Origin of the sequence: Rathayibacter sp. AY1E3, assembly GCF_002932235.1 — a bacterium.
Classification (GTDB): domain Bacteria; phylum Actinomycetota; class Actinomycetes; order Actinomycetales; family Microbacteriaceae; genus Rathayibacter.
The window spans coordinates 172,450-282,637 of record NZ_PSVN01000003.1; the positions used below are offsets into that span (position 1 = coordinate 172,450).

The following is a 110,188-nucleotide window of genomic DNA, read 5'->3' on the forward strand; positions in this document are numbered from 1 at the left end:
CTCGAGACCGTCGAGGCGCCGGAGCCCGAGGCGGGGCCCGGAATCGTGGTGGTCGCCGTCCGCGCGGCCGGTGTGAACCCGATCGAGTGGAAGGTGCGCTCCGGCCTGCGCCCGAGCCCGCCGTTCGACGGTCCGCGGAGGCTCGGGTCGGACGGCTCCGGCGTGGTCTCCGCCGTCGGTCCGGGAGTGACCGGTTGGAGCGTCGGCGACCGGGTCATCGTCAGCGGCGCCACCGGCACCTACGCGACCGCCGTCGCGGTCTCCCCCGACTCCCTCGATCCGCTCCCCGACGGACTCGGCTTCGAGGAGGCGGCCGCGCTCGGCATCCCGGTCTCCACCGCCTACCAGGCGGTGGTCTCGCTCGGCGTCGCGGAGGGATCGACGTTCGTGGTCCACGCGGGCGCCGGCGCGGTAGGACGGGCGGCGATCCAGTTCGCCGTCGACCGCGGAGCCCGGGTGATCGCCACGGCGAGCCCGGCGAACCACGAGGCGCTGCGCGCGCTCGGAGCGGTGCCGGTCGCCTACGGGCCCGGGCTGCTCGAGCGGCTGCGCGCCGCAGCGCCCGAGGGCGTCGACCGCGTGCTCGACGCGGCCGGGACGGACGAGGCGCTCGCCGCCTCGCTCGCGCTGGTGGCGGATCCGCAGCACGTCGGAACGGTGGTCGCCGGCCCTCGTGCGGCAGAGCTGGGCATCCGGGCCTGGAGCGGCGGCAGTCCCGTGCCGCTGACCGAGGAGGAGCAGCGCCTCCGCCGCGAGGGGGTGCCGCTGGCCGCCCGGCTGGCGAGCGAGGGGCGCTTCGCGGTCGCGACAGGTCCGCGCCTCCCGCTCGAGCAGGCCGCAGAGGCGCACCGGCTCAGCGAGGACGGCCACGTCCGCGGGAAGATCCTTCTCGTTCCCTGAGCCGGGCCGGCTCCCGGCATCCGTCTCCCCACCGCTTCCCCCGCTCTCACCGTCGAGAAGGAGTCCCCGTGTCCACTGACGACACCACCCCCGTGATCCTGGGGGGCGCCCGCACCCCGTTCGCCCGGTTCTCCGGAGCCTTCGCGCCGCTCTCGGGCGTCGAGCTCGGCGCCGCTGCGATCCGAGGGGCTCTCGAGCGCTCGGGCGCCTCCGCGGCCGACGTCGACGCGGTCGTGCTCGGCCAGGTGATCCAGGCCGGAGCCGGTCAGGGCCCCGCCCGGCAGGCCGCGGTCCTCGCGGGTCTGGGCTGGGACGTCCCGGCGGTCACGATCAACAAGCTCTGCCTGTCGGGTCTCACCGCGGTGATCGACGCGGCGCGGATGATCCGGCTCGGCGAGGCGCAGGTGGTCGTCGCCGGAGGGCAGGAGTCGATGACCAACGCGCCGCACCTCCTGCTCGGATCCCGCTCGGGCCTGGGTGTCGGTCCGCGTCCGCTCGAGGACGCACTCCTCCACGACGGCCTGCTCGATCCGTTCGACCGCCGCCTGATGGGGAGGGTGACCGACGACGGCAACGCCGCACGGGGCATCCGCCGCGAGCGCCAGGCCGCCTTCGCCGCGCTCTCGCACCAGCGGGCCGCCGCGGCACGGTCCACGGGCGTGCTCGCCGAGGAGATCGTGCCGGTCGCGCTGCCGCAGCGGCGCGGACCGGACCTCGTCGTGTCCGCCGACGACGGGATCCGGGAGGACAGCACGGTCGAGACGCTCGCCCGGCTGGCTCCCGCGTTCTCACCCGAGGGCACGATCACCGCGGGCAGCTCGTCCCCGATCACCGACGGCGCCGCCGCGCTGGTCGTCGTGTCCCGCGGCTGGGCCCGCGAGCGCGGACTGCCCTGGCTCGCGACCGTCGCCGAGCACGGGCAGGTCGCCGGACCGGACAACTCCCTGCATTCACAGCCGTCGGCGGCGATCCTCCGGGCGCTCGGCCGCCGCGGTGCAGCGGTGTCCGACCTGGACCTGATCGAGATCAACGAGGCGTTCGCCTCCGTCGTCCTCCAGTCGGCGGACGATCTCGGCGTCGAGCCCGAGGCGGTCAACCTCGACGGCGGGGCGATCGCGCTCGGCCACCCTGTGGGCGCCTCCGGAGCACGGCTGGCCCTGCACCTGGCGCTGGCCCTCCGGCGCCGGGGCGGCGGTCTGGGCGTCGCCGCGCTCTGCGGCGGAGGCGGCCAGGGCGAGGCGCTGATCCTCGAGGGCTGACCGGCGGTCCGCCCCCAGGAGCGCGTCGGCGCCTCCGGCTACGCTCGCGGGATGAGCATCCTGAGCGCCGACGGCCTCGCCTTCGTCACCGAGCGCCACCTGGCCACCCTCTCCACCCCCGGCCGCCAGGGCCGCCTGCACGTGGTCGCCGTGGGCTTCACCTACGAGGACGGCGTCGTCCGCGTCATCACCTCCCGCGAGAGCCAGAAGGTGCTCAACGTCCGGCGGGGCGGCACCGCGACGGTCGGGCAGGTCGACGGCATCCGGTGGCTGAGCCTGGGCGGTCCGGCCACGATCGAGGAGGAGCCGGACGCCGTGCAGCGCGCCGTCGAGCTCTACTCCCAGCGCTACCGCACCCCGCGCCCGAACCCCCTCCGCGTCGCGATCCGCATCGACGTCGACTTCGCCCTCGCCTCCTCCGGCCTGCGCGCGGAGTAGCCGGGTGGCCCGCGGCGACGCGCTGGGCGGGGGCGGCGCCGTCTCCTCCCTCCGCACCTACCGCTACGTCCGCCTCTCCCTGGTGGCGGCCGTGGTGCTCCTCACGGCCGGCCTCGTCCACCAGCTCGTCGTCGGAGGCCCGCTGCGCTCGATCAGCGCCTCGTACTACACCCCGGTCCGCTCCCTCTTCACCGGGGCGCTCTTCGCGGTCGGCGTCGCGCTGGTCGTCCTCGCCGGGAGGAGCGTGCGGCGCTTCCTCCTGCTGCTGGCGGGCATGACGGCGCCGGTCATCGCGATCGTGCCGGTGCCCCTCGCCTCGGAGGAGCTGCAGCGCCTCCAGGGAGCGGTGTGCCCGGCGGGAGGGGCGTCGTGCCTTCCCGCGACGGCCGCGGGTGAGGTCTCCGCCTCCCTGCCCGCCTACCTGGTCACGGCCGCGGCCGTCCTCGTCGCCTCCGTGATCCTGCTCGCCCTCGACCGGGTCCTCGACCGCTGGGCGCTCGTCCGCACCGCGATCGCCGCCGCCCTCCTGGTCGCTCTGGCGGCCTGGAGCACGCTCCCGTCGTTCCTGCGGCTCGGCCACTACGCCGCCGCCGGCGTCTTCTTCCTCCTCATCGCCGTCACCGCGGGTCTGCACGCCGTCGCGGTGGGCGAGGAGGGAGCGAGCGGGCCGGGGACGCCGCGCTTCTACTCCCGCTGCTACGCCGTTCTCGCGGTGCTGATCGCCGCGGTCGATGCGGCGCTGGTGCTCCTGCTTCTCACGGGGCGGGGAGCGGAACTTCTCGGCGAGCAGTGGCTCCTGCTCGGCGAGGCCGTCGCGCTCGCCCTCTTCGGGATCTTCTGGGTGCTGCAGACCGTCGAGAACTGGGATCGTCCCGACGTGCTGCTCGTCGCGCGGGGCTGAGGGGGCCGGTGGCGGCCCCCTCAGCCGCTCAGCGCTTGAGGGTGATCGAAGCGCTCCGCCCGAGGTTTCCCGCGGCGTCGTAGGCGTGCGCGACGATCGCGTACCGCCCGGTCGGGTAGGAGGAGGCCGAGACGGTCAGGCGCCACGTGCCGTCCGACGCCCTCGTCGCGTCGCCCAGCCGCGTCGCTCCGCTCCAGAAGCTCAGCTTCGTCGTGCCGACGTCGTCCTTGGCAGTGGCGACCAGGGTGACCGAGCCGCGCACCGTCGATCCGCTCGTCGGTGCGGTGATGACGGTCTTCGGAGCCGTGGTGTCGCGCGACGGCGCGGGCGAGCCTGCGGGTGCCGGAGCAGGAGCCGCGGTGGGCGCCGACGTGGGAGTCGGGGTCGGGGTCGGGGCCGGTTCGTCGCCGAGGCCCCAGGCCGTCCACAGCTCCTCCGCGATCATCGCCTGGCCGGCGACGTTCGGGTGGAAGTAGTCGACGTCCGTCGAGAGCTGGTCGAGCGAGATCGGAGCCGCCGTGAGGGCGCCGCCGTCCCAGACGCAGTCGTTCGCGGCGGATGCGCAGGCCGATTCGAGTGCCTCGTTGAAGTCGGCCTCCCGGTCCTCCGCCGCCGCGAGCGAGGCGGTGTAGGCCGAGCCGGTCAGCGGGGCTCCGGTCGTGGCGTCGACTCCGCGCTGGGTCCGGCAGACCCCGCCCCAGGCCCAGATCGCGGCGCCCGGCGTCGGCTTCACGGCCTCCCACTCCGACTCGATGTCCGGGACCGAGCCGACGAGCACCGTCGCCTCCGGCCACTCCTCGCCGATCGAGCGCAGGATCCGGGTCGCCGACGCGGCGAAGGAGGCCGCGGGCGTCATCGCGTAGCCGTCGCGGGAGTCGGGCGAGAGGCTCAGCGAGCAGAGGTCGTTGCCGCCGATCAGCAGCGTGACCACGTCCGGCTCCTCTCCGGCCGCGACCGCGGCGTCGATCCGCGACTCGACTCCGCTGATGACCGCACCCGACTTCGCGTAGTTCACCGCGCGGACCGCCGTCCGCGGATCCGCCGCCGCCATCCGGCTCGCGATCGACTCGACCGCGGGCGCCGATCCCGTCGCCCAGGAGTTCTCGACGCAGTCGCGGTTCACCCCGCAGGTCGTGGCCGCGCGCGTGATCGAGTCGCCGAGCGCGAGCAGCGTCTGCGTCCCGGACGCCTGCGCCGGCGGTGCCGCCAGGAGCCCCGCCAGGAGCGCGATCGCCCCCGCGCCGACCCCTGCTGCTCTCCGCCGTGCCCTGTGTGCTGTGGTCCCCATGTCGTCCCGTCCCCTGGTCGTCCATCGTTCGAGTGCCTCGCGTGCTGCGAGAGCACGAGGGGCGAGCGTACGTCGCCGCGGCTCCCCTGACGGACCGGAGGAGGGCGGCTCCCGTCCGGCGCGGCCCGGATGGGGGACACGGAGGACGCACGGAGGCGAGCGGCCCACAGCTTCGGGCGCCCGATCGTCAGGACCTGCACGACCGGCCCGCGCGCTCTCCCGCCCGGAGAGCACGTGGACCGACGGCTCCTCCTCGATACTCTGAAGCGATGATCGGCCGTCGCCGTGGAGGGAAGAGGGATCAGCATGGACTACTCGAACGAGGACGATCTCAAGCAGAGGATCGGTATCGACTCCTGGAGGAATCTGTCGAAAGAGAAGTTCATCGCGTTCACATCCGAGCTGCCGAACATGAGCGAGGAGCTCGCCCTGAAGGTCGTCGAGCAGTTCCCGGATTTCAAGAATCTCGTCCTCGACTCGTTCAGTGAAGTGCGAGATCAGGCGAGTTCAGCCGTTCGAGCCAACTGGAAGAGTCAGAAGAAGGTTCACAGGGCCTTCGCCGAGTACCGCGCCGTCCTGAACCGCGAACTGGATCGTGACACCCTGAGCGCGGCGGACCGCTATTCGGTCCTTCGGCTGTTCAAAGAAGCGATCGACGACGAAGCGCTCAAGGATTCGGAGCACAAGGCGTTCGCGCTCCGGGCACTGGGCATCGTCGCGATGGTCGCAGTCGCCGGAGTCTCGACAGGAGTCGCCGTCCTCGGCGGTCGAGCCAGGATCGGCGGAGACGCCTAGTACCGAGTGCCGATCGAACGGACCACTTCTCCGCCGACGAGCGCGTCGAGGCCGCGAGGCGGTCGACCCGCCGAACAGGCGAGGTTCCCGATCCGGCCGCCGGCACAAAGCAGAAGGCCCGCTCTCTCGAGCGGGCCTTCTGTGGTGGTGGATCCGAGGGGATTCGAACCCCTGACCTCTTCATTGCGAACGAAGCGCGCTACCAACTGCGCCACGGACCCGTGCCTTCCGAGCCGTCACCGGCCCGAACAACTCGTCCACACTAGCACGGACGAGCAGGCGCCTCGCGCTCGAGTCAGGCCCCGCGGCGGCGCTGCAGCGCCTGGTCGAGGTCGATCGCGTCGACGCCGTCCACGACGCCCATCGCGGCGAAGCGGGAGGAGGGACGCGGCGCCTCGGGAGCGGGAGCGGCGGCACGCGGGACGCGCAGCGGCGCCACCTCGGGAGCGGTCGCGGCGGCGCGCTGGGCGAGCTCCGCCTCCGCCGCGGCGGTGCGCAGGCGCTCCACGGCGTCGATCGACGCCATCGCGGAGGCGGCCACCGTGCCCCGGGAGAGGTAGAGCGGCTTGGGGAGCGGCTGCGGCGTCCAGCTCGCACGGTCCTCGGCGAGCTCCTCGGAGGCGTCGTCCGCCGCCTCCTCGGCGAGCTCGGCCTCGAAGACCTCGGCGCGCCGGCGCTCGGTCGCGGCGGCCGTCGTCGCTGTCGCGGCCGGAGCGGCGGCGCGGCGGCGACCCGGAGCCAGCAGGATCAGCGTGCCGAGCCCCGCGACGGCGAGGAGCAGGCCGACGAGCGGCACCGCACCCGTGCCGCCGAAGGGCAGCATCATGAGCCCGACCAGCGCGGCGACCGCCCCGACCAGCACGGCCAGCGCGGCGCCCTGGCGCCAGCGCAGGACCGAGGGCCCCGATCGCGTGCTCCGCCGTGCGCTCGCGGTCGCCCGTCGCAGCGCGTCGCGCGCCGCCTTCTCCGCCTGTGCCAGCTCCATCGCCTGTGCCTTCTCTTCGGCTCGTCGTCGTGTCTCGGTCACCCGGAGCCGGCGCTGCTGCAGCGCCACCTCGCGGGCTGTCGCCTCCGCACGCACGTGCTCGGGCACTTCCGCGGTCTCGGCGAGGATCCGCAGCGTCTGCTGCAGCCTCACCGCGTTGCGCTCGGTCGCGTTGTACGACCGCCTGCGCATCCACGTGGGGATCAGGTAGGCGACCCACAGAACGGCGGCGAGCGCCCAGACGACGCCCCCGCCCAGCCAGTCGCTACTCATGCGGACAACGCTAGGAGCACCGGGCACTCCCGTCCGTCATTACGGGTAGGTGTGTCCGTGCGGATCGCGGATCAGTCGGGGCCCCGTCGGAGGGACACCGGCGCCGTCGGAGGGTCCGGAGAGACCCGAGCGGCGCGAGGCGCGGAGATCCGCGTCGGTCGGCACGCCGACCTCCGACGGGACCTGCCCGTCGAGGTAGCGGCGGAGCACGCCGCGGGGCACCTCCTCCGCCACGAGGGCGAAGCAGAAGTGGTCGCGCCAGTCGCCGTTGATGTGGATGAAGCGTCGCCGCAGGCCCTCGTAGCGGAAGCCGAGCTTCTCGACCACGCGCAGGCTCGGCCGGTTCTCCGGGCGGATGCAGATCTCGATCCGGTGCAGCCCCAGGTCGAGGAAGGCGTGGTCGGCCGCGAGGGCCACGGCGATCGGAGTGATCCCCCGCCCGGCGTAGCGCTCGGACACCCAGTAGCCGATCGACCCGGAGGAGAGCGAGCCGTACCCGATGTTCGAGATGTTGAGCTGCCCGGCGAGCTCGCCGTCCCAGTCGATGAGGAACGGCACTCCCCCGCCGGCCCGCGCGTTCTGCTGCAGCGAGCGGATGCTGGCGCGCACGTCGAATGCGGCGCCTCCCCGGGGGTCGGACGCCTCCCACTGGCGCAGCCACGACCGGTTCGCGATCAGCTCCCGCTCGAGAGGGCGGGCGTCGCGCACGCGGATGGGGCGGACGGTGACACGACCCTCGGTGAGCGTCGGGATCGGGAGCGGCATGATGCGACCCTACTGCTCCGCCGCACTGCGGGAGGGGGACTGGACTCCGCGGCGTTCCGTGCTCTCGGGGAACGGACGAACGGACGGGATCCCGTGCCGCAGCAGGGGGTCCCGTCCGTTCCGGAGGAGCGCTCGCCGGGGCTCAGAGGCCGGCGACGAAGTCCTTCAGCCAGGGCTTGAGGTCCTTGCCGAGGTCGTCGCGGTCGGAGGCGAGCTGCACGATGGCCTTGATGTAGTCGAGCTTGTCGCCGGTGTCGTAGCGGCGGCCGCGGAACACGACGCCGTAGACGCCGCCGAACTCGGCCGGGTCCTGTGCCATGCGCTCCAGCGCGTCCGTCAGCTGGATCTCGCCGCCCTTGCCCGGAGCGGTGTGCTCGAGCACGCCGAACACGTCGGGCTTCAGCACGTAGCGGCCGATGATCGCGAGGTTCGAGGGGGCGTCCTCCTTGGAGGGCTTCTCGACCAGCCCGGTGATCCGCACCACGTCGTCCTCGTCGGTCGCCTCGACCGCCGCGCAGCCGTAGAGGTGGATCTGGTCGGGGTCGACCTCGAGCAGCGCGACCACCGTGGTGTCGCGCTGCTCGGCGACGTCGATCATCCGGGAGAGCAGCGGGTCGCGGGCGTCGATCAGGTCGTCGCCGAGGAGCACGGCGAAGGGCTCGTCGCCGACGTGGCGCTGCGCGCGGGAGACCGCGTGGCCGAGGCCCTTCGGCTCGCCCTGGCGGACGAAGTGCACGTCGGCGAGGTCGCTGGCGTACTTGACGTGCTCGAGCTTCTTGTCGTCCTTCTTCTGGGACAGGTTCTGCTCGAGCTCGGGCACCGAGTCGAAGTGGTTGGCGAGCGCGTTCTTGTTGCGCCCGATGATCACGAGCACGTCCTGGAGGCCGGCGTCCGCCGCCTCTTCGACCACGTACTGGATCGCCGGCTTGTCGACGACCGGCAGCATCTCCTTGGGGATGGCCTTCGTCGCCGGCAGGAAGCGGGTGCCGAGACCTGCGGCGGGGATGACTGCTTTGCGGATTCGAGTGCCCATGGGGCGCCATCCTAGCGGCGGGGGAAGTCGCGGGAGTTTCGCGCCAGGACCGGCGACAGAAGGCGCCGGACCCCGTTCCGGGGCGGTCCGGGACGAGCGTCCCTCAGGGTCGTCCGTGCGGAGGCCGGCGCGGGGCCCGGTTCTAGACTGAGCGCATGCCAGCCGACATCACGCACGAGAAGCGGGCGCTGCGCGCCGAGCTGCGCGAGCGCCGCCGCACGCAGACCTCGACCGCTCGCGACCAGGCCGCGGAGCAGATCACCGCCCACCTGATCGAGCTCGCCACCCGCGTGGGGGCCCGCTCCCTCGCGTGCTACCTCTCCGCTCCGGACGAGCCGAGCACCCGGCCGTTCCTGGGCTGGGCCGAGAGCCACGGCATCCGCGTCCTCTTCCCCGTCTCGCGCCAGGACGGCCTGCTCGACTGGGCGGTCGGCGACGGCCACACCGAGACCCAGGGCCTGTTCGGCATGCCCGAGCCCGTCGGGCAGCTGCTCGGCCCCATCGCGATCAACGACGTCGACCTCATCGTCGTCCCGGCCGCCACCGTCGACCGGCAGGGGATGCGGATGGGCTGGGGGCGCGGCTACTTCGACAAGACCCTCGGCTCGATGGAGAAGTGCCCGCCGGTCTACGCCGTCGTCTTCGACAGCGAGCTCGTCGACCGGGTGCCCAGCGAGGTCCACGACCAGGCCGTCGACGGAGTCGTCACTCCCTCCGGCATCGTCGACCTGCGCCACTGACCCCGTCCTCCTTCTCCCCCACCCGCCTCCGAGGAGCCCCCTGTGCCCACCTACTCCTACCGCTGCACGCAGTGCGGCAACGCCTTCGACATCCAGCAGAAGTTCACCGACGACACGCTCACCGAGTGCCCGAGCTGCCAGGGGGCGCTGCGCAAGGTGTTCAGCGCGGTCGGCGTGACCTTCAACGGCTCGGGCTTCTACCGCACCGACTCCCGCTCCGGCGGGAAGTCGAGCGAGGGCGGCTCCTCCTCCTCGGGTGCCGGCTCGTCCGGCTCGGGCGCATCCGACTCCGGCTCATCCGACTCGTCGTCGGGCTCCTCGGGATCGGGCGGCTCCTCCTCCGGATCCTCGGGTTCATCGGGCTCGGGCGGCTCCTCGTCCGGCTCGGGGTCCTCGGGCTCCGGATCGTCCTCCTCCTCGTCGTCCTCGGGCTCCTCCGGGTCCTCCTCCTCGGGTTCCTCCTCCGGGAGCTGACCCGCCACCCACCGCTCACGGCAGAAACGGAACAATCATGATCAACGGCTTCAAGGAGTTCATCCTCCGCGGCAACGTCATCGACCTGGCTGTCGCCGTGGTCATCGGCGCCGCCTTCACGACCATCGTCAACGCGATCGTGACGGGGATCTTCAACCCGCTCATCGGCGTGATCTTCGACGCCTCCTCCCTCGAGGCCCTGGTCTGGCCCATCCGACCGGGAGAGAACGGCGAGGACCCGACCGTCATCGCCTACGGCTCGGTCGTCTCGGCCCTGATCCAGTTCGTGATCGTCGCCTTCGTCCTCTACTTCGCGTTCGTCCTGCCGATCAACCACCTCAAGAACGCTGCCTTCGCCAAGAAGGCCGCCGACGCCCCCGCCGCGGAGGACAAGGCCCCCACCGAGCTCGAGCTCCTCGCCGACATCCGCGACCTGCTCGCCAACAACGGCACCGCCACCACCGCGAACTCCGGCAAGCACGTCGACTGAGTTGTCCTGTCTTCTTCCGCCGGAGGCGGAAGAAGACCGCGGTCGGCTTCCCGATGGAGAGCGTTCCGTGGAGCGGTGTGCGAACAGTGCGTTCGAAACGCTGGCACGCGTTTCGGACGACACCTGCACCCTCGGCAGGTCGCCTATCGGGGCCTTCAGCGTCTCCGGCGGGGACTGATCGTTCCTGTGTCCACGCCTTCATCGGACATCGCTGGGCATGAGGCGGAAAGCGGTCGATCAGCTAGGCACCGGACGGACGCGATCGTCCGCAGGCACCGGACGGGAAGCAGCCGGTCACCGTCGCCGGGTCCGACGTGAGCGGTCGCCGGACAGCGGCGTGACGCGTTCGCTCGTCGAGGCGGGGCGCGGCGGGGTGAGGTCCGAGGTCGTCGACGGGTCGAGCGCCGACTCGCGGATCACCGGCCGGTCCGGCTGACGTCAGTAGTGCGGGGGGACGTCCTGGCGCAGGCGTGCGTCGTTCGGGCCGGTGTCGGGGCGAGCGGGCGGTGCGGAGGGGTCGGCGATCGGAGCGTCGTGCGGGGACGGATCGGTGCCCGGCTTCGCGGGGAGCGTCGCCCGCCGACCGCCGCGGGTGCGCCGCAACGGGCGGTCGGCACCCGCGGGGGCGTCGGGATCCGGCGCCACGATCAGTCGCGCGGCAGCGGCTCGACGGGCTGCGTCTCCCCCGACGCCGGAGCGGCGGCGGCGGCAGGAGCGGCAGGAGCAGCAGGAGCCTCACCGGCGGCGGGAGCAGGGGTCTGCTCCTCCCCCGCGGTCGCACCGATCAGCCCGGCCACCCGCGCGGCCACGGCCTCGGGGTCGGCGAACAGCTCGAAGTTGTGCACCCGCAGGTAGTGCCAGCCCAGCCGGCGCAGCAGCTCCGGACGCAGGCGCAGCGACACGCGCAGGCTCTGCGTGCTCACGTCGCGGTCGGTCTCGACCACCACGGCACGGGTCCCGTGCGCGGCGACGAGGGCCAGCTTGCCCTTGTGCCCGATGTTGACCCGGAGTCCGCGGCGCTCGAGGCGCGCGGCGAGGTCCACCAGCATCGGCTCCGAGTAGTCGTCGCGGTCGCTCGGCTGGACGCGGTCCTCCGCCTCCTGCAGCACCTGCGCGAGCGCGACCATGCCGTAGCGCATGCGCGACTCGTCGATGTCGCCCGGGCGGAAGCACGAGACGATGTCCATCGAGCGGCGGGCACGGGTCATCCCGACCGCCAGCAGACGCTCTCCGCCCGGCTCCGCGAGCGCGCCGAAGTTCGACAGCAGGCGACCGTGGGGCGTCCGGCCGTAGCCGATCGAGAAGATGACGCGGTCGCGGCTCTGCGCGACCGACTGCTCCAGAGTCACGACGGCGAAGGGCTCGGGCCGATCGCCGAGGATGAAGTCGCTCAGGTCGGTGCGCTTGGCGAAGGCCGTCAGCACCGCCTGCTGCACCCGCACGGCGTGGCGAGGGCTCGCGGTGATGACCATCAGCGACTCGCGCGGACGGATCACGGCGTGCTCGAGCACCAGCTCGACCACCTTCGCGACCTCGGCGTCGACGGACTCGACGGCTCCGGAGTCGTTCTCGGGCATGCCGTGCCCGCTCGCGATGTAGTGGAAGCGGAGCGAGTCGTGTCCGAGGAAGGAGCCGGCCCAGGGCAGGGAGTCGATGCGGCCGCCGTAGAAGCGGCGGTTGACCAGCTCGGCCAGGTCCTCGCCGCCCGCGCGGTAGCTGCGGGTGAGCGTGACGGTGTTGAGCAGCTCGCCGAGTCGGGCGAGCGCCGACTGGGCGTGCAGCGCCTCCACGTCGGTCCGCGAGGCGGTGGAGCCGAACTCCGGCGTCTCGTCGACGCGCAGGCCGAAGGGAGTGGGGGTCTGCGTGACCGGGTCGCCGAACGCGACGACCTGCTTGGCCCGGCGGATCGCTCCGACGTTCTCGGCCAGCGTGGTCGCCCCGGCGTCGACGAGGAACACCGCGTCGAAGGTCGTCTCGGTGCCGATGCGGTGCACCTCGTACGGCGAGGCGAGCCAGGCCGGAGCGAGCACGCGCGAGAGGTGCGGAGCCGCCTTCTGCAGCTCCTGAGGGGTCGTCGCCGCCTCGGTGCGCAGCAGCGCGCGCAGCGCGTCGCGCTCCTGCGGCCAGTCGACGAGCCCGATCTTCCAGGTCTCGGAGAGCTTCCAGGCCAGCAGCTCGGCGCTCGAGGCGGCGTGCGCCTCGTCGACGAGCTTGAAGTCGGCCTCGAGCCGGTCGAGCACGCTCGTGTTGCCGCCGAGCAGCGCACGCTCGTCGGTCAGCATGATCTCGAGCGCCGAGCGCCACCAGGCCAGGTCCAGCTCGCCCGCGACCAGCTCGGCCGGCACGTGGCGGCGCGAGAGGTCGGTGAGCAGCGGGTCCAGGCCCCAGTCGCGCAGGGTGGCGAGGAGGGTCGTCCGCTCCTGGAGGTTGGCCAGCACCTCGCTGTCCTCGGCGAGGCCGGACACCATCGAGGCCAGCTCGGCGAGAGGGAGCGAGGCGAGCTGCAGGTTCGTCCCGCGGCGGCCGAGCGGCTCGTCGAGACGGCTCAGCTGGTCGGTCACCTGCTGGTAGGCCACCTGCACGTCGGCGACGCCGACCGGGACCTCGGGGATCGTGCCGGCGACCGCGTAGCGCTGCCACAGCGTCCGCTGCTGCTGCACCCGGCGGAGCGCCGCGTTGAGGTCGGTGACGTGCGCGCCGGGACGCAGGTACTCGCGGGCGAGCTTCTTCAGGCGCCGGCGGTTGGTGGACGACATCTCGGCGGCCTCGCGGCGCGGCGAGGTGGCGACGATGAGGTCCTGGATCGAGCGGTCGAAGACGGCCGGCTGGAACTTGTCCAGCGTCTCGCGGACGTCCTGCAGCAGGCGCAGGTAGATGCCGAGCTCGGCGACCGACTCGAACGGGCGCATCCGCGTCTGGCCGATGACGTCCTGGGCGCGGTCGAGCAGGCGCGGCAGGTCGCGCAGGTGCAGGCGCTTGGCCAGCTCGTGGGCGATCTCGGCGTCGGCGGTGGAGTCGAACTGGGCCCCGTACCAGGGCGAGTCGCCCGGGCCGTAGCGGAACTCGCCCAGGCGCGCCGACTCGATCAGCATCCGGGTCGCCTCGGGGCGGCTGTGCGCGAGAGCGGTGACGGAGCGGCGGTCGAGGCGGGCGGCGGTCGACGGGGGCGTCCGCAGCTGCGAGAGGCGGGCGAGCTCCTCGAGGGCCTGCAGCGCCGAGACGCCGAAGCTCTCGTCGCGCCGGGAGAGCGCGCCGCGGTAGTCGAGCAGCACCTTCCGCAGCCGGAGCAGGGCGTCGTCGATCTCGCTGACGGAGGGGCGCGCCGCCTTCTCGTTGCGGCCGATCGACTGGATGAGGTCGCGCCGGAGCGTGCGGGGCCCGACCGCGATGCCGCCCAGGCCCGCCGAGAGCAGGCGCTGGTGGATGCTGTCGAGGCTCGACCGGCGGGCGCTGACGACCAGCACGCGCTTGTGCTGGGCGGCCAGGGCGCCGATCGCGTTGACGATGGTCTGGGTGCCGCCCGTGCCGGGAAGGGTCTTCACGACGAGCGAGTTGCCGGCCGCGATGTTCGCGATCACCTGCTCCTGCTCGGCGTCCGCGTCGAGGAGGAGGTTGTCGGTCGCCGGAGGACGCTCGTCCTGCGGGATGATCGACGCCACCTTCTGCGACTGCTGCAGCGCCCGCTTGGCGGCCGGGTTCCCGGCGACGGCGTCGAGGACGGGGTGCTCGAGCATCCGGGCGTCGCGGAGCATGTCGCCCGCCACGTCGGCGAAGCTCGAGACCACGAGGCGCGGGTGCACGGCGAACCACGGCAGGTGCGAGGTCAGGCCGCGCAGCTGGTCGATGACCGGCTGCGGCTTGAAGACGCCGTTCTGCACGGCCAGCTCGACGAACTGCTCGGGGTCGATCGTGATGCCGAACTGCTGCTTGAGGGCGCGCGCGAGCTGCGGGTTGAAGTAGGGCTGGCCCTTGAGCTTGAGCTCGAAGTCGCGGCCGTAGCGGCGGATGGCGAGCGGGCGGAGGAGCACGGGAGCGGTGAACTCCGTGTCGCCGGCGCGCCACTGGGCGAGGCCGATGGCGAGGTGGACGCCCTCGATGCCGCGGACCGAGCGCAGCTCGATCCCCTTGTCGGTGATCGCGCCCGCGGCGTTCTTCGCGGTGCGCAGGGCGAGCTCGTCGCGGATGAGCGAGGAGAGGAGCGTCGTCTTGCCCGAGATGAACGGGGGCAGCCCGCCGGGGTGCGTGGTCGAGAGCTCGATGCGCGTCCGGGGCGAGTCCACGAAGTGGAGCAGGGGCGACGGACCGCCGACCTTGGCGAGCTCGTCGCGCCACGACTGCCACACCGGATCGGCCACGTTGCCGCCCTGGTAGCCGGCCTCGCCGCTCGTCACCTGCACGGGAGAGGTCGCCGTCGGGGAGAGCCGATGCGCGGACGCCTCCCCCTGGTCACCGGATTCGGGTGAGGTCGCCACCGGTCCGGCTCCTGGGAAATCGTCGACTCGTTGCACACGGACACCCTAAACCGGGCACCTCCGAAAGGCCGTAGCGACGCGGGTCGGCGGCACGGCACCTCCGTACGGCTCACCGGGCCGGAGCATCGGAGGAACGCGGAGCCCAGGGTCGGATCGGCGAGCGCGCCCGCCCGATCGGGGCGGGCGGGGGGCTCAGGAGGGCCAGACGGCCAGGGGCGGCGCCGTCTCGACCCGGCGCTCGTCGCCGACCACGCGGATCCGGCTGCTCACGCGGTCGTGCCCGGCGGCAGCGGCGACCGCGGTCATGACGAGCTGAGCGTGGTCGCGCGCGAGATGCCCGAAGGCGCTCCGCAGATCGACGGGACGGCCGGTGGCGAGCGACACGGCGATGCGGGCGACCGCCTCCTCCGAGAGGTCGAGGAGGCACGCCTGCTCGGCGAGGACGGCGAAGTCGATCCGCGGCGCGGCCTCCGTGGCGGCACCGGCCGCCCACGGGTGCTCGGGGCGGAGGCATCCGGCGCGGACGAGGAGCTGCTCCGCGGCCTCGAGGCCGGGCCCGGCGAGGACGGCGATCATGCCGCGGTCCGCTCGGCGCGGCGCCCGGAGGCGCGGACCCCGACGGACACGACGGCCGACAGCAGGCCGGCGACGCCGGCGATCAGCGGCGCGAGCCAGCCGAGGACGCTCACCTCGTCGACGTCCGTGCCGAAGTACTGCCAGTGCGCGATGGCGTAGACGAAGAGGGAGAAGAAGCAGAGCGCGACGCCCGTGAGCGCCGACACCAGGTCTGCCGGACGGACGAGGGGCTCGTGCTCCGCCGAGGCGGCCTGCTCGATCGCGGGCTCGGAGAGGGCGGCGGCCGGGACCTGCGGGAGGGTCGCGGTGGCGGGGTGCTGCGTCATGTCTCCGAGGCAACCAGCCGCGCGGTGTCACGGTCGTCACTCGCTGGCATGACGTCCTGAGCCGAGCGGATGGTGGCGCAGTCGGCCGGTCAGGGAGCGACGGGGACGTCCGCTCGGGCCGGTCGGCGTCCGAGCGACGACTGGAACCGCAGCAGGTACCCGTCGGGATCGGCGACCACCAGCTGACGGACGCCCGCCTCCTCCGCTCCGACCCGGTACCAGCGGGTCTCGAGCGGCGAGAACAGCGGCGTCCCGGCCTCGGCGAGCGCCGCCGCCGTCCGGTCCGCGTCGTCGACGTGCAGCTGCAGGTTCATCCCCCGGCCGAGCGGGCGCTCCAGCGGTGCCGCGATCCAGTTGCGGCCCCGCTCCGCCTCTTCGAGCATCACGTGCGCGGAGCCGAGGACCAGGTACGCGAAGCCCTCCTCGGGCCGGGCGTAGTGGATCCGGAACCCGCAGGGACCGCACCAGAACCCCAGGCTCCGGTCGAGGTCGGCGACGAGCAGCTCGGGGACGAGATCGGGATCGGCCATCCGCGCGGTCTACGCCTCGGCGCCCTCGGGGCGCTTCGTGCGGCCCGGGAGCAGGAGCAGGCCCGAGACGCCCACGACGATCAGCAGGATGGCCGCGACCGTGACGAAGGAGGCCAGCGCCAGCACGGGCATGATGATCGTCAGGACGCCCGCGATGACCGAGGCGATCCCTGCCGCGATCGGCAGCCACGCGGGGCCGGCGACGGTGCGGCCGCTGGTGATGCTCGAGACGCCGTCGAGGATCCAGCCCGCGCCGATCACGAGGCCCAGGACGCTCAGCGACTCGAACGGGTTCGACAGGCACAGGATGCCCGCGACCAGGATCAGGGCGCCGAGCAGGCCCGCGAGCCAGCGCACCCGGGCATCGAGCCGCGAGGCGGTGAAGGCCAGCAGCAGGCGGAAGACGCCCGCGGCGATCAGGTGGATGCCGAAGACAATGGCGACGGTCAGCAGCGTCGGACCGGGGATCAGGACGGCGATGACGCCGAGCACGATCGCGATCAGCGAGACGGCGATGATCCACCAGCGCTCGACGGAGGTGCGGGACATCGTGGGCGCGGCGGTCTCGGACATGGCGTTCCTTCGCGTCGGGGAGTGCGGACCCCTCGAACGTTAGGGCACCGGGGCGGGGTGGCGCGGGGCCTTGCGCCCGCCCGCCCGAGGACGCAGGTCAGTGGCGCGATCCGGTGCGCGCCGCGGCACGGTGCCGCCGCACGCGGCGCACCACGAGCGCGAGCAGCAGCACGCCGAACGCGCTGTAGATGATCGCGTCGAGCACGCCCGCGTACTGGTCGACGAGCTCGTACTGCGTACCCAGGGCTGCGCCGAGGCCGATCAGCAGGCCGTTCCAGACGCCGGAGCCGAGGATCGTCAGTCCCGAGAACAGCAGCAGGTTCATCCGCTCGGCCCCCGCGGGGAGCGAGATGAGGCTGCGCACGCCCGGGATGAGGCGACCGAAGAGGACCGCCCAGGTGCCGTGCCGGCGGAACCAGCCGACCGCCTTCTCGAAGTCCTCGCGGTCGACCAGCGGGAGCTTGGAGAGCAGGCGGATCGAGCGCTCCGTGCCGATGCGGTGGCCGAGCGCGTAGAGGATCAGGCCGCCGAGGTAGGCGCCGAGGGTCGCCGTGATCACGACCAGCACCAGGTTCATCCGGCCCTGCTGGGCGAGGAAGCCGGCCAGCGGCAGCACGAGCTCGCTCGGGATCGGTGGGAACACCGTCTCGATCAGCGTCAGCAGGCCGACGCCCGCCTCTCCGAGCGCGGCGATCACCCGCGCGGCGACGCCGACGAGCCCGGAGAGCTCGTCGATGCTGTCGGAGGAGGAGGCGGTCGCCACGGAGGCGGGGGCGAGGGCGAGGGTCGCGATCGTCATGACTGAGAAGCTACTCAGTCCGCGGAGCGCGCACCTGGGAATCCGGCGGCCCGCTCAGGGGCGGCCGGTGAGCACGACGGTGTCCGATCCCTGCAGCCGCACCTCGACCGAGGCGATCTCGGAGAGCGGGAGCCCGGTGGCGAGGCTGGGCTCCATCGTCGTCCCCGGCGCGCTCGTCCACGATCCGACGGCCTCGGTGCCGCCCGAGGTGTCCGTGACGTAGAGGACGTAGCCGGCCGAGCCCGCGTACTGCTCGGCCGTGTCGGCCCAGCTGCAGTCCATGTCGATCCGCGTGCCCCACTGCTGCGGCACGAACCGCACGGAGGCCTCGACGGGGACGCCCGGAGCCGCGGCGAGCGAGACGGTCGAGCCGACGGTCTCGACGGGGGCGAGGGACGGGCCGATCGCGAGCGGCAGGGCGACGGCGGCGGCGGCCGAGACGCCCGCGGCGGCGAGCACCAGGCCCGCGATGCGCAGCCGCGTCCGGCGGCGGACGGAGTCGGTGGCCGCGGCGAGGCGGGTCAGCAGTGCCGCCGGAGCCGGATCGCCGGCCGCCTCCGGCTCCTCGACCAGGCGCATCGCCTCGTCCTGGGGCAGGTGGGCCAGCAGGCCCGGCAGCGGGACGAACTCGGCGAGGGACTCGCGGCAGCCGGGGCAGGCGCGCAGGTGCAGCTCGTACTCGCGGCGGTCGGCGGCGGTCAGGGATCCGAGGAGGTACGCGGCGTCCCAGTCGCGGAAGGGGTCGTCGTGCCGGACGTCGGAGGAGGGGTCGCGGTTCACAGCTCCGTCACCCCCCGCTCCTGCAGTGCGAGCTTGAGGGCCCGCATCCCGTAGTGCATCCGAGACTTGACGGTGCCCGGGGCGATCCCCAGCAGCGCGGCGATCTCGGTGACCGTGCGGCCGCCGTAGTAGGCGTGCACGATGACGGCGCGGTGGTCGTGGCTCAGTCCGCTGAGCGCGTCCGAGAGCAGCCAGGCGTCGAGCACCTGGTCGGTGCGGTCGGCGGTCGGGCGCTCGGGGACCTCGTCCGTGCCCAGCTCCCGGGCGTAGCGGGCGCTGCGGCGGTCGTCGATGACGAGGTTCCGGGCCACGGTGTAGAGCCAGGAGCGGGCGGCGGCCTCGCCCTGGGCGAGGATCTCGGGGTGCTTCCAGGCGCGCAGCAGCGCCTCCTGCACGACGTCCTCCGCCATCTGGCGGTCGCCGGTCAGGCGCAGCACGAACCGCCAGAGCGCGCTGGCGTGCTCGTCGTGCAGCGCACGCAGCATCTGGGCCTGATCCTCGGACATCTCCACCTCTTCCTGCACCAACGTAACGGGGGCCCGAACGGTTCAGCCGGTTCGCGCGAGCGGCCGCACTCTGGTACTCCGGAGTCGATGACCTTCCCCGATGCCGACGACGCCGCCCGCGTGCGCTCCTTCCTCCGCGACAACCGCTCGCGGATGCTCGACGACGTCCGGCACCTCGTGATGATCGAGAGCCCCAGCGACTCCCTCGAGGCGCTCGGCGAGCTGCACGCGTTCCTGGTGCACTGGGTGGGAGAGCGGCTCGGGCACGACGCCGACGTGCAGCACCGGCGTGCGCAGGACGCGCCGACCGCGACCAGCTGGACCGTCCCGGCGAGCGGCGGCGCGAGACCGCACCGGGGCACGCGTCCGTTCGTGGCGCTGCTCGGCCACTACGACACGGTGTGGCCCCTGGGCACGACCCGCTCCTGGCCCTTCGCCGTCGACGGCGACCGCCTGAGCGGACCGGGCAGCTACGACATGAAGGCCGGGCTGGTGCAGATGGTGTGGCTGGTGGCCGCGCTTCGCCACGCCGGCGTCCCGCATCCGGCCGTCCGCCTGGTGATGAGCGGGGACGAGGAGATCGGCAGCGCCGCCTCCCGCCCGTTCCTGGAGCGGCAGTGCGCGGGCGCCGACGCGGTCCTGGTGTTCGAGGGCGCGATCGGCGACGCGGTCAAGACGGCGCGCAAGGGCATCGGGCGCTTCGTGATCGACGTGGTCGGGGTCGAGGCGCACGCCGGGGTCGAGCCGGAGAAGGGGGCGAGCGCGATCCACGAGCTCGGCTCGCTGATCCCGCGGGTGCTGGCGATCGCGCGGGAGGAGGAGGGCACCTCGGTCAACATCGGAGTGGTCTCCGGCGGCTCGCGGGTCAACGTGACGACGGCCCGCGTGCGCCTGGAGCTGGAGGCGCGGATCCGCGGATCCGCCGAGGCCGCCCGCGTCGAGGCCGAGCTCGACGCGCTCGCCGCCGCCGACCCGCGCATCCGGCTGGAGGTGCGCGGCTCCTGGGAGCGGCCCGTCTTCGAGCGGACCGCCTCCGTCGCCGCGCTCTACCGCAGGGCCGAGCGGGTCGCGAAGCGGATCGACGTCCCCCTCCGCGAGATCGCGGTCGGCGGGGCGAGCGACGGCAACCTCGTCGCCGCGCTGGGCCTGCCGGTCCTCGACGGGCTCGGCGCCCCGGGCGAGGGGGCGCACGCGCGCAGCGAGGCGATCGGCATCGAGGGCATGCTGGAGCGGACGGCGCTGGCCGCGCTGCTGGTCGCCAGCTTCGGCGACGAGCACTGACCGGCTGCAGAGGAAGGACGAGCGGATGACCCTGAACGAATCGCGCCCCGTAGGCGTCGTGATCGAGGCTCCGGCCGCGGAGGTGTATGCCTTCGTCTCCGACCCGGCGAACCTCCCGCGGTGGGCCGCGGGCCTCGCCTCCTCCGCGCTCGAGCAGGTAGACGGACGCTGGTTCGTCGACTCGCCGATGGGCCGGGTCGAGGTGCGCTTCGCCCCGCAGAACCCGTTCGGCGTCGCGGACCACGAGGTCACGCTCCCCGACGGGACGGTGGTGGACAATCCGCTCCGGGTGCTCGTGAACGGGGACGGCGCCGAGGTGGCCTTCACCGTGCGGCGGCGCCCCGGGATGAGCCTCGACGACTGGGACGAGGACTGCGCGCGGGTCGCGGACGACCTCGAATCGCTCCGGCTGCTGTTCGAGCGCGGGGCGCTGTAGGTTCGTCACAGCTCCGGCGCAGGGCCGGCACCCGTGAGAACGAGGACGCGATGACCTCCCCCGATCGTCCGAGCACCCGCCCCGCAAGCGGCATCGAGCTCAACGGCCTCGACACGATCCGGGAGTCGGAGCGGCACGGCCGCCCTCGCGACCTGTTCTGGCCGTGGTTCGCCGCGAACGTGTCCGTGCTCGGGCTGAGCTACGGCTCCTTCCTCCTCGGCTTCGGCCTCTCCTTCGGGCAGGCGACGCTCGTCAGCGTGATCGGGATCGTCGTCTCGTTCCTCTTCTGCGGTCTGGTCGCCGTCGCCGGCAAGCGCGGCTCCGCCCCCACGATGGTGCTCAGCCGGGCGGCCTTCGGGGTCGACGGCAACCGCCTCGTCTCGGTGATCTCCTGGCTGCTCACGGTGGGCTGGGAGACGGTGCTGGCCTCCCTCGCGGTGCTCGCGACGGCGACGGTGTTCGAGGAGTTCGGCTGGGACGGGGGCGTGCTCACCAAGGTGGTCGCGCTGATCGTGGTCGCCGCGCTCATCGTGATCGCCGGGATCGCCGGCTTCCGCCTGATCATGCGGCTCCAGCTCGCGATCACCGTCGCGACCGCCGTGCTGACCGTGGTCTACGTCGTGCTCGTCCTCGACCGGATCGACCTCGCCGCCGTCGGCGCCCTGCCCGCGGGCTCGGCCGCCGCGGTCATCGGCGGGCTCGTGTTCATGATGACCGGCTTCGGGCTGGGCTGGGTGAACGCCGCGGCCGACTACTCCCGCTACCTCCCCCGCGGTGCCCGCACGAGCGGAGTGATCGCGTGGACGACGATCGGCGGAGCGGTCGCGCCCGTCGTGCTGGTGGTCGTCGGCCTGCTGCTGGCCGGCTCCTCGCAGGAGCTCTCGGACGCGATCGCCGCGGACCCGATCGGAGCGCTCGCCGGGATCCTGCCGACCTGGTTCCTGCTCCCCTTCATCGTCGTCGCGCTGCTCGGCCTGATCGGCGGGGCCGTGATGGACATCTACTCCTCGGGCCTGGCGCTGCTCAGCACGGGGCTCAAGGTCTCGCGGCCGGTGGCCGCCGGGATCGACGGCGTGCTGATGGTCCTCGGAGCGGTCTACGTCGTGTTCGTCGCGGGCGACTTCCTCGGCCCGTTCCAGGGCTTCCTGATCACCCTCGGCGTGCCGATCGCGGCCTGGCTCGGCGTGTTCCTCGCCGATCTCCTCCTCCGCCGGCGCGACTACGACCAGGAGGCCCTGTACGACTCCCGCGGCCGCTACGGCAGCGTCTCGGCGGTCCCCGTGGCCCTCGTGCTGATCGGCGCGATCGTCGGCTGGGGCCTGGTGGTCAACTACTCCCCCGGGTTCGAGTGGGAGGGCTACCTCCTCGGCCCGCTCGGCGGCCGCGACGGCGACTGGGCCGGCGCCAACCTCGGCGTCCTCGTGGCGCTCGTGATCGGCTTCGCGGGAACGCTCGCCCTCTCGCGCGGGGCCGTCCGCCGCCAGGAGGCCTCGGCGTGAGCCTGCTCGTCGCCATCGACCTGCAGCACGTCTTCGCCGACGCCGAGTCGCCGTGGGGATCCGGCGGATTCGAGCGCGCGGCCGAGGGGACCCGCCGGCTCCTCCCGGCGTTCGGCGAGCGGGTCGTGACCACCCGCTTCGTCGCCCCGGAGCGGCCCGCCGGCGCGTGGATCCCCTACTACCGCGAGTGGCCGTTCGCGCTCGTCCCCGAGAGCGACCGGCTCTACGAGCTCGCGGCCGGGTTCGAGGGCCACCGCACGATCACCGCCACGACCTTCGGCAAGTGGGGGCCCGAGCTCGAGGCCGAGCTCGACGACTCCCGCGAGCTCGTGCTCACCGGCGTCTCGACCGACTGCTGCGTGCTCTCGACGGCGCTGGCGGCCGCGGACGCCGGAGTGCGGGTCAGGGTCGCCGCGGACGCCTGCGCGGGCGCCTCCGAGGCCGACCACCAGCGCGCGCTCGACGCCATGTCCCTGTACGCGCCGCTGATCGAGATCACGAGCGTGGACGCGGTGCTGGCGGACCTGCGCGACCGGGGCTGAGACCGCGGTCGGGACGCGACCCGCTCGCGCCGGTCGGCCCCGCGCGTCGCGGGGCGACCCCGTCACCCGGCATGATGTCGGCATGTCCTCCACCGACGAGCGCGTCAGCCCGGCTTCCCGCACCCTGGTCATCGGCGAGGCGCTGATCGACATCGTCGAGCGCGACGGCAGCGCCACGGAGCACGTCGGCGGCTCCCCGGCCAACGTCGCCCTCACGCTCGCCCGACTCGGGCGGCCCGCGACCCTCGTCACCGACATCGCCGACGACGAGCGCGGCCGCCGCATCAGCGCCCACCTCGAGGCCTCCGGCGTGGAGGTCCGGCACGGCGACTCGGAGCGCACCAGCACCGCTCGGGCGGTCCTCGCCGCGGACGGGTCGGCCCGCTACGTCTTCGACCTCTCCTGGAACCCGCCGGCGGCGGACCCGGAGGGCGCCTCCCACGTCCACACCGGTTCCATCGCGATCTTCCTCGAGCCGGGCGGATCCGCCGTGCTCGAGCTCCTCGAGGCACTGCCCGCCGGAGTGACGGCGAGCGTCGACGCGAACATCCGCCCGGCTCTGGTCGGCGCGCACGCCGAGGCGCTCGCGCGCTTCGAGCGGATCGCCGCCGCGTGCGAGGTCGTGAAGCTCAGCGACGAGGACGCGGAGTGGCTCTACCCGACGATGCAGCTCGACGAGGTCCTCAGCCGGCTGCTCTCCCTCGGGTCGCAGCTCGCGGTCGTCACCCGCGGCGCGGAGGGACTGCTGCTGGCCTCGGCCATGACGCGGGTGACCGTGCCCGCCGCCCGGATCGTGGTGGCGGACACGATCGGCGCCGGCGACTCCGCGATGGGCGCGATCCTCGACGAGGCGTTCCGCCAGGGCCTCGGCGCCGCGAACGGGATGCTCCTCGACGGCCCCGCCCTGCACGCGATCGGCCGTCACGCCGCGCACGTCGCCGGCATCACGACCTCCCGCTCCGGCGCGAACCCGCCCACCCGCGACGAGCTCTGAGGACCGGGGGCGGACCTTCTGCAGGACGCCCCTGGTGCTCGCGTCGGGACGCGGAGATACTGGGCGCACCTCGACGGAAAGGCGTGCCGTGCCCACTTCACTGAGCCCCTACATCGGCTTCGACGGCTCCGCGCAGGAGGCGATGGAGTTCTACCGGGACGTCCTCGGCGGCGAGCTCAGCTCCAGCCGCTTCGGCGACTTCGGGATGAGCGCGGATCCGGCCGACCAGGACCGGATCATGCACGCCCAGCTCGTCACGCCGAGCGGGATGATCCTGATGGGCTCCGACTCCCCCTCCTCGAGCCCGGCCGAGAGCGGCGCCCGCATCACGATCGCGCTCTTCGGCGACGACGACGCCGAGCTGAGCGGCTACTGGGACGGCCTGGCCGAGGGCGGCACGGTCGTCGAGCCGCTGGTCGCCTCGCCCTGGGGCGACCGCTTCGGGATGCTGGTCGACCGCTACGGCGTCGGCTGGATGGTGAACATCGCCGCTCCGCCGGCCTGACGCTCCTCCCCAGCACGGGATCGGGGCACGCCTCCCCCGGGTGCGTCCACCCGTCCCGCCGGGCGCCGCGGCGGGCGCAGAATGGAGGGGCCGCTCCCGCTCCGGGGGCCGTCCCACCTCTCACGAAGGCTGCAGATGACGATCACGCTCGGGTACAAGGCATCGGCGGAGCAGTTCGGCGCCCGGGAGCTCGTCGAGCTCGCGGTCGGCGCAGAGCGGTACGGCTTCGAGACCGCGGTCGTCTCGGACCACTTCCAGCCGTGGCGGCACACGGGCGGGCACGCGCCGTTCTCCCTCGCCTGGCTCGCCGCGGCCGGTGAGCGCACCTCCACCATCACCCTCGGCACCTCCGTGATGACCCCGCACTACCGCTACAATCCCGCCGTCATCGCCCAGGCGTTCGGCACGCTCGGCGTGCTCTACCCCGAGCGGATCATGCTCGGCGTCGGCACCGGCGAGGCGCTGAACGAGGTCGCCACCGGCTACCAGGGCGCGGGCGAGCAGACCTGGCCCGAATTCAAGGAGCGCTTCGCCCGCCTGCGCGAGGCCGTGCGGCTCATGCGCGCGCTCTGGGCGGGCGACCGCGTCACCTTCGACGGCGAGTACTACTCCACGCACGAGGCGTCGATCTACGACAAGCCCGAGAGCGGCGTGCCGGTCTACATCGCGGCGGGCGGCCCCGTCGTCGCGAAGTACGCCGGCCGCGCGGGCGACGGCTTCATCTGCACGTCGGGCAAGGGCATGGAGCTCTACACCGAGAAGCTGCTCCCCGCCGTCGAGGAGGGCGCCGCGGCGGCCGATCGCGACTCCTCGACCATCGACCGCATGATCGAGATCAAGCTCTCCTACGATCCCGATCCGGCGCTCGCGCTCGAGAACACGCGCTTCTGGGCGCCGCTCTCGCTGTCGCCGGAGCAGAAGCACTCGCTGACCGATCCGGTCGACATGGAGCGCGCCGCCGACGAGCTGCCGATCGAGCAGGTCGCGAAGCGCTGGATCGTCGGCTCCGACCCCGAGGAGACGGTCGCGCAGATCAAGCCCTACGTCGACGCGGGCTTCACCCACCTGGTCTTCCACGCCCCGGGCCACGACCAGCAGCGCTTCTTCGACGCCTTCGAGCGCGACCTCGCGCCGCGGCTGCGCGCGCTCTGACCTCCCGCCTCCGCCACGACCCCCTTCGGAAGGGCCGCTCCCGCATGACCACGGCCACCCTGCTCGCCCGGCTCGACCGCGGCGAGGCGCTGACGCGCGAGACCGCCGAGGAGCTCCTCGGCGCGCGCGGCGACGACCTCGACCTGCTGCTGGAGGCCGCCGGCCGCCTGCGCGACGACGGACTCGCCCGCCGCGGACGGCCCGGCGTCGTCACCTACTCGCGGAAGGTCTTCGTCCCGCTGACCAAGCTCTGCCGCGACCGGTGCCACTACTGCGTCTTCGTGGAGACACCGGGCGGGCTCGCGGCCAAGCGCGAGTCGACCTTCATGGAGCCGGAGGAGATCCTCGAGGTCGCCCGCGCCGGTGCCGCGCTCGGCTGCAAGGAGGCCCTGTTCACGCTCGGCGACCGCCCGGAGGACCGGTGGCCGGTCGCCCGCGCCTGGCTCGCCGAGCACGGCTACGCCTCGACGCTCGAGTACGTGCGCGCGATGGCCGTCCTGGTGATGAGCGTGACGGGCATGGTCACGCACCTGAACCCCGGCGTGATGTCGTGGGCCGAGCTGCAGCGGCTCCGCCCGGTCGCGCCCTCGATGGGCATGATGCTCGAGACGACCGCCGAGCGCCTCTGGTCGGAGAAGGGCGGCGTGCACTACGGCTCCCCGGACAAGGACCCGGCGTTGCGCCTGCGCGTGCTCGAGGACGCGGGCCGCAGCCGCATCCCCTTCACCACCGGCGTGCTGCTGGGCATCGGCGAGAACGCGGCGGAGCGGGCGGACGCCCTCTTCGCGATCCGCGAGTCCCACGAGCGGTGGGGCCACGTGCAGGAGTGCATCGTCCAGAACTTCCGCGCGAAGCCGCGGACGGCCATGCAGAACGAGGTCGACCTCGAGCTGCAGGAGTACGTGGCCAACGTCGCGGTCGCGCGCCTCGTGCTGGGCGCTGAGGCGACGATCCAGGCGCCGCCGAACCTCACCGACGAGCAGGAGCTCGGGCTGCTGCTGCGCGCCGGGGTCGACGACTGGGGCGGTGTCAGCCCGCTCACGGCGGATCACGTGAATCCGGAGCGCCCCTGGCCGAACATCGACGACCTCGCGCGGCTCACCGCGGCGGCCGGCTACCGGCTGCACGAGCGGCTGACCGCCCACCCGCAGTACCTCCGCGACTCGGCCACCTGGATCGATCCGCGCGTCGCTCCTTACGTCGAGGCACTCGCCGACCGCGGGACCTGGCTCGCCGACGAGGCGGCGGCGGTCCTCCCCCGGCCCTATCGCGACTCGCTCGACCCCCTGCCCCGACCGGTCGCGCCCGCCCTCGGCGCCGTGCTCGCCCGGGCGGAGACGGACCCCGCCGGTCTCGAGGACGCCGACTACCTCGCCCTGCTCGCAGCCGACGGCGACGACCTCGACGCCCTCTCCGCTCTGGCGGACGACCTGCGGCACGACGCCGCCGGCGACGAGGTCTCGATCGTCATCAACCGCAACATCGACACCTCCCTCTGGGGAGTCGGCGGGCTGACCGTCGAGCGGCTGGAGGAGCTCGCCGACGAGGCGGTCACGCTCGGCGCCACCGAGCTCTGCCTCCAGGGCGCGATCGGACCGGAGCACCCGGGCGACGATCTGCTGCTGATCGTCCGCACGCTGAAGCAGCGGCAGCCCTCGCTGCACCTGCACGCCTACCGGCCCGGCGAGATCCTCGAGGTCGCACGGCGCACGGGCCGAACCCTGCCCGCGATGCTCGACGCTCTGCGCGAGGCCGGCGTGGACTCCGTCCCGGGGACCGCCGCCCGCATCCTCGACGACGACGTCCGCGCCGTCCTGAGCGAGGGGACGGACCCGACCGTGGCCGAGTGGCGCGAGGCGATCACGGCCGCGCACCGCAGCGGCCTCCGCTCCACCTCGACCATGGTCTACGGACACGTCGAGACCCCCGAGCAGCAGCTCGCGCACCTGCGCACGCTCGCGGCGATCCAGGACGAGACGGGCGGCTTCACCGAGTTCATCGGGATGCCCTTCGTCCCGGCGGAGGCGCCTCCCGCCGTGGTGCGCGCGAGCCGGGGCGGGCCGACCCTCCGCGAGACCCGCGCCGTGCACGCCGTCGCACGGCTCGTCCTCCACGGCCGGATCGCCCACGTGCAGACCGCCTGGACCAAGCTCGGACTGCACGCGGCGCAGGTCCTCCTCCGCGGCGGGGCGGACGACCTCGGCGGCCTGCTGCTCGACGGCGCCCTGCGGCCCGAGGCCGGAGCGGAGGCCTACCGCTCGCTCGACATCGCGACCGTCGCCCGGCTGAGCGGCGAGATCGGCCGCGGCTGGCGCCAGCGCACCACGACGTACGGCGTGGTCGCGCCGGAGAGGGCGCTGCGGGCGGAGCCCGTCGCAGCGGCGGGTCCGCAGCGGATGCGCCTCCCGGTCCGCGGGACCCGCCGGGCGTCATGACCCGCTCCGAGTACCTGCGGCGCCAGGCCGAGCTGGTCCGGGAGGAGCGGATCGAGTCGGACAGCGCCACCGTGCGGCTGCTGACCGCGGGCGCCGAGAGCCCGCGCGCGGTCCTGCTGCTGACCGGGGTCGGCCGGGGCGCGCGGAGCGACACCGGGCTGCTGCTGCCGATGCTGGCGCGGCGCCACCGCGTCGCCGCGCTCGAGCTCGCCGATCTCGGCGACCCCTGGCTCGACGGACCCGCCGCGGTCCGCGCCTCCCTGGACGCGCTCGGCGCCGAGGAGGCCGTCCTGATCGGCCACTCGCTCGGAGCCGCCGTGGCCCTCGCCGCGGGCGATCGGCGGGTGCGCGCCCTCGCCCTCGTGGCCGGATGGCTGCGCCCGACGGAGCGCCTCCTCCGCACGGCGCGCCTCTGGCCGATGCTGCCGCCCGACGCGCAGGAGGAGGCCGTTCGGCTCCTCGCCGTCCGCTCGGCCACCACCTCCTCCCCGTGGGGCGCCGACGCCGCGCGGATGCTCGCCGCCTCCGCCCGGGCCGACGTCGCTGCGGCGGCTATGGACTGCCGGGTTCCCGCCCTCGTGGTCGGCTGCTCCGCCGACGCTGTCGCCGGAGTCGAGGGCGCCGAGGCCCTGCTCGGCGCGATCGACGGCGCCCGCTACGCCGTCCTCGACGCCGGTCACGCGGTGCTCGCCGAGCGGCCCGCCGAGCTCCTCGCCGTCCTCGAGCACTTCCTCGCCGATCCGCACCGCGACCCGGCGGGCAGCGTCCTGGCGAGGACGACGGTCTGATGGACGTCGACGTCGTCGTGATCGGCGCCGGGTTCGCCGGCCTCGGAGCCGCGGTCCGCCTGGAGCGCCGCGGCGGGACCTCGTTCGTCGTGCTGGAGCGCGCCGAGCGGATCGGCGGGACCTGGCGGGACAACGTCTACCCCGGGGTCTCCTGCGACATCCCCTCGCACCTCTACTCCTACTCCTTCGCCCCCGAGGCCGACTGGTCGGCGTTCTACGCCCCCGGGGCCGAGATCCAGTCCTACCTCGAGCGCGTCGTCGAGAAGGAGGGCCTGACGCCGCGGCTCCGACTGGGGACCGAGGTGCTCGAGGCGGTCTTCGACGAGGAGGCGCACCGCTGGCGGGTGCGCACCTCCCGGGGCGACTACTCCGCCGCGGTCCTCCTCGTCTGCGCGGGGCGCCTCTCCGAGCCCCGCCTCCCGGCCGTCCCGGGCCTGGATTCGTTCGCGGGTCCCGCCTTCCACTCCGCCCGCTGGAGGGACGACGTCGACCTCGACGGGAAGCGCGTCGGCATCGTCGGCTCGGGAGCCTCCGCCGTGCAGATCGTGCCGCACCTCGCCGAGCGCGCCGCCGAGGTGGTGCTCTTCCAGCGCTCAGCCCCGTACGTCGTCCCCCGCCGGAACCGCCCGTACCCGCCGGAGGAGCGCCGAACCCTCTCCCGCGCGCCCGGGGCCCTGGCGAGGCTCCGCGAGGAGCTGTTCTGGCGCGCCGAGCTCGGCTTCGCCGGCCGCGTCGCCGTGCCCGAGGCCATCGATCGGCTGCGGGCGGAGGCGCTCGGCCACCTCGAGGCGCAGATCATCGATCCCGCGCTCCGCGCCGTGCTGACTCCGGACTACGAGATCGGCTGCAAGCGCGTGCTCCTCTCGGACGACTACTACCCCGCTCTCGCGCAGCCGCACGTCCGCGTCGTCCCCGGTCCGCTCCGGCGCCTCGAGGAGGGGGCCGCGCTCGGCGACGACGGCGTCCCGCACGGGGTCGACGTGCTCGTCTTCGCGACCGGCTTCCACTCCACGCGGCCGCCCTTCGCCCGGCGCATCCGCGGCCGCGGCGGCGTCCTCCTCGCCGACCGCTGGGCCGACGGCATGGTCGCGTACGAGTCGACCGCGGTCCACGGCTTCCCGAGCCTCTTCGTCGTCAACGGCCCCAACGCGAGCCTCGGCCACAACTCCGCGGTGCACATGATCGAGACGCAGATCGCCTACGTGCTCGCCGCGCTCGACCACCTCGCGGTCTCCGGCGCCGACCGGCTCGAGGTCACCGCCGAGGCCGAGGCCGCCTCCGTCGCACGGCTCGACGCCCTCAGCGCCGACACCGTCTGGACCAACGGGGGCTGCGAGAGCTGGTACCTGGACGACAACCGGCGACTCACCCTGCTCTGGCCCGACTTCGCCTTCGCCTTCCGCGAGGAGCTCGGCCGGTTCGACCCCTCGGCCTACACGACCTGACCGCGGCTCGCTATCGTGACCGCATGACCGACCGCGTGCTCGCTCCCGAACCGCCCGCCGACGGTGCGAAGCCGAAGGGACCGGCCTCGTACTTCCCGAGCATCGAGAAGACCTACGGCCGTCCCGTCCAGGACTGGCTCGACCTCGCCGACGAGCGTCTGCGCTCCGAGCCGCACATGCAGGTCGTCACCTGGCTGAAGACCGAGCACGGCCTGGGCCACGGCCACGCCAACGCGATCGTCGCCTACGTCCGGGCCGCCCGCGCCTGACCGGTCCGCACAGGCTAGGCCCGCCGGCCTCCCCGGACCACCCGTCGTCGGCGCCCGCGCCGTCCGGGGATAATCGGGGCATGCGCGAAGACGACGATGTCGATCTGGTGATCGACGCGTGGGCCGGGGCCTTGCCCGACCTCGATTTCGCGCCTCTGGACGTCGTCTCCCGCCTCCGCCGGCTCAGCCCGCGCGTGCAGGAGGTGCGGCGGCAGTCCTTCGCCGTCAGCGATCTCGCCCCGTGGGAGTTCGAGCTCCTCTCGCTGCTGCGGCAGCGCGGGGAGGGCGGGATGACGCCCTCGGCCCTGGCCACGCACCTCGCGCTGTCCAGCGGCAACCTCGCCAGCCGCGTCGACCGCCTCGCGGCTCGCGGGCTCGTGGTCCGCGAGCAGAACGCCGCCGACTCGCGCAGCAAGATCGTCTCGCTCACCCCGCGGGGCATGAAGCGGGTCGACGAGGCTATGCGGAATCTCGTCGCCGCTGAGGGCGAGGTGCTCGCCGACCTGGACGCCGCGCAGGTGTCGGTCCTCATCGAGTGCCTGCGGCGGATCAGCGACACCCTCGACCGACTGCAGTGACCCGCTACGCCCGACGAGCCTGAGAGGTCAAGCCCGTTCGGAGAGACGGGCACCGGACGTAGCGTGAAGCGTGCACGGTCGAGGCGTCAGCCACCCGTGCGGATGATCGCGAAAGCGGAGAGCACCATGACACAGATTTCTTCTATCCAACCCGCGCGATGGAGCCGGAACGGAGTCAGGATCGTCGTCGTTCCCGGGGCGGAGCTGCCCCGGTTCCGACTCGAGATCGACGCCCGACTGACCACCGCGCCCTCCCTCGTCCCCACCGGACCCTTCTCGACCGTCGAGGAGGCCGAGCGGGCCGCCGAGGTCGCCGCCGGCCTGCTGGGGGCGAAGATCCCGGCCTGAGCGCACACCCGTCGAGACGGCCGGATCAGCCCGCGAGCTCCGCGAGCGATCCGGTCGGGACCGCGATCCACCCCTCGGCCTCCGCCGCCTCCTGGAGTTCGGGAGGCACGGGCATGGTCGCGCCCAGGGCGTGGGCGCGGGCGTTGAGAGCGGCGACGACGGCGTCGAACGCGTCGTCGGAGCGGCTCATCAGCGCGAGCGCGGGCGCCGGCACATCGAGCCAGGGTGCGGCCCGTCGCAGCGACTCCGCGGCGAGCGCCACGGCCTCCGGTCGCGTCTTGTACCCCGTGGTGTCCACTCCCCAGAGCCGCAGCGCCGCCGCCGGGTACGCCTCGACGAGCCGTCCGCGCCCGGAGCGGTCGACGTCCTCTCCGCTCGCGGCGAAGGCGTCGAGCAGCTCCGCGCAGCGCATCGCGGTCATCCCGAGCCGGTCGGTCGAGACGCTGAGCGGCCACCGACCCGTGACCTCGCGCGCCACCCGGTCCGTCTCGCGGTACGCGAGGCGGCGGCGCCAGTCGCGTCCCGCGAGCGTCCGCGGCGAGACCTCCCGCCGCGTGTGCGCGGAGACGAACGCCGCGAACTCCACCGGCCAGCCGAACGCGCAGTCGATCCCGATGACCGCCGCGTCCCGTGACGCCTCGACGATCATCGCGTCCTCGGCGCCGAGGGCGAGCGAGCGGACGACGGCCCGACCGCCGGAGAACTCGAGGGCGGCGAGAGCGGTGCGCACCGGCTCCGCAGCGAGGTCGACACCGATCGTGAGCACGGGGACAGGGTAGGCGCTCCGGCGCTACGCTCGAGCGATGACGCCGCCCGCTCCCTCCTCCCGGGCGGAGTCGGCCCGCGTGCCGGTCGCGCTCCTCCGCCTCCTCGTGGCCGCCGCCGTTCTGGTGGCCGTGATCGCGACGGCCGTCGACACCGCCTCTCGGACGCCGCTGAACCCGTTCAACTTCTTCGGCTTCTTCACCATCCAGAGCAACATCGTGCTGGCCGTCGTGCTCGGAGCCACCGCCGTGCTCGCGCTCCGCCGCCGCCCCGCGCCCGACGGGCTCGTACTGGTGCGGGGTGCCTTCACCGGGTACATCATCGTCGTCGGCCTCGTCTACAACACCCTCCTCACCGATGTGGCGGGCGGAGTGGCGCTGCCGTGGGCCAACACCGTCATGCACGTGCTGTTCCCCGTCTACGGACTGCTCGACTGGCTGCTGCTCGCGGATCGCCCTCCGCTGCCGTGGCGGAGGCTCTGGCTGGTCGTGGTCTACCCGATCGTCTGGCTCGTCGTGGTGCTGATCCGCGGAGCGACGGACGGCTGGGTGCCCTATCCGTTCCTGGATCCCGCGACCGGGTACGGGCAGGTGTCGGTGTTCGTCGTCGGGATCGCGGTCGCGTTCCTCGCGTCGGGGGCGCTGGTCTGGGCGATGAGCCGGCTGCGGATCGTGCCGGTGGCAGGCGGCTGAGAGGACGCTCGCCTTCCAGACGGTTCCGCCCGCCGGACGACCGGATCCGCTGCCGTCGCGCACATCCGGCCCGTTCTGGGGTCACCCGTTCGGGGTCATCCGGGGCGCCGCTCCCCTAGCGTCAGCACCGACGGCTCCCCCACCGTCCTCCCCCTCGAGAACGGTCCCCCATGAGCCTCTCCTCCTCCCGCCCGCCGACCCCGAGCCGCCGCGTCCGCGCCCTCGCCGTCGGAGCCGCTCTCGCCCTCGCCGCCGCGCTGCTCCCGGCGCAGGCCGCCGCCGCCGCCACTCCCGCCCCCCTCTCGGTGCTGAGCCTCGGCGACTCCATCACCCAGGCCTACGGGACCTGCGGCTCCTTCGCGGACTGCCCCCGCAACAACTGGTCCACCGGCACCAGCTCCTCCGTGAACTCCTTCGCCTCCCGCTTGCGGACCGCGCTCCCCGGCACCACCGTCACGACTGCGAACTTCGCCACCACCGGCGACGTCGTCGCGCAGGTCCCCTCGCGGATCGACGCCGCGGTCGCCGCCGGCGTGCGGCCGGACGTCGTCACCCTGCTCATCGGCGGCAACGACCTCTGCTCGCCCGACAACCGCGTCGCCTCCGACGGCTACACGATGACCCCGGCGAGCACGTTCCGCACCGGAGCCTCCGCCGCGATCACGAAGATCCGCACCACGTGGCCCTCCGCCCGCATCGTCCTCTCGTCGATGCCGAACGTGGCCTCCGAGTGGTCGGTCGTGAAGACCGGAGTCGGCGCGCTCGTCTGGGCGGGCGGCGACCTCTGCCGGACCACGCGCGGCGTCAGCTCCACCGGCCGCAGGCTCAGCAGCACCGCCGCGGCCGCCTCCGCCGCTGCCGCGAAGACGCGGACGACGCAGTACAACACCGCGCTGCAGACGGCGTGCAGCGCCGCCGGTCAGCTCTGCGACTGGGACGGCGGAGCGCTCACCGCGACCCCCGTCACCAAGGGCCTGATCGGGACCACCGACTACTTCCACCCGAGCGTCGCGGGCCAGGCGAAGATCGCCTCGATCCAGTGGGCGGCGTCGAACTTCTCGAAGTAGCGGCCTCCGGAGCGGCCGCTCACGCGTCGAGCGGCCGCTCCCCCTCGCGGCGGCGACGCTGCTCCTCCGCGAGCCGCGCGTAGTGCGCCTCCTCGCGCTCGAGGTCGGCGAGCTGCTCCTCGGTGCTCTTCGGAGCGGGCCGCACCACTACCGTCGGCGGCGCCTGCTTCCGGCGGCGGGGCACTCGGCCGCCCGGCACGAAGGATCCGCCGTCGCCACGCTTCCAGTCGTGCCCGAGCAGGAACCACAGCGAGACGCCGATGAGCGGGAGGAAGAAGATCAGCAGGATCCACACGATCTTGGGCAGGTTCTTGATGACGTTGTCCGGCTGCCGCACGACGTCGACCAGCGCGAGCACGGTCAGGACGATGATCACCAGCGAGAAGACGAACCCCATGCAGTCGAGGGTACGACGCCGCCGCGCGAGCAGAGTGCTACTCGGAGAGTCGCATCACGACTCCGGCGTCGAACACTCCGCGGTCCGCTCCTTTCCTCTCGCGCACCGCTTCGACCTCGCTCCAGGCCACTCCGAGCTCCGACGCGAGCGCATGCAGGACTTCCGCGACGTCCGCCAGCTCTTCGACGGACGGGGCAGCCAGGACCTCGTCGCATTCCTCCTTCAGCTTCGCCAGGAGCCAGGCCCGCCGCTCGCTGGCATCGACGGATCTGAAGCGCGCGTCGACACCGAGACCCCGGAGCAGTGCCGGTACACCGTCTCGGACGAGCTTCTCCCTCGTCATGTCAGCAGCCGGACGAGCTCTGATGCTGACGCGACGGACCCGCCCGCGTCGACGTCGGGGGCCCGGAGAGCGTCGACTGCACCACGGACATCGCTCCACGGAGGACGGTCTCCGGTCACATCGACGGCCGGGCCCCATCGAGTACCCTCCGCTGAAAGTGGACCGAGCACCTTCCCCCACCCCGACAACTCCACCCGATACCCGTTCGAACGCCTCTCCGGATTGTGACCTGGAAGAATGACGGCTGGCACCCCTGATGCCACGCACGTCGTCGCGATTCCATGTCCTCCGTGATGCACGACGGCAGCCAGCTCCGGAAACACTTCTTCGAGATCCCAGAGAGCCGCGACGTGGATGGCGTCCGGGACATGTCGATACGAATCCGCTGACGCCTGGTCTCCGGTCGCCACATAGATTTCTCCTTCCCAGTTCTCGAAAGCGTGCAGGAACTCCGAGTCGATTCCTCCTACCGTCCGATAGAACAGCAACCCGGATCCATGCAGACCCGCTTTGACCGGTCCGAGAACGCCAGTGAAAACCACTTCTCTCATAACGACGCGGCTCTCCATTACGTCAAGACTCGGCGCACTCGGTATTGCGATCAGCCCGCGTTCGAACAGTTCTCGAACATCTCGATCGACCAGGGGAAGCCCTCGCCGCCCAAGAGCCTCGTTGACCGCCATGAGCGGTCCGGTCCAGATCTCGGACACTCCCTCGCCCTGATAGCGGTAGCCGACGAGCTGATTGTCTTGGCATAGCGTGACGATCGGGATGGAGAGCGAAGCGCAAGCTACGATCATCGACAATCGGTTATCGTTGATCACCCGGTCCGGCCTGAACCGCTGGAGCACAGCGACGTCAGCAACGACTGCTTTATCGAACACGCCAGGATCTCCCCATTCTGCCCATGGGTCGATGTCTGCGACACCTTCGCGGTAATAGGCTGTCGTGAAGATTCCCGCCTTCGAGACCAATCGATCGTGCACCGCATTCTGCCGACCGAGTAGAACACAGTCCCAACCCGCGGAGTGAAAAGCCCGACCTATGGCTACCAGGCGCGTGACGTGGCCGTTCCCCCTTCCCCACGAGACATGCAGTACAACGGGGCGCTTCATGTCGCCCTCGCAAACCGAAAATTCTCAACGAGCGCGACGACAGTCGAATGCGATGCAGCGGCGACCAGGCCCACCTCTTCTCCCGCGAGAGCGAGTTCCCAGTCGGCGAGATCTGGAGTTGCGTTCGCTCGCGCGATCACCGTACGCAGGTGATGCGGAGGAAGAGAGCGCGTCAATGGCGCGACGACCTTTTCGTGCGCATTGCCGATGACAACGTACCCATCGACATCGCTACCAAGGGCTAGGACGTCTCGCCATGATGAGATCTCGATCTCTTGCGCTATTCCTGCATAGCCCCGCAGGTCTAGGGCGCCGGGGATCATGTGGACGTGCATGTGATGACAGAGGCGCTCTCCAGGACGCCTTCGAAGACAGTGACCGGTACGCCCGTGCTCGAACAGAACGTAGTCCCCGAACTCTGCACAGATGCGCTTACCGAGGTCGGCCTCCAATGCGTCGAGCCGCTCTGCCGCCTGCGCATCCATGTCTGCGGCCGATGGATAGTGCTCGGTTGTGTAGATGAGGAGGTGACCCTGCCGAAGGGGAGCTGGATCAGAACAGACCGCGAGTCCGTCTTCCTCCCACACTCGACGCGGATTCGACCTGCAGAAGACGCATTCGGGGTCCCAGGTGACCGACATTCTTCATCATTTCCTTTCGCTCGAACTCGATGAGATGGACTGGACTGCGGCAAGTGCTAGATCGACCTCATTTGTCGTAGTTCTCGGCCCGAAACTCACCCGGACAGTCCCGCCATCGCCTGTGCCGAGAGTCTCGTGGGCCAGAGGAGAGCAATGCAGTCCGGCGCGAACGAGAATGTCGAAGCGTTCTTCGAGGAGCGAAGCAGCAACACTCGGGGTCACACGGTTCATCCGGAACGACACCACTCCGACAGGTTCTTCGGCGCTGGGCGATTCGATGAGGGTGACCGCGCCACCACCACTGAGACCAGTAACGAATCGTTCTCGCAAATCGGTTGCTCGACGCCGCCTTCTGGCGATCTCGGCCCCGTCCAACAGCCTCAGAGCCGCGCCTAACCCGGCGATTCCGATCCCATTCTGTGTTCCCGCCTCTTGCGACCAGGGCAGCCAGCAGGGATGATCCCGACTTTCAGAACGTCCACCCGATCCGCCGGTGACGAAAGGCGACAACCGGACACCTTCTCCGACAACAGCGCCACCAACACCCAAAGGTCCCCCCAAACCCTTGTGCCCAGCGAACACCAGCACGTCCGCAAGACCCGCGTCGACATCAAGGTACCCAAGCGCCTGCGCCCCATCCACGGCGATGAAAACACCGGCCTCTCTGCAGATTTCAGAGATTTCACGGATCGGAAGCACTGAACCGGAGACGTTGGAGGCCCAGGTGACAATGACCCCGGCGACTCCGCCGGCAAGCAGTTGCTCCTGCAGTCGATCGAGATCGAACGGTCCGCTGGTCGAGGGCGGAATGATCTCATGCCTGACCGAACCCTCCTGCGCCGCTGCATGAAGTGGCCGAACCACTGAATTGTGTTCGAAAGCGGACGTCAGGACGCGGCCCCCGATCGAGCCCAGGTGGTGCACAACCGCATTGAGAGACATCGTTGCATTCAGCGAGAAGGTCACCCGCTCCGGATCGATGCATTTGACCAGATCTGCTAGCGACTCACGAGCTGCCCAGACTTGGCCCTCAGCCCAAGCGGATAGCCGGTGCCCCGACCTGCCTGGGCTTGTTCCACGTTCAGCATAGGATTTCATGGCGTCCACTACATGATGCTCCTTGGGAAAAGACGTGGCCGCAGAATCGAGATAAATCACTCCGCACCTCTTCGTGTGGGTCTTCGTCGGTTCGATGTGATGATGAACATATATCCCACAGCCATCCACGCCGACGACTGGCACGAAATGACACTCGCCGCGCCTGGCTCTGTGAGAGCTGGACAGCGGGCGAGCCTTGGCGCCACGTCTGCGCGTGCGCACGGTGTTCACGACCCGAGGGGTGCCACGCGCGCCACACTCTGGTCGCCGAAGGGCACAGCCTGCTACGGTCTCGCACATCGAATTGCGAAGTCACAAGCGAACTGACGTGAAGCGATCACTCCTTTACCGCGACATCGCGGAGTGCAGTCCGCAACGTACAATGAGGGCCGGCTCTGCGATGCCTCCAGGTACGCGAGAAAGGATGAAGGCATGTCAGGACCGTTGATCTTCCCGCAGAAAGCAGACGATGTTTCTCCGGAGGTTTCAGTCGTCGTTCCGACCTATGACCGCCCTGACGAGTTGAGAAGAACTCTGACGACATTAGCGCAACAAGAGGCGTCGTTCACCTATGAGGTCATCGTCGCAGACGACGGCTCTTCGAGCGATACCGTTGCGGTCGTCAAGGCCTTCGAACACGCGATTGACATCTCATACACTCGCCAACGAGACGACGGGTTCCGCCTGAGCGCGGTAAGGAATCTCGGCGCGCGAGCATCTCGGGGCAGAACACTGATCTTCCTCGATTGCGGCACTCTCGCGGGCGAGAACCTGATTCAGTCCCATGCGGCGAACGTGGAAGTCGGTAAACGCAGTACAGCAGGGCCGACCTACGGCTGGGACTTCTCTGGCGAAGATGCCCATGCATTCCGTTCTCTTGTCAGCGGCCCGGACTGGCGCACAAGACGCATGGAGATGGCTACGCGGCCCGGCTACGCTGATTACAGATCGGACAAGTGGTTGGATGTCGATGTCCGGCGGGTTCCGCTGGCGGTCCCCTGGCGTTTCTACTGGGGACGGAACATTGCAGTGGCGCGATCGGATTTCTTCTCCGCGGGCGGTTTCGACGAGCGCTTCTCAACTTATGGAGTCGAAGATGTGGAGTTCGGCTACAGGCTATGCCGGATGGGCCTTTCTCTTCACTGGATAGAGGACGCGTGGGGCGTAGAACTGCCGAGCATCTCCGAAAATACAGCCGAACAAGCAAGAAGCAATCGAGCTAACCTGGAACAGTGGGCCGATCGATGTGTCGATATGGAAATCGAGTTCTTCATCTGCAACAGGCCCCTGGCGCAATTGGAGCAGCCCGAGTGGGAGCGCGTCGCGAGGTGGGCTCGAGATTCAACGAACAGCCGAGCTGACCTGCAGATCCTTCGTCAGCATCCGAACGACACATCGATGCTTTTTGTCGGACTGATGTCTGAAGTAGCTCATTCACGGTCCGTCGTCGCGCTCGGGCCGGGTTTTCCCATTGCGTCCGAACATCCGAGCGGCTGGTCGACTGCACGGCGACCGGTCAATCTCAACGCGATCGGGATCCGATGCGGTTTCGCCGAACGCGAATTCGACATGGTGTACCTGAGCGATGCGATGGCGCCCCTGGCTGCAGTGTGGGGTGAGCATCTTCTGGCCACGGCCCGGAGGTGCGGGAAGGACCTGTTGCTGGGGCGCGGTCTCGCCGCGGCATTTCAATCAGCGGGGATAGGGTCGGACGGCTTTTAGGTGAGAGATATTCAGTGGCGCGCATCAGTTTCGGATCGCAACGACCCGGGCGACATCGAGGATCCACCTTCGTCCGCCCGCGCCAACTAGACCGGTCAGCGACTAAGGAGGAACCACTGTCTGGCGCTCGCGTCCCACAATCCGTCGCCCTGACCCTGCTGAGCAACGCGACCATCGGAGGCCTCACGAGCGTAGCCGTTCCCGTCTCCCTCGACTCGGCCGGTCACTCAAAGGGCGAGATCGCCGTGTTCTTTCTCGTCAACGCGGCCGCCGCCATCGTCTACAACACCCTGCTCGTCCCTACAGTTCGCCATCACGGGTACCCGCGCAGCGCATTGGTCCTGACCTGCGCAGCCGTCCCGGTCGCCCTCCTTGCACTCCGCGCGACCGCAGGTACATTCGTGCTCGTCATGCTGAGCGGCGTTCTCCTGCTCCTCGTCAGCACGATCGTCCCGCAGATCTTCGGCCGCGTCGCCGCGCAGCTGAGTGACGACGAACAGGTCGCCGCGGTCACGCGTCTTCGGCTGATGACGGTCGGCGGATACATCCTCGGCCTCGTCATCTACTCGGCCGTGTCCGCGCTCGGGCTCGATCCTCTCTTGATCGCCTCCGTGTTCGGCGGCATCACGATGATCGGTGCGACCTGCAGACCATTCGCTGGACGCGCGTTCCCGCGCGAGCACGATGGCGGAGAAGTCGGAACGCCTCGAGCGAGAAGCGGAGCGTTCTTCACTGCGCTTGTCCTCGTGGCGCTTCTCAAGTCGGCCGACACCCTTCGGGGGATCTATCTGCCGCTGTTCGCTGTCTCGTCCGGGCTCCGCCCTGCCGAGGTGCCTCCTTTGTTCCTGATATCGGCTCTACTGGAGTTGGCCGCGCTGCCTCTGCTCGGTCGGCTCAGCGCGGCCCGCGGCAGCGCCGTCACCCTCGTCGTGATCGCCCTCTTCGGGGTCGGATCGTTCTCGCTCCTGCTCCTCGCGACCACCTATCCGGTGCTGCTGCTGGCCCAGGTGCTCTATGCCGTTGTGGGCGTCGGCTTTCAGAGCACCGGCCTGGTCCTGCTCGGTCGAACGAGCAGGGGCGGAGTCGGCGCGGGCGCCAGCGCATACACGGCCGTGACGCAGGTCGGGACCGTCCTCGGAGCAGTGCTGCCGCTGATGGTCGAGGGCTACTCGTCCGGGATCTTCGTCATCGCGACCGTCCTGGTGGCGCTGGCCGGGATGCTGGCCGTCGCGCTGCGGGCGGTCGGCGGACGCTGGTGACGGCATCCGATCGCGCCAGCACACCGGCGACTCTTGCGCACCGGATGCTGACTTTCTCGCGAAGCGCTGAATCAGACCGATGCACGCGTCTCAGCCGTAGTTGCGCACCCCCGCCCGGCCCTTCCGCGCTCATGACACCATCGGATGATGACCGAGACGCCGCCCGCCCCCGCCTCGACACCGGTGAAGAAGCGCCTCACGGCCGCCCGTCTCGCCCTGATCGCCGGCCTCGTCCTCGCCGTCGCCGGCCTGGCCGCGCTCGCACTCGTGCCTCTGCAGTACGCGAACATCGACCGTCAGGGCTTCGACTACGTCTGCAGCGTCAGCCTCGGCGGTGTCCCGCCCGAAGCGGGAGAGCTCGTCCGCGGCTTCTGGTCGTGGTGGCCGCTCGGCGCAGCCTGTGAATGGAAGCTCCTCAACGGCACGACGGTCGTCGACCTCCCCGACTGGTCGACGACCGCCGTCGCGATCGTGGGCGCTGTCCTGCTCGTCGTCGGAGCGGCGCTCGCGATCGCGTCGCCGTTCCTCCGCCGCCGGAGCGCTCCGGCCGGGACCGCCTAGCGGTCGAAGAGGTTCCCGAGGTCGCCGAGACCCGGCAGCTGGAAGTCCGAGCCGAACTCGGACACCTGCTCCCCCAGCCCGGACACGTGCTCGCCCGCGCCGGAGACGAACTCGCCCGCGCCGCCCGTGATGTCGCCGAAGTCACCCAGGTCCCCGAATCCGCCGGCCAGGTTCTCGAAGTCCACGCCGAGGCCGGACGCCTGCGCGAGCAGCGGACCGGCGACGCTGCTGATCACGGCACCGCCCGCGACCGCCGCGAGCAGTCCGCCCGCCGCGCCGAGCCCGATGCCCGCCGCCGCTCCGACGCCGGCACCCGCGAGGGCACCGCGGGTCCCCGGCTTCGAGAACATCTTCTTGAGGAACCCCGGATCGTTCGCCTCGCCGCGCGTCGCCGCGCGCGCCAGGTCCTCGGGGGCGGAGGACCGCGGCTGCTCGTTCGCGGGCAGCTCGTCGCGGAGGCGCGCCTCGACCTGGGTGCGCTGCGCCGTCGTCAGCTTCGCGAACGCGTCGCGGTGCACCTGCTCGAGCTGCTCCGGGTCGGCGGTCCGCAGGAGGTAGTCGTAGCGCGCGATCGCTGCGCGGTCCTCCTTGGTGACGACCGGCTGCTGCCCGGGCCGGGCGTCCTGAGGGCGCGCGGAGGGGCGCTGCGGTGAGCCGTACTGCTGAGGCGGCTGGGCCTGCCCGCTCCGCGAGTCGCCCGTCACCTTGTCGGCAGCGGAGCGCACGAGGTCGCGCCAATCGGTCGTCCCGCTCGAGGACGAGCCCGAGCCGCTCTTCGAATCGAGCGCCTTCGACGCCATGCCGAGAACGCGCTTGAACATGCTCACAGAGAACCTTCCGTCGAGTACCAGCCTCGATCATGGCGGCGCCGCCTGAGCGAAGGCTCGCGAGACGCCCTCAGAAGGCCGTGAGCGCTCGGAGCCTTGGGCGTCGCTCCGAGAGCGCATCCGTGCTCTCCGCCTGATCGAGGAGCTCGCGCACGTACCGCGGGCGGAGGACGGCCCGCCACATCCCGCCGAGAAGGGGGTCTCGGATTCCGCCGGCCACCGCCTGCGGATGGCCGCCATGCGACCGGCTATAGCGAGCAGCGCACTGAAACCCGCGCGCCGTCTGTCCGCGAACGTGTCCCGCTGGATGGAGAGGCTCAGGACGAGGACGGCCGAGAACCCGCGAAGGAGCTCCTCGGTCGTGCGTCCCTGCCGCCGAGGAGTCCCCACCCGGGCAGGACCATCGAGGGCTCGGACCGTCGTCGCCTCGACGAGCAGAGCTCGGAGTGCTGGGCGGGGGGCGGACGCTGGCGTCAGACGGAGCGAAGGCGGCGGTCGTCCGATGGACTGATCCCGATTGCGGATCGTGGTGCCCCTGGAGGGACTCGAACCCCCAACCTGCTCCTTAGGACGGAGTCGCTCTTCCATTGAGCTACAGAGGCTGGCCGAGCCAGTGTACCCGCCGTGCCCCGCCCCCCGCGAAGCGACGACAGGGCCCCACCACAACGCCAGCGAAGCACGCCACGGCCCTCGTCGCGGCGACTGCGCGGCACACCCCTCTTGACACGAAGGCCTCCCGCCTCCATGGTTAGCTACAACACCAACTAACCACCCAACCCAGCACCGAAGGAGCCCGCGTGGACGACTCCCGCCCGCTCTTCCTGCAGATCGCCGAGCAGATCGAGAACGACATCATCGACGGCGCGCTGCCGGAGGAGTCGCAGGTCCCGTCGACCAACGAGTTCGCCGCGTTCCACCGCATCAATCCGGCCACCGCCGGCAAGGGCGTGAACCTGCTCGTCGACGACGGGGTGCTCTACAAGAAGAGGGGGATCGGCATGTTCGTCGCCGAGGGGGCGCGCGACCGGCTGGTCGAGAAGCGCCGCACGCAGTTCCGCGACCAGTTCGTCGCTCCGCTGCTCGCCGAGGCCGCCAAGCTCGGCCTCAGCACCGAGCAGCTCGCCGACATGATCACAGAAGGGGGATCGCGATGAGCGCGGTCATCGAGGTCCACGACCTCACCAAGCACTACGGACGCATGCGCGCCGTCGACGGCATCGGCTTCGCGCTGGAGGAGAACCGCATCCACGGCCTCCTCGGCCGCAATGGCGCGGGCAAGACGACGCTGATGTCGCTGCTCACCGGCCAGGAGTTCGCCAGCTCGGGCGAGATCCGCGTCTTCGGGCAGTCGCCGGTGGAGAACGCCGCCGTCCTCTCCCGCACCTGCTTCATCAAGGAGAGCCAGAAGTACCCGGACGACTTCAAGGTGAAGCACGTCCTGCGCAGCGCTCCCTGGTTCTTCGACGGCTGGGACGAGGCGTTCGCCCGCGAGCTCGTCGAGGACTTCCGCCTCCCGGTCGACCGCAAGATCAAGAAGCTCTCCCGCGGACAGCTCTCGGCGATCGGAGTGATCGTCGGTCTCGCCTCCCGCGCCCCGCTCACGTTCTTCGACGAGCCGTACCTGGGGCTGGACGCCGTCGCCCGGCAGCTGTTCTACGACCGCCTCCTCCAGGACTTCGCCGAGCACCCGCGCACAGTCGTCCTCTCCACCCACCTCATCGACGAGGTCAGCAGCCTGCTCGAGCACGTCCTCGTCATCGATCAGGGCCGCCTCGTCGTCGACAGTGACGCGGAGGAGCTGCGGGGTGCTGCGGCAACGGTCATCGGACCCCGGCAGGCCGTCGAGTCGTTCACCGCCGGACGCGAGGTCATCGCCCGCTCCGCTCTCGGCAGCCGCGCCTCGGCCACGCTCCCCCGGCTCGACGACGCCGGCCGCGCCTCCGCCGCCCGCCACGGGCTCGAGCTCGAGTCCGTCCCCCTCCAGCAGCTCGTCGTCCAGCTCACCACCGGGAAGGCCTCGGAATGACCGCCCTCACCGGCGCCCCCGCGCGCCACGACACCGCCGCCGGCCGCCTCGGCAGCATCGTCCGCCTGCACTTCGCGAACCCCGCCACCATCCTCTACACGCCGCTGATCATCACGGCCGTCATCCTGGCGGGCAACCTGGTCGTCTGGTGGCTGATCCTCCGCGGGCTCGACTCCGGCGAGCGCCTCGAGGCGCAGGAGGGGATGACCTACTCCGGCGCGTCCTTCTTCCTCTTCGTCTACATGATGGTCGTGGCCGTCCAGTCGGTGAACGTCACCTTCGGCCTCGCCCTCGGCTACGGCGCCACCCGCCGCGACTTCTCCCTCGGCACGGCCCTCACCTTCGTCGCCCTCTCGGTCTTCTACACCGGCGTCTTCGTGGTCCTCGGGATCGTGGAGCGGGCGACCGACGGCTGGGGCTTCGGCGGCAGCTTCTTCCGCTCGATCTACTTCGGCGGGGACTCCGTGGGCGAGCACGCTGTCGCGGTGCTCTGCGCCCTGCTCTTCTTCTTCTTCATCGGAGCGGCGACGGCGGCGGTCTACGTGCGCTGGCGCCAGCGCGGGATGCTGCTCTTCTTCGGGATCCTCGGCGCCCTCCTGCTGGCCGTGATCACCCTCCTCACGCTCACCGAGAACTGGCCCGCCGTCGGCTCCTTCTTCGGCAGCGTCGGATACGCGGGCGGCTACTCCCTCTCGCTCATCCCGACCGCGATCGCCGGAGTCGCGGGCTGGGCGATCCTCCGCCGCGCCACCCCGCGCAGCAGCTGACACCACCGCCCCCGATCCGGAAGGACCGACCATGACCGCCGCCGCCCGCCGCTTTGCCTTCCCGCGGAGGATCCTCTCCGTTCTGAGGCTCCACCTCGCCCACCCCGGGACGGTCCTCGGCTGGCCGCTGCTCGTCCTGCTCGCCGTCCTCGCCGGCAACCTCGTGATCTGGTGGCTCGTCCTCCGCGGGATCGGGGCCGAGCGGGGCGGCGGCGACTCGGGCATCCTCCTCGTGGGGCCGGGGATGCTGATCGTCGTCTTCCTCTTCATCGGCTCCATCCAGGCCACGACCGCCACCTTCGGGCTGGCGCTGAGCTACGGAGCGACCCGGCGCGACCACGTCCTCGGCAGCGCCCTCGCCTTCGCGGCCCTGTCCGTGCTCTGGTCCGCGATCGTCGTGGCCCTCGGGGCGATCGAGGAGGCGACCGGGGGCTGGTGGCTGGGCGGCGCGCTCTTCCTCGCCTCTCCCCTAGACGGCCCGTGGCTCGAGCGCTTCGTCGTCCTGCTCTGCTCGCTCCTCGCCGCCTTCGCCCTCGGCGGAGCAGCGGGCGCGGTCTTCCTCCGCTGGCGGGAGCGCGGAGTGACGGCCTTCCTCCTCGCCCTCGGAGCGGTGGCACTCGCGGTGGTCGTCGTCGTCGCTCTCGCCGGGGGCCGGCCGGTCGTGGCGGACGTCCTCGAGAGCGCGGGGACCGCCGGAGCCGCCGCTCTGCTCCTCGTCCCCGCCGCGCTCCTGACGGTGGTGGGCTCGCTGGTCCTCCGCCGGGCGACGCCGCGCGGCTGACCCCCTCCGGAGCCGGGCCTGCAAGGCCCTTCCGCCCCGGGCGTCCGGATGCCAGCGTGGACACATGGCCGACTCCCCCGCTCCGTCTCTCCTGCCCGTCCCCGAGCACAGCTGGATCGCCCGACCCGCCGACGCCGAGCTGACCCAGGACACTCTCGACACGGTCGACGCCTGGTGGCGCGCCGCGAACTACCTCGCGGTCGGGCAGATCTACCTGCTCGCGAACCCGCTCCTGAAGACCCCGTTGAGCCGGGAGGACATCAAGCCCCGCCTGCTCGGCCACTGGGGCACCACCCCCGGCCTCAACCTGATCTACGCGCACCTGAACCGCGCGATCCGCGAGCGCCGCCAGCCGACCCTCTACATCACCGGTCCCGGCCACGGCGGACCGGGCATGGTCGCCAACGCCTACCTCGACGGCACCTACAGCGAGATCTACTCCCACATCGACGAGTCGGAGGAGGGGCTGCGCCGCCTCTTCCGCCAGTTCAGCTTCCCCGGGGGCATCCCCAGCCACGCCGCCCCCGAGACCCCGGGCAGCATCCACGAGGGCGGAGAGCTCGGGTACGCGCTGAGCCACGCGTACGGAGCGGCCTTCGACAACCCGGACCTCCTGGTCGCGGCGGTCGTCGGCGACGGCGAGGCCGAGACCGGCCCGCTCGCCACCAGCTGGCACTCCAACAAGTTCGTGAACCCGCTCACCGACGGCGTCGTCCTGCCGATCCTGCACCTCAACGGCTGGAAGATCGCGAACCCGACCGTCCTCGCCCGCATCCCGCAGGAGGAGCTCGACAGCCTCCTCCGGGGCTACGGCCACGAGCCGTTCCTCGTCGAGGGCGGCTTCGACGGCGAGGACCCGATGCGCGTGCACGAGCGGTTCGCCGACGTCCTGGACACGGTGCTCGACCGCATCGCGGCGATCAAGGAGCGCGCCGCAGCCGGCGACCTCTCACGCCCGGCCTGGCCGATGATCGTGCTGAAGACCCCGAAGGGCTGGACCTGCCCGACCGAGATCGACGGCGTCCAGGTGGAGGGCACCTACCGCTCGCACCAGGTCCCGCTGCCCAACGCCCGCGACACCGAGGCGCACACTCGGCTCCTCGAGGACTGGCTCCGCTCCTACCGGCCCGAGGAGCTCTTCACCGAGGAGGGCGGCGTGGTCGACCGAGTCCGCTCGCTGGCCCCCGAGGGCGAGCTGCGGATGAGCGCGACCCCGCACGCGAACGGCGGGCTGCTGCGGCAGACCCTCGACCTGCCCGACTTCCGCCGCTACGAGGTCGTCGTCGAGCAGCCGGGTGGCACCGTCGCGGAGGCGACGAAGGTGCTCGGCGAATGGCTCGCCGACGTCATCCGCGCCAACCCGACCAACTTCCGCCTCTTCGGGCCGGACGAGGTCGCGAGCAACCGGCTGCAGTCCGTCTACGCCGCCACCGACAAGCAGTGGGACGCCGAGCTCAGCCCCCTCGACGACCACCTGGCCCGCGCCGGGCGGGTCATGGAGGTGCTCTCGGAGCACCAGTGCCAGGGCTGGCTGGAGGGCTACCTGCTCACCGGCCGCCACGGGCTCTTCACCTGCTACGAGGCGTTCATCCACATCATCGACTCGATGTTCAACCAGCACGCGAAGTGGCTGGACGGCACCCGCGACATCGAGTGGCGCCGCCCGATCGCGAGCCTCAACTACCTGCTCTCGAGCCACGTCTGGCGCCAGGACCACAACGGCTTCAGCCACCAGGACCCGGGCTTCATCGACCACGTCGTCAACAAGAAGCCCGAGGTCGTGCGCGTCTACCTGCCCTTCGACGCGAACACGCTCCTCTCGACCTACGACCACTGCCTCCGGAGCGTGGACTACGTCAACGTGGTCGTCGCCGGGAAGCAGCCCTCGCCCCAGTGGCTCACGATGGCGGAGGCGGTCGCCCACTGCACGCGCGGACTCGGCATCCTGGAGTGGGCGAGCAGCGAGCGGCAGGGCGAGTCCCCGGACGTCGTGCTCGCCTGCGCGGGCGACGTGCCGACCCTCGAGACCCTCGCGGCGGTGAGCATCCTCCGCGAGACGCTGCCGGACCTCGCGATCCGCACGGTCAACGTGGTCGATCTGATGCGTCTGATGTCGGAGTCGGAGCACCCGCACGGCCTCTCCGACCGCGAGTTCGACGCGATCTTCACCCCCGACCGCCCGATCGTGTTCGCGTACCACGGCTATCCGTGGCTGATCCACCGCCTGACCTACAAGCGGACCGGCCACGGCAACCTGCACGTGCGCGGGTACAAGGAGAACGGCACCACCACCACTCCCTTCGACATGGTGATGCTCAACGACCTCGACCGCTACTCGCTGGTGATCGACGTCATCGACCGGACCCCCGGCCTCGGCGCCCGCGCCGCCGGTCTCCGCCAGGAGATGCAGGACGCCCGCATCCGCGCCCGCGCCTACACCCGCGAGCACGGCGAGGACATCCCCGAGGTCGCGAACTGGACCTGGGCCGGCGAGCGCCCCGGCAACGCCAGCGCCAACACCGGCAACGACAACGAGTAACGCTGGGCCGCACCCGACGCCCCTCTCCTGACGGGTCGCGGTCGTGTCGCTGGCAAGGCGGAGGAGGAAGCGATACCGGCGGTATCGCGCCCGACGACAACGCCGCCAGCGGCGCGACCGCGGCCCGTCAGGCGGCGGGAGCCAGGTAGTCGTCCCAGTCGGGCTGCGTCCGCTCCGCGCCGCGCACGAGCCAGGAGCCGGCGCGCGGCATCCGGGGGACGGTGCGCAGACGCCATCCCATCTCGTGCGGGGTTCGGTCGCTCTTAACGTTGTTGCAGCGCTGGCAGCAGGCGACGAGGTTCTCCCACGTGTCCCGACCCCCGCGCGACTTGGGCTGGATGTGGTCGATCGTCGCCGCGTGCTGACCGCAGTATCCGCAGCGGTGGTTGTCCCGGCGGAGCACGCCCCGGCGCGATACCGGCACACTCCGGCCGCTCGGGATGCGCACGTACCGGGTCAGCACGATCACCGAGGGCCGCACGTGGTCGCCGTGCGCGCTGTGCACCGGATTGCCCTCGTCCGCGGCGATCACGGTCGCCTTCTCCGTCATCAGCAGGACCAGGGCCCGCTTGAACGACACCACCGCGAGCGGCTCGTAGCCGGCGTTGAGAACCAGAGTGCGCATCAGTGACCTCCGTGCTGTCGCACGCCGTCACGCGAAGGCGCCGCGACCACGAGCAAGGGCGCCGTCGTGATGACGGCGCCCTGCGAGGCCGCGGCGGAGTGCCGCGCGATGACGTGGAGTCGTATCCGCGTGTCGGAGGAGTGCACCGCCGCGGTGAGGACCCGCGCGCGTATCGAATCGGCCGGCCGCACGCACGAGCGCAGCCCCACGCTGTGGCGCCCGCTCCGCTCGGCCATCCCGGCACTCCGTCCCTCGACGAATCGATCCGCTCGCCACGCGAGCGGACTGGGGTTCAGGTTAACCCTTCACGCCCGGAACACCAGGGGTCGGTCCGGATTCGTCACGCGGCGTTCACACGGCGGGACGACGAGAGCCCGCCCCCTCCAGGAGGGGACGGGCTCTCGAGCGGACAGACCCGGTCAGCCGTTGATGCGCACGATCCGGTAGTCGGAGGTCCACAGCGGCTGCACGCGGACGCTCGCGCCCTCGTAGGGTGCGTGCAGGATGTTGCCGTTGCCGGCGTAGAAGCCGTCGTGGCCGTCCATGATGACGAGGTCGCCGGGCTGCGCGTCGGCGAGCGAGACGGGGGTGCCCATGGCGCCCTGGCCCGCGGCCGAGTGCGGCATCGAGATGCCGTACTGCGCGAAGACGTACATCACGAAGCCGGAGCAGTCGAAGCCGCTCGGGTCGGCTCCGCCGAAGACGTAGGGCACGCCCTGGTACTGCATCGCCGTGTTGAACACCGCCGAGAGGCTGTAGCTGGTGGTCGGGGCGGCGGCCGCGATCTCGCTGGCCGAGGCGCCGGAGTAGGAGTTGAACTCCTCGGCGGTCTCGGCGCGCGCCTCGGCGACGTCGCTCGTGTCGACGACGGGCTCGGCGACCACGACGGGCTCGGGCTCCGGTGCGGGCGGCGGGGGCGCCGCCTCGGCCGAGAAGCCGTCTCGGGCGATCGCGGCCTGCACCACTCCGCCGTCGACGGCGACGGTCTGCGCGGAGCCCTGGCGGAGGAGATCGGCTCGCGACGCCGCGAACAGGCCGTCGTCCTGGCTGCCCGGAGTGAAGGCGTAGGCGGGGAGCGCCATGGTCGCGACCAGCGCGCCGGCGAAGCCGACCATCGCGACCTTGCCGACGACACGGCCCCGGCGCTTGCGCGGGGTCCCGGCCGGCGACGGCACGAAGTCGGTGATGTCCGCGCGGCGGGCAGGAGCTGCGGGAACGGCGCGACGGGAGACGGGTGCGTCCCCGTGGATCCGGGCGCGGATGACCGGGGGCCGGTTCTCGAAGGTCGCGTCGCCGGAGCGGTCGGGGTGGTTGGAGCGGAACCGGTCGGGTGAGCCGGCGTCCTCGTTCGGGGTGAGGGGGTTCTGGGGCAAGGGGGAGATCCTCCGACGTCCCCTCAGCCCAGGCAGCTGTCCCGTCTCATGCACGAAGCATCGGTGTGCACAGGATCCGAGACGGGTGTGGGGGCGTCGGATCCCGCGCCCTGGGACCGAGGCTCGGCCGCAGGGCTCCACAGAGCGTAAGCGACCGTTACCGATTTGTCACCTTCTCGGCGGGAAGAGACCGCTCTCCCGTTCGCCTCCGGTCACCGGATGCGGTAAGGGCCCGTACGGGCCGCTCCCAGGGAGGCGCGGGTCAGACGACGAGGAAGATGTGCGCCGCGACCTCGTTGGGCAGCTCGATGCCCGCCTCGGCTCCGTCGATGCGCGCGAGCACGTAGCCGTTGAGGGCCGAGAACTCGCCCTCGGCACCGGGGACGACCCCGGCCTGCTTGAGCTGGAGGAGGAGCTCCGGATCGACCTGCGCCGGCTCGCCGAGGCGCCGGACGACGCCGCGGCGGGGCTCGCTCGACCCGGCGACGAATCGCGGCAGGCTGATGACGCCGTCGGCGAAGCGGGAGGCGGGGGTGTCGCCGAGCTCGTCCAGGCCCGGGATCGGGTTGCCGTAGGGCGACTCCGTCGGGTGGTCGAGCATCTCGAGGAGACGGCGCTCGACCTGCTCGCTCATCACGTGCTCCCAGCGGCAGGCCTCCTCGTGCACGAACTCCCAGTCGAGCTTGATGACGTCGTGGAGGAGCCGCTCGGCGAGGCGGTGCTTGCGCATGACGTGGATCGCCTTGCGGCGGCCGTCCGAGGTGAGCTCGAGGTGGCGGTCGCCCGAGACGACGACGAGGCCGTCGCGCTCCATGCGACCGACGGTCTGCGACACGGTCGGCCCGGAGTGGCTGAGCCGCTCCGAGATGCGCGCGCGCAGCGGGATGATGTTCTCCTCCTCGAGCTCGAGGATGGTGCGCAGGTACATCTCGGTGGTGTCGATCAGATCCGTCATCTCAGCCTTCCCGTCTCGGCGCGCTCCACCCTAGTGGTCGCCACGACGCAGCATCGGCGCTGCGGCGCGACGCAGGCCTCCGTCGCTCGGAGGAGGGGTGCGGGCCGGGAACCCTAGTATTAACGCATGCCGGACCTCACCATTCCTCGCGAGCTTCTCCCCCACGACGGACGGTTCGGCTGCGGCCCGTCCAAGGTGCGGCACGACCAGCTCGCCCACCTCGCGACGCAGGGCGCGCACCTCCTCGGGACCTCGCACCGCCAGGCGCCCGTCAAGGATCTCGTCGGGCGCGTGCGCGAGCACCTCGCCACGCTGTTCCGCATCCCCGACGGCTACGAGGTCCTGCTGGGCAACGGCGGCTCGACCGCCTTCTGGGACGCCGCGGCCTTCTCCCTCATCGAGCGCCGCGCCGAGAACCTCACGTTCGGCGAGTTCGGCCAGAAGTTCGCGGCCGCCGCCTCCGCGCCGTTCCTCGAGCCGGCCCACGTCGTCTCCGCCCCCGCGGGGTCCCGGAGCGAGGTCGAGATCGTCGAGGGAATCGACGTGTACGCGTGGCCCCACAACGAGACGAGCACCGGAGTGATGGCCCCGGTCCGCCGGGTCCGCGGCGACGAGGGCGCGCTCACCGTCATCGACGCCACCAGCGCGGCGGGCGGCATCGACGTCGACATCGCCGAGGCCGACGTCTACTACTTCGCCCCGCAAAAGAATTTCGCCTCCGACGGCGGACTCTGGTTCGGTCTCTTCTCCCCCGCCGCCATCGAGCGGATCGAGCGCATCGCGGCGAGCGGCCGCTACATCCCCGAGTTCCTCAGCCTCAAGAACGCCGTCGACAACTCGCGCCTGAACCAGACGCTGAACACTCCGGCGCTCTCGACCCTCCTGCTGATGGAGTCGCAGCTCGAGTGGATGAACGCCTCGGGCGGCCTGGCCTGGGCGTCGGCGCGCACGGCCGAGTCCTCCTCCGCGATCTACGACTGGGCCGAGGCCTCGAGCCTCGCCACCCCGTTCGTCGAGGTGCCCGAGCACCGCTCCCAGGTCGTCGCGACAGTCGACTTCGACGCCTCCGTCGATGCCGCTCTCGTCGCGAAGATCCTCCGCGCGAACGGGATCGTCGACACGGAGCCGTACCGCAAGCTCGGCCGCAACCAGCTGCGCGTGGCGACGTTCGTCGCGATCGAGCCGGACGACGTCCGCTCACTGCTCGGCTGCATCGACCACGTCCTCGAGCGCCTGGCGGTCTGAGGCACGCCATGCGGCTGTGGCTGCGCGAGGAGGAGCGGCGGCCCGCGCCGCCGCCCTACGCGAGCGACGACGCGACGGCTCTGCTGGTCGGGTGCGTCGTCTGGGCGGTCGCGCTCGTGGCCGTGCTCGTGGCGACGGCCGTCGGAGCCGTCATCGAGCCGGTCGTCCTGTCGACCGTCGTGATCGGACTGGTCCTCGGCACGATCGGGCTGTTCTACAGCCGCAACCGCCGCTAGACCGCGTCGGTCTCCATCCGGAGTCCGGTGCCGTCGGCCTCGGGCTCGAGACGGACGCGCAGGCCGGTGAACTCGCCGAGGCGCTCGACGTGGGTGCCGCCGCACGCGATCGCGGCGTCCCCCGCGGGGAGGGTGCAGCGCCATGTCCGCCGCGTGCTGAGGAGGTCGTCGTCGCGCTCGATGCGCACCTCCGCGTCCGAGGCGATCCACTCGGCGAGGAGGGCGTTCACCCGCTCCTGCACCTCGAGGATCTCCGCCAGCAGGCGGGCGGTGTCCATCCCGCTGCGTCGGAGGGACTTGCCGAGGCGGTAGACGTCGGTGGAGCCGGACTCGCGGATCCGCGAGGTCTGGATCGCCGCCTGGTCGAAGTCCGGGTTCCCGAGAGCGTCGGTGCGCGCCGGCTTCGACCAGAACGAGGCCAGAGCGGCGTTCAGGGCGAGGGAGGCGAGGTGGCAGGCGGTGTGCCCACGGGAGAGCTCGTGCCGGTGCTCCGCGTCGACCTCGACGTCGACCTCGTCGTCCACGTGGAGTGAGGAAGGGTCGTCGACGATGTGGACGACGACGAAGCTCCACTCCGGAGTGCCGAGCCGCGCCGGGAGCCGCTCGCCGACGTGCAGCTCGCCGCCCTGCCACGCCCCGATGCGACAGTCGATGAGGGGATGCCGCTCCCCCGCCACGGCCAGCGCGCCGCGGTCGGGCCCCTGGTCGGGCCAGGTCGGGTCGACGGGGTGAGCGGCGGTCGCATCGAGGACGACCGCCCAGCGGCCGTCCTGCAGCCGGCCCACGTGCTGCACGCGCCCGGAGGAGCGCACGGCGCCGTCGGGATAGGCGATGCGGGTGTCGGAGTCGATGCTCATCGGGCGGCGCCGGACCGGATCAGCGGCGACGTCGACGGCGACGGGTGGTCGGGGCGGGAGCGGGTTCGGGCTCGACGTCGTCGGAGTCCTCGTCGTCCGAGTCGTCGTCGTCGGAATCGTCCTCCGAGTCGTCGTCGTCATCCGAGTCGTCGTCGTCGCCCGCGTCCTCGTCCTCGTCGGAGTCGTCGTCCGACTCGTCGTCGAGGTCGTCTTCCTCGGCGTCCTCGAGCTCGTCGTCGTCCGCGTCCTCGACCTCCTCGCCGAGCGCGTCCTGCGCGGTCTGGTAGTCGGCGAGACGCACGGACCACGGCACCCAGTCCGGAGCGAGGACCGCGCCCTCGCCCGGCAGCAGCTCGACCTCCAGGACGTTCACGTCCTCGGTCTCGTCGATCCGGGACAGCGTCGCCGTCCACAGCCAACCCGGGTACCCGCGCATGAGGTTCGCGAACTGCAGCGACACGACGTGCTCGCCCTGCGCCAGAGTCGTGACCAGCTCCCCGATCGTCCCCTCGGGGGCGATCTCGGCGAGCGCGGCGCGAGCGACATCGAGAGACCCCGCGAGCACGGCGTCCGCCTCGTAGACGGGCTCGGGAGCCTCGTCCGCGGCGGCCTCGTCCGCCTCCCCCGGGGAAGCGTCGTCGTCGGCCTCGGAACGGTCGTCGGCGACGGGGGCGGAATCCTCAGCAGAAGTCGCATCCTCAGCAGGAGCCGCATCCTCAGCAGGAGCCGAGTCGTCAGCAGGAGCCATGTCCTGAGCAGGAGCCGAGCCCTCAGGTGTTCCCGCGTCGTCAGCAGGAACCGCGTCGTCAGCAGGAACCGCATCGTCAGCAAGCGCCGCGTCCTCAGCAGGAGTCGGCACTGCAGCAGAAGCCGTGTCCGCGCCGGGAGCCCCCGCCTCAGCGGCGACATCGTCGGCCGGAGGAGTCTCCTCCGCAGAGGCGGAGTCCTCGGCAGAAGCCTCGGTCACCGGGAGGGCCGCGTCGCTCTCACCCTCGCCGGAGGGAGCCTCGTCGACAGGAGCCGCCTGGTCAGCGTCGATCTCCTCGTCGGCTCCGCGCGTGTCCTCAGCGGAGGAGTCAGAATCGGCGGGAGTCGCGTCCGGCTCGGCGCCGGAGTCACCCTCTTCCGGGGACTGCTCCACGCGAGCGTCCTCCGTGGTCGGAGCGGCGACGGTCTCCTCGACCGGGCCCTGCTCGTCGGTCGTGCCGTCGGCGTCAGGCATCCAGCTCGTCCGCAACCCGGCGCAGGAGCGCCGCGATCGTGCGCCCGTGCGCCTTGTCGGGGTAGCGGCCGCGCTTGAGCCCCGCGCCGATCCCGTCGAGCAGCTTGACCGTGTCCTCCACGATCACGGACATGTCGTCCGCGGACTTCCGGTTGAGCTTCACCAGGCTCGGCGGGGCGTCGAGGACGCGCGCCGAGAGCGCCTGCGCCCCGCGCTTGCCGTCGGCGATGCCGAACTCGAGTCGGGTGCCGGCCTTGACCGCGGTCCCGGAGGGCAGCGCGGAAGCGTGCAGGAAGACCTCCTGGCCGTCATCAGTGCTGATGAAGCCGAAGCCCTTCTCCTCGTCGTAGAACTTGACCTTGCCGGTAGGCATGCAGACCCCTCCTGGAAATGAAGCAGCCATCAGTTTAGTCGACCGGGGCCGCCCTATCCTTGACGGGTGAAGCCACAGGAGCCGGCGGGCGTCGGACGCGCGGAGCGCACGCTCGCCTACATGTTCATCGCGATCATCGTCGTGACGGTCCTCGCGTTCCTCGCGATCCTGGTCGCCCCCGCGCTCGGGATCCGCGAGTACGCCGGCCCGTTCTGGCAGTTCGTCTTCGCCGTGCCGCTGGTGGGCCTGCCCATCGCGTTCCTCATGATGATCGCGATGCTCATCGTGGGGGTCCGGCGCCGCCGCGCGCAGTCCTGATCGAACGCGCTCTCCTCCTGCCGCACCGCCTTCCGTCAGGCGTTCCCCGCCGCCGAGCCGGCACCGAGCGCCCGGACAACCGACTCCCAGACTCCATACAGCCGACGGCCAGATACTGTCCTGCATGGACGGACCCCGCATTCTCATCGTCGACGACGAGCCCAACATCAGAGACCTGCTCACCACGAGCCTCCGCTTCGCCGGCTTCGCCGTGCGTGCGGTCGGCAACGGGGCCCAGGCGATCTCGGCGGTCCTCGAGGAGGAGCCGGACCTGATCATCCTCGACGTGATGCTCCCGGACATGAACGGATTCGGCGTGACCAAGCGCCTCCGCTCGGCCGGGTACACCTCCCCCATCCTCTTCCTCACGGCGAAGGACGACACCGAGGACAAGATCACGGGCCTCACCGTCGGCGGTGACGACTACGTTACGAAGCCGTTCAGCCTCGACGAGATCGTCGCGCGCATCAAGGCGATCCTCCGCCGCACCATGCACGCCGAGGAGGACGCGGTCATCCGGGCCGGCGAGCTGACCATGGACCAGGACACGCACGAGGTCCTCGTCGGCGACGAGCCGGTGGAACTCAGCCCCACCGAGTTCAAGCTGCTCCGCTACCTGATGCTCAACCCGAACCGTGTGCTCAGCAAGGCGCAGATCCTCGACCACGTGTGGGAGTACGACTTCAACGGCGATGCGGGCATCGTCGAGTCCTACATCTCGTACCTGCGACGTAAGCTCGACACGCATTCGGAGGAATCGCTCATCCAGACCAAGCGAGGATTCGGATACATGCTGAAGGTCGCGAAGGCCTAGCCTCCGCCACCTCGGCGCCACCTCCCGCCGGAGGCGCGGCGCCCGCCGATCCCGAGGGAGTTCCACCGCCATGCACCAGGGTCTGGCCGAGCGGTGGAACTCCATCTCGTTGCGCACCAAGATCACCGCGGTCACGGTCCTCCTGCTCACGCTGGGACTCCTCGTCTCCGGGATCGGGACGATGACGATGCTGAAGCCGCAGCTCGTCGCCCAGCTCGACGCGCAGCTGGCCGACCAGGTCCAGCGGACGGCGAGCGACCTCTCCGTCAACGACCTCGCCGCGATCGACGAGTCCAAGGCCGATTTCGGCGCCGTCTACGACCAGTACGGCACGCTCGACAACACGAACGCGTCCGGCGCGGCCGACCCCGCCTTCCCGCAGACCTTCACCCTCGAGCAGGCGCTGCAGGGCGGCGACAAGCCGATGGAGATCTGGAGCTCGAACGGCAAGGTCGAGTACCACGTGATGTCGACGGTGTTCACGAGGGGCACCGAGTACCAGACGCTCCTGCTCGCGGTGTCGACCCGCAGCGTCGACGTCATCATGACGACGTACCTCACGATCTTCCTCGGCTTCGGAGTCGCGATCGTCGTGATCGGCGCACTCCTCACCCGCCTGCTGGTCACCACCACCTTCGCCCCGCTGCGCGAGGTCGAGCAGACCGCCGCCGCCATCGCCGACGGCGACTTCAGCCAGCGCCTGGACGGCACGACACCCAACACCGAGGTCGGACGCCTCAACCGCTCCCTGAACGCGATGCTCGGGCGGATCGACTCCGCCTTCCGCGACCGCGCCCGCACGATCGACCAGATGCGCCGCTTCGTCGGCGACGCCAGCCACGAGCTGCGCACCCCGCTGGTCTCCGTCCGCGGCTACGCCGAGCTGTACCGGATGGGCGCTCTGCAGACGCCCGAGGCCGTCGGCCAGGCGATGGAGCGCATCGAGAAGGAGGCGATCCGGATGGGCGGCCTGGTCGAGGACCTCCTCGAACTCGCCCGCCTCGACGAGACGAAGCCTCTCGCACTCGCGCCCGTCGATCTGATGCCGCTCGCCCGCGACGCCGCGATGGACGCGATGGCCTCCTGGCCCGACCGCGACTTCGGCGTCGAGACCCGCGACGACACCCCCGTGGAGACGCCCGCGCTCGAGCCCGACGAGGCCGGCGCCTCCGCCACGCAGACCATGGAGCTGACGAACCCCGGGCTCACCGGCCCGATCGCCGCGGCAGGAGCGAGGCTCGCCCGATTCCGCCGGCGTCCGCGCCGGGTCAACGCCGAGGAGATCGCCGCCGGCACCGCCACCGCCCCCGAGGAGCCGGGCGTGCCGGCGATGGTGATGGCGGAGGAGAACAAGATCCGCCAGGTCCTGACGAACCTGATCGGCAACGCCGTCCGCTACACGCCCGAGGACACTCCGATCGAGATCGGCGTCGCCGTCGACCGCTCCCGCCGCCTCGCCCTGCTGGAGGTCATCGACCACGGCGAGGGCATCCCGCCGCAGATCCGCGAGAAGATCTTCCAGCGCTTCTGGCGCGCGGACACCTCGCGGACCCGCGAGACCGGCGGCAGCGGCCTCGGGTTGGCGATCGTCTCCTCGATCGTCGCCGCGCACAAGGGCCGCGTGGACGTCGTCGAGACGCCGGGCGGAGGCGCGACCTTCCGCGTCGCGCTGCCGCTGCTCACGGTCGGCCAGAACGGCGAGACCTCCCCCGCCTCGGTCTGATCCGCACCGCGGTCCGTCTTACCTCGGGGGCCCCTTCGGTCCGAGGTCTCCCGTCGACGTCCGCGAGCGGCACGGATCGATCCGCCCGGGGCGACCGTGACCTCGCGCACCCGGCGCTCACGGCCGCGCGCAGCTCACTCTCTCCTCTTGGGGACCACCGGGCGGCGACCCCGCCCGGACCGCTGGAGATGAGACCCGACGCTCGACGGATGCCGCGTCGCCGGATCCTGCGGAGTCGCCGTCCGCATCCGTTCCGCCGAAGACATCTCCGCCCTGACCCCGGACGTCGCGACCCGCACCGGCGCCTTCCACGCGCTTCTGGTGCCGGTGTCCGCTGAGGAGACCGAGGCGGCGCGGAGGGCGGTGCCACCGCAGGAGGACCGCCGTTGTGGTCGCGGAGCGGATTCAGAACCACCTGCCGGTTCGGTCGCCTGCTGCTCGCTCAGATGCCTCCGGAAACGCCGAAGGCGGCTCCCCCGGAGGGGAACCGCCTTCTGCGTGGTGGGGGGACGGATTAGAAGTCCATGCCTCCGGTGGGGTCGCCGCCCGCGGCGACCGGGTTCTTCTCGGGCTTGTCGGCGACGACGGCCTCCGTGGTGAGGAAGAGACCGGCGATCGACGCCGCGTTCTGCAGAGCGGAGCGCGTGACCTTGACCGGGTCGATGATGCCCGCGGCGATGAGGTCGACGTACTCGCCGGTCGCGGCGTTGAGGCCGTGTCCGGTGGGCAGCTCGCGGACCTTCGCAGCGACGACGCCGGGCTCCATGCCCGCGTTGAGGGCGATCTGCTTGAGCGGGGCGTCGATGGCGACCTTGACGATGTTCGCGCCGGTCGCCTCGTCTCCGACGAGCTCGAGCTTCTCGAAGGCGAGCTTGCCGGCCTGGATGAGGGCGACGCCACCACCGGCGACGATGCCTTCCTCGACGGCGGCCTTCGCGTTGCGGACGGCGTCCTCGATGCGGTGCTTGCGCTCCTTGAGCTCGACCTCGGTCGCCGCTCCGGCCTTGATGACCGCGACGCCGCCGGCGAGCTTCGCGAGGCGCTCCTGGAGCTTCTCGCGGTCGTAGTCGCTGTCGGTGTTCTCGATCTCGCCGCGGATCTGCGCGACGCGGCCGGCGATGGCCTCGGCGTCGCCGGCACCCTCGACGATCGTGGTCTCGTCCTTGGTGATGACGACCTTGCGGGCCGAGCCGAGCAGGTCGAGGGTGACGTTCTCGAGCTTGAGGCCGACCTCCTCGGAGATGACCTGGCCGCCGGTGAGGATCGCGATGTCCTGGAGCTGCGCCTTGCGACGGTCGCCGAAGCCGGGGGCCTTGACGGCGACCGACTTGAAGATGCCGCGGATCTTGTTGACGACCAGGGTCGCCAGCGCCTCGCCGTCGACGTCCTCGGCGATGATCAGCAGCTGCTTGCCCGCCTGGATCACCTTGTCGACGACCGGGAGCAGGTCCTTGATGTTCGAGACCTTGGAGTTGACGATGAGGATGTAGGGGTCCTCGAACACCGCCTCCTGGCGGTCGGGGTCGGTCACGAAGTACTGCGACAGGTAGCCCTTGTCGAAGCGCATGCCCTCGGTGAGCTCGAGCTCGGTGCCGAAGGTGTTCGACTCCTCGACGGTGACGACGCCCTCCTTGCCGACCTTGTCGATCGCCTCGGCGATGATCGCGCCGATCTCGGGGTCCGCGGCGGAGATGGAGGCGGTCGCCGCGATCTCCTCCTTGGTCTCGATCGCCTTCGCGCCGGCGATGAGCTCGGCGGTGACGGCCTTGACGGCCTTCTCGATGCCCTTCTTGAGGCTGATCGGGTCGGCGCCGGCCGCGACGTTGCGCAGGCCCTCGCGGACGAGCGCCTGAGCGAGGACGGTCGCGGTGGTGGTTCCGTCGCCGGCGACGTCGTCGGTCTTCTTGGCGACCTCCTTGACGAGCTCGGCGCCGATCTTCTCGTACGGCTCGTCGAGCTCGATCTCCTTGGCGATGGAGACGCCGTCGTTCGTGATGGTGGGAGCGCCCCACTTCTTCTCGAGGACGACGTTGCGGCCGCGCGGGCCGAGGGTCACCTTGACCGCGTCGGCCAGAGTGTTGAGTCCACGCTCGAGGCCGCGGCGGGCTTCTTCGTCAAAAGCAATGATCTTGGCCATGTGTGTTTCTCGTCCCTCCCGGACGTCGTGAAATGTCTGTGCTGGCACTCGACCGGAGCGAGTGCCAAGGTCGATTCTGGCACTCGCGGTGGACGAGTGCAAGCGACCGGCACGCGCTCCGACACGAAGGAGCCGCCGCCCGCACGAGGCGGACGACGGCTCCCGGGAGGCTCGGCGGTCAGGCCGGGCGGACCGATTCGGCCTGGGGGCCCTTCGACCCCGTGCCGACCTCGAACGCGACCTGCTGCCCCTCCTCGAGGACCTTGTACCCCGACATGTCGATCGCGGAGTAGTGGACGAAGACGTCCTGTCCGCCGCCGTCGACCGTGATGAAGCCGTAGCCCTTCTCAGCGTTGAACCACTTGACGGTTCCGTTCGCCATCTCTGTACTCCCCAGTGCTGTGATGCCCGCGGCACGAGCGATGTGCTGGTGCCTGGTCAGGAATACTAATCCGGCTATCGGCCCCGGGAGGGGCTGGAAAGGGCCTCGCGGGGAAGAGTTGCCCGGGATTCAACACGGAGGAAACGTGCCCGTAACAGAGGGCCCCGATCAGCCCTGCTCGGACGCGTAATCGGCCCCCAGGACCACGACGACGGAGCCCGTCTCGACGAAGTCCTGCGAGAGCAGGACGGTCCCCGTTCCGAGCGAGTCGACGAGACCGAGGGCCGCTCCCTCGAGCGCCGGGTCGGTGAAGTAGACGGTCGTGGCGGCGATGTCCTCGGTGTTCGCGTTCGCGACGGTCGGGACGCTCCAGCCGGCCGTCGTCAGGGCGTCGCCGGCGCTGGCGGCGAGTCCGACGGTGGCGGTGCCGTTGAGGATGGCGACGGCGAGCTCGGGATCGAGCGTCGCGGCAGCGGTCGGAGTCGCCTCCGCGGTCGCGGTGGGCGGAGTGAACACGTCTGTGAACTGCACCCGGTCGTCGATGACCAGCAGCCCGATGAAGCCGAGCAGGACGATGACTCCGGTGGCGAGCGCGGCCCAGGCGAGGGCGACGGCGCGGGCGTGAGGGGCCGGCGGCCGGCGGTGGGCGCCGACGCGCGCCTCCGTCGCCGGGACCTCGTCGAAGCGGTCTCTCGGGTGCGTGTTCGACATCGGGGGTACGGCCGGCCTTCCGTTGGTGGACTCGAGCAGCTCGTCTACTCGAGGCGCCCGAGGCGTCGCGAGGCGCGGGCGCCGGCGCGCTGGTCGCGGATGCGCTGCAGCCGCGTGACGAGCATCGGGTCGTGCGCGAGGGCGGCCGGAGAGGCGAGCACCGCGCTGAGCACCTGATAATAGCGGGCGGCCGACAGTCCGAACTGGGAGCGGATGGCGTCGTCCTTGTCCCCGGAGCGGGCCGTCCACTCGCGCTCGAAGGCGAGCACCCGCAGCTCGCGCTCGGACAGACCGGTGCCCGGCCTCGGGTCCGTCGTCCTGCTCATCCCCCCAGGGTAGGCAGGCGCGATGCCACCGCAGGGGAGGCGCTCCGAACGGCTCGTGACCGCGTCGCGGCGTGCCGGCGGGGAGTCTCCTCCAGAGCCCGTGGAGGCGGAATGGAGCCGTCGTCCCGGGGGTTGGACCAGGTGGAGGGGCGCGACCGCCCCCGTACACTGACGAGGATTCCGAGGGAGACCCATGTCGTCGTATTCCGTGAACAAGTCCGACGCCGAGTGGCGCGAGGAGCTCGACCGCGACCAGTACGCGGTCCTGCGCGAAGCGGCCACCGAGCGCCCGTGGACCGGCGAGCTGCTCGACGAGCACCGCTCCGGCCTCTACACCTGTGCCGCCTGCAACGCCGAGCTCTTCAAGAGCGGCACCAAGTTCGACTCCGGCTGCGGCTGGCCGAGCTTCTACGAGTCCGTGAACCCGGACGCGGTCCAGCTGATCGAGGACAGCACCCTCGGCATGGTCCGCACCGAGGTCCGCTGCGCGAACTGCGGATCCCACCTGGGACACGTCTTCCCCGACGGCTTCGGCACGCCCACCGGCGACCGCTACTGCATGAACTCGATCGCCCTGAACTTCCAGGCCGAGGGCGAGTGACCGTGTCCTCCTCCCCCGTGCTCGAGGCCGTCCTCGCGCGCCGATCGCGCTCGAAGGTGACGCCGGAGGCTCCGGGGCACGACGAGATCGCGGCGTTCGTCTCGGCGGCGTCGCGTCTCGCCGATCACAGCTCGCTGCGCCCGTGGCGGGTCATCGAGATCCGCGGCGCCGCCCGCGACCGGGTCGGCCGCAGCTTCGCGATCGCCTCGGGCGCGAAGAAGGACCCGCGGAAGTACATCGAGAAGACGCACCGCGCCTCCCTGCTGCTGGCCGTCGTGGTCAGCGTCAAGAAGTCGAAGGTGCCGGCCTGGGAGCAGGAGGCCGTCGCCTCGGGCGTCGCCCACCTCCTGAGCCTGCTGCTCGACGAGGCGGGCTGGGGCGTCTTCTGGCGCACCGGCTCCTACACGCGCGACAAGGCCGTGCGGAAGGCGCATCGCCTCGAGAAGGGCGAGGAGCTGCTCGGCTGGCTCTACGTCGGCCGTCCCGACGGGAAGATCGGCGGCCCCAAGCGTCCCGCTCCCGCCGAGCGGCACCTCAGCATCCTCGAGCCGTGAGACGCGGCGGGCCCCGATCCGGGCGGATCCGGGGCCCGCGATAGGGTGGCCGGGCGCGCGAGCGCACCTGCCGACGTGGCGCAATTGGTAGCGCACCCGACTTGTAATCGGGCGGTTACGGGTTCAAGTCCCGTCGTCGGCTCAGGAGAGAAGAAGGCCCCGACCGCTGTGTGCGGTCGGGGCCTTCTGCATGCGCGGGGTTCTTGCGCGTCCGGGGCTCAGCCCGCGGCGGCCGGAGTGGGCTCGGAGGAGGCCGGAGCCTCGGTGGAGACCGGGGCGTCGCTGGGAGCGGGGGTCTCGGTCGACGCGGGGGCCTCGGTCGAGGCGGGCGTGTCGCTCGGCGCCGGGGTCTCGGAGGAGGTGGGCGCGGGAGTCGCCGACGAGTAGGAGTCGGCGGCGGCCGAGAGCACGAAGGAGCTGAAGGCGTCCGGGTCGGTCAGCGAGCCCGAGTAGGCCTCGCCATCGACCAGGACGGTCGGGGTGCCTGTGACCGCGGGCACGTCCGTGCCGGGCAGCGGACCCGAGGTGGCGCGCTCGGTCGCGGCGCGGACCCAGCTCACGAAGCTCTGGTCGTCGATGCAGGTGTTCACGGCCGCCGTGTCCTCGACGCCCGCCTGTGAGGCGTAGTCCTTCAACTGGTCGTCCGAGAGTCCGTCGGTCCCCTCCGCCGGCTGGTTGGCGAACAGCAGGGAGTTGAAGTCGAAGAAGGAGTCGGGCGAGCGGTCCGCGACGCACGCGGCGGCGTTGGCCGAGCGCTCCGAGTACTTGGTGCCGTTGGAGCGGGTCGTGAGGATGGCGATCGGGTGGATCTCGACCGTCGCGGCACCGCTGGTCACCCACTCCTTGATCTGGTCGCCGTTGGTCTTCTCGAACTGGCCGCAGTAGGGGCAGAGGTAGTCGAGGTAGACCCGGATGTCGACCGTGCCGGCCGAGGTGTCGAGCGCGCTGGGGGTGGGCGTCCCGTCGGCGGCGACGGCGCCGCTCGTCTGCGCGACCATGTTCTCGCCGATGACGACACCGTCGCTCGCCATGTTCGCCGGGCCCGGGCCCGCGGGGCGGATGCTCGAGGTGACGGCGAAGACCACGATCACGACGACCGCGATCACGACGGCGGCGAGCCCGCCCTGCAGGGCGAAGCGGCTCACGCGGTCGCGGCGCTTCTGCTGCTCGCGCAGGCGGCGCGCCTTCTCTCGGGCGGCCTCTCGTCGCTGGTTCTTCGAGAGACGGTCGTTGGCTCCGCCGGTGGTCATGACAAGAACGCTCCGAATGAGAGAGGGGGAAGAAGGGGGTCGCCGGGCGCGACTCGCCGGAATCCTACGCGCGAGCCCTGGGAAACCTCCAAACGACGGATACGCGGTGCCCGACCGACGACTGTCGGCCCCGTGGCATACTGTGACGGTTGGTCGGAGTCGCCCACGCGATGATGACCATCACTTCCATTCACTCGGATCGTCCGGCACGTACCTGCCGGTGAAGGAGCAAGAACAATGGCGTCCGTAACTTTCGACCACGCGTCCCGCGTCTACCCCGGGGCCACTCGCGCCTCCGTCGACAAGCTCAACCTCGAGGTGGGCGACGGCGAGTTCCTCGTCCTCGTCGGCCCCTCCGGCTGCGGCAAGTCCACCTCCCTGCGCATGCTCGCCGGCCTCGAAGAGGTCAACGAGGGCCGCATCCTCATCGGCGACCGCAACGTCACGGACGTTCCGCCGAAGGACCGCGACATCGCGATGGTCTTCCAGAACTACGCGCTGTACCCGCACATGTCGGTCGCCGAGAACATGGGCTTCGCGCTCAAGATCGCCGGCGTCAACAAGGACGAGCGCGCCGCGCGGGTCCTCGAGGCCGCGAAGATGCTCGACCTCGAGCCCTACCTGAACCGCAAGCCGAAGGCGCTCTCCGGTGGCCAGCGCCAGCGCGTCGCGATGGGCCGCGCCATCGTCCGCAAGCCCCAGGTCTTCCTCATGGACGAGCCGCTGTCGAACCTCGACGCCAAGCTCCGCGTGTCCACCCGCACCCAGATCGGCACGCTGCAGCGCCGCCTGGGCATCACCACGGTCTACGTCACCCACGACCAGACCGAGGCGCTCACCATGGGCGACCGCATCGCGGTCCTCAAGGACGGCCTCCTCCAGCAGGTCGGCTCGCCCCGCGACCTGTACGAGAACCCGAACAACGTCTTCGTGGCCGGCTTCATCGGCTCGCCCGCGATGAACCTGTTCCACGCGGACGTCACCGACGGCGGCGTCAAGTTCGGCGACACCGTCCTCCCGATCGCCCGCGAGGCGCTCGCGAAGACGAGCCAGAAGGTTGTCACGCTCGGCGTGCGCCCCGAGGACGTCACCGTCTCGACCCAGCCCGGCGGACTGCCGATCGAGGTCGACCTCATCGAGGAGCTCGGCTCGGACGGCTACCTCTACGGCCACACCGAGGTCGAGGGCCGCCGCACCGACATCGTCGCGCGCGTCGACGGCCGCGTGCACCCCACCGCGGGCGACCGCGTGTACGTGACCGCGAACCACCGCGTGCACATCTTCGACGCGGAGTCGGGCGAGCGCCTCTCCTGAGCCTCCTCCTGCACCGCACGCTGCCGCCGTCCCCTCCAGGGCGGCGGCAGCGTCGTCTGCGGCTCCCCCACCGTCCGACACGCGACACGAACGGCGCACCATGTCCGGCTCCCTGAACATCACCTCGGCCACCGTCGACCCGGCCCTGCTCGACCTGCCGTGGAACCTGCGGCTCGACGACTGGCCCGACGAGTACATCGCCGCCCTGCCGAAGGGCATCTCACGGCACACGGTCCGCTTCGCCCACCTCTCCGGTCACGTCGTCGCCGTCAAGGAGACGACCGCCGAGATGTCGCGGCGCGAGTACGAGATGCTCAAGACGCTGCAGCGCCTCGACGTGCCGTGCGTGGTGCCGGGCGCCGTGATCACGAACCGCACCGACGACGAGGGCGAGGCCCTGCCCGCCGTGCTGGTCACCCGTCACCTCAAGTTCTCGCTCCCCTATCGGGCGCTCTTCTCGCAGACGCTGCGGCCGGACACGGCGACCCGTCTGGTCGACGCGCTGGCGCTCCTCCTGGTCCGCCTGCACGTGATCGGCTTCTTCTGGGGCGACGTCTCGCTCTCGAACACTCTCTTCCGGCGCGATGCCGGCGCCTTCGCCGCCTACCTGGTCGATGCGGAGACCGGGCAGCTCTACTCGGGCGGCCTCTCGAACGGCCAGCGCGAAAACGATCTGGAGATCGCCCGCGTCAACATCGCCGGCGAGCTGCTCGACCTCGAGGCCGGCGGTCGCGTCGACGACGACCTCGATCCGATCACGGTCTCCGACGGCATCGTCGCGGCGTACCGCAGCCTCTGGAAGGAGCTGACCGGTGCCGAGTCGTTCGCGACCTCGGAGCGCTGGCGGATCAACGACCGCGTGAACCGGCTGAACGAGCTGGGCTTCGACATCGAGGAGCTCGCGATCAAGACCGACGAGGCCGGGTCGACGGTGCGCATCCAGCCGAAGGTGGTCGACGCCGGCCACCATCAGCGGCGGCTGCTCCGTCTCACCGGGCTGGACGCGCAGGAGAACCAGGCGCGGCGCCTGCTCAACGACCTCGACTCGTACACGGCGACCTACGACAAGCAGGGCCTGGACGAGGAGATGGTGGCGCACGAGTGGCTGGCGCAGGTGTTCGAGCCGGTCATCCGCTCGATCCCACGCGATCTCAAGGGTCGCCTGGAGCCGGCCGAGATGTTCCACCAGCTGCTCGAGCACCGCTGGTTCATGTCGCAGCAGCAGGCGCGCGACGTCCCCCTGGCGGAGGCGGTCACCGCCTACGTGAACGACATCCTGCGTCATCGCCGCGACGAGGCGACGGTCATCGCTCCTCCCACCGAGGCGCTGACCCTCCCGAACCTCGTCCTCGACGAGTCCGGCGACGCCGAGCTCACCGACGAGGACGCCGACGTCGACTGGACGAAGAACGTCTGACCCCATCACCGCAAGAGGGCCCGTGCTGTCAGCACGGGCCCTCTTCGCATCCCCCCGGCTCGCTCGCCGCAGGCGGCGCCCTCGGTCCGCTCGCCGCAGGCGGCGCCCCTGACATCCAGACCTGGAGCGCGGGTGCCGGCGCGGTGAGCTGCAAGGCGGAGGAGGAAGCGATACCGGCGGTATCGCGCCCGACGACAACGCCGCAGATCACCGTGCCGGTGCCCGCGCTACTCGGAGGCGGAGCGGAGTTTGGAGATCTCGTAGAGCGCGACCGACGCCGCGATCCCGGCGTTGAGGGATTCGGTGGCGGAGCTGATCGGGATGGAGACGACGGCGTCGCACTGCTCGGTGACGAGGCGGGAGAGGCCCTTGCCCTCGCTGCCGACGACGACGAGGAGCGGCCGGTCGGCGAGTTCGAGGCCGGGGAGCATCACGTCGCCGTCGCCGTCGAGTCCGATGACGAAGACGCCTGCGCGCTTGAAGTCCTTGATCATGGCGGTGAGGTTGGACGCCATCGCGACGGGGATGCGTGCGGCGGCTCCGGCGGAGGTCTTCCAGGCGGCGGAGTTGAGGCCCACGGAGCGGCGCTGCGGGACGATGACGCCCTGTCCGCCGAACGCGGCGACGGAGCGGATGATCGCTCCGAGGTTGCGCGGGTCGGTGATGCCGTCGAGGGCGACGAGGAGGGGGACCGCTCCGCGGGAGACGCTGCGCTCGAGCAGGTCGCTCGGGTGGGCGTACTCGTAGGGCGGCACCTTCAGCACGAGACCCTGGTGCACGGAGTCGGGGCCCGCGAGGCGGTCGAGCTCCGGGCGCATGACCTCGAGCACGGGAAGGCCGCGGGCGGTGGCGATCTTGAGCGCCTCCTTGACCCGGTCGTCCATCTCGATGCGGGTCGCCAGGTAGAGGGTGGTGGCCGGGATGCTGGCGCGCAGCGCCTCGAGGACCGAGTTCCGGCCCGTCACCATCTCGAAGTCGTCGCCGGTCTTGGGCTTGCGCGACGGGGCGGGGCGCCCCTGTCCGCGGGCGGCCGCGGAGAGGGCTCCGCCGGGACGGCCCTTTCCGCCGGCGGCGACGAAGCGCTCGCGCGCGAGCTTCGCCTTGCCTGCGGGGTGGTAGGGCCGGTCCTCGGCTTTGGGCGTGGGCTTCTTGCCCTCGAGAGCCTGACGGCCCTGACCGCCGGAACCGACGGCCTTGCCCTTGCTCTTCTTTCGCACCGCTCCGGGGCGGCCGGGCTTATTCGCCATCAAGACTCCAATGCGCACCCGTCTGGGTGTCTTCGATCGTGATTCCCGCCGCGGCGAGATCGGTTCGGATGCGGTCGGCGCTCGCCCAGTCGCGCTGCTCGCGCGCGGTCTGGCGTTCGGCGACCAGGCGGTCGACCAGCACGCTGAGCGCGCGGTACGAAGGTTCGTCGTCGGAGCGCGCCCACTCGGGCGCCTCCGGGTCGATGCCGAGCACGGCCGCCATCGCGAGCACCTGGGTGCGCAGGGCCGAGACGGAGCCGAGGTCCTCGGCGTCGAGGGCGGCGTTGCCGGCGCGCACGGTCTCGTGCAGGACGCCGATGGCCTGCGGGACGGACAGATCGTCGTCCATCGCCTCGGCGAACTCCTCCGGGACCACCGGCTCGCCGAGCGCGGCGAACCGCGTGCCGTCGAGGCGGCGGCGGGAGCGCTCGAGGAAGCCCTCGATCCGCTCCAGCGCCGCTTCGGCCTCCTCGAGGGCTCCGTCGTGGAACTCGAGGGTGGAGCGGTAGTGGGCCGAGCCGAGGTAGTAGCGGACGACGAGCGGGCGGGCCGCTTCGAGCAGCTCGGAGGCGAACACCGAGTTGCCGAGCGACTTGCTCATCTTCTGGCCGGTGACGGACACGAGGCCGTTGTGCAGCCAGTAGCTGGCGAAGGCGTGGCCGGCGGCGCTGGACTGGGCGAGCTCGTTCTCGTGGTGGGGGAAGCGCAGGTCGAGCCCGCCGCCGTGGATGTCGAACTGGGTGCCGAGGTACTTCGTCGACATCGCGGAGCACTCGATGTGCCAGCCGGGGCGGCCGGCGCCCCACGGCGAGGCCCAGGCGGCCGACTCGGGCTCCTCCGGCTTGGCGCCCTTCCAGAGAGCGAAGTCGTGCGGGTCGCGCTTGCCGCGCGGGTCGGCGTCGGTCGCCGCCTCCATGCTCTCGAGGCGCTGGTGGGTGAGTGAGCCGTAGTCCGGCCAGGACCGCGTGTCGAAGTAGACGTCGCCGGAGTCGTCGGGCGCCGGGTAGGCGTGACCGCGCTCGATCAGGGTCTGGATGAGCGTGATCATCTCGGCGATGCTCGCGGTCGCGCGCGGCTCGTAGGTCGGCGGGAGGATGCCGAGGGCCGTGTACGCGGCGGTGAACTCGAGCTCCACGCGGTAGGCGAGGGCCCACCACTGCTCGACCGGCGCGCCCTCGGGCACCCGACGCCGCGCGTCCTCGGCGATGGCGAGGATCTTGTCGTCGATGTCGGTGACGTTGCGCACCAGGGTGACCTGGAAGCCGCGGTACGCCAGCCAGCGGCGCAGCTGGTCGTAGGCGAGGGCGGAGCGCAGGTGCCCGATGTGGGGCGAGGACTGCACGGTGGGTCCGCAGACGTACATCCCGACCTCGTTCTCGCGGAGGGGGACGAAATCGACGAGGGCCTGGGCCTTCGAGTCATGCAGTCGCAGAGTCACGCGGGCGAGTTTACCGGGCGGACCGCTCCCGGCCGGGTCGGCGGCTCCGCCCGGGGACTACCGGGCGACAGCGGGGGTGGGGAGGACGAGTGCCGTCGCGGTCGCGGCGACCCCCTCGCCCCGGCCGGTGAAGCCCAGCGCGTCCGAGGTGGTGGCGGCGACGCTGACCGGTGCGCCGAGCAGCTCCGAGAGCAGCCTCTGCGCCTCGTCGCGCCGCGGCGAGAACTTCGGGCGGTTGCCGATGAGCTGCACCGAGACGTTGCCGACGGCGAAGCCGGCGGCCTCCACCAGCTCGCGGGTCGCGCGGAGGAAGACCTCGCCGTGGGCGTCCGAAAAGCGCGGGTCGGCCGTGCCGAAGCGGGAGCCGATGTCGCCGAGACCCGCCGCCGCCAGGAGCGCGTCGCAGATCGCGTGGGCGACCGGGTCGCCGTCGCTGTGCCCGGACAGGCCCCGCTCCCCCGGCCAGTGGAGCCCGGCGAGCCAGAGCGGCGACGCGTCGTCGAACGCGTGCACGTCCGTGCCGATGCCGACGCGCGGCACGACGACGACGGGCGGCGGTGCGAGAACCTGCTCGGCGCGGGCCAGGTCCCAGGGGGTGGTGATCTTGAAGGCGAGCGGGTCGCCGGCGACGACGATCGAGGGACCGCCGCGCGAGGCGAGGAGCGCCGCGTCGTCGGTGAAGTCCTCCTCCGCCGAGGCGTAGGCCTCGTCGAGGAGCGAGCGCGGGAAGCCCTGCGGCGTCTGCACCGCGGCGAGCTCGGAGCGGTCGACCGTGCCGAGGATCCCGCCGTCGGCGCGGATGCGCTTGATCGTGTCGGTGACCGGCAGACCCGGGATCACTCCACCGCGCGTCTCCCGGACCGCCGCGATCACCCGCTCGAACTGGTCGACGGGCGTGAGGGCGCGGGCGGCGTCGTGCACGAGCACCGTCTCGACGGCCGGGCCGAGCGCCCGGAGCCCCCGAGCGACCGACTCCTGGCGGCTGGCGCCTCCGGCGACGACGCTGACGGAGCCGTCCGGGGCGCCGGCGGCGTGCGCGAGAGCGGCCGTCTCCTCGAGGAGGGCGGCGGGAGCCACGACGACGATCTGGACCGGCTCCGCGAGCAGCAGCACCGTGCGCAGGCTGCGCTCGAGGATCGTCCGCCCCGCGCAGTCGACGTAGGCCTTGGGGCGCTCGCGGCCGAGCCTCGTGCCGCTGCCGGCGGCGACGACGACGACGGCCGCGGTCGGCGCGCCGGCCGGACCGTTCAGGATGCGAGGACCTCGTCGAGGAGCACGGAGGCGGCGTCCTCGTCGGTCTTCTCGGCCAGGGCGAGCTCGGAGACGAGGATCTGGCGGGCCTTGGCGAGCATGCTCTTCTCCCCCGCCGAGAGGCCGCGGTCGCGGTCGCGGCGGGTGAGGTCGCGGACGACCTCGGAGACCTTGACGACGTCGCCGGACCCGAGCTTCTCGAGGTTGGCCTTGTAGCGGCGCGACCAGTTGGTCGGCTCCTCGACGACCTCGGCGCGCAGGACCTCGAACACGCGCTCGACGCCATCGCGGCCGATGACGTCGCGGACGCCGACCAGGTCGACGTTGTCGGCGGGCACCTCGATGACGAGGTCGCCCTGCGCGACGCGGAGCTTCAGGTACGTCTTCTCCTGGCCCTTGATCGTCCGGGTCTTCACCTCGGCGATCGTGGCGGCTCCGTGATGGGGGTAGACGACCGTCTCTCCGACCTCGAACTGCATGCGACGTCCTTTCAGCGGCGGAAAGATTACCATGCGCGCCGAGCGGGACGGGAGTCCGGGCGGGCGGAGCCGCGGTGCTCGCTACGCTAGCCTGGTGTCGGCTCGTGCACAGTGAAGTCGCCCTGTCCGGGGCGAGCGGGGCCGACGATCTGGAGGTTCCTGTGAAGGCGCGTATCGCTGCATCCGTCGTTCTCGCGGTCGGCGTCGCCCTCGCTACCGCCGGCTGCAACCTCGTCGCCCCGCAGGCGACGCGCAAGATCTACGACCCGAGCGACGGAGTCGGCGCGACGATCGGCGATCTCGCCATCCGCAACGCGATGATCGTCTCGGACGACGGCGAGGCCGGCACCCTGATCGTGACGCTCGTGAACTTCACCGATGAGGCGCTGAGCGTCGAGGTGCAGTACGAGGGCTCCGCGGGCCGCACCAGCGACACCGTCGACGCCGTCCCCGGCCGCACCGAGGTCCGCCCCGACAGCACCGAGGCCGTCCAGATGGACGACATCGACACCATTCCCGGCGGCCTGCTCCCCGTCTACTTCCAGTACGGCTCCGAGCAGGGCAAGGAGCTCCTCGTCCCCGTCCTGACGAACGCCCTCGAGGCCTACTCGACGCTGACCCCCGCGCCCTCCGCGACGCCGACCGTCACCCCGACGGCCGACCCCGCCCGGACCGCGCTCCCCACTCCCACCGCCGAGCCCGGCGTCGACGCTCCCACCGCGGAGTAGCCCCCTCCGCCCTCGAGGGCCGTCCACCCCGGTGGGCGGCCCTTCGTCGTCCCCGCAGGTCACGATCCGCCGACTCCGTCGGCCACTCGACCACCATTCGCGCGACGTCCGGCTGCGCGCGTCTCGATACACCGACTCCGCCGACCACTCGAGCACCACGCCCTGAGCGACGCCCCCGCCCGGCTCGTCGCGCAGCGACGGCCTCGTCCCCCACCCCTCCAGTACAGGGTTGATCGCGGGTCCTGGCGGGGTGAGCTGCAAGGCGGAGGAGGGCGCGATACCAGCGGTATCGCAACCGACGACAACGCCGCAGATCGCCCCGCCAGGGCCCGCGATCAAGCGTCGAAGCGGTAGCCGAGGCCGCGGACAGTAACCAGGAGCACCGGCTCCTTCGGCGTCTTCTCGATCTTGGAGCGGATGCGCTTGACGTGGACGTCGAGGGTCTTCGTGTCGCCGAAGTAGTCGCTGCCCCAGACGCGGTCGATGAGCTGGCCGCGGGTGAGGACGCGGCCCGCGTTGCGGAGGAGCATCTCGAGGAGCTCGAACTCCTTGAGGGGCATCGGGGTCTCGACGCCGTCGACTTCGACCGTGTGGCGTTCGATGTCCATGCGGACGGGGCCGGCGACGACGATCCGCTCCTCGCCGGGCTCCTCGGTGCGGCGTCGGAGGACGGCGCGGATGCGGGCGAGCAGTTCGCGGGTGGAGTAGGGCTTGGTGACGTAGTCGTCCGCGCCGAGCTCCAGGCCGACGACGATGTCCACTTCGGAGTCCTTGGCGGTGACCATGATGATCGGGACGGAGGAGCGGGTGCGGATCTCGCGGCAGACCTCGGTGCCGGGCATGCCGGGCAGCATGAGGTCGAGGAGGATCAGGTCGTAGTCGCCCTCGTCGAAGGCGGCGACGGCGCGGTTGCCGTCCTCGGCGACGGTGACGTCGTAGCCCTCGCGTTCGAGCAGGTAGCTGAGGGGCTCGCTGAGGGCGCTCTCGTCCTCGACGAGCAGGATGCTGGTCACGCGTGTTCTCCTATCGGGGCGGTCGCCGCGAAGGGCGTCCGGGCGGGGTCGGCTTCGGGGAGCCGGATGGTGAAGGTGGAGCCGCGGCCGGGCTTGGACCAGACGCGGACGTCGCCGCCGTGGTTCTGCACGGCGTGCTTGACGATGCTGAGGCCGAGGCCGGTGCCGCCGGTGTGGCGGGAGCGGGCCTGGTCGACGCGGTAGAAGCGCTCGAACACCCGGTCGAGGTCCTCCTCCGGGATGCCGATGCCCTGGTCGGTGACGGCGATCTCGACGACTCCGCCGGTGGAGCGGACGCCGATGCCCACGCGGGAGCCGGCGGGCGAGTACTGGATGGCGTTGGCGAGGAGGTTGTGCAGCGCCGAGACGAGCATCTTCTCCTGCCCCACGACGTAGGCCTTCTTCATCCCGCCCTTGACCAGGGTGACGTCGTGCGACTCCGCCATGACGTGGGTGGTCTCGAGCGCCGCCGTGACGACGTCGTCGACGCGGATGATCTCGGCGGAGCCGGCGACGTCGGCGGCCTGGAGGCGGGAGAGCTCGATGATCTCGCGCGTGATCTTCGCGAGGCGGTGCGACTCCTGGGTCAGCCGGTGCGCGAAGCGGCGCACCTGCTGGGGGTCGTCGGCGGCGGAGTCGAGGGCCTCGGCGAGCAGGCCGACGGCGCCGATCGGGGTCTTCAGCTCGTGGGAGATGTTGGCGACGAAGTCCCGGCGGACGGCCTCGAGCCGGCGCGCCTCGGTGTGGTCCTCGGCGATGACGAGGACGTAGCGGGAGCCCAGGCGGGTCGCGTGGACGACGAGCGTCACGGCGGCGTCGGAGAGCGGGCTGGTCGCGAGCTCGAGGTCCTGGACGATGTCGTCGCCGAAGCGGCGGACGCGGTCGACGATGGCGGCGAGGTCGGGGTGGAGCAGCGTGTCCTGCGAGACCAGGCCGAGCGCGACGGCGCGGGTGGACGCCTTCAGCACGTTGTGCGACGGGTCGGTCACGAAGGCGGGCGAGCCGACGGCGTCGATGATCGCCTCGATCCCCTCGGGGAGCCCGACCGAGATCACGTCCTGCGCGATGCGGCCCTGGCGGGCGGCGAGCGTGAGCACGGTCGTCAGAAGGATCCCGATCGCGACACCGAGAACGAGCGACAGAACCACGATCAAGCCCGAATCCACGGACCCAGGCTAACCATCCACCGGGCGTCCCCCTACCGGACGCCCGTCGATCCTCCGGGGGTCGAGTACTGTTCAAACGCCCGGCACCGTCCGTTAACCTGCCGTGGTCATCATGACTGCGCCTGCGCCCACGGAGTGCAGTCGCAGCGGCGTGCGAGGTGCTCGCCGCAGATCCGGCGCCGTCGTCCGCGCGCGCCGTAGAGAGGGTCGAACACAGATGCGCGAAGTTTTCCAGCAGGAGCTGGCCGAGGTCCAGGAACGACTCGTCGAGATCTCCGGACTCGTCGAGATCGCCATCGAGAAGGCGACCCAGGCGTTCAACCACTCCGACGTCACCCTCGCGGAGGAGGTCATCGCGAGCGACGCGCGCATCGACGAGCTGGCCATCAGCCTCGACGAGCTCGCGATCGACATCCTCGCCCGGCAGAACCCGGTCGCCCGCGACCTGCGGATCGTCGTCTCGGCGCTGCGCATCAGCGCGTCGCTCGAGCGGATGGGCGACATCGCCGAGCACATCGCCCAGCTCTCGCGCTACCGCTTCCCCGACAAAGTGGTCCCCAAGAGCCTGCGTCCGACGTTCGTCGAGATGGGCCGCCTCGACGTGGTCGTCGCGCACAAGCTGACCGACCTGCTCCGCTCGCAGGACCCGCGCATCGCCGAGGAGATCCGCGACGAGGACGACAAGATCGACGAGCTGCACGTCAGCGTCTTCGACAAGGTGCTCAGCGAGGCGTGGAAGGGCCAGGCCGCCGACACCGTCGACGCGACCCTCGCCAGCCGCTACCACGAGCGCTTCGCCGACCACGCCGTGTCGATCGCCAAGAAGGTCCAGTACCTGATCTCGGGCGACTACTCCTAGTCGACACCGCGGGCTCCGGCCCGTCTCACCGTCCGGCCCGCAGGAACGATCGTCTCCTGCGGGCCGGACGTGTCCGTGCCGTCCCCGTCGGAGCTGCGGACGGGAACGGCCCGCCGGAGTCGAGGACTCGGGCGGGCCGTTCGCGCGTGCGGGGCGGTGCTACTTCTTGGCGCCCTGGGCGGCGACGGCGGCGGCACCGGCGGCCGCGGCCTCGGGGTCGAGGTAGCGCGCCTCCTCGATGGGCTCGAAGTCCTCGTTCAGCTCGTAGACGAGCGGGATCCCGGTCGGGATGTTGAGCTCCGCGATGTCCGAGTCCGAGATGCCGTCGAGCGTCTTCACCAGCGCGCGGAGGGAGTTGCCGTGCGCGGTGATCATGACGGTCTTGCCCGAGGCGAGGTCCGGCTTGATGTCGGACTCCCAGTACGGAAGCATCCGCTCGATGACGAGCTTCAGCGACTCGGTGCGGGGCAGGGCGTCGCCGAGGTCGGCGTAGCGCTCGTCGTGCGCCTGCGAGTACTGGTCGTCGTCGTCGAGCGGGGGCGGCGGCACGTCGAAGGAGCGGCGCCAGGTCTGGAACTGCTCGGGGCCGTACTCGGCGAGGGTCTGCGCCTTGTCCTTGCCCTGCAGGGCGCCGTAGTGGCGCTCGTTGAGGCGCCAGGAGCGCTTGACGTCGATCCACAGGCGGTCGGCGACCTCGAGGGCGATGTTGGCGGTCTGGATCGCACGGGTCTGGCGCGACGTGTAGACGATGTCGGGGTGCAGGCCCGCCTCGGTCAGCAGCTCGCCGGCGCGGGTGGCCTCCGCGACTCCCTGCTCGGTCAGGCGCACGTCGACCCAGCCGGTGAAGAGGTTCTTCTGGTTCCACTCGCTGTTGCCGTGGCGCACGAGGATGAGGGTGTAGGTCTCGGACATGCGTCCAGCTTAGAGGCGGCCCCCTCGCCCGCGGATACGCTGGAGAGCATGCCCATCGGAGCCGTCACCCGCGGAACGACGGGCACGAACCGCCTCCGCCGGGTCGACCGCCGGCTCGCCGAGCTGCCCGTCCTGCGCAGCACCGCCTCCCCGCTCGTCGTCGATCTCGGCTTCGGGGCGAGCGCGGTCACCACGCTCGAGCTGCACCGCCGGCTCATCCGGGCCGCGCCCGACGTCGAGGTGCTCGGCCTCGAGATCGAGCCCGCCCGGGTCGACACCGCTCGACGCCAGCTCGCCCGGGTGAGGGAGGGCGGCACGCCGTTCCCCGCGGACGCGCGCGTGCGCTTCGAGCGCGGCGGCTTCGAGGTTCCCCTGCCCGCAGGGCGGCGGGCGGGCGTCATCCGCGCCTTCAACGTGCTCCGCCAGTACGACGAGGACGCGGTGGAGGGAGCCTGGGCGACGATGACGGACCGCCTGCAGCCCGACGGCGTCCTGGTCGAGGGCACCTGCGACGAGATCGGCCGCATCTGCACCTGGATCGAGGTCGGCCGGGAGGGCCCGCGCTCGCTGACCCTCTCGCTCCGGCTCGCGGCGATCCCCTCGCCGATGACGGCGGCCGAGCGCCTGCCGAAGGCCCTCATCCACCGCAACGTACCCGGCGAGGGCGTGCACGCCTTCCTCGCCGCCCTCGAGCGGGCGTGGACGCTGAACGCCCCTCTCGCCGTCTACAGTCCGGGTCAGCGCTGGATCGCGGCGGTCCGGGACCTCCGGCCGGAGTGGCCGGTCCTCGGCGGGCCGCGGCGCTGGCGCCTGGGCGAGGTGACGGTCGCGTGGGAGGCGGTCGCCCCCTCCTCCTGAGCGCCGGGCCTGAGCGCCGGGCCTGAGCACCGGACCTCCTGAGCCCTAGGCGAGCGGGGGCAGAGCGGCCCGAGCCTCGGCGGGAGCGGCGCCGGTCGCCGTGAGCAGGTCGACGACGAGCGGGCGGAGCAGGACGAGCACCGTCTTCTCGGCGAGGCGCGCCTCCGGGATCAGCCGCTGGGGGTCGAGCGTGGTCGCGAGCAGCACGAGGTCCTGACGCGCCAGGGCGAGCACCGACGGATCGGCGACCGCGCGGCCGAGCAGCGCGATGCCCGGGCCGAGGGCGGCGACCGCTCCGGCGAGCGCCGGCCGCGGGGCGCCGTCCCCGACGAGGAAGTCGGTGCGGCGCGCGACGATGCGCAGATTACGGGTCGCGAGGTCCAGCGCGGACAGCATCACGGCCTGGCGGGAGAGCTCGCCGCGGTGCCGGCGGACGAACGGCGAGATCCGGGCGACGCCGGTAGCGGAGTCGAGCGCCGCGGTCCAGCCGTCGATGACCGGCTGCGTCCCGCGGATCCGCTCGAGGGCCGCGGTGGACGCCGAGGAGTCGCCCCGGCGGAGCGCCTCGGCCAGCTCCTCCACGGTCCGGCTGAGCGCGGTGAGGAGCCGGTGCGCCTCGGCCCGCGCTGTGCGCAGCGGCGGGCGGGGCACGATCGCCGTGCAGAGCAGCGCCGCGAGCCCGCCGATCAGGCCGTCGACGCTCCGGGTGAAGACGCCTCCGTCCGGCGCAGGGAGGACCATCACCAGCATCGCCTGGGTCCCGGCGGCCACGGCGAACCCCGGCGAGGGCGAGAGGGCCCGGCCGAGCGTGAAGACGATCGCGAGGACGACGGCGAGCTGCCAGACGCCGCTCCCCCACAGCAGGAGCAGGACCTCGCTGGCCGTGATTCCGATGAGCATCCCCGTCGCTGTCTCGGCCACCTGCTTGGGACGGGTGTCGCGCGCGATGCCGAGGCTCGAGATCGTGGCCGTCAGCGCCAGCACCGGCGCGGGGTGCCCGAGGAGGAAGTGCGCGACGGAGTAGGCGAGGGTCGCCGCGAGCACGATCTGCAGCACTGCGGGGAGCGACGCCCCCGCGCGGGCGAGGGCGCGCGCGGGACTCAGCTCGGGGGCCCGGACGAGACCGCGCAGCCGCTCGGCCGCCCGGCCCCGCTCGGCGGGACGTGCGGCCACCACGGCGTGGCCTACCTGGTCGTCGCCCCGAGGCGGGGCAGGCGGGGCACTCCCGCCTCCGCTCCGGCTCCGGGCGGGACCACGACCTCCTGGGCCGCGGCCACGCGCGAGTCGCCGGCCAGCACGGTCAGCTCGAGGTCCACCGGGACGCTCCGCTTGACGACCGCGAGGGCGACCGGTCCGTCCTCGTAGTGCCAGGCGCTGGAGGTGACCGTGCCGACCTCGACCGGCTCGCCGCCCTTGAGCGCCGTGACGACGTCGCCGTGGGCGGGGAGGACCGAGTCGGAGCCGTCGAGCTGCAGCAGGACCAGGCGCCGCGGCGGGTGCCCGAGGTTGTGCACCTTCGCCACCGTCTCCTGGCCCCGGTAGCAGCCCTTGGCGAGATGCACGCTCGAGCGGAGGAGGTCGAGCTCGTGCGGGATGGACCGCTCGTCGACCTCGGTCGCGTGGCGCGGGCGCCAGGCGGCGATGCGCAGCGCCTCGAGGGCGTCGACCCCGGCGAGGGCCACTCCCCTCCCGACTGCCGTCTCCGCGAGGGCCTCGAGGGCCGCTCGCGGGACCAGGACCTCGCGGAGCTCCCAGGCGGCCCCGGGGTGCTCTGTGGTCAGCGCGTACTGCCAGCCGCCCGGCTGGACCTGCGACCACGGGTCGCTCCAGACGACGGGCTCCTCGGCCAGGGACAGGGCGAGCGTCAGGGCCGGCCCGTCGCCGAGGGCGGCGAAGGTGGCGAAGTCGTCGGTGCGGTCGGCGACCACGACGCGGAGCATGAAGCGCATCCGATCGAGCCAGGCGGCCAGGCCGGCCGTCTCGTCGCGGTCGAGCAGGAGCCAGGCGGTCTCGCCGTCGTCGACGAGGCGGATGACGTGCTCGATCCGGCCGGTCGGGTCGAGCAGGAGCGTCTCGGCGGACGCGCCGGGAGCGAGGCGCGAGACGGCCTGGCTGGTGAGCGAGTCGATCCAGGTGAGGCGGTCCGGCCCCGTGACGGTCACGACGCCGCGGCCGGAGAGGTCGACGAGCGCGGTGCCCGCGGCGAGAGCGCGCTGCTCGCGGAAGGGCTCGCCGTAGTGGGCGGCGACGCCGGGCTCGGCGGCGCTCGTCGTCGCGACGGCGCCCGGGGCGGCCAGGAGCGGGGAGGGCGCGTCAGTCGACACGGGCGAGCCGTCCGGAGGAGTGGGTCCGCAGGCCCTGGCCGAGCGCGGCGATGTCCCACGCCCAGAGCAGGTGGTCGTCGACCAGGCCGTAGAGGCGCGTGGCGGCGGCGTAGTCCTTCGCCGCGGCGGTGCGCATCACCGCGTCGGTCGCGAGGTCGATCCGCGGCCCCTTGACCTGACCGAGGTAGAGCTCGCTGACCCCGTCCGGGTGCACGAGCGAGACCTCGATGTCGAACCCGCCGGCGGCGTTGCGCAGAGTCTCGACGGACTCCGCGTCGGGGAAGGCGGGTGCGCCGCGGCCGGGCAGCATTCCCGGGCCGGCGTCGGAGTCGGTCAGCGCGCGGCTGAGGCGCCAGTAGCCCGTCTCGGTGACCAGGGGCCGGGGCGCCTCCTCGGCGCCCTCCTCGATCAGCCACGTGTAGGAGTTGTAGTTGAGGTACGGGAGGCCGTCGTAGCTGAAGCTGATGCGATGGCCGAACTCGGCCTGGACGGAGTCGTCGCCGATCGTGTAGTCGATGACGCCCGAGCCCTCCCAGACGCCGAGCAGCCAGGACAGGGGGACGAGCTCGGGCGGCAGGCCCGACGGAAGCGAGATCACTCGGGCTCCGGCGGCGGCTAGCGCTGGCCGCGGTAGAGCTTGTAGACGACCACGCCGGACACCCACGCGATGGCGAGGGAGGCGAGCCCGAGCAGACCGAGGTAGAAGAGTTCCAGGGCGAGAAGCATGCGCTCATCCTACCCGCCGCCTCCGACGCAGGGGCGGGGCGGACGCGGCCTCTCAGGCGGTGCGGATCCGGGCGCTCGGGACGGGAGGGCGCGACCGCTCAGGCGGGGAGGAGGAGGGCGATCCCGCTCGCGACCGCGACCACGGCCATCGCCCCGACGATGCTCGTCATCGCGCGGAGGAGGTACCCCTCGGCGCGGGCCACGGCGAGCTGCACCGCGAAGGTCGCGAGCACGCATCCGCCGAACGTCAGCGCGAGCCAGAGCTGCTGGGACTCCGGAGCGGCGATCGCCAGAGTCAGCACGGAGCCCGCGAGTGCGAGCGCCCAGACGACTCCGATGCCCACCCGATCCCTGCCCATCCGACAATTGTGCCCCAGGCGGACGCCCCTCCCGGCCCGCCGCTAGTATTGCGGGCAGACCAGTTCTGGAGGATCCGTGGCGCAGTTGTTGATACTGACCTCGGCGGGAGGCGCCGAGGTGCTCCCCGCACTGGGGCTCCTCAGCCACCGGACCCGGCAGATCCCCGCGGAGCCCGCCCAGCTCGTGAACGCCCCGAGCTGCGATCTGATCCTGGTCGATGCGCGGCAGGACCTCGCCAGCGCCAAGTCGCTCTGCAAGATCCTCACGACCACGGGGATAAACGTCCCCCTCATCCTGATCCTCACGGAGGGCGGGCTCACGGCCGTCTCGGCCGACTGGGGCGTCAACGACGTCATTCTCGACTCGGCCGGCCCCGCCGAGGTCGACGCCCGCATCCGCCTGGTGATCGGCCGGCTGGCGCAGGAGCAGTCGACCTCGCGCATCCAGGCCTCGGGCGTCGTGATCGACGAGGCAAGCTACTCCGCCAAGGTGCACGGGCGCCCGCTCGACCTCACCTTCAAGGAGTTCGAGCTCCTCCGCTTCTTCGCCACGCACCCCTCGCGCGTCTTCACCCGCGAGCAGCTGCTGAGCGAGGTGTGGGGCTACGACTACTTCGGCGGCACCCGCACGGTCGACGTGCACGTGCGGCGCCTCCGCGCGAAGCTCGGCGACCTGGAGTCGCTGATCGGCACGGTCCGCAACGTCGGATATCGCTTCAACGTGTACGAAGAGGACAATGAGCGAGTCGCTCAACCTGTCCGTTGAGGATCTGGCCGATCCCGCGGTGGCGGCCGGCCTCGAGCACCTGATCGGGCGCGCCGCCTGGTTCGACCACCAGCCCCCCTTCAGCGACCAGACGCTCGTCGACGCCCGGGCCGGCTCGCGCACCCTCCTCGTGGGGCTGCGCGCCGACGTGGTCGTGGCGGCGGCGATCCTCGGGCAGGGCGAGCTGGAGTTCGTCGTCGATCCGGAGTGGCGCGGGGTCGGCTTCGGCACCGCGACCCTGGAGCAGGTCCTCGCGAGCGGCCGGACGGGCCTGCTCGCCTGGGCGCACGGCGACCACCCCGCCGCCCGGGCCCTCGCGGCCTCCCACGGCTTCGCACCGGTTCGCACCCTCCTGCACCTCGAGCTCGAGCCGCTCGCCGCCCCCGAGGTCCGCGTCCCCGAGGGCGTCGTCCTCTCGGACGCCCGCGACCTCGCTCCGGCCGAGTGGATCGCCCTGAACGCGCGGATCTTCGCCGCGCACCCCGAGCAGGGGCGGATGACGGAGGAGGACCTGGCGGCCCGCCGCGCCGAGCCGTGGTTCGACGAGGGCGACTTCCTCCTGCTCCGCGACGTCGACGGCACGCTCCTCGGATACGACTGGCTCAAGATCGAGCCCGGATCGACGACCGGCGAGATCTACGTCCTCGGGGTCGCCCCCGAGGCGGCCGGACGGGGACTCGGCCGCACCCTGCTGAACGCCGGGCTCGCGCGGATGCTCGAGCGCGGCTGCACCACAGCCGACCTCTACGTCGAGGCCGAGAACCGGTCGGCGGTGGCGCTCTACCGCTCGCTCGGGTTCACGGACGCCTCCGTCGACGTGCAGTACCTGCAGCGCGCCGCGCCGCTGCGCTGAGCCGGCGCTCCTCCACAGGGCCTCCCCCGGCCCCGTTCATCCGGCATTCACGAGCGGCGGCGCGGAGCGGACGGACGCGGTGCCAGGATGGTCGCATGGACGGCGACAACCTGCTTCTCGAAGACGGTCTCAGCGATGACCTCGACGACGACTTCGACGACGAGGAGGAGCACTCGGACCCGCTCCTCCCCGACAACCGCTACCTCGACCGGGAGCTGAGCTGGCTCGCGTTCAACCAGCGCGTGCTCGAGCTCGCGGAGGATCCGCTGGTTCCGGCGCTCGAGCGGGCGAACTTCCTGGCGATCTTCTCGTCCAACCTCGACGAGTTCTTCATGGTCCGGGTCGCCGGCCTCAAGCGCCGCATCCTCACGGGGCTCGCCCTGCCGACGAACATCGGCCGCGTGCCGGTCGACGTGCTGACCGACATCTCGGAGAAGGCGCACCTGCTGCAGCAGCGCCACTCCCGAGCGTTCAAGGAGCTCGTCGAGCCCGCCCTGCGCGACGGCGGCATCGACCTCGTCCGCTGGGACGAGCTGAGCGACGCCGAGCGCACCGTGCTGGACGACTACTTCTCGGCCCAGGTGTTCCCGGTGCTGATGCCGCTCGCGGTCGACCCGGCGCACCCGTTCCCCTACATCTCCGGCCTCTCGCTCAACCTCTCGGTGCGGGTGCGGAACCCGAAGACGCAGAAGGTCGAGTTCGCGCGCCTCAAGGTGCCGCAGATGCTCCCCCGCTTCGTGCGGATCGCCGGTGTCGCGGCGCCGGGCGAGCCGATGCGGTTCATCTCGCTCGAGGACCTGATCGCCAACCAGCTGGACGACCTGTTCCCCGGCATGGAGATCCTCGACCACCACGTGTTCCGGGTGACGCGCAACGAGGACGTCGAGGTCGACGAGGACGAGACCGAGAACCTGATCAAGGCCCTCGAGAAGGAGCTGCTGCGCCGCCGGTTCGGCCCGCCCATCCGCCTCGAGGTCACCGACGACATGGACGACGAGACGCTGGGCCTGCTGGTCCGCGAGCTCGACATCACGACGCAGGAGGTCTACAAGCTCCCGGCCCCGCTCGACCTCAGCGGGCTCTTCAGCCTGCAGAAGATCGACCGCCCGGACCTGAAGTACCCCAATCACGTCCCGACGACGGCGGTGCAGCTCTCGCCCAGCGAGCCCAACCAGCGGCAGGACGTCTTCAAGGCCGTCTCCCGCGGCGACGTACTCCTGCACCACCCCTACGAGTCCTTCGCGACGAGCGTGCAGTCGTTCCTCGAGCAGGCGGCGGCCGATCCGGACGTGCTCGCGATCAAGCAGACGCTCTACCGCACCTCGGGCGACTCCCCCATCGTCGAGGCGCTCATCGACGCGGCCGAGTCGGGCAAGCAGGTGCTCGCCCTGGTCGAGATCAAGGCGCGCTTCGACGAGCAGGCGAACATCTCGTGGGCGCGCAAGCTCGAGAAGGCGGGCGTGCACGTGGTCTACGGGCTCGTCGGGCTGAAGACCCACTGCAAGCTCGCGCTCGTCATCCGCCAGGAGAAGGGCGGAGTGCTCCGCCACTACTCCCACATCGGCACCGGCAACTACAACCCGAAGACCTCGCGCATCTACGAGGACCTCGGACTCCTGACGGCCGACCCCGAGGTCGGCAAGGACCTCACGCGTCTGTTCAACGAGCTCTCGGGCTACGCGATCGAGAAGAAGTTCAAGCGCCTGCTCGTCGCGCCGCGCCACCTGCGGAAGGGCCTGCTCAAGCGGATCGCCGCCGAGACCGAGAACGCCCGCGCGGGGCGCCCCTCGGGCATCCGGATCAAGGTCAACTCGATCGTCGACGAGTCCGTGATCGACGCGCTCTACCGCGCCAGCCAGGCCGGCGTGCCGGTCGACGTGTGGGTGCGCGGCATCTGCGGGCTGAAGCCCGGCCAGGAGGGGCTCTCCGAGACCATTCGCGTGCGCTCGATCCTCGGCCGCTACCTCGAGCACTCCCGCATCTTCAGCTTCGTCAACGGCGGCGAGCCGGACGTCTTCATCGGCAGCGCCGACATGATGCACCGCAACCTCGACCGCCGCGTCGAGGCTCTGGTGCGGATCGTCGAGCCGGCGCACCTCAGCGAGATCGACGACATGTTCGAGCGGGCGATGGACGAGCGGACCGCCTCCTGGTGGCTCGGCCCGGACGGCGACTGGACGCGGCACCACCTCGATGAGGAGGGCGCTCCGCTCGCCGACCTGCAGAACCAGCTGATGCAGCACATCACCCATCGCAAGCGCGCGGCGACACGGTCCGCCAACCGGGCCTCCAGCCGCTGACGCCCGTGACGGGCACCGTCTACGCAGCAGGAGCGGTGTGCTGGCGGATCATCGAGGGCCGCCCACACATCCTCGTGATCCACCGGCCGCACCGCCGGGACGTCAGCCTGCCCAAGGGCAAGGTCGACGCGGGCGAGTCCCTCCCGGAGACCGCGGTCCGCGAGATCCGCGAGGAGACCGGGCTCTCGGTGGCGCTCGGGGTGCCGCTGGGGTGCACCGAGTACACGCTGCCGAGCGGGCGCCCGAAGGCCGTCTACTACTGGGCGGCGCAGGTGACCGAGAAGGCCGTCCTGGCGTCCGACTTCCTCCCGAACGACGAGGTCGAGGCGCTCGAGTGGGTGACGCTCAAGCGGGCCCGGAGCTACCTGACCTATCCGCACGACGTGACGATCGTCGACGAGTTCGCCCGGATCGCCGCACGCGGTGCGCTCGAGACCTTCGCGATCGTGGTCCTGCGGCACGCGAAGGCGGTGCCCGCCTCCTCCTGGGACGGCCGCGACTCCACCCGCCGCCTCACCGGGCGCGGCCGGGTCGAGGCCGCGGCCGCCGCTCAGGCCGTGGCCGCCTGGCGCCCGCGCCGCCTCGTCTCGAGCACCGCCAAGCGCTGCCGGTCGACCATCGCCCCGCTGTCCGGTCTGGTCAGGAAGCCGGTCAAGCTGCGCGACGACCTCAGCCAGGAGGCGCACGAGCAGGGCACCGCCGACGTCCGCGCCCTCGTCGGCAAGCGGGTCCGCGCCCGCCGCACCGCCGTCCTCTGCAGTCACCGGCCGGTGATCCCCGAGATCCTGCGCGAGATCGCCCTCGCCACGGCGACTCCTCTCGGCGCCTACCTCGACGAGGCGGCAGCGCTCCCGACCGGGGGCTTCGCCGTGGTGCACCTCTCCACAGGCCGCCCCGGCTCCGGCATCGTCGCGATCGAGACGCACACGCCGCTGGCCTGACCCGCCCGGGCCGCGCTGAGCGACCGGCTCGACGGGTCCGTCCGCACCGGGCCGGTCGCGCAGCCGGGACGCGCCCGACGCACCGCGCCTTCCCCGCCGCCCCGTCGCTCCGCAATCCCCGAGGCGGACCCGTTCACCGCGCGTTCACCGAGCGGTCGGTGCCAGGACACGACCCCTCCGTACTCTCGCTCGCGGGCTGCACCAGGCCCTGTTCTGTTTTCCACGAATTCCTACCCGAAAGGGATACTTGTGAGATTCTCGCGTCTCGGCCAGGCGGCCGTCGTCGCCGCCGTCGCAGCGATCACGCTGACCTCCTGCGCTGCCAACGAGGCACCGGCCGCAGGCGGCAGCTCCGGCTCCGCCACCACCTCCACGCTCTCCGGCACCATCACCGGGATCGGCTCGTCCGCTCAGGGCACCGCGCAGACCACCTGGGCCGCCGCGTTCCAGACCGCGAACCCCGAGGTCACGGTCAACTACGACCCGCAGGGCTCCGGCGCCGGCCGCACCAACTTCATCGACGGCGCCGCCGACTACGCCGGCTCCGACTCCGCGCTCAAGGACGAGGAGCTCGCGGGCACCTTCGCCGCCTGCGCCCCCGACACCAAGGCGATCGACCTCCCGGTCTACATCTCGCCGATCGCGGTCATCTTCAACGTGGAGGGCGTCGACGAGCTCAAGCTCGACGCGGCCACCATCGCGGGCATCTTCAAGGGCACCATCACCTCCTGGGACGCCCCGGAGATCAAGGCCCTGAACCCCGACGCGACCCTCCCGTCGGCGAACATCACCTCCGTGCACCGCTCGGACGACTCGGGCACCACGCAGAACTTCACCGACTACCTCGCGGCCACCGCGAGCGACGTCTGGGACGCTCCCGCCGCGCAGACCTTCCCGTACCAGAGCGGTGACGGCGCCAAGGGCACCTCGGGTGTCGTCGACGCGGTCAAGAACGGCACCAACACGATCGGCTACGCCGACGAGTCCGGCGCCCAGGGCATGGACATGGCCCAGCTGAAGGTCGGCGACGCGTTCTCGACCATCTCGGCCGACGGAGCCGCGGCGGTCGTCGCCGCCTCGCCCATCGCCGAGGGCCGCGAGGACAACGACCTCGCGATCAAGATCGACCGCACCGGCACCGAGGCGGACGCCTGGCCGATGGTCCTGGTCAGCTACCTCATCGTGTGCCAGGAGTACGCGGACGCCGACAAGGGCGAGGTCGTCAAGTCCTTCGCCTCCTACGTCGCGAGCGAGGAGGGCCAGGAGGCCGCCGCCGCTCAGGCCGGCTCCGCTCCCCTGAGCTCCGAGCTCGCCTCGACCGTCGCCACCGCGATCGAGTCGATCAAGTAGTCCCACCGGCAGGGCCCGTCTCGCAGCACGATCCGCGGGACGGGCCCCGCCTGTGCCGGGCTCGACCCACCGGACGCCCCCTCCGAGCCCTAGCATCTCCCTGTGCGCCCCGCCGAACCCCTCGTCTGAAGAGAGTCCCCTGGAATGGCAACTGAGACCGTCGTCCGCCCGAAGGCGAAGGTGCGTGTCGGAGATCGGGTCTTCTCGATCTCGACCGTCGCCGCCGGCTCCCTCATCCTCCTCGTCCTCGCCGCCGTCGCGATCTTCCTGATCGCGCAGTCGATCCCCGCGTTCACCGCGCCGGCCGGCAGCCTCCCCGGCGACGCGACGAGCTTCTGGGCCTACGTCGGCCCCCTGGTGTTCGGCACGGTCTGGTCGGCGGTGATCGCCCTGGTGATCGCCCTGCCGCTCTCGATCGCGATCGCCCTCTTCATCTCGCACTACGCGCCGCGCCGCATCGCGATGGCCCTCGGCTACGTGGTCGACCTCCTCGCCGCCGTCCCCTCGGTGGTCTTCGGCCTCTGGGGCGCGACCGTGCTGGCGCCGATGGTGCAGCCCTTCTACCTCTTCCTCAACGTGAACATCGGCTGGTTCCCGCTCTTCGGCGGCCAGGCGTCGGGCACCGGCAAGACGATCCTCACCGCCTCGGTGGTGCTGGCCGTCATGGTCATCCCGATCATCACCGCGGTCTGCCGCGAGATCTTCCTCCAGGCCCCGCGCCTGCACGAGGAGGCGGCGCTCGCGCTCGGCGCGACCCGCTGGGAGATGATCCGCATGGCCGTCCTGCCCTTCGGCGCCCCGGGCATCGTCTCGGCCGCCATGCTCGGCCTCGGCCGGGCCCTCGGCGAGACGCTCGCCGTCGCGATGGTGCTCTCGCCCGCGACGGTCGTCTCCTTCCTCCTGCTCACCTCGCAGAACTCGAACACCATCGCCGCGAACATCGCGCTGCAGTTCCCGGAGGCGAGCGGAGTCGGCGTCAACGTCCTCGTCGCCTCGGGCCTCATCCTCTTCGTCATCACCCTCGTCGTGAACTCGGTCGCGCGGTTCATCGTCAACCGCCGCAAGGCCTTCTCGGGAGCCAACTGATGTCCGCCGCCACCTCGTCGATGCCCTTCTCGCTGCAGGCGGGCAAGCTGCCCAAGGGCACCCCCTGGATGCTGCTCGTCGGCAGCTGGGTCGTGTTCGCCGCCGTCTTCCTGATCCTCCAGGCGGCCGGCATGATGAACGACTTCAGCCTCGTCGGCGCGATCTTCTGGGGCACCGTCCTCTTCGACGTCGCCATCTACGTGGTCTCGCGCCTGGTCGAGGGCGGCCGCAAGGCTGTCGACCGCCTCGTGACCTCGCTGGTCGCGACCGCGTTCATCATCGCGCTGCTCCCGCTGATCTCCCTGCTCTACACGGTCGTCTCCAACGGAGTCGCGCGGTTCGATCCGCTCTTCTTCTCCTCGTCGATGCGCAACGTCATCGACGCGGGCGGCGGCGCCCTCCACGCGATCATCGGCACGCTCGAGATCACGGCCATGGCCGCGCTGATCTCGGTGCCGATCGGCCTGCTCACCTCGATCTACCTCGTCGAGTACGGCCGCGGCCACCTCGCCCGGGCGATCACCTTCTTCGTCGACGTGATGACGGGCATCCCCTCCATCGTCGCGGGCCTGTTCGCCTACGCGCTCTTCGCGCTGCTCCTCGGGCCCGGCGTCCGGATGGGCTTCGCCGGCTCGATCGCCCTCGCCGTGCTGATGATCCCCGTGGTCGTCCGCTCGTCGGAGGAGATGCTGAAGCTGGTCCCGAACGAGCTGCGCGAGGCGTCCTACGCCCTCGGCGTGCCGAAGTGGCTGACCATCGTCAAGATCGTGCTGCCGACCTCCATCGCCGGCATCACGACGGGCATCACCCTCGCGATCGCCCGCGTCATCGGCGAGACCGCCCCGCTGCTCATCGTCGCCGGCTTCACCGCGTCGATGAACTACGACCTCTTCAGCGAGCGGATGATGACCCTCCCGGTCTTCGTCTACACGCAGTACGCGAACCAGGGTCCCGACGCCGAGGCGTTCCTCAACCGGGCCTGGACCGGCGCGCTGGCCCTCATCCTGATCGTCATGGCGCTGAACCTGGTCGCCCGCCTGATCGCGAAGATCTTCGCCCCCAAGCTCGGCCGCTGACACCCACCACTCGGCTCCGGCCGGAATCCCCGAAGGAAGCAATGTCCAAGCGCATCGAGGTCAACGACCTCAACGTCTACTACAGCCAGTTCCTCGCGGTGGAGGGCGTCTCGCTCGCCATCGAGCCCCGCACGGTCACCGCCTTCATCGGCCCGTCCGGCTGCGGCAAGTCGACCTTCCTCCGCACGCTCAACCGCATGCACGAGGTCATCCCCGGCGCGCACGTCGAGGGCGAGGTCCTGATCGACGGCAACAACCTGTACGGCCCGGGCGTCGACCCGGTGCAGGTCCGCCGGCAGGTGGGCATGGTCTTCCAGCGCCCCAACCCGTTCCCGACGATGTCCATCCGGGACAACGTGCTGGCCGGCGTGAAGCTCAACAACCGCCGCATCTCGAAGTCGGACGCGGACGCGCTCGTCGAGCGCTCGCTCCAGGGCGCGAACCTCTGGAACGAGGTGAAAGACCGCCTCGACAAGCCGGGCTCCGGTCTCTCCGGCGGCCAGCAGCAGCGTCTGTGCATCGCCCGCGCGATCGCCGTCTCCCCCGACGTCCTCCTCATGGACGAGCCCTGCTCCGCCCTCGACCCGATCTCGACCCTCGCGATCGAGGACCTCATCGAGGAGCTCAAGAACGACTACACGATCGTCATCGTGACCCACAACATGCAGCAGGCCTCGCGCGTCTCGGACCGCACCGCGTTCTTCAACATCGCGGGCACCGGCAAGCCGGGCAAGCTCATCGAGTACGACGACACCGCGACGATGTTCTCGCGCCCGTCCGTCCAGGCGACCGAGGACTACGTCTCGGGCCGCTTCGGCTGATCCGCCGCAGACGAGAGCGAGCCGCGTCCCTCCGGGGTCGCGGCTCGCTCTCGTTCCACCGCGTTCCCTCCGGGAACGAGAAGAGCCGCACTCCGTGAGGGGAGTGCGGCTCTTCTCGTGCTCGGGCCGTCAGGCGATGTCGATCGCCAGTATCGGATCGGTGGTCGGAGTCGGCGAGCCGCCGGCGTCCTCGACCGTCACGGCGACGACTCCGCCCTCGGTGAGGCTCCCCTCGAGCGGGGCCACGGTGCTGCCCTCTCCCCCGTCGAACGTCCCTGCGGCGACCGGACCGGACGAGCCGATGTACCAGAGCTCGTAGGTCTTGTCCTCCGGCAGCGGCGCCAGGTCGTCCACCACGAGGGCGGAGCGGCCGAGCGAGCTCGACCAGACCAGCGTCGCCTGCTCGCCGGTGGCGACCGTGCCGGTCGTCTCCTGCGCGTCGGGGGCGCTGCGGATCTGCTCCAGAGCCGTCTGCTGCTGCGTCTGGCCGGGGCCGGACGAGAGCAGCGGCGGAAGGGTCACTCCGCCGACCAGGATCACCGCGGCGGCCGCGGCCGCCGAGAGGTAGACCGCGGGGCGGGCGAACCAGCGGCTCCGGGCGCGGTTCGCGGCGCTGCCGCCACCGTCCCGGCGAGCCGTCGGACCGCTCCGCTCGCCCTCGGAGGCGACGGGGACCAGACGGGGCGCGGCGGGCGCCTCGTGGTCCTCGTCGGGCTCCTCCAGCGGCAGCTGCGGAGTGGTGGCGATGAGCGCCATCAGGTCGGCCTTGAAGCCCGGCGAGGGCTCCACGGCGGGTGCGTCGGCGACCAGCGCCTCCGCCACCTCGGCGAACGCGTCGGCCTCGCCGCGCGCCTCCGGGTGCTCGGAGAGGAAGCGCTCGTAGCGCTCCTGCTCCTCGGGCGTCAGGATGCCCAGTGCGTGACCCGCCGCGAGATCGCGCGGGTCGTCCATCCCGTCGGGGAGTCGCACATCGTTCACAGGGCCACCCCCATCTCTTCTCGAAGTCTGATCATTCCGTCACGCAGGCGTGTCTTGACGGTTCCCACGGGGCACTGCAGGATCCCCGCGATCTCGCTGTGCGAGTATCCGCCGTAGTAAGCGAGCTGCAGCGCCTGCCGCTGCAGTTCCGTCAGGCGGCCCATGGCGGCCGCGACCTTCTCGTGCTCGAGGGACACCTCCGCCTGCTCGGAGACCTGGTCGTAGTCGCGTCCGAGGTCTCGGATTCCGATGCGCATGTCCCGATCACGGCCGGCTTGAGCCGCGCGGACCCTGTCGATGGCCCTGCGGTGTGCCATCGTGAGGATCCAGGTCGTCGCGCTTCCTTTATTCGGAGCGAAACGCCCAGCGGTTTGCCAGATCTCGAGGAAGACCTCCTGGGCCACCTCCTCGGACTGGGAGCGGTCGACGAGGACGCGGATGATCAGGCCGAGGACCCGGCCGGCCATCTGGTCGTAGAGCGCGGCGAACGCGGCCTGCTCTCCCCCGGCGATGCGCTCGAGGAGGACAGCCGCCTCCGCTGTGGTGTCGTCCGTCATCAGCCCCGCCTCGCCCGCGCCCGGGCTGAAAGATTCCGCGTCATCCAGAAGGCTGTCACGGCCAGGCCTGCAACGACGACCGACACCTCGATCGGATGCGTCACGAATCGGACATCCAGCGCCAACGGGCCGATCGGCACGAGCGCGGGGTCGCCCAGCCGGGGGGCCAGCCAGAGCGAGATCACGGCCACCGCCGCAGCGGTGATGCCCGGATAGCTGCGCGGGCGGATGAGGACCCAGAGCCCGGCGAGCACGTCGAGGACCGCGAGGACGCGCATCACCGTGCCCTGCGAGAGCGAGACCCCCGCGGCGAACTGGGCGCCCTCCGCGTCGTCGACGCTCGGCGCGGCGAGGAGGTAGAGGGCGGCGACGACCAGCAGCCCCGCCCCCGCCCAGACGCGCGCGCCGATCCGGAGAGCTCTGCTGTTCTTCATTCCGCTGGCGCCTGTCTGTGGGGACTCGGGCGAGGATCGACTCCTCCTGGGCCCTCGCCTCGCGCACCGTGGCGGCGATGCGAGCAGAGAAGGGGCCGGACCGCAGGAACGCCTCTCGGCGCGAGGCCGCTCGAAGCGGCTATAAGTGGAGCCCGGGGTTACTGCGATCCGGCTTCCGCCAGTCTACCAAAGGCCTCCGCGGTGGCGGCGAGCGGCGTTCGCAGTGGGTGAACGCGGGTTGCGCGTCACTCCAGGGAGTCGCTCCGCCACAGCCGCGCGCAGCTCACGAGCTCGGCCGCGGTGGTCGAGAGGCGCAGGGCGCGGGTGGTCAGCTCGCTCGCCCGGGCGGTATTCACCGGCTCCACGTCGTCGGCGACCGAGACGGCTCCGGAGGCGCTCACGCGGCAGAACGCCGCGGCGCGGTCCAGTGCCACCGCGAAGTCGCCGTCGAAGACGCCGCGGAGGATCCGGTCGGCCAGCTCGGTGATCTCGGCCGGCCCCGTGGGAGTGCTGGCTCCGGCGACCACCGGGTCGATCGTGGCGGACAGCTCGACTCCGCGCTGGTAGAGGAAGCTCGTGCTCTCCGGGTCCTGCCGGATGACCAGCCGCAGCAGGTAGATCCGCCAGAGGGCGCCCGGCAGGCTCGCCGCGCTGGAGCGCGCCCAGAGCTCGGCCAGCGCGTCGATGCCGTTGTGGTCGGTGTACTCGACCAGGCGGTCGATGACCACCGGGTCGGGGTCGTTCCGGACACGGCTCAGCAGCGCGATCGCGGTCTCGTGGGCGACGCGGCTGATCTGCGCCGGGTCCTCTCCTCCCTGGAACGCCTCGAAGACGTGGGAGGGGAACTTGGTCGGCTTGTGGAAGCCGTCTGTCATGGGGCCGCCTTCCGCGGTCGTGCGCGCGGACGCTCTCGCGCTCGCGCTCCGTAGGGGGTTCGAGGAGGGTAACGCCCGCGGCTGGGCGGGTATGCCCGCGCGGAGGACGCGGTCCGCTCCGGGATCGTCCGCGCTCCGGGCCGCACCTGCTCCGGGCCGCACCTGCTCCGGGGGCGCCGACGGCCCGCTACCCTGGAGCGCGCGGGCCTCTAGCTCAGTTGGCAGAGCAGCGGACTTTTAATCCGCGGGTCGTCGGTTCGAGCCCGACGGGGCCCACCACACGACCGCCTGGTCGCGCTTTCCGGACAGTGCCAGGGCGCAGCCAGGTCGCCGCACTACCGTGCAGAGGTGCTGACCGTCCTCCGCGTCCTCCTGCGCCGGCCGCGGCTGTGCGAGGCGTGCCGCGTCCGGCCGGCCCGCCGCCGTGACCCGTTCTGCTCGACGGACTGCGCGAAGACGTACTACCTCTACCTCTGACGCCTCGTCCGGGCCGCGGTGCTCCGCGACGGCGTCACTCGTGGCAGAGCGACCACACCTCATCCGGGTAGTCGCGGACCTTCTCGCCGACGAGCAGGCGCCAGCGGCCGTCCTGGTGCTCGAGCAGGCGGCCGGTGACGACCTCCGAGAGCCAGTCGGAGTCGATCCGGTACCAGCGGACGAGGCGGACGGTCGTCGCGGTGTGCGAGACGCGGGTCGTCATCGCGGGAGTCCCTTCTCGAGGAGGGAGCGGGGTGCTGGAACCAGCGGGGCGTTCGACGCGCGAACGGGGGGATGACCCGCGCCGGGACGACTCCGTTGTCGACCGGCCGGGAGACTGCGGCGGGCATCCGGCGGACCGGATGCCAGGAACTCTAGACGACCGCGCGGACGGTGTCTGTCCCGTCGCCGGTCACAGCGGAGCGACTCCGTTCAGCGGGCTCAGGGCTGAACGGTGCAGCCGGCCGGGCGCGTCTGCCGGAACGCCGCCGCCTCGCGGGTGCGGGAGCGGAGCCTCCTCGCGCGGCGGCGGAGGAGCCGCTCGCTCGGGCCGAAGGCTCCGGATTCGAGGAGCTGGCGGAGGGACAGGGTCACCTGCCGGGCCAGACGGGGATCGATGCGGCCGGGGATCCGGATCGCGTCGATGAGGTCGAGGGCGTTGCGCGTGGTGCGGGAGATCGCCATGACGGAACCCTAGGGACGCCGGGGCGCGGTGTGCGCGCCCCGGACGGGGGCGCCGACGGGGACTGATGCTCAGCCCCGGGGCGCCCCGGCGGGATCAGTCGTGCCCGTTGCTGCCGTCGCCACGGCCCGTGGAGGACTGCAGGCGGTCGATGTGCTCGGAGGCCTGGGCCTTGGTGAGGTCGGCGGGCAGGGTCTCGCCCGCCTCGCGCGCGAGGGTGTCGAGGTAGCTGCGCTGCGGGCCGGTCATCGGCTCGTCGCCGGTGACCCAGTCGGACGGGTCCTTGCTGGCGCTGGTGTCGCTGCCGTCGTCGGCACGGGCGCCGAGGACGTCGCCCTCGGTCTTGACATCGGGATCGGTGGTGTTGTCATCGCTCATGGTGCGACCGTACGCCCGACCACCGACGTCGACGAGGGCTTGCGGAGCGGGCCCGGGCGCCCCGCTTCACGAGCCGAGCAGCGCGTGCGCGACGGTGAAGATGACCAGCCCGGCCAGGGAGCCCACGACGGTGCCGTTGATCCGGATGAACTGGAGGTCCTTCCCGACCTGCAGCTCGAGCTTCTCGGACGTCTCGCGCGGGTCCCAGCGGTGGATGGTGTCGCCGATGATGCTGGCGATGTCGGTGCGGTAGCGGTCGACCAGGTTGGCCGCGACCGATCCGATCCAGGAGTCGACGGTCGCCGCGAGGCCGGCGTCGGTCGAGAGCCGGCGGCCCAGATCGACCACGATCGACTCGATGCTGCCGCGGAGGGGGCTCGACGGGTCGTCCATCGCGCCGAGGAGGGAGGCCTTCGTCGCCTCCCAGGCGTCCCCGGCGAGCTCGCGGACGCGCGGGCTGTCGAAGGCGCGGTTCTTGATCTCCTCGACCCGGGCGATCAGGTCGGGGTCGGTGCCCAGATCCTGCGCGAGCGTGGCGAGGTAGCCGTCGATCGCGATCCGGAACGGGTGAACCTGGTCCTCGCGCACCGCGGCGACGAAGACGAGAGCCTCGCGGTACAACCGCTCGTCCACCGCTCGGCTGACCGCGGAGGGCAGCCAGCTCGGCAGGCGGCCGCTGACCATGCGGGTGAAGCTCTGCGGGTTCGCGGTCAGCCACGCCTCCGCCTGCTCCACCAGCGTGTCCACGAGGCGCCGGTGGTGGCCGGCCTCGACCACGCTTCCCACCAGCGAGCCCAGCGGCGGACCCCACTGCGGGTCGAGGAGGTGGCGCCGTGCCAGCGCCTCGATCACGCGCTGCACGTCGGAGTCGTCCAGCAGGGCGATCGCCGAGCGGACGGCCGCGGCGCTCTCGCCGCCGACCCGGTGCGCGTTCTCCGGCTCGGCGAGCCACAGCCCCGCCCGCCGGGCGATCCCGAAGGAGTCGAGCTTCTCGCGCACGATGGCGCCGCGGAGGAAGTTCTCCTCGACGAACTGCGCGAGGCTCGCGCCGATCTCGTCCTTCTTGGTCGGGATGATCGCGGTGTGCGGGATCGGCAGGCCCAGCGGCCGCCGGAACAGCGCGGTCACGGCGAACCAGTCGGCGAGCGCGCCGACCATCCCGCCCTCGCTCGCGGCCCGGACCCACTGCAGCCACGGGTAGCGCTCCTGCAGGGCGAACGACACGGCGAAGACGACGGCCATCACCACGAGCAGGCCCGTGGCGAGCCGCTTCATCCGGACGAGAGCGACGCGCTTGGCCTCGTCGTCGCGCCCGACCGCCGCGAGGGTGGTCATGACGCGGTGGGGAACCCCTCGTGGCGGATGCCCCACGCGACGGTCCACTCCTCGCCCGGCTCGAGCCAGCGCAGGCCCTGCCCGCTGTTGAACGCCTCGGCGGGAGCGGTCATCGGCTCCACGGCGATCGCGGTCTTCACGTCGTCGCCGTCGGGGAAGATCCGGGTGATGAAGACCTGGATGAAGTTGTGCGAGGCGTCGGCCCAGAGGAGCACGCGGCGGCCGTCCGCGGCGCGGAGGCCGTGCACGCTCTCGCCGTCGACCATCCGGACGTCGGCCCAGGCGTCGTCGAGCTCCAGGTCGCCGATGCGGCGGCCGGAGCGGAGGTCCCACTCGGTGCCCTCGACCGGGTTCTGCACGGTGGGGTTGAGGCGCTCGTCGACCTCGATGTGCACCGCCGCGTCGACGGTGATCTCGAGCTCGTCGGTCGGCACGTCGCCGATGGCGAGGAAGGGGTGCGTGCCGATGGCGACGGGTGCCTCGTCGGCTCCGACGTTGACGACGCGGTGGACGACCTTCAGCCCGTCGGCCTGCAGCTCGTAGCGGACCGAGGTCTCGAGGTGGAACGGGTAGCCCGCCTGGGGCACGACCGGCGCGGCCAGCTCGACGAAGGACGGGCCCTGGTCGACGAGGCGGTACGGGGTGCTCACCAGGAGGCCGTGGATGGCGTTGTGGTACTTCGGCTCGGTGATCGCGAGCTGGAGCGTCTCGCCGCGGTGGTGCCAGCGCCCGTCCTTGACGCGGTTGGGCCAGGGCATCAGGACGATGCCCGAGCCGAACGGCGGGACGGTGCTCTCCGGGTAGGAGGCGGTGATCTCCACTCCGTCGACCGAGAGGTGGCGCAGCGCTGCGGCCACCTCCGTCACGACGGCGTGCAGGGTGCGTCCCTCGGCGGTGAGATCGAGCGGGAACTGGCGCCCGGTGGCGGGGGCGGGGGTGAAGTCGGCCATTCCTCGATCCTACGGACTGACGCGCTCGCCGAGCGTCCGGCAGCGGGTGACCGCGAGCCCCGCCTCCTCCAGAGCGGCGACGAGTCCGTCGGCGGCCCCCGCCCCCGTGAGCAGACGGTCGAACTCGTCGGGAGCGGCGACCCGGCCGAGGTCGACCACTCCGAGCTTCGAGGAGTCCGCGACCACGACCCGGCGGGTCGCCGCCTGCAGCATCCGGCGCTTCAGGGTCGCCTCCGGGAGGTTGACGTTGGTGACGCCGGCCTCGGGGTGCACGCCGGTGCAGCCGATGAAGGCGATGTCGGCGCGGATCCGCTCGAGCAGCTCGGACGCGAGCGGCTCGACCAGCGAGTGCTGCAGCGGCCGCAGAGTGCCCCCGGTGACGACGACCGTGAAGCGCGGGATGGCCGGCTCGAGCGCCAGCGCCGTGGAAAGGCCGTTCGTGATCACCGTGACGTCGCGCAGCTCCTCCCGCGCCACGAGCGCGTGCGCGATGGCGAGCGGGGTGGTGCCCACGTCGAGCACGATGCTCTGCCCGGAGGAGACGGAGGCGGCGGCCTCCTCGCCGATCGCGGCCTTCTCGTCGGAGGCGGCGCTCAGGCCCTCCTCGAGCGAGCGCTCGCCGGTGGGCCTCGGCGCCGGGATCGCCCCTCCGCGCACCCGCTGGAGGACACCCTCGCTCGCGAGCAGGGCGAGATCGGAGCGGACCGTGACGACCGAGACCCCGAGCATGTCGGCCATCGGGGCGACCCCGACGAAGCCCGAGCTCTCGGCGGCCAGACGCAGCCGCAGCCGGCGCTCGATCGCCGACGTGGACTCCTGCTCGCCGTCCGTTCTCATCCGCCCATCGTGCACGCGGGCCGGTGGACTTGTCAAAGGGAAAACGAGCTTTCCTTTTCGAAGGTGCGGCCCTAGTCTGACTCCTGCCATGAACGAAGCGATCACACTCTCCGCCGGCGTCGTCAAGCGCCCGCACACGCTGGCCGACGGCCGCGAGCTCCTCTACTTCGACGACGCCGATACGACGCTCCCCCCGGAGCGCGCCGCCGACGCCCGCCACCTCGACCCCCGCCCCGCCACCGCGCGGATGCGCCAGGACGTGCTGACCGGCGAGTGGGTCTCCATCGCCGCGTCGCGCCAGAACCGCGTGTTCCTGCCGCCGGCCGAGCTCGATCCGCTCGCCCCGGCGTCGCCGACGAACCCGTCGGAGGTGCCCAGCCGCTACGACGTCGCCGTCTTCGAGAACCGCTCCCCCTCCTTCGGCCCGCTCCTCGAGGACGCGGACGCGCCCGCCTCCCTGGAGGACCTGCGCACCCTCGGGCTCGGCCGGACGCTGACCAGCGTCGGCCGCTGCGAGGTCGTCTGCTTCAGCCCCGAGCACGAGGGCTCGTTCGCCACGCTCAGCGCCTCCCGCGCCCGGACCGTGGTCGAGGCCTGGGCCGACCGCGTGGGCGCCCTCTCGGCCCTTCCCGGCGTGCAGCAGGTCTTCCCGTTCGAGAACCGCGGCGAGGCGATCGGCGTCACGCTGCACCACCCCCACGGGCAGATCTACTCCTACCCCTACGTCACGCCGCGCACGACCCGCCTGCTCGCCTCGCTCGACAGCTACGGGCCGTCGATGTTCGCCGACGTCCTCGCCTTCGAGCAGGCCGGCGAGCGCGTCCTCCTCCGCGGCGAGCACTTCACCGCGTTCGTGCCGTTCGCCGCGCGCTGGCCCGTCGAGGTGCACCTCCTGCCGCACCGCCACGTCCCGGACCTGGCGGCGACCACCCCGGAGGAGCGCGACGAGCTGGCTGTGATGTACCAGCGCCTGCTCCGCGGCATCGACGCCCTCTACGACACCCCGACGCCCTACATCGCCGCCTGGCACCAGGCCCCGGTGCACGAGCGCCGCGACGAGGTGCGCCTGATGCTCCAGATCACCTCGCCCCGCCGCGCCGAGACGAAGCTCAAGTACCTCGCGGGGAGCGAGGCCGCGATGGGCGCCTGGATCGGCGACATCGCCCCCGAGACGAGCGCCGCGGCCCTGCGCGCGGCGATCGAGCGGGCCGACGCGGCCGTGCTCGAGGCCGGGATCGCACAGCGCCCCGACGCGGCGCTGCCGGTCGCCGCGCACAGCGACGACTCGCTTCCCGGCGGCGCCGCCACTCCCGCCACCACCGCCGCCGACATCGCCAAGGAGAACCGATGACCGCCGCTCCCGCCTCCCTGACCGCCGTCGCCGAGAGCGCGGCCGCCGCCTTCGAGCGCACCTTCGGCCGCCCTGCCGCGGGCGTCTGGGCCGGCCCCGGCCGCGTGAACCTGATCGGCGAGCACACCGACTACAACGACGGCTTCGTCTTCCCCTTCGCGATCGACCGCGCCACGGCGATGGCCGTCGCTCCGAGGGAGGACCGCCTGATCCGGATCAGCAGCGCCTTCTCCCCCGAGGTGGTCGAGGTCGCTCTCGACGAGCTCGGCCCCGGCGCCGTGACCGGCTGGTCGGCCTACCCGCTCGGCGTGGTCTGGGCGCTCACCGAGTACGGCGTCGACCTGGGCTCCCGCGCGGGCTTCGACGCGTACGTCGACTCCGACGTGCCGGTCGGCGCGGGGCTCTCGAGCTCCGCGGCACTGATGTGCGCGATGGCCGTCGCCCTCGACGAGCTCTGGGACCTCGGCTTCGACCGCGCGACGATGGCCCGCGTCGGCCGTCGCGCCGAGAACGTCGCGGTCGGCGCCCCCACCGGGATCATGGACGAGTCCGCCTCCCTCTTCGGAAAGCGCGACGCCGCGGTGTTCCTGGACTGCCGCAGCCTCGACACCGAGGTCGTCCCCCTCGGCTTCGAGGAGGCCGGGCTCGTCCTGCTCGTCGTCGACACCCGCGTCGAGCACGCGCACGCCACCGGCGGCTACGCCGAGCGGCGCGCCTCCTGCGAGCTCGGCGCCGCGACCCTCGGCGTGCCGTCGCTCCGCGAGCTGACGGTCGACGACCTGCCGCGCGCCCAGGAGCTCCTCGACGACGTCACCTACCGGCGCGTGAAGCACGTCGTGACCGAGGACGCCCGCGTGCTCGAGACCGTCCGCACCCTGCGCGAGCACGGTCCCCGGGCGATCGGCGATCTGCTCGACGCCGGCCACGTCTCACTCCGCGACGACTTCGAGATCTCGGTGCCCGAGCTCGACACCGCCGTCGAAGCGGCGCGCGGCGCCGGAGCGATCGGCGCCCGGATGACCGGCGGCGGCTTCGGCGGCTCCGCGATCGCCCTCACTCCGGTGGAGAAGGAGGAGGAGGTCCGCGCCGCGGTCCTCGCCGCCTTCGCCGAGAGGGGCTTCACGACTCCGGAGCTCTTCCTGGTCACGGCCGCCGACGGCGCGGGCCGCGTGCTCTGACCCCTGCTCTCGTCGACGCCCCCTGCGATCTCGGATCGCAGGGGGCGTTCGTCGTCCAGTCGGCGCTACGGCGCCGGATCCGGCGGGACGACGGCGCGCGCCTCTCCCCCGGTGACCCGGACCAGCTCGGCGAAGCCCGTCGGGTAGACGGTGTGTGCGTGCCCGGCCGCCGCCCAGACAACGTCGGAGGCGGCGAGGGCCGTGTCGACCACGGTGCGCAGCGGCGCGGGATGGCCCACCGGCGCGATCCCGCCGATCGTCTGGCCCGTCGCGGACTTCACCTCCGCGGCCGGCGCCCGCGTGATCGATCCGCCCAGCTGCACGCCCAGCCAGGCGGTGTCGACGCGGTGGCCGCTGCTGGTCAGGACCAGCAGCGGCGCACCGTCGAGCAGGAACACGAGCGAATTGGCGATCTGACCGACGTCGACGCCCAGCGCCTCGGCCGCCAGTGCGGCCGTCGACGCGGCCGAATCGAGCCAGCGCACGGTCGGGTGCACGCCGTGCCGGTCGAGGTCGGCGAGGACGCGGTCGACGGCCGGGTGGCTCCGTTCGCTCATGCCGCCGAGGCTAGCGCCCCGGCCGCGCTCACTTCTCGAACGTGGAGGCGTCGATCACGAAGCGGTAGCGGACGTCCGAGGCGAGGACGCGCTCGTAGGCCTCGTTGATCTGCGAGGCAGAGACGACCTCGACCTCGCTCGCGATGCCCTTCTCGGCGCAGAAGTCGAGCATCTCCTGGGTCTCGCGGATGCCGCCGATGCCCGAGCCCGCGAAGGAGCGACGGGCGCCGAAGAGCGTGAAGACGTGCAGCGGCAGCGCCTCGGCCGGAGCGCCCACGTTCACCATCGTGCCGTTGCGGCGCAGGAGCCCCAGGTAGGCGTCGAGGTCGAGGGGCGCGCTGACCGTGTTGACGATCAGGTCGAAGGTGTTCGCGAGATCGGTGAAGGTCGCCTCGTCGCGCGTCGCGTAGTAGTGGTCGGCGCCCAGGCGGAGGCCGTCCTCCTTCTTGCTGAGGGTCTGCGAGAGCACGGTGACCTCGGCGCCCATCGCGTGCGCGAACTTGACGGCCATGTGGCCGAGCCCGCCGAGGCCGACGACGGCCACGCGCTTGCCGGGGCCCGCCTCCCAGTGCGAGAGCGGCGAGTAGGTCGTGATGCCCGCGCACAGCAGCGGGGCGGCTGCCTCGTAGGGGATCGACTCCGGGACGCGGAGCACGAAGTCCTCGACGACGACGACGTGCGTGGAGTAGCCACCCTGGGTGATGGTGCCGTCGCGGTCGACGGAGGCGTAGGTACCGGTGTTGCCCTTCAGGCAGTACTGCTCCTCGCCCGCGAGGCAGTTCTCGCACTCGCGGCAGGAGTTCACCATGCAGCCGACGCCGACGCGGTCGCCGACGGAGTGCTTGGTGACCTCGGAGCCGACCTCGGCGACGACGCCGACGATCTCGTGGCCGACGGTCAGCGGGTACGCCACCGGACCCCAGTCGCCGCGGACGGTGTGGATGTCGGAGTGGCAGATGCCGGAGTAGGCGATCTCGATGAGCACGTCGTGCGGTCCGACGTCGCGGCGCTCGATGGTCGTGGGGACGAGCGGCTCGGTCGCGGAGGGGGCGGCGTAGGCGGTGACGGTGAGCATGGGTTCTCCTCGTGGGGCGGGGCGCGCTCCGAGGACGTGTCCGACGGGGTGGGGGACGCGAGAGCGCCGTGCCACGCTACCGGCAGGCGACTGGGCGTCGCCCCCGAGCGCGGTCCGGCGCGGGTCCCGTGGCGCGGTACCGGTCAGCGCAGGGCGCGCTCGGCCGCCGTCACCACGTTGTGGATGAGCATCGCGCGCGTCATCGGGCCGACGCCGCCGGGCACGGGCGAGAGCCAGCCCGCGACCTCCGCCACCTCCGGCGCGACGTCGCCGGTCAGCTTCGCGCGGCCCGTCTCCGGGTTCTCGACCCGCGTGATGCCCACGTCGAGCACGGCGGCGCCGGGCTTCACCCAGTCGGCGCGGATGAGCCCGGGCACGCCCACGGCGGCCACCACGATGTCGGCGCGGCGCACCTCCGCGGCGAGATCGGCCGTGCGGGAGTGGGTGAGGGTCACGGTGGCGTCGAGGCCCTTCCGCGTGAGCAGGAGCCCGAGCGGACGTCCGACGGTGAGCCCACGGCCCACGACGACGACGTGCCTGCCCGAGGTCGGGATGCCGTGGCGCTGCAGCATCTCGACGATCCCGTTCGGCGTGCAGGGCAGCGGGCTGTCCAGCTCGCCCTCGACGCCGAGAACCAGGCGGCCGAGGTTGGTGGGGTGCAGGCCGTCGGCGTCCTTGTCCGGATCCATGAGCTCGAGCATCGCGTTCTCGTCGATGCCCTTCGGCAGCGGGAGCTGGATGATGTACCCGGTCACGGCCTCCGAGTCGTTGAGCTGCCGGATGGCGGCGCGGATGTCGTCCGCCGACGCGGTCGCGGGGAGGTCCACGCGGATCGACTCGATCCCGACCTCCGCGCAGTCGCGGTGCTTGCCCGCGACGTACGAGCGGGAGGCGGGATCGTCCCCCACCAGCAGCGTGCCGAGCCCGGGCACGACGCCCCGCTCGCGCAGAGCGGCGACCCGCTCCGCGATCTCCGTCTTGACCGCCGTCGCCGTCGCGACGCCGTCGAGTACCTGTGCCGTCATCTCGGGCTCCTCGGTCGTGGCGCGGCGGAGAGGGGCGGTGCCCCGGCCTCCGCCGCGCGGGTGGTGCAGCGGATCGACTACAGCCCGGGGTAGAGCGGGAAGTCGTCGGTGAGGCGGGCGACGCGGGCGCGCAACGCCTCGAGGTCGGCCGAGGGCTTGAGCGCCTCGGCGATGACGTCGGCGACCTCGGTGAACTCCGTGTCGCCGAAGCCGCGCGTCGCGAGCGCCGGCGTGCCGATGCGCAGGCCCGAGGTGACCATCGGCGGGCGGGGGTCGAACGGCACGGCGTTGCGGTTGACCGTGATGCCGACCTCGTGGAGGCGGTCCTCGGCCTGCTTGCCGTCCAGCGGCGAGTCGCGCAGGTCGGCGAGGACGAGATGGACGTCCGTGCCGCCGGTCAGGACGTCGATGCCCTCGGCCTTCGAGTCGGCCGCCGTGAGGCGCTCGGCGAGGATCTGCGCGCCGCGGATGGTGCGTGCCTGGCGGTCGGCGAACTCGGGCTCGCCGGCGAGCTTGAACGCGGTCGCCTTCGCGGCGATCACGTGCATGAGCGGGCCGCCCTGCTGGCCGGGGAAGACGGCCGAGTTCAGCTTCTTGGCGTACTCCTGCTTCGCGAGGATGAGCCCCGAGCGCGGGCCGGCCAGCGTCTTGTGGACGGTGGTGGTCACGACGTCGGCGTAGGGCACCGGCGACGGGTGCAGCCCCGCCGCCACGAGGCCGGCGAAGTGGGCCATGTCGACCCAGAGCTTCGCGCCGACCTCGTCGGCGATGGCGCGGAACGCCTCGAAGTCGAGCTGACGGGGGTAGGCGGACCAGCCGGCGATGAGCACCTGCGGGCGGACCTCGAGGGCCTTCTCGCGGACCGCGTCCATGTCGATGCGGAAGGTCTGCGGGTCGACGCCGTACGCGGTCGCGTTGTAGAGCTTGCCCGAGAAGTTCAGCTTCATGCCGTGGGTCAGGTGGCCGCCGTGCGCGAGCTCGAGGCCGAGGATGGTGTCTCCGGGCTGCACGAGCGCGGCGAGCGCCGCGGCGTTGGCGGAGGCTCCGGAGTGCGGCTGGACGTTGGCGAACTCGGCGCCGAAGAGGGCCTTGGCGCGGTCGATCGCGAGCTGCTCGGCGATGTCGACGTACTCGCAGCCGCCGTAGTAGCGGCGTCCGGGGTAGCCCTCGGCGTACTTGTTGGTCAGGACGGAGCCCTGCGACTCGAGGATCGCGCGCGGCACGAAGTTCTCGCTCGCGATCATCTCGAGGTAGCCGCGCTGGCGGTCGAGCTCCTGCTGGAGCACGGCGGCGATCTCGGGGTCGACCACCGACACGGGCTGGTCGAACGAGGCGGCGACGCCGGGGCTGGCGGGGGAAGAGGACACGGACGCTCCTTGGCTGGGAAACGGAAGGGGCCCGGCAGGTCGCTGCGGCGCGACACGGCTCGTTCGGGCGACCCGATCTACGGTATCCGTTCCAGCCCAGGCGTGCGGCGGGAAAAGTGTCCGGGGCGCCGCCCCGGAGGAGGTGCCGCTCCCTGATGGTCACCCATCCGAACGCCAGTCGCGGCGGGCTCACTCTAGCAAGCGGGCCGGGTGGCGCGGGAGTCGCGCCAGTCGGGGGCGGGCACGCGCGATCGTGCGACGATCCCTCGGGCGGTCCCGGCGCGGGACCGGGAGGGAGGGCGTCGCCGTGAGTCCTCGACGCCGCTCCGAGCGCATCGACGGCCGCAGCGACGAGGAGCTCGTCGCGCTGGTCCGGGAGGGCCGCACCGACGCGGTCTCCGAGCTCTGGCGCCGCCACTCCTCGGCCGGGCGCACCGTGGCCCGGGCGTGGGCGAGCAGCTCCGACCCCGACGACCTGGTCTCGGAGGCGTTCCTCCGCGTCCTGCGGGCGATCGAGCGCGGCGGCGGACCCGAGGGCGCCTTCCGCCCCTACTTCTTCACCACCGTCCGCAACGTCGCGGGATCCTGGGCCCGGCGGGACCGGCACGAGCGGCCGTTCGACGAGGCCGACCGCGCCCTCCCCTCTGCCGGCCCCGATCCCGAGGCGCACGCCCTCGCCGCCCTCGAGCGCGACCTGGGCGCGCGCGCGTTCCGGGCGCTGCCGCCGCGCTGGCAGGAGGTGCTCTGGTACACGGAGGTGGAGGGCCTGTCCCCCGCCGCCGCCGCACCGCTGATGGGCCTGCGGCCCAACGCGGTCGCAGCGCTCGGGGTGCGGGCGCGGGAGGGGCTGCGCTCCGCGTGGATCCGGGAGCACGTGGCGGACGCCTCGGCGACGGGCGAGTGCGAGTGGGTGCTCGAGCGGGCGGGGACGTACGCGCGAGGACGAGCCCCCGTCCGGGACAGGCACCGCATCGATCGGCACCTGGACGGGTGCCTCTCCTGCCGGGAGGCGCTGGCGGAGGCCGAGAGCACTGCGCGCCGCCTCGCGTCGGTGCTGCTGCCGCTCTCGGCCGGCGTGAGCGGTGCGGCAGCCTGGGCGGCGGGCGGGGGCTCCGGCGCGGCCTCCGGTCCGCTGCCGAGCGCGGTCCGGGCGTCGAGCGCGGTTCGAGCGTCGAGAGCGGTCCGAGCGTCGAGAGCGGGCAGCGGAACAGGAGTGGTCGTCGCCGCGTCCGCTGCGGCGGCACTCGCGATCGCGGGAGTCGTCGGGGCGGCGGTTCTGCTGTCCGGGAACGGGGGCGGCGCGCTCGTGGCGGCGGAGGACGCCTCCGCGCGGGTGGACGAGCGTGCAACGGCCGAGGCGGCTGCGCCCACATCGAGCGGAGGAGCGGCGGCGAGCGCCGACCGGCCGGAGACGGACCCGGAGGCCGCGGACCGGACGAGTGCAGCGGACGGCGATCCGGCGGGGCGGTCCAGCGGTTCCGGCGCCGCTCCGAGGAGCACGGTGCCGGCCGTGGCCGGACGGGCTGCGTCGGACGATGCCGGAGCGACGCGCGCGACCCCCGGGAGGACGGGACGCCCGCCGCAACAAAAGCCGTCCCACGATCCCGTCGGCGCACCGGCGTCGAGAGGGATCGAGGCGACCGCCTCCCCGACTCCTGCCGCCGAGCCCGCCCCGTCCCGCCCTGCCGTGACCGGCAGCCCCGCACCGGCGCCCCCGCGCAGAAGCGCCCGAGCACGCTGCAGACCCTGCTGCGCCTCGTCCCCTTCGTCGGCGACTCCCTGCCCCGGCTGGTCGGCGGCATCGCGGTCGCGCTCGTGGCGAGCCTGGTGTCGCTGGTCATCCCGATCGTCCTGCAGCAGCTCGTCGACGGGCCGCTGGGGGACGGAGCGGCCTCCGCCGGCTCCGGCGACCTCGGGCCGCTGATCGGCCCGGTCGCCGTCATCCTCGTGCTCGGCGTCGTCGAGGCCGGTGCCATCGCGCTGCGCCGCCGGATGGTCCTCACCCCCAGCACGCGGATCGAGGCGCGCATGCGCTCGGCGCTCTACAGCCGCCTGCAGGACCTCCCCGTCTCGTTCCACGACCGCTGGCAGAGCGGGCAGCTCCTGTCGCGGGCGATGAGCGACCTCAGCCTCATCCGCCGCTGGATAGCCTTCGGCTTCGTCCTGCTCGTGGTCAACGCGCTGACGATCGTCGTCGGCTTCGGCGTCCTCGTCTACTGGAACCCGATCCTCGGCGTGCTCTTCGTCGTGTGTTCGATCCCGGTCTGGATCTACGGGTTCGCGTTCGAGAAGCGCTACTCGAGCATCGCGCGCCGCAGCCAGGACCAGGCGGGCGACCTCGCCACGACCGTCGAGCAGTCGGTGCACGGCATCCGCGTCCTCAAGGCCTTCGGCCGCCACCAGCACGCGCTGGAGAACTTCGCCGGCCAGGCCGAGAAGCTCCGCGGCACCGAGATCGACAAGGCCCGCGCCATCGCCGGGATCTGGCTCGTCCTGCTGCTGGTGCCGGACATCGCGTTCGCGCTCTGCCTGCTCGGCGGGGTCTGGCTCGCCGCGGCCGGCCAGCTGAGCGTCGGCGAGCTGTTCGCCTTCTTCGCCACCGCGACCGTGCTGCGCTGGCCGGTGGAGTCGATCGGCTTCCTCCTCTCGATGACCTTCGACACCCGCACGGCGGTCGACCGCTACTTCGAGGTGATGGACAGCCGGAACACCATCACCGACCCGGAGGACCCCGAGACGATCCTCGAGCCGCGCGGCCGGGTGCGCTTCCGCGACGTCCACTTCCGCTACCAGGACGCCCCCGAGCGCTACCGCGACCTCCTCGACGGCGTCGACCTCGAGGTCGAGCCGGGCGAGACGATGGCACTGGTCGGCATCACCGGCTCCGGGAAGACGACGCTCACCGCGCTGCTCCCGCGCCTCTACGACGTGACCGGCGGAGCCATCGAGCTCGACGGCGTCGACATCCGCCGGCTCCGCCGCGACGAGCTGCGCACGCACATCGGCATGGCGTTCGAGGACGCGACGCTCTTCTCCACCAGCGTGCGCGAGAACGTCCTCCTCGGCCGACCCGACGCGACCGAGGAGGAGCTGCTCGAGGCCCTCGAGATCGCGCAGGCCGACTTCGTCCACCGCCTTCCCGAGGGCCTGGACACGAAGGTGGGCGAGGAGGGGATGAGCCTCTCCGGCGGCCAGCGCCAGCGCCTGGCCCTCGCCCGCGCGGTGGCCGCTCGTCCGGCGGTGCTCGTCCTCGACGACCCGCTCTCGGCGCTCGACGTCGACACGGAGGCGCGCGTCGAGGCAGGGCTGCGCCGCGTGCTCGGCGACACCACGGCGATCATCGTCGCCCACCGCCCCTCGACGGTGGCGCTCGCCGATCGCGTGGCACTGATGGAGGAGGGCCGCATCACCGCGGTCGGCACCCACAGCGAGCTGCTCGCGAGCAGCCCGCACTACCGCTTCGTCATCTCGAGCCTCGAGGAGGACGAGCTGACCCGGCCCGCCGGGACCGAGCGCATCGGCTCCCGCCCCACGACGACCCACCAGGAGACGCGATCATGAGCACGCTCGGTTCCTCCGAGGAGCGCGACGACCTCAGCAGAGCGGAGTCGGCGGCCCTGCGCCGGCGCTCGCTGCAGCTGCTCGGCTCCCTGCTGCGGCCGCTCCGGCTGCGGCTGGTGCTCACCGCGGTCGTGGTCGTCGTCGCGACCGCTGCCCAGGTCGCGGGACCGGCGCTGATCGCGGCGGGCATCGACAACGGTCTGCCCGCGGTCCTCGCGGGGAACGCGGTCCCGCTGGCGGTCACGGTCGGCGCCTACATCCTCACCGGACTCGTCGGCGCGCTCCTGGTCGCCTGGTACACCGTGCTCTCCGCGAGGGTGAGCCAGACGATCCTGATCGACCTGCGCAAGCGGGTCTTCCTGCACACCCAGAAGCTGAGCCTGGAGTTCCACGAGAACTACACCTCCGGCCGGATCATCTCGCGCCAGACCAGCGACCTCGACTCCATCCGCGAGCTGCTCGACTCCGGCATCAACCAGCTGGTGCAGGGTGCGCTCTACATGGGCTTCGTCGCGATCGCCCTCGTCTCCCTGGACGGCGTGAGCGGCATCGTGCTCGCCTGCGCCCTGGTGCCGCTCGCGCTGCTCACCCGCTGGTTCCAGAAGCGGTCGCAGGCGCTGTTCCGCGGCACCCGCGTCGCCTCGTCGCGACTGATCGTGCAGTTCGTGGAGTCGATGACCGGCATCCGCGCCGTGCAGACCTTCCGCACGCAGAAGCGCAACGAGTCGGTGTTCGGCGGGGTCGTCGAGCAGTACCGGCTCGCCTACAAGCGCGTCTTCGGGGTGTTCGGCACCTTCGACCCCGGGCTCGTGCTGATCGGCAACGTCACCGTCGCCGTGGTGCTGTTCATCGGCGGCGTCCGCGTGCTCGACGGCGGGCTCGAGATCGGCGCGCTGCTGGCGGTCCTGCTCTACACCCGGCGCTTCTTCGACCCGGTGCAGGAGATGGCGATGTTCTACAACTCCTACCAGTCGGCGGCCGCCGCGCTCGAGAAGATCTCGGGCGTGCTGGCCGAGGAGCCGAGCGTCCCGGATCCGGCCCGCCCGGTCGACCTGCGGCAGGCGCGGGGCCGCCTCGGCTTCGAGGGCGTCCGCTTCGCCTACACCGCCGACCGCGAGGTGCTGCCGCGCTTCGACCTCGACATCCCCGCCGGGCAGACCATCGCCCTCGTCGGGTCCACGGGCGCCGGCAAGACGACGCTCGCCAAGCTGATCTCGCGCTTCTACGACCCGAGCGACGGCGTGGTGACCCTCGACGGCGTGGACCTGCGGCAGCTGCACCCGAAGGACCTGCGGCGCGCGATCGTGATGGTCACCCAGGAGGCGTACCTCTTCTCCGGATCCGTCGCCGACAACATCGCGATCGGGCGGCCGACCGCGTCCTACGACGAGATCGTCCGGGCCGCGCAGGCGGTCGGCGCGCACGAGTTCATCCAGGCGCTGCCGGACGGCTACGACACCGACGTGAACAAGCGCGGCGGCCGCGTCTCGGCCGGTCAGCGCCAGCTGATCTCGTTTGCCCGCGCGTTCCTGGCCGACCCGGCGGTGCTGATCCTGGACGAGGCGACCTCCTCCCTCGACATCCCGAGCGAGCGCCTGGTGCAGCAGGGCCTGCAGACGCTCCTGGCGGACCGCACGGCGGTCATCATCGCGCACCGCCTCTCGACGGTCGCGATCGCCGACCGGGTGCTGGTGATGGAGCACGGCCGCATCGTCGAGGACGGCACCCCGGAGGCGCTCATCGCCGGCGAGGGCCGCTTCGCCACCCTGCACGCGACCTGGCGGGACTCGCTCGTCTGAGCGGCTCCCGCTCGCGACTAACGCCCTTGAGCCGATCCCGGCTCAGGGGCGCCAGCGTGCGCTGCGCACGTCGACGCGCCAGCCGCCCGGCGTGACGACGAGGGGCGTGCCCTCGCGCTCGTACTCCCGGCGGGCGCGCTCCTCGTGGCCGACCGGGGGCGCTCCTCCCGCGCGGACGACGCGCCACCAGGCGGTGTCGGAGCCGTAGCGGGCCATCACCGTGCCGACCGCGCGTGCCGCACGCGTGCCGAGGACCGCGGCGATCTCGCCGTAGGCCATCACGCGGCCGGGCGGGATGGAGGCGACCACCTCGAGGACGGCGGAGACGAAGTCGGCCGGCTCCGCTGCCTCCGGCGCCGCGCTCAGAGCGTCAGCGCCCCGATGTTCTCGCCGTACTGCGTCTCGCCGACGACCTCGAAGCCGATCCAGCGGAAGAACTGCTCCGGGCCGTCCTCGCCGGACTCCCAGATCACCGTGAGGGTGTCGAAGCCGCGGGCGCGCGCCTCGTCGGCGGTGGCGCGGACGGCGAAGGTGCCCACGCCGCGGCCCTGCTTCGCCGCGTCGATGTTGATGCGCCAGATGCAGCTGCGGAACTCCTCCGCCGCCTCCGGGTCGAAGTGCGCGTGGATGAAGCCGACCAGCTCGTCGCCGTCCATCACGGCCCGCTGCCAGGAGGCGCCCGGGTCGATCACCGCGGCGGCGGCGGAGTAGGAGACCGGCGCGATGAACTGCTCCTGGCCGGGTTTGAGGCTCAGACCGTTCACGGCGGAGATGTTCGAGGCGGACAGCTCTTCCAGGCGGAGGTCACTCATGCCGTCACTGTACCGGCGGCGCAGGACGGCGGGCATCCTCCTGTCGGGCGACGTGCGCCGGCCCCGGCGCGGACGATCGAGAACTGTCTCGACATCGAGACAGTTCGGGCCTCGGGTAGGCTGGCGGAGGCCATCCGGAGCGGTGCAGAGCCGCCCGTCCCGCACAGGTGCGGGGTCATCGACACCATGGGAGAGCAATGTCCAAGATCAAGGTTGAGGGAACGGTCGTCGAGCTCGACGGCGACGAGATGACGCGCATCATCTGGCAGAAGATCAAGGACACCCTCATCCACCCGTACCTCGACGTGAACCTCGAGTACTACGACCTCGGCATCGAGTACCGCGACGAGACGGACGACCAGGTCACGATCGACGCGGCGCACGCCATCCAGAAGCACGGCGTCGGCGTGAAGTGCGCGACCATCACCCCCGACGAGGCCCGCGTCGAGGAGTTCGGCCTCAAGAAGATGTGGAAGTCGCCCAACGGCACGATCCGCAACATCCTCGGCGGCGTGATCTTCCGCGAGCCCATCATCATCTCGAACATCCCGCGCCTGGTCCCCGGCTGGAACAAGCCGATCATCATCGGCCGCCACGCGTTCGGCGACCAGTACCGCGCCACCGACTTCGTCTTCAAGGGCAAGGGCACGCTGACCGTCGAGTTCACGCCCGAGGACGGCTCCGAGCCGATGAGGTTCGAGGTCTACAAGGCCCCGGACGACGGCATCGCGCAGGTCCAGTACAACCAGGACGCGTCGATCCGCGACTTCGCCCGCTCGTCGCTGAACTACGGCCTCTCGCGCAACTACCCGGTCTACCTCTCCACCAAGAACACGATCCTCAAGGCCTACGACGGCCGCTTCAAGGACATCTTCGAGGAGATCTTCGAGACCGAGTTCAAGGAGCGCTTCGACGCCGCGGGCCTCACCTACGAGCACCGCCTCATCGACGACATGGTCGCCTCGGCCATGAAGTGGGAGGGCGGCTACGTCTGGGCCTGCAAGAACTACGACGGCGACGTCCAGTCCGACACCGTCGCGCAGGGCTTCGGCTCGCTGGGCCTGATGACCTCCGTGCTCTCCACGCCCGACGGCAGCGTCGTCGAGGCGGAGGCGGCGCACGGCACCGTCACGCGCCACTACCGCCAGCACCAGGCAGGCAAGCCCACCTCGACGAACCCGATCGCCTCGATCTACGCC

Annotated in this window: 115 protein-coding genes and 4 tRNA genes (2 of these 119 running past the window's edge); 60 read left to right on the plus strand and 59 right to left on the minus strand. The window is 71.7% G+C overall.

The features are described from left to right. The 4 genes from C5C53_RS03695 to C5C53_RS03710 all read left to right on the plus strand — a co-directional run. Positions 1-900, plus strand: partial view of an NADP-dependent oxidoreductase gene (locus C5C53_RS03695; protein WP_104266915.1) — the 3' portion only. 45 nt of this gene lie to the left of the window's left edge; the window shows 900 of its 945 coding nt (coding positions 46-945); the start codon falls outside the window, past its left edge; its stop codon occupies positions 898-900. Between the two features lie 68 nt (positions 901-968). Further along, complete coding sequence (locus C5C53_RS03700) at positions 969-2,159, plus strand: acetyl-CoA C-acyltransferase (protein ID WP_104266853.1); 1,191 nt, start codon at positions 969-971, stop codon at positions 2,157-2,159. 51 nt (positions 2,160-2,210) lie between these two features. After that, a complete protein-coding gene (locus tag C5C53_RS03705; protein ID WP_104266854.1) occupies positions 2,211-2,597 on the plus strand; it encodes a pyridoxamine 5'-phosphate oxidase family protein in 387 nt (128 codons plus the stop codon). Between the two features lie 4 nt (positions 2,598-2,601). Further along, positions 2,602-3,498: a hypothetical protein gene (locus tag C5C53_RS03710; protein WP_104266855.1), complete on the plus strand. Its 897-nt coding sequence runs from the start codon at positions 2,602-2,604 to the stop codon at positions 3,496-3,498. Between the two features lie 28 nt (positions 3,499-3,526). Here the strand turns inward: C5C53_RS03710 and C5C53_RS03715 are convergent, their stop codons facing one another. Continuing rightward, the gene (locus C5C53_RS03715) at positions 3,527-4,786 is read right to left on the minus strand and encodes a GDSL-type esterase/lipase family protein (RefSeq protein WP_104266856.1); all 1,260 of its coding nucleotides are present in this window, start codon (positions 4,784-4,786) and stop codon (positions 3,527-3,529) included. A gap of 306 nt (positions 4,787-5,092) precedes the next feature. Between C5C53_RS03715 and C5C53_RS03720 the strand changes: the two genes are divergently transcribed. After that, positions 5,093-5,581 (plus strand): hypothetical protein, encoded by a 489-nt coding sequence (locus tag C5C53_RS03720; protein ID WP_146084634.1) that lies wholly within the window; start codon positions 5,093-5,095, stop codon positions 5,579-5,581. A 145-nt stretch (positions 5,582-5,726) separates the two neighbouring features. On the opposite strand, the gene C5C53_RS03725 is transcribed toward C5C53_RS03720, so the two are convergent. From C5C53_RS03725 to galU, 4 genes are all read right to left on the minus strand, one after another. Next, a tRNA-Ala gene (locus tag C5C53_RS03725) sits at positions 5,727-5,802 on the minus strand. 74 nt (positions 5,803-5,876) lie between these two features. Further along, the gene (locus tag C5C53_RS03730; protein ID WP_104266858.1) at positions 5,877-6,839 is read right to left on the minus strand and encodes a hypothetical protein; all 963 of its coding nucleotides are present in this window, start codon (positions 6,837-6,839) and stop codon (positions 5,877-5,879) included. Positions 6,840-6,878: 39 nt separating this feature from the next. Continuing rightward, complete coding sequence (locus C5C53_RS03735) at positions 6,879-7,604, minus strand: GNAT family N-acetyltransferase (RefSeq protein WP_104223217.1); 726 nt, start codon at positions 7,602-7,604, stop codon at positions 6,879-6,881. Between the two features lie 142 nt (positions 7,605-7,746). After that, positions 7,747-8,637 carry a UTP--glucose-1-phosphate uridylyltransferase GalU gene (gene galU, locus C5C53_RS03740; protein WP_104223218.1) on the minus strand — a complete coding sequence of 297 codons (891 nt, stop codon included), beginning with the start codon at positions 8,635-8,637 and terminating at the stop codon, positions 7,747-7,749. A 155-nt stretch (positions 8,638-8,792) separates the two neighbouring features. Between galU and C5C53_RS03745 the strand changes: the two genes are divergently transcribed. Genes C5C53_RS03745 through mscL form a run of 3 tightly spaced genes read left to right on the plus strand, consistent with a single transcriptional unit; the run spans position 8,793 to position 10,341 of the window. After that, on the plus strand, positions 8,793-9,377 hold the full coding sequence (locus C5C53_RS03745; RefSeq protein ID WP_104223219.1) for a 5-formyltetrahydrofolate cyclo-ligase: 585 nt from the start codon (positions 8,793-8,795) through the stop codon (positions 9,375-9,377). Positions 9,378-9,419: 42 nt separating this feature from the next. After that, the gene (locus C5C53_RS03750; RefSeq protein WP_104266859.1) at positions 9,420-9,851 is read left to right on the plus strand and encodes an FmdB family zinc ribbon protein; all 432 of its coding nucleotides are present in this window, start codon (positions 9,420-9,422) and stop codon (positions 9,849-9,851) included. A 37-nt stretch (positions 9,852-9,888) separates the two neighbouring features. After that, complete coding sequence (mscL, locus tag C5C53_RS03755; RefSeq protein WP_181027096.1) at positions 9,889-10,341, plus strand: large conductance mechanosensitive channel protein MscL; 453 nt, start codon at positions 9,889-9,891, stop codon at positions 10,339-10,341. 647 nt (positions 10,342-10,988) lie between these two features. On the opposite strand, the gene C5C53_RS03765 is transcribed toward mscL, so the two are convergent. The 8 genes from C5C53_RS03765 to C5C53_RS03800 all read right to left on the minus strand — a co-directional run bounded on the left by C5C53_RS03765 (position 10,989) and on the right by C5C53_RS03800 (position 18,903). After that, positions 10,989-14,813 carry a DEAD/DEAH box helicase gene (locus C5C53_RS03765; RefSeq protein WP_374954331.1) on the minus strand — a complete coding sequence of 1,275 codons (3,825 nt, stop codon included), beginning with the start codon at positions 14,811-14,813 and terminating at the stop codon, positions 10,989-10,991. A gap of 192 nt (positions 14,814-15,005) precedes the next feature. Then, entirely contained in the window at positions 15,006-15,389 is a 384-nt protein-coding gene (locus C5C53_RS03770) for a hypothetical protein (RefSeq protein ID WP_104246713.1), read from the minus strand. Beyond that, positions 15,386-15,715 (minus strand): hypothetical protein, encoded by a 330-nt coding sequence (locus C5C53_RS03775; RefSeq protein ID WP_104266860.1) that lies wholly within the window; start codon positions 15,713-15,715, stop codon positions 15,386-15,388. The genes C5C53_RS03770 and C5C53_RS03775 overlap by 4 nt, the downstream gene beginning before the upstream one ends. Positions 15,716-15,804: 89 nt before the next feature. After that, positions 15,805-16,245, minus strand: a complete 441-nt coding sequence (locus tag C5C53_RS03780; protein ID WP_104266861.1) for a VOC family protein — start codon at positions 16,243-16,245, stop codon at positions 15,805-15,807. Between the two features lie 9 nt (positions 16,246-16,254). Further along, positions 16,255-16,818 carry an HdeD family acid-resistance protein gene (locus C5C53_RS03785; protein WP_104232862.1) on the minus strand — a complete coding sequence of 188 codons (564 nt, stop codon included), beginning with the start codon at positions 16,816-16,818 and terminating at the stop codon, positions 16,255-16,257. Positions 16,819-16,915: 97 nt separating this feature from the next. Continuing rightward, positions 16,916-17,617, minus strand: a complete 702-nt coding sequence (locus tag C5C53_RS03790) for a DedA family protein (RefSeq protein WP_104225072.1) — start codon at positions 17,615-17,617, stop codon at positions 16,916-16,918. A gap of 54 nt (positions 17,618-17,671) precedes the next feature. Continuing rightward, positions 17,672-18,397, minus strand: a complete 726-nt coding sequence (locus tag C5C53_RS03795; RefSeq protein WP_104266862.1) for an anti-sigma factor — start codon at positions 18,395-18,397, stop codon at positions 17,672-17,674. Next, positions 18,394-18,903, minus strand: a complete 510-nt coding sequence (locus C5C53_RS03800) for a sigma-70 family RNA polymerase sigma factor (RefSeq protein ID WP_104225070.1) — start codon at positions 18,901-18,903, stop codon at positions 18,394-18,396. The genes C5C53_RS03795 and C5C53_RS03800 overlap by 4 nt, the downstream gene beginning before the upstream one ends. An 87-nt stretch (positions 18,904-18,990) precedes the next feature. Here C5C53_RS03800 and C5C53_RS03805 point away from each other — a divergent pair, with 87 nt between their 5' ends. The 13 genes from C5C53_RS03805 (at position 18,991) to C5C53_RS03865 (ending at position 31,175) form a co-directional block, all read left to right on the plus strand. Continuing rightward, positions 18,991-20,184, plus strand: coding sequence for a M20/M25/M40 family metallo-hydrolase (locus C5C53_RS03805; RefSeq protein ID WP_104225069.1), 1,194 nt, complete (start codon positions 18,991-18,993; stop codon positions 20,182-20,184). 25 nt (positions 20,185-20,209) lie between these two features. Beyond that, complete coding sequence (locus C5C53_RS03810) at positions 20,210-20,620, plus strand: SRPBCC family protein (RefSeq protein ID WP_104266863.1); 411 nt, start codon at positions 20,210-20,212, stop codon at positions 20,618-20,620. A gap of 50 nt (positions 20,621-20,670) precedes the next feature. Beyond that, positions 20,671-22,119: a cytosine permease gene (locus tag C5C53_RS03815; RefSeq protein ID WP_104266864.1), complete on the plus strand. Its 1,449-nt coding sequence runs from the start codon at positions 20,671-20,673 to the stop codon at positions 22,117-22,119. Next, on the plus strand, positions 22,116-22,661 hold the full coding sequence (locus C5C53_RS03820) for a cysteine hydrolase family protein (protein WP_104266865.1): 546 nt from the start codon (positions 22,116-22,118) through the stop codon (positions 22,659-22,661). The genes C5C53_RS03815 and C5C53_RS03820 overlap by 4 nt, the downstream gene beginning before the upstream one ends. Before the next feature lie 82 nt (positions 22,662-22,743). Continuing rightward, positions 22,744-23,655 (plus strand): carbohydrate kinase, encoded by a 912-nt coding sequence (locus C5C53_RS03825; RefSeq protein WP_104266866.1) that lies wholly within the window; start codon positions 22,744-22,746, stop codon positions 23,653-23,655. Positions 23,656-23,743: 88 nt separating this feature from the next. Beyond that, a complete protein-coding gene (locus C5C53_RS03830) occupies positions 23,744-24,160 on the plus strand; it encodes a VOC family protein (RefSeq protein WP_104246718.1) in 417 nt (138 codons plus the stop codon). A 135-nt stretch (positions 24,161-24,295) separates the two neighbouring features. After that, positions 24,296-25,312, plus strand: coding sequence for a glucose-6-phosphate dehydrogenase (coenzyme-F420) (gene fgd, locus C5C53_RS03835; protein ID WP_219813957.1), 1,017 nt, complete (start codon positions 24,296-24,298; stop codon positions 25,310-25,312). Positions 25,313-25,356: 44 nt separating this feature from the next. After that, a complete protein-coding gene (gene cofG, locus C5C53_RS03840) occupies positions 25,357-27,747 on the plus strand; it encodes a 7,8-didemethyl-8-hydroxy-5-deazariboflavin synthase CofG (RefSeq protein WP_104266867.1) in 2,391 nt (796 codons plus the stop codon). Then, positions 27,744-28,535 (plus strand): alpha/beta fold hydrolase, encoded by a 792-nt coding sequence (locus C5C53_RS03845; protein WP_104266868.1) that lies wholly within the window; start codon positions 27,744-27,746, stop codon positions 28,533-28,535. Before cofG ends, C5C53_RS03845 begins: the two co-directional genes overlap by 4 nt. Then, positions 28,535-29,980, plus strand: a complete 1,446-nt coding sequence (locus tag C5C53_RS03850) for an NAD(P)/FAD-dependent oxidoreductase (protein WP_104266869.1) — start codon at positions 28,535-28,537, stop codon at positions 29,978-29,980. Before C5C53_RS03845 ends, C5C53_RS03850 begins: the two co-directional genes overlap by 1 nt. A gap of 23 nt (positions 29,981-30,003) precedes the next feature. Next, positions 30,004-30,249: a DUF4287 domain-containing protein gene (locus tag C5C53_RS03855; RefSeq protein ID WP_104225060.1), complete on the plus strand. Its 246-nt coding sequence runs from the start codon at positions 30,004-30,006 to the stop codon at positions 30,247-30,249. Positions 30,250-30,329: 80 nt separating this feature from the next. After that, positions 30,330-30,827, plus strand: coding sequence for a MarR family winged helix-turn-helix transcriptional regulator (locus C5C53_RS03860; RefSeq protein ID WP_104266870.1), 498 nt, complete (start codon positions 30,330-30,332; stop codon positions 30,825-30,827). Positions 30,828-30,953: 126 nt separating this feature from the next. Continuing rightward, positions 30,954-31,175, plus strand: a complete 222-nt coding sequence (locus tag C5C53_RS03865) for a hypothetical protein (protein ID WP_146076606.1) — start codon at positions 30,954-30,956, stop codon at positions 31,173-31,175. Between the two features lie 25 nt (positions 31,176-31,200). On the opposite strand, the gene C5C53_RS03870 is transcribed toward C5C53_RS03865, so the two are convergent. Further along, entirely contained in the window at positions 31,201-31,941 is a 741-nt protein-coding gene (locus tag C5C53_RS03870) for a DUF429 domain-containing protein (protein WP_104266871.1), read from the minus strand. Between the two features lie 37 nt (positions 31,942-31,978). Between C5C53_RS03870 and C5C53_RS03875 the strand changes: the two genes are divergently transcribed. Both C5C53_RS03875 and C5C53_RS03880 read left to right on the plus strand, forming a co-directional pair. Beyond that, positions 31,979-32,632, plus strand: a complete 654-nt coding sequence (locus C5C53_RS03875; RefSeq protein WP_104266872.1) for a Pr6Pr family membrane protein — start codon at positions 31,979-31,981, stop codon at positions 32,630-32,632. A gap of 170 nt (positions 32,633-32,802) precedes the next feature. Next, complete coding sequence (locus C5C53_RS03880) at positions 32,803-33,699, plus strand: GDSL-type esterase/lipase family protein (protein WP_104266873.1); 897 nt, start codon at positions 32,803-32,805, stop codon at positions 33,697-33,699. A gap of 19 nt (positions 33,700-33,718) precedes the next feature. Here C5C53_RS03880 and C5C53_RS03885 read toward each other — a convergent pair whose 3' ends face one another. From C5C53_RS03885 to C5C53_RS03905, 5 genes are all read right to left on the minus strand, one after another. Further along, positions 33,719-34,096: a PLD nuclease N-terminal domain-containing protein gene (locus tag C5C53_RS03885; protein WP_104255426.1), complete on the minus strand. Its 378-nt coding sequence runs from the start codon at positions 34,094-34,096 to the stop codon at positions 33,719-33,721. A gap of 37 nt (positions 34,097-34,133) precedes the next feature. Next, positions 34,134-34,439 carry a nucleoside triphosphate pyrophosphohydrolase gene (locus C5C53_RS17035; RefSeq protein WP_104266874.1) on the minus strand — a complete coding sequence of 102 codons (306 nt, stop codon included), beginning with the start codon at positions 34,437-34,439 and terminating at the stop codon, positions 34,134-34,136. Then, positions 34,436-35,425, minus strand: a complete 990-nt coding sequence (locus tag C5C53_RS16760; RefSeq protein ID WP_219813958.1) for a glycosyltransferase — start codon at positions 35,423-35,425, stop codon at positions 34,436-34,438. The genes C5C53_RS17035 and C5C53_RS16760 overlap by 4 nt, the downstream gene beginning before the upstream one ends. Before the next feature lie 125 nt (positions 35,426-35,550). Continuing rightward, positions 35,551-36,195 (minus strand): hypothetical protein, encoded by a 645-nt coding sequence (locus C5C53_RS16765; RefSeq protein WP_146084424.1) that lies wholly within the window; start codon positions 36,193-36,195, stop codon positions 35,551-35,553. Positions 36,196-36,201: 6 nt separating this feature from the next. Then, a complete protein-coding gene (locus tag C5C53_RS03905; protein ID WP_181065646.1) occupies positions 36,202-37,353 on the minus strand; it encodes an aminotransferase class V-fold PLP-dependent enzyme in 1,152 nt (383 codons plus the stop codon). A gap of 372 nt (positions 37,354-37,725) precedes the next feature. Between C5C53_RS03905 and C5C53_RS03910 the strand changes: the two genes are divergently transcribed. The 3 genes from C5C53_RS03910 (at position 37,726) to C5C53_RS03920 (ending at position 40,835) form a co-directional block, all read left to right on the plus strand. After that, positions 37,726-39,015, plus strand: a complete 1,290-nt coding sequence (locus C5C53_RS03910; RefSeq protein ID WP_104266878.1) for a glycosyltransferase — start codon at positions 37,726-37,728, stop codon at positions 39,013-39,015. 245 nt (positions 39,016-39,260) lie between these two features. After that, positions 39,261-40,274, plus strand: a complete 1,014-nt coding sequence (locus C5C53_RS03915) for a hypothetical protein (protein ID WP_104226470.1) — start codon at positions 39,261-39,263, stop codon at positions 40,272-40,274. A 147-nt stretch (positions 40,275-40,421) separates the two neighbouring features. Then, positions 40,422-40,835, plus strand: a complete 414-nt coding sequence (locus C5C53_RS03920) for a hypothetical protein (protein ID WP_104339898.1) — start codon at positions 40,422-40,424, stop codon at positions 40,833-40,835. Here C5C53_RS03920 and C5C53_RS03925 read toward each other — a convergent pair. Then, entirely contained in the window at positions 40,832-41,656 is an 825-nt protein-coding gene (locus C5C53_RS03925) for a hypothetical protein (RefSeq protein ID WP_258075366.1), read from the minus strand. The genes C5C53_RS03920 and C5C53_RS03925 overlap by 4 nt on opposite strands. Before the next feature lie 533 nt (positions 41,657-42,189). Continuing rightward, positions 42,190-42,264 (minus strand) — tRNA-Arg (locus C5C53_RS03930). 195 nt (positions 42,265-42,459) lie between these two features. Between C5C53_RS03930 and C5C53_RS03935 the strand changes: the two genes are divergently transcribed. The 5 genes from C5C53_RS03935 to C5C53_RS03955 all read left to right on the plus strand — a co-directional run bounded on the left by C5C53_RS03935 (position 42,460) and on the right by C5C53_RS03955 (position 47,775). Then, positions 42,460-42,816, plus strand: a complete 357-nt coding sequence (locus C5C53_RS03935; protein ID WP_104224613.1) for a GntR family transcriptional regulator — start codon at positions 42,460-42,462, stop codon at positions 42,814-42,816. Further along, complete coding sequence (locus tag C5C53_RS03940) at positions 42,813-43,688, plus strand: ABC transporter ATP-binding protein (RefSeq protein WP_104224612.1); 876 nt, start codon at positions 42,813-42,815, stop codon at positions 43,686-43,688. Before C5C53_RS03935 ends, C5C53_RS03940 begins: the two co-directional genes overlap by 4 nt. Continuing rightward, positions 43,685-44,455: an ABC transporter permease gene (locus C5C53_RS03945; protein WP_104266880.1), complete on the plus strand. Its 771-nt coding sequence runs from the start codon at positions 43,685-43,687 to the stop codon at positions 44,453-44,455. The genes C5C53_RS03940 and C5C53_RS03945 overlap by 4 nt, the downstream gene beginning before the upstream one ends. A 31-nt stretch (positions 44,456-44,486) precedes the next feature. Further along, entirely contained in the window at positions 44,487-45,236 is a 750-nt protein-coding gene (locus tag C5C53_RS03950) for a hypothetical protein (protein ID WP_104266881.1), read from the plus strand. A 64-nt stretch (positions 45,237-45,300) separates the two neighbouring features. Next, a complete protein-coding gene (locus C5C53_RS03955; RefSeq protein ID WP_104266882.1) occupies positions 45,301-47,775 on the plus strand; it encodes a phosphoketolase in 2,475 nt (824 codons plus the stop codon). Positions 47,776-47,902: 127 nt separating this feature from the next. On the opposite strand, the gene C5C53_RS03960 is transcribed toward C5C53_RS03955, so the two are convergent. The 3 genes from C5C53_RS03960 to C5C53_RS03975 all read right to left on the minus strand — a co-directional run bounded on the left by C5C53_RS03960 (position 47,903) and on the right by C5C53_RS03975 (position 50,728). Next, positions 47,903-48,400 (minus strand): HNH endonuclease, encoded by a 498-nt coding sequence (locus tag C5C53_RS03960; RefSeq protein WP_104224608.1) that lies wholly within the window; start codon positions 48,398-48,400, stop codon positions 47,903-47,905. Positions 48,401-48,819: 419 nt separating this feature from the next. Continuing rightward, positions 48,820-49,773: a C40 family peptidase gene (locus C5C53_RS17285; RefSeq protein WP_244229473.1), complete on the minus strand. Its 954-nt coding sequence runs from the start codon at positions 49,771-49,773 to the stop codon at positions 48,820-48,822. Positions 49,774-50,035: 262 nt separating this feature from the next. After that, positions 50,036-50,728 (minus strand): metal-dependent transcriptional regulator, encoded by a 693-nt coding sequence (locus C5C53_RS03975; protein ID WP_104224606.1) that lies wholly within the window; start codon positions 50,726-50,728, stop codon positions 50,036-50,038. A gap of 126 nt (positions 50,729-50,854) precedes the next feature. Between C5C53_RS03975 and serC the strand changes: the two genes are divergently transcribed. After that, a complete protein-coding gene (gene serC / locus C5C53_RS03980) occupies positions 50,855-51,973 on the plus strand; it encodes a phosphoserine transaminase (protein ID WP_104224605.1) in 1,119 nt (372 codons plus the stop codon). Between the two features lie 8 nt (positions 51,974-51,981). After that, positions 51,982-52,209, plus strand: a complete 228-nt coding sequence (locus C5C53_RS03985; protein WP_104224604.1) for a DUF2530 domain-containing protein — start codon at positions 51,982-51,984, stop codon at positions 52,207-52,209. Here the strand turns inward: C5C53_RS03985 and C5C53_RS03990 are convergent. Genes C5C53_RS03990 through C5C53_RS04000 form a run of 3 tightly spaced genes read right to left on the minus strand, consistent with a single transcriptional unit; the run spans position 52,206 to position 54,661 of the window. Further along, on the minus strand, positions 52,206-53,066 hold the full coding sequence (locus C5C53_RS03990) for a metal-dependent hydrolase (RefSeq protein ID WP_104266884.1): 861 nt from the start codon (positions 53,064-53,066) through the stop codon (positions 52,206-52,208). The genes C5C53_RS03985 and C5C53_RS03990 overlap by 4 nt on opposite strands. A gap of 19 nt (positions 53,067-53,085) precedes the next feature. Further along, positions 53,086-54,288 carry a DUF3027 domain-containing protein gene (locus tag C5C53_RS17370; RefSeq protein ID WP_258075367.1) on the minus strand — a complete coding sequence of 401 codons (1,203 nt, stop codon included), beginning with the start codon at positions 54,286-54,288 and terminating at the stop codon, positions 53,086-53,088. Continuing rightward, complete coding sequence (locus C5C53_RS04000; protein WP_104224602.1) at positions 54,281-54,661, minus strand: cold-shock protein; 381 nt, start codon at positions 54,659-54,661, stop codon at positions 54,281-54,283. Before C5C53_RS04000 ends, C5C53_RS17370 begins: the two co-directional genes overlap by 8 nt. A gap of 66 nt (positions 54,662-54,727) precedes the next feature. Here C5C53_RS04000 and C5C53_RS04005 point away from each other — a divergent pair, with 66 nt between their 5' ends. From C5C53_RS04005 to C5C53_RS04015, 3 genes are all read left to right on the plus strand, one after another. After that, positions 54,728-54,979, plus strand: a complete 252-nt coding sequence (locus C5C53_RS04005) for a hypothetical protein (protein WP_244229474.1) — start codon at positions 54,728-54,730, stop codon at positions 54,977-54,979. A 124-nt stretch (positions 54,980-55,103) separates the two neighbouring features. Continuing rightward, positions 55,104-55,793, plus strand: a complete 690-nt coding sequence (locus tag C5C53_RS04010; protein WP_055787731.1) for a response regulator transcription factor — start codon at positions 55,104-55,106, stop codon at positions 55,791-55,793. A gap of 70 nt (positions 55,794-55,863) precedes the next feature. Further along, on the plus strand, positions 55,864-57,516 hold the full coding sequence (locus C5C53_RS04015) for a HAMP domain-containing sensor histidine kinase (RefSeq protein ID WP_104224601.1): 1,653 nt from the start codon (positions 55,864-55,866) through the stop codon (positions 57,514-57,516). Positions 57,517-58,030: 514 nt separating this feature from the next. Here the strand turns inward: C5C53_RS04015 and groL are convergent. The 4 genes from groL to C5C53_RS04035 all read right to left on the minus strand — a co-directional run bounded on the left by groL (position 58,031) and on the right by C5C53_RS04035 (position 61,072). Further along, positions 58,031-59,653, minus strand: coding sequence for a chaperonin GroEL (gene groL, locus C5C53_RS04020; RefSeq protein ID WP_104224600.1), 1,623 nt, complete (start codon positions 59,651-59,653; stop codon positions 58,031-58,033). A 178-nt stretch (positions 59,654-59,831) separates the two neighbouring features. Next, positions 59,832-60,035: a cold-shock protein gene (locus C5C53_RS04025; protein WP_104224599.1), complete on the minus strand. Its 204-nt coding sequence runs from the start codon at positions 60,033-60,035 to the stop codon at positions 59,832-59,834. Between the two features lie 168 nt (positions 60,036-60,203). After that, complete coding sequence (locus C5C53_RS04030) at positions 60,204-60,746, minus strand: LytR C-terminal domain-containing protein (RefSeq protein ID WP_104266885.1); 543 nt, start codon at positions 60,744-60,746, stop codon at positions 60,204-60,206. A 44-nt stretch (positions 60,747-60,790) separates the two neighbouring features. Continuing rightward, positions 60,791-61,072: a DUF3263 domain-containing protein gene (locus C5C53_RS04035; protein ID WP_104224597.1), complete on the minus strand. Its 282-nt coding sequence runs from the start codon at positions 61,070-61,072 to the stop codon at positions 60,791-60,793. A 193-nt stretch (positions 61,073-61,265) separates the two neighbouring features. Between C5C53_RS04035 and msrB the strand changes: the two genes are divergently transcribed. From msrB to C5C53_RS04050, 3 genes are all read left to right on the plus strand, one after another. Then, positions 61,266-61,673: a peptide-methionine (R)-S-oxide reductase MsrB gene (gene msrB / locus C5C53_RS04040; RefSeq protein ID WP_104255437.1), complete on the plus strand. Its 408-nt coding sequence runs from the start codon at positions 61,266-61,268 to the stop codon at positions 61,671-61,673. Continuing rightward, positions 61,670-62,227, plus strand: coding sequence for a nitroreductase family protein (locus C5C53_RS04045; protein WP_104266886.1), 558 nt, complete (start codon positions 61,670-61,672; stop codon positions 62,225-62,227). Before msrB ends, C5C53_RS04045 begins: the two co-directional genes overlap by 4 nt. A 69-nt stretch (positions 62,228-62,296) precedes the next feature. Next, positions 62,297-62,369, plus strand: a tRNA-Thr gene (locus tag C5C53_RS04050). 76 nt (positions 62,370-62,445) lie between these two features. Here C5C53_RS04050 and C5C53_RS04055 read toward each other — a convergent pair. Further along, on the minus strand, positions 62,446-63,477 hold the full coding sequence (locus C5C53_RS04055; protein WP_104266887.1) for a thioredoxin domain-containing protein: 1,032 nt from the start codon (positions 63,475-63,477) through the stop codon (positions 62,446-62,448). Positions 63,478-63,714: 237 nt separating this feature from the next. Between C5C53_RS04055 and C5C53_RS04060 the strand changes: the two genes are divergently transcribed. Together C5C53_RS04060 and C5C53_RS04065 are read left to right on the plus strand one after the other, a co-directional pair. Then, entirely contained in the window at positions 63,715-64,791 is a 1,077-nt protein-coding gene (locus C5C53_RS04060; protein WP_104224593.1) for an ABC transporter ATP-binding protein, read from the plus strand. 100 nt (positions 64,792-64,891) lie between these two features. Continuing rightward, positions 64,892-66,208 carry a DUF4032 domain-containing protein gene (locus C5C53_RS04065; RefSeq protein WP_104226481.1) on the plus strand — a complete coding sequence of 439 codons (1,317 nt, stop codon included), beginning with the start codon at positions 64,892-64,894 and terminating at the stop codon, positions 66,206-66,208. A 227-nt stretch (positions 66,209-66,435) separates the two neighbouring features. Here C5C53_RS04065 and rlmB read toward each other — a convergent pair whose 3' ends face one another. The 4 genes from rlmB to C5C53_RS04085 are packed head-to-tail and all read right to left on the minus strand — an operon-like array spanning position 66,436 to position 70,623. After that, complete coding sequence (gene rlmB / locus C5C53_RS04070; RefSeq protein WP_104266888.1) at positions 66,436-67,455, minus strand: 23S rRNA (guanosine(2251)-2'-O)-methyltransferase RlmB; 1,020 nt, start codon at positions 67,453-67,455, stop codon at positions 66,436-66,438. Beyond that, entirely contained in the window at positions 67,445-68,893 is a 1,449-nt protein-coding gene (gene cysS / locus C5C53_RS04075; RefSeq protein ID WP_104224590.1) for a cysteine--tRNA ligase, read from the minus strand. The genes rlmB and cysS overlap by 11 nt, the downstream gene beginning before the upstream one ends. A gap of 57 nt (positions 68,894-68,950) precedes the next feature. Continuing rightward, on the minus strand, positions 68,951-70,147 hold the full coding sequence (gene ispD / locus C5C53_RS04080; protein WP_181127708.1) for a 2-C-methyl-D-erythritol 4-phosphate cytidylyltransferase: 1,197 nt from the start codon (positions 70,145-70,147) through the stop codon (positions 68,951-68,953). Continuing rightward, positions 70,141-70,623, minus strand: coding sequence for a CarD family transcriptional regulator (locus tag C5C53_RS04085; RefSeq protein WP_104226484.1), 483 nt, complete (start codon positions 70,621-70,623; stop codon positions 70,141-70,143). The genes ispD and C5C53_RS04085 overlap by 7 nt, the downstream gene beginning before the upstream one ends. Before the next feature lie 104 nt (positions 70,624-70,727). Between C5C53_RS04085 and C5C53_RS04090 the strand changes: the two genes are divergently transcribed. Further along, positions 70,728-71,351, plus strand: coding sequence for a hypothetical protein (locus tag C5C53_RS04090; protein ID WP_146084636.1), 624 nt, complete (start codon positions 70,728-70,730; stop codon positions 71,349-71,351). A 335-nt stretch (positions 71,352-71,686) separates the two neighbouring features. On the opposite strand, the gene C5C53_RS04095 is transcribed toward C5C53_RS04090, so the two are convergent. Both C5C53_RS04095 and C5C53_RS04100 read right to left on the minus strand, forming a co-directional pair. Next, positions 71,687-72,364: a response regulator transcription factor gene (locus tag C5C53_RS04095; protein ID WP_104227263.1), complete on the minus strand. Its 678-nt coding sequence runs from the start codon at positions 72,362-72,364 to the stop codon at positions 71,687-71,689. Continuing rightward, positions 72,361-73,530, minus strand: a complete 1,170-nt coding sequence (locus C5C53_RS04100; protein WP_104224692.1) for a cell wall metabolism sensor histidine kinase WalK — start codon at positions 73,528-73,530, stop codon at positions 72,361-72,363. The genes C5C53_RS04095 and C5C53_RS04100 overlap by 4 nt, the downstream gene beginning before the upstream one ends. 217 nt (positions 73,531-73,747) lie before the next feature. On the opposite strand from C5C53_RS04100, the gene phoU reads away from it, so the two are divergent. Continuing rightward, positions 73,748-74,389: a phosphate signaling complex protein PhoU gene (phoU, locus tag C5C53_RS04105; protein ID WP_104224693.1), complete on the plus strand. Its 642-nt coding sequence runs from the start codon at positions 73,748-73,750 to the stop codon at positions 74,387-74,389. 159 nt (positions 74,390-74,548) lie between these two features. Here the strand turns inward: phoU and C5C53_RS04110 are convergent, their stop codons facing one another. Then, the gene (locus C5C53_RS04110; protein ID WP_104266890.1) at positions 74,549-75,301 is read right to left on the minus strand and encodes a phosphoglyceromutase; all 753 of its coding nucleotides are present in this window, start codon (positions 75,299-75,301) and stop codon (positions 74,549-74,551) included. Between the two features lie 48 nt (positions 75,302-75,349). Here C5C53_RS04110 and C5C53_RS04115 point away from each other — a divergent pair, with 48 nt between their 5' ends. Beyond that, positions 75,350-76,159 (plus strand): class I SAM-dependent methyltransferase, encoded by an 810-nt coding sequence (locus tag C5C53_RS04115; protein WP_104266891.1) that lies wholly within the window; start codon positions 75,350-75,352, stop codon positions 76,157-76,159. A 45-nt stretch (positions 76,160-76,204) separates the two neighbouring features. Here the strand turns inward: C5C53_RS04115 and C5C53_RS04120 are convergent, their stop codons facing one another. From C5C53_RS04120 to C5C53_RS04135, 4 genes are all read right to left on the minus strand, one after another. Continuing rightward, a complete protein-coding gene (locus C5C53_RS04120) occupies positions 76,205-77,335 on the minus strand; it encodes an aromatic acid exporter family protein (RefSeq protein WP_104233893.1) in 1,131 nt (376 codons plus the stop codon). An 8-nt stretch (positions 77,336-77,343) separates the two neighbouring features. Then, positions 77,344-78,483 carry a folate-binding protein YgfZ gene (locus tag C5C53_RS04125; protein WP_104266892.1) on the minus strand — a complete coding sequence of 380 codons (1,140 nt, stop codon included), beginning with the start codon at positions 78,481-78,483 and terminating at the stop codon, positions 77,344-77,346. Next, the gene (locus C5C53_RS04130; RefSeq protein ID WP_104224698.1) at positions 78,473-79,081 is read right to left on the minus strand and encodes an FABP family protein; all 609 of its coding nucleotides are present in this window, start codon (positions 79,079-79,081) and stop codon (positions 78,473-78,475) included. The genes C5C53_RS04125 and C5C53_RS04130 overlap by 11 nt, the downstream gene beginning before the upstream one ends. 226 nt (positions 79,082-79,307) lie before the next feature. Then, a complete protein-coding gene (locus C5C53_RS04135; RefSeq protein ID WP_146084637.1) occupies positions 79,308-79,568 on the minus strand; it encodes a hypothetical protein in 261 nt (86 codons plus the stop codon). Between the two features lie 76 nt (positions 79,569-79,644). On the opposite strand from C5C53_RS04135, the gene C5C53_RS04140 reads away from it, so the two are divergent. The 8 genes from C5C53_RS04140 (at position 79,645) to pstB (ending at position 88,761) form a co-directional block, all read left to right on the plus strand. Then, a complete protein-coding gene (locus C5C53_RS04140; RefSeq protein ID WP_104224700.1) occupies positions 79,645-80,334 on the plus strand; it encodes a winged helix-turn-helix domain-containing protein in 690 nt (229 codons plus the stop codon). Next, on the plus strand, positions 80,306-81,187 hold the full coding sequence (gene mshD, locus C5C53_RS04145; protein WP_104266894.1) for a mycothiol synthase: 882 nt from the start codon (positions 80,306-80,308) through the stop codon (positions 81,185-81,187). The genes C5C53_RS04140 and mshD overlap by 29 nt, the downstream gene beginning before the upstream one ends. Before the next feature lie 95 nt (positions 81,188-81,282). Next, the gene (locus tag C5C53_RS04150; protein ID WP_104224702.1) at positions 81,283-83,487 is read left to right on the plus strand and encodes an RNA degradosome polyphosphate kinase; all 2,205 of its coding nucleotides are present in this window, start codon (positions 81,283-81,285) and stop codon (positions 83,485-83,487) included. A 5-nt stretch (positions 83,488-83,492) separates the two neighbouring features. Then, positions 83,493-84,428 (plus strand): NUDIX domain-containing protein, encoded by a 936-nt coding sequence (locus C5C53_RS04155; protein WP_104266895.1) that lies wholly within the window; start codon positions 83,493-83,495, stop codon positions 84,426-84,428. A 249-nt stretch (positions 84,429-84,677) separates the two neighbouring features. Continuing rightward, on the plus strand, positions 84,678-85,778 hold the full coding sequence (pstS, locus tag C5C53_RS04160; RefSeq protein WP_104233897.1) for a phosphate ABC transporter substrate-binding protein PstS: 1,101 nt from the start codon (positions 84,678-84,680) through the stop codon (positions 85,776-85,778). A 144-nt stretch (positions 85,779-85,922) separates the two neighbouring features. After that, a complete protein-coding gene (gene pstC / locus C5C53_RS04165) occupies positions 85,923-86,864 on the plus strand; it encodes a phosphate ABC transporter permease subunit PstC (protein ID WP_104227270.1) in 942 nt (313 codons plus the stop codon). Continuing rightward, positions 86,864-87,940, plus strand: a complete 1,077-nt coding sequence (gene pstA / locus C5C53_RS04170; RefSeq protein WP_104224706.1) for a phosphate ABC transporter permease PstA — start codon at positions 86,864-86,866, stop codon at positions 87,938-87,940. Before pstC ends, pstA begins: the two co-directional genes overlap by 1 nt. 41 nt (positions 87,941-87,981) lie before the next feature. Further along, positions 87,982-88,761 carry a phosphate ABC transporter ATP-binding protein PstB gene (gene pstB / locus C5C53_RS04175; RefSeq protein WP_104224707.1) on the plus strand — a complete coding sequence of 260 codons (780 nt, stop codon included), beginning with the start codon at positions 87,982-87,984 and terminating at the stop codon, positions 88,759-88,761. 129 nt (positions 88,762-88,890) lie between these two features. Here the strand turns inward: pstB and C5C53_RS04180 are convergent, their stop codons facing one another. From C5C53_RS04180 to C5C53_RS04195, 4 genes are all read right to left on the minus strand, one after another. Further along, positions 88,891-89,739 carry an anti-sigma factor domain-containing protein gene (locus C5C53_RS04180; protein WP_146084638.1) on the minus strand — a complete coding sequence of 283 codons (849 nt, stop codon included), beginning with the start codon at positions 89,737-89,739 and terminating at the stop codon, positions 88,891-88,893. Continuing rightward, positions 89,736-90,296 (minus strand): ECF RNA polymerase sigma factor SigK, encoded by a 561-nt coding sequence (sigK, locus tag C5C53_RS04185; protein WP_104224709.1) that lies wholly within the window; start codon positions 90,294-90,296, stop codon positions 89,736-89,738. The genes C5C53_RS04180 and sigK overlap by 4 nt, the downstream gene beginning before the upstream one ends. Beyond that, positions 90,296-90,730, minus strand: coding sequence for a hypothetical protein (locus C5C53_RS04190; protein ID WP_104266897.1), 435 nt, complete (start codon positions 90,728-90,730; stop codon positions 90,296-90,298). Before C5C53_RS04190 ends, sigK begins: the two co-directional genes overlap by 1 nt. 245 nt (positions 90,731-90,975) lie before the next feature. Further along, positions 90,976-91,605, minus strand: a complete 630-nt coding sequence (locus C5C53_RS04195) for a DNA-directed RNA polymerase subunit beta (protein WP_104266898.1) — start codon at positions 91,603-91,605, stop codon at positions 90,976-90,978. 203 nt (positions 91,606-91,808) lie between these two features. Between C5C53_RS04195 and C5C53_RS04200 the strand changes: the two genes are divergently transcribed. Both C5C53_RS04200 and C5C53_RS17375 read left to right on the plus strand, forming a co-directional pair. Further along, positions 91,809-91,884: transfer RNA gene (locus C5C53_RS04200), tRNA-Lys, on the plus strand. A 69-nt stretch (positions 91,885-91,953) separates the two neighbouring features. Continuing rightward, positions 91,954-92,082 (plus strand): hypothetical protein, encoded by a 129-nt coding sequence (locus C5C53_RS17375; protein WP_258059535.1) that lies wholly within the window; start codon positions 91,954-91,956, stop codon positions 92,080-92,082. A gap of 34 nt (positions 92,083-92,116) precedes the next feature. Here C5C53_RS17375 and C5C53_RS04205 read toward each other — a convergent pair whose 3' ends face one another. From C5C53_RS04205 to C5C53_RS04230, 6 genes are all read right to left on the minus strand, one after another. After that, complete coding sequence (locus C5C53_RS04205; RefSeq protein ID WP_104224712.1) at positions 92,117-92,305, minus strand: hypothetical protein; 189 nt, start codon at positions 92,303-92,305, stop codon at positions 92,117-92,119. Between the two features lie 218 nt (positions 92,306-92,523). After that, positions 92,524-92,766 carry a hypothetical protein gene (locus tag C5C53_RS04210; protein WP_104256416.1) on the minus strand — a complete coding sequence of 81 codons (243 nt, stop codon included), beginning with the start codon at positions 92,764-92,766 and terminating at the stop codon, positions 92,524-92,526. Between the two features lie 94 nt (positions 92,767-92,860). Further along, complete coding sequence (locus C5C53_RS04215; RefSeq protein WP_104224714.1) at positions 92,861-93,142, minus strand: DUF3072 domain-containing protein; 282 nt, start codon at positions 93,140-93,142, stop codon at positions 92,861-92,863. A gap of 66 nt (positions 93,143-93,208) precedes the next feature. Next, positions 93,209-94,477, minus strand: a complete 1,269-nt coding sequence (locus C5C53_RS04220) for a DUF445 domain-containing protein (protein WP_104224715.1) — start codon at positions 94,475-94,477, stop codon at positions 93,209-93,211. Continuing rightward, positions 94,474-95,427, minus strand: a complete 954-nt coding sequence (locus C5C53_RS04225; RefSeq protein ID WP_104233900.1) for an aldose 1-epimerase family protein — start codon at positions 95,425-95,427, stop codon at positions 94,474-94,476. The genes C5C53_RS04220 and C5C53_RS04225 overlap by 4 nt, the downstream gene beginning before the upstream one ends. 9 nt (positions 95,428-95,436) lie before the next feature. Beyond that, on the minus strand, positions 95,437-96,264 hold the full coding sequence (locus C5C53_RS04230) for a DeoR/GlpR family DNA-binding transcription regulator (RefSeq protein ID WP_104256413.1): 828 nt from the start codon (positions 96,262-96,264) through the stop codon (positions 95,437-95,439). Positions 96,265-96,352: 88 nt separating this feature from the next. On the opposite strand from C5C53_RS04230, the gene galT reads away from it, so the two are divergent. Next, the gene (gene galT, locus C5C53_RS04235; RefSeq protein WP_104266899.1) at positions 96,353-97,615 is read left to right on the plus strand and encodes a galactose-1-phosphate uridylyltransferase; all 1,263 of its coding nucleotides are present in this window, start codon (positions 96,353-96,355) and stop codon (positions 97,613-97,615) included. Next, the gene (gene galK, locus C5C53_RS04240) at positions 97,612-98,793 is read left to right on the plus strand and encodes a galactokinase (RefSeq protein ID WP_104266900.1); all 1,182 of its coding nucleotides are present in this window, start codon (positions 97,612-97,614) and stop codon (positions 98,791-98,793) included. Before galT ends, galK begins: the two co-directional genes overlap by 4 nt. Before the next feature lie 65 nt (positions 98,794-98,858). On the opposite strand, the gene C5C53_RS04245 is transcribed toward galK, so the two are convergent. The 4 genes from C5C53_RS04245 to glyA all read right to left on the minus strand — a co-directional run bounded on the left by C5C53_RS04245 (position 98,859) and on the right by glyA (position 102,817). Further along, positions 98,859-99,350, minus strand: coding sequence for a YbaK/EbsC family protein (locus C5C53_RS04245; protein WP_104266901.1), 492 nt, complete (start codon positions 99,348-99,350; stop codon positions 98,859-98,861). A gap of 28 nt (positions 99,351-99,378) precedes the next feature. Beyond that, the gene (locus tag C5C53_RS04250; protein WP_104233905.1) at positions 99,379-100,425 is read right to left on the minus strand and encodes an NAD(P)-dependent alcohol dehydrogenase; all 1,047 of its coding nucleotides are present in this window, start codon (positions 100,423-100,425) and stop codon (positions 99,379-99,381) included. Between the two features lie 143 nt (positions 100,426-100,568). Next, on the minus strand, positions 100,569-101,450 hold the full coding sequence (locus C5C53_RS04255; RefSeq protein WP_104227279.1) for a bifunctional methylenetetrahydrofolate dehydrogenase/methenyltetrahydrofolate cyclohydrolase: 882 nt from the start codon (positions 101,448-101,450) through the stop codon (positions 100,569-100,571). A 77-nt stretch (positions 101,451-101,527) separates the two neighbouring features. Next, positions 101,528-102,817, minus strand: coding sequence for a serine hydroxymethyltransferase (gene glyA / locus C5C53_RS04260; RefSeq protein ID WP_104266902.1), 1,290 nt, complete (start codon positions 102,815-102,817; stop codon positions 101,528-101,530). A gap of 307 nt (positions 102,818-103,124) precedes the next feature. Here glyA and C5C53_RS17545 point away from each other — a divergent pair, with 307 nt between their 5' ends. Genes C5C53_RS17545 through C5C53_RS04275 form a run of 3 tightly spaced genes read left to right on the plus strand, consistent with a single transcriptional unit; the run spans position 103,125 to position 108,177 of the window. Next, a complete protein-coding gene (locus C5C53_RS17545; RefSeq protein WP_308470975.1) occupies positions 103,125-104,741 on the plus strand; it encodes a sigma-70 family RNA polymerase sigma factor in 1,617 nt (538 codons plus the stop codon). After that, positions 104,645-106,378, plus strand: a complete 1,734-nt coding sequence (locus C5C53_RS04270) for an ABC transporter ATP-binding protein (RefSeq protein ID WP_308470976.1) — start codon at positions 104,645-104,647, stop codon at positions 106,376-106,378. Before C5C53_RS17545 ends, C5C53_RS04270 begins: the two co-directional genes overlap by 97 nt. Continuing rightward, the gene (locus tag C5C53_RS04275; RefSeq protein ID WP_104266903.1) at positions 106,375-108,177 is read left to right on the plus strand and encodes an ABC transporter ATP-binding protein; all 1,803 of its coding nucleotides are present in this window, start codon (positions 106,375-106,377) and stop codon (positions 108,175-108,177) included. The genes C5C53_RS04270 and C5C53_RS04275 overlap by 4 nt, the downstream gene beginning before the upstream one ends. Before the next feature lie 42 nt (positions 108,178-108,219). Here the strand turns inward: C5C53_RS04275 and C5C53_RS04280 are convergent, their stop codons facing one another. Together C5C53_RS04280 and C5C53_RS04285 are read right to left on the minus strand one after the other, a co-directional pair. Beyond that, positions 108,220-108,543 (minus strand): MGMT family protein, encoded by a 324-nt coding sequence (locus C5C53_RS04280; RefSeq protein ID WP_104238475.1) that lies wholly within the window; start codon positions 108,541-108,543, stop codon positions 108,220-108,222. Continuing rightward, positions 108,540-108,989, minus strand: coding sequence for a GNAT family N-acetyltransferase (locus C5C53_RS04285; protein WP_104224946.1), 450 nt, complete (start codon positions 108,987-108,989; stop codon positions 108,540-108,542). Before C5C53_RS04285 ends, C5C53_RS04280 begins: the two co-directional genes overlap by 4 nt. A 197-nt stretch (positions 108,990-109,186) precedes the next feature. Between C5C53_RS04285 and C5C53_RS04290 the strand changes: the two genes are divergently transcribed. Then, positions 109,187-110,188, plus strand: the 5' portion of a protein-coding gene (locus C5C53_RS04290; protein WP_104224939.1) for an NADP-dependent isocitrate dehydrogenase. Its footprint extends 216 nt past the window's final position; only the first 1,002 of its 1,218 coding nucleotides appear in the window; its start codon is at positions 109,187-109,189; the stop codon falls past the right edge of the window.

Excerpts from the sequence above, each read along its gene's own strand:
- C5C53_RS03705 (WP_104266854.1), top strand. The coding sequence starts at position 2,211 with ATGAGCATCCTGAGCGCCGACGGCCTCGCCTTCGTCACCGAGCGCCAC.
- C5C53_RS03715 (WP_104266856.1), bottom strand. The coding sequence starts at position 4,786 with ATGGGGACCACAGCACACAGGGCACGGCGGAGAGCAGCAGGGGTCGGC.
- C5C53_RS03720 (WP_146084634.1), top strand. The coding sequence starts at position 5,093 with ATGGACTACTCGAACGAGGACGATCTCAAGCAGAGGATCGGTATCGAC.
- C5C53_RS03730 (WP_104266858.1), bottom strand. The coding sequence starts at position 6,839 with ATGAGTAGCGACTGGCTGGGCGGGGGCGTCGTCTGGGCGCTCGCCGCC.
- C5C53_RS03735 (WP_104223217.1), bottom strand. The coding sequence starts at position 7,604 with ATGCCGCTCCCGATCCCGACGCTCACCGAGGGTCGTGTCACCGTCCGC.
- galU (WP_104223218.1), bottom strand. The coding sequence starts at position 8,637 with ATGGGCACTCGAATCCGCAAAGCAGTCATCCCCGCCGCAGGTCTCGGC.
- C5C53_RS03745 (WP_104223219.1), top strand. The coding sequence starts at position 8,793 with ATGCCAGCCGACATCACGCACGAGAAGCGGGCGCTGCGCGCCGAGCTG.
- mscL (WP_181027096.1), top strand. The coding sequence starts at position 9,889 with ATGATCAACGGCTTCAAGGAGTTCATCCTCCGCGGCAACGTCATCGAC.
- C5C53_RS03770 (WP_104246713.1), bottom strand. The coding sequence starts at position 15,389 with ATGATCGCCGTCCTCGCCGGGCCCGGCCTCGAGGCCGCGGAGCAGCTC.
- C5C53_RS03775 (WP_104266860.1), bottom strand. The coding sequence starts at position 15,715 with ATGACGCAGCACCCCGCCACCGCGACCCTCCCGCAGGTCCCGGCCGCC.
- C5C53_RS03780 (WP_104266861.1), bottom strand. The coding sequence starts at position 16,245 with ATGGCCGATCCCGATCTCGTCCCCGAGCTGCTCGTCGCCGACCTCGAC.
- C5C53_RS03785 (WP_104232862.1), bottom strand. The coding sequence starts at position 16,818 with ATGTCCGAGACCGCCGCGCCCACGATGTCCCGCACCTCCGTCGAGCGC.
- C5C53_RS03790 (WP_104225072.1), bottom strand. The coding sequence starts at position 17,617 with ATGACGATCGCGACCCTCGCCCTCGCCCCCGCCTCCGTGGCGACCGCC.
- C5C53_RS03800 (WP_104225070.1), bottom strand. The coding sequence starts at position 18,903 with ATGTCCGAGGATCAGGCCCAGATGCTGCGTGCGCTGCACGACGAGCAC.
- C5C53_RS03805 (WP_104225069.1), top strand. The coding sequence starts at position 18,991 with ATGACCTTCCCCGATGCCGACGACGCCGCCCGCGTGCGCTCCTTCCTC.
- C5C53_RS03810 (WP_104266863.1), top strand. The coding sequence starts at position 20,210 with ATGACCCTGAACGAATCGCGCCCCGTAGGCGTCGTGATCGAGGCTCCG.
- C5C53_RS03815 (WP_104266864.1), top strand. The coding sequence starts at position 20,671 with ATGACCTCCCCCGATCGTCCGAGCACCCGCCCCGCAAGCGGCATCGAG.
- C5C53_RS03825 (WP_104266866.1), top strand. The coding sequence starts at position 22,744 with ATGTCCTCCACCGACGAGCGCGTCAGCCCGGCTTCCCGCACCCTGGTC.
- fgd (WP_219813957.1), top strand. The coding sequence starts at position 24,296 with ATGACGATCACGCTCGGGTACAAGGCATCGGCGGAGCAGTTCGGCGCC.
- cofG (WP_104266867.1), top strand. The coding sequence starts at position 25,357 with ATGACCACGGCCACCCTGCTCGCCCGGCTCGACCGCGGCGAGGCGCTG.
- C5C53_RS03845 (WP_104266868.1), top strand. The coding sequence starts at position 27,744 with ATGACCCGCTCCGAGTACCTGCGGCGCCAGGCCGAGCTGGTCCGGGAG.
- C5C53_RS03850 (WP_104266869.1), top strand. The coding sequence starts at position 28,535 with ATGGACGTCGACGTCGTCGTGATCGGCGCCGGGTTCGCCGGCCTCGGA.
- C5C53_RS03855 (WP_104225060.1), top strand. The coding sequence starts at position 30,004 with ATGACCGACCGCGTGCTCGCTCCCGAACCGCCCGCCGACGGTGCGAAG.
- C5C53_RS03860 (WP_104266870.1), top strand. The coding sequence starts at position 30,330 with ATGCGCGAAGACGACGATGTCGATCTGGTGATCGACGCGTGGGCCGGG.
- C5C53_RS03865 (WP_146076606.1), top strand. The coding sequence starts at position 30,954 with ATGACACAGATTTCTTCTATCCAACCCGCGCGATGGAGCCGGAACGGA.
- C5C53_RS03875 (WP_104266872.1), top strand. The coding sequence starts at position 31,979 with ATGACGCCGCCCGCTCCCTCCTCCCGGGCGGAGTCGGCCCGCGTGCCG.
- C5C53_RS03880 (WP_104266873.1), top strand. The coding sequence starts at position 32,803 with ATGAGCCTCTCCTCCTCCCGCCCGCCGACCCCGAGCCGCCGCGTCCGC.
- C5C53_RS03885 (WP_104255426.1), bottom strand. The coding sequence starts at position 34,096 with ATGGGGTTCGTCTTCTCGCTGGTGATCATCGTCCTGACCGTGCTCGCG.
- C5C53_RS17035 (WP_104266874.1), bottom strand. The coding sequence starts at position 34,439 with ATGACGAGGGAGAAGCTCGTCCGAGACGGTGTACCGGCACTGCTCCGG.
- C5C53_RS16765 (WP_146084424.1), bottom strand. The coding sequence starts at position 36,195 with ATGTCGGTCACCTGGGACCCCGAATGCGTCTTCTGCAGGTCGAATCCG.
- C5C53_RS03910 (WP_104266878.1), top strand. The coding sequence starts at position 37,726 with ATGTCAGGACCGTTGATCTTCCCGCAGAAAGCAGACGATGTTTCTCCG.
- C5C53_RS03920 (WP_104339898.1), top strand. The coding sequence starts at position 40,422 with ATGACCGAGACGCCGCCCGCCCCCGCCTCGACACCGGTGAAGAAGCGC.
- C5C53_RS03925 (WP_258075366.1), bottom strand. The coding sequence starts at position 41,656 with ATGTTCAAGCGCGTTCTCGGCATGGCGTCGAAGGCGCTCGATTCGAAG.
- C5C53_RS03940 (WP_104224612.1), top strand. The coding sequence starts at position 42,813 with ATGAGCGCGGTCATCGAGGTCCACGACCTCACCAAGCACTACGGACGC.
- C5C53_RS03945 (WP_104266880.1), top strand. The coding sequence starts at position 43,685 with ATGACCGCCCTCACCGGCGCCCCCGCGCGCCACGACACCGCCGCCGGC.
- C5C53_RS03950 (WP_104266881.1), top strand. The coding sequence starts at position 44,487 with ATGACCGCCGCCGCCCGCCGCTTTGCCTTCCCGCGGAGGATCCTCTCC.
- C5C53_RS03955 (WP_104266882.1), top strand. The coding sequence starts at position 45,301 with ATGGCCGACTCCCCCGCTCCGTCTCTCCTGCCCGTCCCCGAGCACAGC.
- C5C53_RS03960 (WP_104224608.1), bottom strand. The coding sequence starts at position 48,400 with ATGCGCACTCTGGTTCTCAACGCCGGCTACGAGCCGCTCGCGGTGGTG.
- C5C53_RS03975 (WP_104224606.1), bottom strand. The coding sequence starts at position 50,728 with ATGACGGATCTGATCGACACCACCGAGATGTACCTGCGCACCATCCTC.
- serC (WP_104224605.1), top strand. The coding sequence starts at position 50,855 with ATGCCGGACCTCACCATTCCTCGCGAGCTTCTCCCCCACGACGGACGG.
- C5C53_RS03985 (WP_104224604.1), top strand. The coding sequence starts at position 51,982 with ATGCGGCTGTGGCTGCGCGAGGAGGAGCGGCGGCCCGCGCCGCCGCCC.
- C5C53_RS03990 (WP_104266884.1), bottom strand. The coding sequence starts at position 53,066 with ATGAGCATCGACTCCGACACCCGCATCGCCTATCCCGACGGCGCCGTG.
- C5C53_RS17370 (WP_258075367.1), bottom strand. The coding sequence starts at position 54,288 with ATGCCTGACGCCGACGGCACGACCGACGAGCAGGGCCCGGTCGAGGAG.
- C5C53_RS04000 (WP_104224602.1), bottom strand. The coding sequence starts at position 54,661 with ATGCCTACCGGCAAGGTCAAGTTCTACGACGAGGAGAAGGGCTTCGGC.
- C5C53_RS04010 (WP_055787731.1), top strand. The coding sequence starts at position 55,104 with ATGGACGGACCCCGCATTCTCATCGTCGACGACGAGCCCAACATCAGA.
- C5C53_RS04015 (WP_104224601.1), top strand. The coding sequence starts at position 55,864 with ATGCACCAGGGTCTGGCCGAGCGGTGGAACTCCATCTCGTTGCGCACC.
- groL (WP_104224600.1), bottom strand. The coding sequence starts at position 59,653 with ATGGCCAAGATCATTGCTTTTGACGAAGAAGCCCGCCGCGGCCTCGAG.
- C5C53_RS04025 (WP_104224599.1), bottom strand. The coding sequence starts at position 60,035 with ATGGCGAACGGAACCGTCAAGTGGTTCAACGCTGAGAAGGGCTACGGC.
- C5C53_RS04030 (WP_104266885.1), bottom strand. The coding sequence starts at position 60,746 with ATGTCGAACACGCACCCGAGAGACCGCTTCGACGAGGTCCCGGCGACG.
- C5C53_RS04035 (WP_104224597.1), bottom strand. The coding sequence starts at position 61,072 with ATGAGCAGGACGACGGACCCGAGGCCGGGCACCGGTCTGTCCGAGCGC.
- msrB (WP_104255437.1), top strand. The coding sequence starts at position 61,266 with ATGTCGTCGTATTCCGTGAACAAGTCCGACGCCGAGTGGCGCGAGGAG.
- C5C53_RS04055 (WP_104266887.1), bottom strand. The coding sequence starts at position 63,477 with ATGACCACCGGCGGAGCCAACGACCGTCTCTCGAAGAACCAGCGACGA.
- C5C53_RS04060 (WP_104224593.1), top strand. The coding sequence starts at position 63,715 with ATGGCGTCCGTAACTTTCGACCACGCGTCCCGCGTCTACCCCGGGGCC.
- C5C53_RS04065 (WP_104226481.1), top strand. The coding sequence starts at position 64,892 with ATGTCCGGCTCCCTGAACATCACCTCGGCCACCGTCGACCCGGCCCTG.
- rlmB (WP_104266888.1), bottom strand. The coding sequence starts at position 67,455 with ATGGCGAATAAGCCCGGCCGCCCCGGAGCGGTGCGAAAGAAGAGCAAG.
- C5C53_RS04085 (WP_104226484.1), bottom strand. The coding sequence starts at position 70,623 with ATGCAGTTCGAGGTCGGAGAGACGGTCGTCTACCCCCATCACGGAGCC.
- phoU (WP_104224693.1), top strand. The coding sequence starts at position 73,748 with ATGCGCGAAGTTTTCCAGCAGGAGCTGGCCGAGGTCCAGGAACGACTC.
- C5C53_RS04110 (WP_104266890.1), bottom strand. The coding sequence starts at position 75,301 with ATGTCCGAGACCTACACCCTCATCCTCGTGCGCCACGGCAACAGCGAG.
- C5C53_RS04115 (WP_104266891.1), top strand. The coding sequence starts at position 75,350 with ATGCCCATCGGAGCCGTCACCCGCGGAACGACGGGCACGAACCGCCTC.
- C5C53_RS04135 (WP_146084637.1), bottom strand. The coding sequence starts at position 79,568 with ATGGGCAGGGATCGGGTGGGCATCGGAGTCGTCTGGGCGCTCGCACTC.
- mshD (WP_104266894.1), top strand. The coding sequence starts at position 80,306 with ATGAGCGAGTCGCTCAACCTGTCCGTTGAGGATCTGGCCGATCCCGCG.
- C5C53_RS04150 (WP_104224702.1), top strand. The coding sequence starts at position 81,283 with ATGGACGGCGACAACCTGCTTCTCGAAGACGGTCTCAGCGATGACCTC.
- pstC (WP_104227270.1), top strand. The coding sequence starts at position 85,923 with ATGGCAACTGAGACCGTCGTCCGCCCGAAGGCGAAGGTGCGTGTCGGA.
- pstA (WP_104224706.1), top strand. The coding sequence starts at position 86,864 with ATGTCCGCCGCCACCTCGTCGATGCCCTTCTCGCTGCAGGCGGGCAAG.
- pstB (WP_104224707.1), top strand. The coding sequence starts at position 87,982 with ATGTCCAAGCGCATCGAGGTCAACGACCTCAACGTCTACTACAGCCAG.
- sigK (WP_104224709.1), bottom strand. The coding sequence starts at position 90,296 with ATGACGGACGACACCACAGCGGAGGCGGCTGTCCTCCTCGAGCGCATC.
- C5C53_RS04190 (WP_104266897.1), bottom strand. The coding sequence starts at position 90,730 with ATGAAGAACAGCAGAGCTCTCCGGATCGGCGCGCGCGTCTGGGCGGGG.
- C5C53_RS04195 (WP_104266898.1), bottom strand. The coding sequence starts at position 91,605 with ATGACAGACGGCTTCCACAAGCCGACCAAGTTCCCCTCCCACGTCTTC.
- C5C53_RS04205 (WP_104224712.1), bottom strand. The coding sequence starts at position 92,305 with ATGACGACCCGCGTCTCGCACACCGCGACGACCGTCCGCCTCGTCCGC.
- C5C53_RS04210 (WP_104256416.1), bottom strand. The coding sequence starts at position 92,766 with ATGGCGATCTCCCGCACCACGCGCAACGCCCTCGACCTCATCGACGCG.
- C5C53_RS04215 (WP_104224714.1), bottom strand. The coding sequence starts at position 93,142 with ATGAGCGATGACAACACCACCGATCCCGATGTCAAGACCGAGGGCGAC.
- C5C53_RS04220 (WP_104224715.1), bottom strand. The coding sequence starts at position 94,477 with ATGACCACCCTCGCGGCGGTCGGGCGCGACGACGAGGCCAAGCGCGTC.
- C5C53_RS04225 (WP_104233900.1), bottom strand. The coding sequence starts at position 95,427 with ATGGCCGACTTCACCCCCGCCCCCGCCACCGGGCGCCAGTTCCCGCTC.
- C5C53_RS04230 (WP_104256413.1), bottom strand. The coding sequence starts at position 96,264 with ATGAGAACGGACGGCGAGCAGGAGTCCACGTCGGCGATCGAGCGCCGG.
- galT (WP_104266899.1), top strand. The coding sequence starts at position 96,353 with ATGAACGAAGCGATCACACTCTCCGCCGGCGTCGTCAAGCGCCCGCAC.
- galK (WP_104266900.1), top strand. The coding sequence starts at position 97,612 with ATGACCGCCGCTCCCGCCTCCCTGACCGCCGTCGCCGAGAGCGCGGCC.
- C5C53_RS04245 (WP_104266901.1), bottom strand. The coding sequence starts at position 99,350 with ATGAGCGAACGGAGCCACCCGGCCGTCGACCGCGTCCTCGCCGACCTC.
- C5C53_RS04250 (WP_104233905.1), bottom strand. The coding sequence starts at position 100,425 with ATGCTCACCGTCACCGCCTACGCCGCCCCCTCCGCGACCGAGCCGCTC.
- C5C53_RS04255 (WP_104227279.1), bottom strand. The coding sequence starts at position 101,450 with ATGACGGCACAGGTACTCGACGGCGTCGCGACGGCGACGGCGGTCAAG.
- C5C53_RS04275 (WP_104266903.1), top strand. The coding sequence starts at position 106,375 with ATGAGCACGCTCGGTTCCTCCGAGGAGCGCGACGACCTCAGCAGAGCG.
- C5C53_RS04285 (WP_104224946.1), bottom strand. The coding sequence starts at position 108,989 with ATGAGTGACCTCCGCCTGGAAGAGCTGTCCGCCTCGAACATCTCCGCC.